The organism is Teichococcus rhizosphaerae (assembly GCF_002631185.1).
Taxonomy (GTDB): Bacteria; Pseudomonadota; Alphaproteobacteria; order Acetobacterales; family Acetobacteraceae; genus Pseudoroseomonas; species Pseudoroseomonas rhizosphaerae.
In genome coordinates, this window is sequence record NZ_PDNU01000001.1 from 55,197 (window position 1) to 166,908 (window position 111,712).

The 111,712-nt window shown below is 72.8% G+C and carries 95 protein-coding genes and 1 tRNA gene (1 of these 96 running past the window's edge); 49 read left to right on the forward strand and 47 right to left on the reverse strand.

Going from position 1 to position 111,712, the window contains the following annotated elements; translation table 11 throughout:
* The 7 genes in view from CR162_RS00265 to CR162_RS00295 are tightly spaced (at most 57 nt apart) and all read right to left on the reverse strand, a layout consistent with a single transcriptional unit that may run on beyond the window.
* Window positions 1–1,630: the 5' portion of a ligand-binding sensor domain-containing diguanylate cyclase gene (locus tag CR162_RS00265; protein WP_141563049.1), read on the reverse strand. Its footprint begins 1,394 nt before the window's first position; only the first 1,630 of its 3,024 coding nucleotides appear in the window; its start codon is at window positions 1,628–1,630; its stop codon lies off the left edge, out of view.
* 23 nt (window positions 1,631–1,653) lie between these two features.
* Entirely contained in the window at window positions 1,654–3,300 is a 1,647-nt protein-coding gene (locus CR162_RS00270; protein ID WP_099093537.1) for an NTP transferase domain-containing protein, read from the reverse strand.
* 11 nt (window positions 3,301–3,311) lie between these two features.
* A complete protein-coding gene (locus tag CR162_RS00275) occupies window positions 3,312–4,004 on the reverse strand; it encodes an XdhC family protein (RefSeq protein ID WP_099093538.1) in 693 nt (230 codons plus the stop codon).
* The gene (locus CR162_RS00280; protein ID WP_099093539.1) at window positions 4,001–4,333 is read right to left on the reverse strand and encodes an XdhC family protein; all 333 of its coding nucleotides are present in this window, start codon (window positions 4,331–4,333) and stop codon (window positions 4,001–4,003) included. The genes CR162_RS00275 and CR162_RS00280 overlap by 4 nt, the downstream gene beginning before the upstream one ends.
* Entirely contained in the window at window positions 4,330–5,538 is a 1,209-nt protein-coding gene (locus CR162_RS00285) for a vWA domain-containing protein (RefSeq protein ID WP_099093540.1), read from the reverse strand. Before CR162_RS00285 ends, CR162_RS00280 begins: the two co-directional genes overlap by 4 nt.
* Before the next feature lie 57 nt (window positions 5,539–5,595).
* Complete coding sequence (locus CR162_RS00290) at window positions 5,596–6,531, reverse strand: AAA family ATPase (RefSeq protein WP_176559655.1); 936 nt, start codon at window positions 6,529–6,531, stop codon at window positions 5,596–5,598.
* Window positions 6,532–6,534: 3 nt separating this feature from the next.
* The gene (locus CR162_RS00295; RefSeq protein WP_099093541.1) at window positions 6,535–7,416 is read right to left on the reverse strand and encodes a CoxG family protein; all 882 of its coding nucleotides are present in this window, start codon (window positions 7,414–7,416) and stop codon (window positions 6,535–6,537) included.
* A gap of 170 nt (window positions 7,417–7,586) precedes the next feature.
* Here CR162_RS00295 and CR162_RS00300 point away from each other — a divergent pair, with 170 nt between their 5' ends.
* A complete protein-coding gene (locus CR162_RS00300) occupies window positions 7,587–9,062 on the forward strand; it encodes a sodium:proton antiporter (RefSeq protein WP_099093542.1) in 1,476 nt (491 codons plus the stop codon).
* Window positions 9,063–9,085: 23 nt separating this feature from the next.
* Window positions 9,086–10,009: a methylisocitrate lyase gene (prpB, locus tag CR162_RS00305; protein ID WP_099093543.1), complete on the forward strand. Its 924-nt coding sequence runs from the start codon at window positions 9,086–9,088 to the stop codon at window positions 10,007–10,009.
* A gap of 26 nt (window positions 10,010–10,035) precedes the next feature.
* Here the strand turns inward: prpB and CR162_RS00310 are convergent, their stop codons facing one another.
* Entirely contained in the window at window positions 10,036–10,914 is an 879-nt protein-coding gene (locus tag CR162_RS00310) for a LysR family transcriptional regulator (protein WP_099093544.1), read from the reverse strand.
* Between the two features lie 113 nt (window positions 10,915–11,027).
* On the opposite strand from CR162_RS00310, the gene CR162_RS00315 reads away from it, so the two are divergent.
* The 4 genes from CR162_RS00315 (at window position 11,028) to CR162_RS00330 (ending at window position 15,192) form a co-directional block, all read left to right on the forward strand.
* Window positions 11,028–12,023 (forward strand): Bug family tripartite tricarboxylate transporter substrate binding protein, encoded by a 996-nt coding sequence (locus tag CR162_RS00315; protein WP_099093545.1) that lies wholly within the window; start codon window positions 11,028–11,030, stop codon window positions 12,021–12,023.
* Between the two features lie 11 nt (window positions 12,024–12,034).
* Window positions 12,035–13,420 (forward strand): acyclic terpene utilization AtuA family protein, encoded by a 1,386-nt coding sequence (locus CR162_RS00320; RefSeq protein WP_099093546.1) that lies wholly within the window; start codon window positions 12,035–12,037, stop codon window positions 13,418–13,420.
* Complete coding sequence (locus CR162_RS00325) at window positions 13,417–13,743, forward strand: AtuA-related protein (protein WP_099093547.1); 327 nt, start codon at window positions 13,417–13,419, stop codon at window positions 13,741–13,743. Before CR162_RS00320 ends, CR162_RS00325 begins: the two co-directional genes overlap by 4 nt.
* A gap of 84 nt (window positions 13,744–13,827) precedes the next feature.
* Complete coding sequence (locus CR162_RS00330) at window positions 13,828–15,192, forward strand: hydrolase (RefSeq protein ID WP_245870048.1); 1,365 nt, start codon at window positions 13,828–13,830, stop codon at window positions 15,190–15,192.
* 55 nt (window positions 15,193–15,247) lie between these two features.
* Here CR162_RS00330 and CR162_RS00335 read toward each other — a convergent pair whose 3' ends face one another.
* Window positions 15,248–16,372, reverse strand: a complete 1,125-nt coding sequence (locus CR162_RS00335) for a CaiB/BaiF CoA transferase family protein (protein WP_176559657.1) — start codon at window positions 16,370–16,372, stop codon at window positions 15,248–15,250.
* Between the two features lie 70 nt (window positions 16,373–16,442).
* Between CR162_RS00335 and CR162_RS00340 the strand changes: the two genes are divergently transcribed.
* Together CR162_RS00340 and CR162_RS00345 are read left to right on the forward strand one after the other, a co-directional pair.
* Entirely contained in the window at window positions 16,443–17,420 is a 978-nt protein-coding gene (locus CR162_RS00340; protein ID WP_218014810.1) for a Bug family tripartite tricarboxylate transporter substrate binding protein, read from the forward strand.
* Between the two features lie 11 nt (window positions 17,421–17,431).
* Window positions 17,432–18,436 carry an NADPH:quinone oxidoreductase family protein gene (locus tag CR162_RS00345; RefSeq protein WP_176559658.1) on the forward strand — a complete coding sequence of 335 codons (1,005 nt, stop codon included), beginning with the start codon at window positions 17,432–17,434 and terminating at the stop codon, window positions 18,434–18,436.
* Window positions 18,437–18,474: 38 nt separating this feature from the next.
* On the opposite strand, the gene CR162_RS00350 is transcribed toward CR162_RS00345, so the two are convergent.
* Together CR162_RS00350 and chrA are read right to left on the reverse strand one after the other, a co-directional pair.
* Window positions 18,475–19,956 carry a SulP family inorganic anion transporter gene (locus tag CR162_RS00350; protein ID WP_099093551.1) on the reverse strand — a complete coding sequence of 494 codons (1,482 nt, stop codon included), beginning with the start codon at window positions 19,954–19,956 and terminating at the stop codon, window positions 18,475–18,477.
* A 214-nt stretch (window positions 19,957–20,170) separates the two neighbouring features.
* On the reverse strand, window positions 20,171–21,499 hold the full coding sequence (gene chrA / locus CR162_RS00355) for a chromate efflux transporter (RefSeq protein WP_099093552.1): 1,329 nt from the start codon (window positions 21,497–21,499) through the stop codon (window positions 20,171–20,173).
* A gap of 351 nt (window positions 21,500–21,850) precedes the next feature.
* Between chrA and CR162_RS00360 the strand changes: the two genes are divergently transcribed.
* The 6 genes from CR162_RS00360 (at window position 21,851) to dksA (ending at window position 26,080) form a co-directional block, all read left to right on the forward strand.
* Window positions 21,851–22,588: a GntR family transcriptional regulator gene (locus CR162_RS00360; protein ID WP_099093553.1), complete on the forward strand. Its 738-nt coding sequence runs from the start codon at window positions 21,851–21,853 to the stop codon at window positions 22,586–22,588.
* A 164-nt stretch (window positions 22,589–22,752) separates the two neighbouring features.
* Entirely contained in the window at window positions 22,753–22,956 is a 204-nt protein-coding gene (gene rpmF, locus CR162_RS00365; RefSeq protein ID WP_099093554.1) for a 50S ribosomal protein L32, read from the forward strand.
* A 40-nt stretch (window positions 22,957–22,996) separates the two neighbouring features.
* Window positions 22,997–24,094, forward strand: a complete 1,098-nt coding sequence (gene plsX, locus CR162_RS00370; protein WP_408887443.1) for a phosphate acyltransferase PlsX — start codon at window positions 22,997–22,999, stop codon at window positions 24,092–24,094.
* Between the two features lie 25 nt (window positions 24,095–24,119).
* The gene (locus tag CR162_RS00375) at window positions 24,120–25,076 is read left to right on the forward strand and encodes a beta-ketoacyl-ACP synthase III (RefSeq protein WP_099093555.1); all 957 of its coding nucleotides are present in this window, start codon (window positions 24,120–24,122) and stop codon (window positions 25,074–25,076) included.
* 169 nt (window positions 25,077–25,245) lie between these two features.
* The gene (locus tag CR162_RS00380) at window positions 25,246–25,467 is read left to right on the forward strand and encodes a hypothetical protein (protein ID WP_099093556.1); all 222 of its coding nucleotides are present in this window, start codon (window positions 25,246–25,248) and stop codon (window positions 25,465–25,467) included.
* A gap of 196 nt (window positions 25,468–25,663) precedes the next feature.
* Window positions 25,664–26,080 carry an RNA polymerase-binding protein DksA gene (gene dksA / locus CR162_RS00385; protein WP_099093557.1) on the forward strand — a complete coding sequence of 139 codons (417 nt, stop codon included), beginning with the start codon at window positions 25,664–25,666 and terminating at the stop codon, window positions 26,078–26,080.
* Window positions 26,081–26,126: 46 nt separating this feature from the next.
* Here dksA and CR162_RS00390 read toward each other — a convergent pair whose 3' ends face one another.
* Window positions 26,127–27,365: a DUF1501 domain-containing protein gene (locus CR162_RS00390; protein ID WP_176559659.1), complete on the reverse strand. Its 1,239-nt coding sequence runs from the start codon at window positions 27,363–27,365 to the stop codon at window positions 26,127–26,129.
* On the reverse strand, window positions 27,362–28,672 hold the full coding sequence (locus CR162_RS00395; RefSeq protein ID WP_099093558.1) for a DUF1800 domain-containing protein: 1,311 nt from the start codon (window positions 28,670–28,672) through the stop codon (window positions 27,362–27,364). Before CR162_RS00395 ends, CR162_RS00390 begins: the two co-directional genes overlap by 4 nt.
* 414 nt (window positions 28,673–29,086) lie before the next feature.
* Between CR162_RS00395 and fusA the strand changes: the two genes are divergently transcribed.
* A complete protein-coding gene (gene fusA / locus CR162_RS00400; RefSeq protein WP_099093559.1) occupies window positions 29,087–31,180 on the forward strand; it encodes an elongation factor G in 2,094 nt (697 codons plus the stop codon).
* 133 nt (window positions 31,181–31,313) lie between these two features.
* On the opposite strand, the gene CR162_RS00405 is transcribed toward fusA, so the two are convergent.
* Entirely contained in the window at window positions 31,314–31,607 is a 294-nt protein-coding gene (locus CR162_RS00405) for a hypothetical protein (protein WP_176559661.1), read from the reverse strand.
* A 124-nt stretch (window positions 31,608–31,731) separates the two neighbouring features.
* Between CR162_RS00405 and CR162_RS00410 the strand changes: the two genes are divergently transcribed.
* Both CR162_RS00410 and CR162_RS21880 read left to right on the forward strand, forming a co-directional pair.
* The gene (locus tag CR162_RS00410) at window positions 31,732–32,031 is read left to right on the forward strand and encodes a hypothetical protein (RefSeq protein WP_099093560.1); all 300 of its coding nucleotides are present in this window, start codon (window positions 31,732–31,734) and stop codon (window positions 32,029–32,031) included.
* Complete coding sequence (locus CR162_RS21880; protein ID WP_141563050.1) at window positions 31,971–32,375, forward strand: hypothetical protein; 405 nt, start codon at window positions 31,971–31,973, stop codon at window positions 32,373–32,375. The genes CR162_RS00410 and CR162_RS21880 overlap by 61 nt, the downstream gene beginning before the upstream one ends.
* Window positions 32,376–32,384: 9 nt before the next feature.
* On the opposite strand, the gene CR162_RS00420 is transcribed toward CR162_RS21880, so the two are convergent.
* A complete protein-coding gene (locus CR162_RS00420; protein WP_099093562.1) occupies window positions 32,385–33,905 on the reverse strand; it encodes a YifB family Mg chelatase-like AAA ATPase in 1,521 nt (506 codons plus the stop codon).
* A gap of 49 nt (window positions 33,906–33,954) precedes the next feature.
* Window positions 33,955–34,986, reverse strand: coding sequence for a histone deacetylase family protein (locus CR162_RS00425; RefSeq protein WP_099093563.1), 1,032 nt, complete (start codon window positions 34,984–34,986; stop codon window positions 33,955–33,957).
* Window positions 34,987–35,229: 243 nt separating this feature from the next.
* Here CR162_RS00425 and CR162_RS00430 point away from each other — a divergent pair, with 243 nt between their 5' ends.
* From CR162_RS00430 to CR162_RS00440, 3 genes are read left to right on the forward strand one after another with little or no spacing between them, the layout of a single operon-like run.
* Entirely contained in the window at window positions 35,230–36,519 is a 1,290-nt protein-coding gene (locus CR162_RS00430; protein WP_099093564.1) for an ArgE/DapE family deacylase, read from the forward strand.
* Window positions 36,516–37,769 (forward strand): Zn-dependent hydrolase, encoded by a 1,254-nt coding sequence (locus CR162_RS00435; RefSeq protein ID WP_099093565.1) that lies wholly within the window; start codon window positions 36,516–36,518, stop codon window positions 37,767–37,769. Before CR162_RS00430 ends, CR162_RS00435 begins: the two co-directional genes overlap by 4 nt.
* Window positions 37,770–37,774: 5 nt before the next feature.
* Window positions 37,775–39,268: a M81 family metallopeptidase gene (locus CR162_RS00440; RefSeq protein ID WP_099093566.1), complete on the forward strand. Its 1,494-nt coding sequence runs from the start codon at window positions 37,775–37,777 to the stop codon at window positions 39,266–39,268.
* Between the two features lie 48 nt (window positions 39,269–39,316).
* Here CR162_RS00440 and CR162_RS00445 read toward each other — a convergent pair whose 3' ends face one another.
* From CR162_RS00445 to CR162_RS00455, 3 genes are all read right to left on the reverse strand, one after another.
* Window positions 39,317–40,261: a sugar kinase gene (locus tag CR162_RS00445; protein ID WP_099093567.1), complete on the reverse strand. Its 945-nt coding sequence runs from the start codon at window positions 40,259–40,261 to the stop codon at window positions 39,317–39,319.
* The gene (locus tag CR162_RS00450) at window positions 40,258–40,890 is read right to left on the reverse strand and encodes a bifunctional 4-hydroxy-2-oxoglutarate aldolase/2-dehydro-3-deoxy-phosphogluconate aldolase (protein WP_099093568.1); all 633 of its coding nucleotides are present in this window, start codon (window positions 40,888–40,890) and stop codon (window positions 40,258–40,260) included. Before CR162_RS00450 ends, CR162_RS00445 begins: the two co-directional genes overlap by 4 nt.
* A gap of 131 nt (window positions 40,891–41,021) precedes the next feature.
* Window positions 41,022–41,303, reverse strand: a complete 282-nt coding sequence (locus tag CR162_RS00455; protein ID WP_099093569.1) for a hypothetical protein — start codon at window positions 41,301–41,303, stop codon at window positions 41,022–41,024.
* Window positions 41,304–41,487: 184 nt separating this feature from the next.
* On the opposite strand from CR162_RS00455, the gene CR162_RS00460 reads away from it, so the two are divergent.
* Window positions 41,488–42,771, forward strand: coding sequence for an Hsp70 family protein (locus tag CR162_RS00460; RefSeq protein WP_099093570.1), 1,284 nt, complete (start codon window positions 41,488–41,490; stop codon window positions 42,769–42,771).
* On the opposite strand, the gene CR162_RS00465 is transcribed toward CR162_RS00460, so the two are convergent.
* Window positions 42,768–44,438 carry a glycosyltransferase gene (locus tag CR162_RS00465; protein WP_099093571.1) on the reverse strand — a complete coding sequence of 557 codons (1,671 nt, stop codon included), beginning with the start codon at window positions 44,436–44,438 and terminating at the stop codon, window positions 42,768–42,770. The genes CR162_RS00460 and CR162_RS00465 overlap by 4 nt on opposite strands.
* Window positions 44,439–44,611: 173 nt before the next feature.
* On the opposite strand from CR162_RS00465, the gene CR162_RS00470 reads away from it, so the two are divergent.
* The gene (locus tag CR162_RS00470; protein ID WP_099093572.1) at window positions 44,612–45,925 is read left to right on the forward strand and encodes a hemolysin family protein; all 1,314 of its coding nucleotides are present in this window, start codon (window positions 44,612–44,614) and stop codon (window positions 45,923–45,925) included.
* A gap of 81 nt (window positions 45,926–46,006) precedes the next feature.
* Here the strand turns inward: CR162_RS00470 and CR162_RS00475 are convergent, their stop codons facing one another.
* The 4 genes from CR162_RS00475 to tkt form a co-directional block, all read right to left on the reverse strand.
* On the reverse strand, window positions 46,007–47,440 hold the full coding sequence (locus CR162_RS00475) for an NAD-dependent succinate-semialdehyde dehydrogenase (protein ID WP_099093573.1): 1,434 nt from the start codon (window positions 47,438–47,440) through the stop codon (window positions 46,007–46,009).
* Window positions 47,441–47,625: 185 nt separating this feature from the next.
* The gene (locus tag CR162_RS00480; protein ID WP_099093574.1) at window positions 47,626–48,822 is read right to left on the reverse strand and encodes a phosphoglycerate kinase; all 1,197 of its coding nucleotides are present in this window, start codon (window positions 48,820–48,822) and stop codon (window positions 47,626–47,628) included.
* Window positions 48,823–48,836: 14 nt separating this feature from the next.
* The gene (gene gap / locus CR162_RS00485; RefSeq protein ID WP_099093575.1) at window positions 48,837–49,853 is read right to left on the reverse strand and encodes a type I glyceraldehyde-3-phosphate dehydrogenase; all 1,017 of its coding nucleotides are present in this window, start codon (window positions 49,851–49,853) and stop codon (window positions 48,837–48,839) included.
* 57 nt (window positions 49,854–49,910) lie between these two features.
* Window positions 49,911–51,944, reverse strand: a complete 2,034-nt coding sequence (gene tkt, locus CR162_RS00490; protein WP_408887444.1) for a transketolase — start codon at window positions 51,942–51,944, stop codon at window positions 49,911–49,913.
* A gap of 242 nt (window positions 51,945–52,186) precedes the next feature.
* Between tkt and CR162_RS00495 the strand changes: the two genes are divergently transcribed.
* Window positions 52,187–54,862, forward strand: coding sequence for a bifunctional acetate--CoA ligase family protein/GNAT family N-acetyltransferase (locus tag CR162_RS00495; protein WP_099093715.1), 2,676 nt, complete (start codon window positions 52,187–52,189; stop codon window positions 54,860–54,862).
* Window positions 54,863–54,889: 27 nt separating this feature from the next.
* Here CR162_RS00495 and CR162_RS00500 read toward each other — a convergent pair whose 3' ends face one another.
* The 3 genes from CR162_RS00500 to otnI all read right to left on the reverse strand — a co-directional run bounded on the left by CR162_RS00500 (window position 54,890) and on the right by otnI (window position 57,652).
* Complete coding sequence (locus CR162_RS00500; protein WP_099093577.1) at window positions 54,890–55,765, reverse strand: helix-turn-helix domain-containing protein; 876 nt, start codon at window positions 55,763–55,765, stop codon at window positions 54,890–54,892.
* Window positions 55,766–55,951: 186 nt separating this feature from the next.
* Complete coding sequence (locus tag CR162_RS00505) at window positions 55,952–56,836, reverse strand: 2-hydroxy-3-oxopropionate reductase (RefSeq protein WP_099093578.1); 885 nt, start codon at window positions 56,834–56,836, stop codon at window positions 55,952–55,954.
* 33 nt (window positions 56,837–56,869) lie between these two features.
* A complete protein-coding gene (gene otnI / locus CR162_RS00510) occupies window positions 56,870–57,652 on the reverse strand; it encodes a 2-oxo-tetronate isomerase (RefSeq protein WP_099093579.1) in 783 nt (260 codons plus the stop codon).
* 168 nt (window positions 57,653–57,820) lie between these two features.
* Here otnI and CR162_RS00515 point away from each other — a divergent pair, with 168 nt between their 5' ends.
* The 5 genes from CR162_RS00515 (at window position 57,821) to CR162_RS00535 (ending at window position 63,067) form a co-directional block, all read left to right on the forward strand.
* Window positions 57,821–58,897 carry an AI-2E family transporter gene (locus tag CR162_RS00515; RefSeq protein ID WP_099093580.1) on the forward strand — a complete coding sequence of 359 codons (1,077 nt, stop codon included), beginning with the start codon at window positions 57,821–57,823 and terminating at the stop codon, window positions 58,895–58,897.
* Window positions 58,898–59,119: 222 nt separating this feature from the next.
* Window positions 59,120–60,097, forward strand: a complete 978-nt coding sequence (locus tag CR162_RS00520) for an ABC transporter permease (protein WP_099093581.1) — start codon at window positions 59,120–59,122, stop codon at window positions 60,095–60,097.
* Between the two features lie 3 nt (window positions 60,098–60,100).
* Window positions 60,101–61,015: an ABC transporter permease gene (locus tag CR162_RS00525; RefSeq protein WP_099093582.1), complete on the forward strand. Its 915-nt coding sequence runs from the start codon at window positions 60,101–60,103 to the stop codon at window positions 61,013–61,015.
* Complete coding sequence (locus CR162_RS00530) at window positions 61,015–62,052, forward strand: ABC transporter ATP-binding protein (RefSeq protein ID WP_099093583.1); 1,038 nt, start codon at window positions 61,015–61,017, stop codon at window positions 62,050–62,052. Before CR162_RS00525 ends, CR162_RS00530 begins: the two co-directional genes overlap by 1 nt.
* On the forward strand, window positions 62,045–63,067 hold the full coding sequence (locus CR162_RS00535; RefSeq protein ID WP_099093584.1) for an ABC transporter ATP-binding protein: 1,023 nt from the start codon (window positions 62,045–62,047) through the stop codon (window positions 63,065–63,067). Before CR162_RS00530 ends, CR162_RS00535 begins: the two co-directional genes overlap by 8 nt.
* A gap of 49 nt (window positions 63,068–63,116) precedes the next feature.
* Here CR162_RS00535 and CR162_RS00540 read toward each other — a convergent pair whose 3' ends face one another.
* The 6 genes from CR162_RS00540 to CR162_RS00565 form a co-directional block, all read right to left on the reverse strand.
* A complete protein-coding gene (locus CR162_RS00540; RefSeq protein WP_099093585.1) occupies window positions 63,117–65,363 on the reverse strand; it encodes a xanthine dehydrogenase family protein molybdopterin-binding subunit in 2,247 nt (748 codons plus the stop codon).
* Window positions 65,360–66,364: an FAD binding domain-containing protein gene (locus CR162_RS00545; protein WP_099093586.1), complete on the reverse strand. Its 1,005-nt coding sequence runs from the start codon at window positions 66,362–66,364 to the stop codon at window positions 65,360–65,362. The genes CR162_RS00540 and CR162_RS00545 overlap by 4 nt, the downstream gene beginning before the upstream one ends.
* A complete protein-coding gene (locus CR162_RS00550) occupies window positions 66,364–66,849 on the reverse strand; it encodes a (2Fe-2S)-binding protein (RefSeq protein WP_245870060.1) in 486 nt (161 codons plus the stop codon). Before CR162_RS00550 ends, CR162_RS00545 begins: the two co-directional genes overlap by 1 nt.
* A gap of 181 nt (window positions 66,850–67,030) precedes the next feature.
* Window positions 67,031–69,364 (reverse strand): glycosyltransferase family 4 protein, encoded by a 2,334-nt coding sequence (locus CR162_RS00555; protein ID WP_099093588.1) that lies wholly within the window; start codon window positions 69,362–69,364, stop codon window positions 67,031–67,033.
* A gap of 66 nt (window positions 69,365–69,430) precedes the next feature.
* Window positions 69,431–70,210, reverse strand: coding sequence for a tRNA1(Val) (adenine(37)-N6)-methyltransferase (locus tag CR162_RS00560; protein WP_245870049.1), 780 nt, complete (start codon window positions 70,208–70,210; stop codon window positions 69,431–69,433).
* On the reverse strand, window positions 70,207–70,419 hold the full coding sequence (locus tag CR162_RS00565) for a putative signal transducing protein (RefSeq protein WP_099093590.1): 213 nt from the start codon (window positions 70,417–70,419) through the stop codon (window positions 70,207–70,209). Before CR162_RS00565 ends, CR162_RS00560 begins: the two co-directional genes overlap by 4 nt.
* 154 nt (window positions 70,420–70,573) lie before the next feature.
* Here CR162_RS00565 and CR162_RS00570 point away from each other — a divergent pair, with 154 nt between their 5' ends.
* The 4 genes from CR162_RS00570 to CR162_RS00585 all read left to right on the forward strand — a co-directional run bounded on the left by CR162_RS00570 (window position 70,574) and on the right by CR162_RS00585 (window position 74,339).
* Window positions 70,574–71,581 (forward strand): polyprenyl synthetase family protein, encoded by a 1,008-nt coding sequence (locus CR162_RS00570; protein WP_099093716.1) that lies wholly within the window; start codon window positions 70,574–70,576, stop codon window positions 71,579–71,581.
* Window positions 71,582–71,749: 168 nt separating this feature from the next.
* On the forward strand, window positions 71,750–72,433 hold the full coding sequence (locus tag CR162_RS00575) for a GntR family transcriptional regulator (RefSeq protein ID WP_099093591.1): 684 nt from the start codon (window positions 71,750–71,752) through the stop codon (window positions 72,431–72,433).
* Window positions 72,434–72,445: 12 nt separating this feature from the next.
* Window positions 72,446–72,967, forward strand: a complete 522-nt coding sequence (locus CR162_RS00580; RefSeq protein WP_099093592.1) for a cysteine dioxygenase family protein — start codon at window positions 72,446–72,448, stop codon at window positions 72,965–72,967.
* Between the two features lie 61 nt (window positions 72,968–73,028).
* A complete protein-coding gene (locus CR162_RS00585) occupies window positions 73,029–74,339 on the forward strand; it encodes an NAD(P)/FAD-dependent oxidoreductase (protein WP_099093593.1) in 1,311 nt (436 codons plus the stop codon).
* Between the two features lie 62 nt (window positions 74,340–74,401).
* Here CR162_RS00585 and bfr read toward each other — a convergent pair whose 3' ends face one another.
* The 4 genes from bfr to CR162_RS00605 all read right to left on the reverse strand — a co-directional run bounded on the left by bfr (window position 74,402) and on the right by CR162_RS00605 (window position 77,485).
* The gene (gene bfr / locus CR162_RS00590; RefSeq protein ID WP_099093594.1) at window positions 74,402–74,893 is read right to left on the reverse strand and encodes a bacterioferritin; all 492 of its coding nucleotides are present in this window, start codon (window positions 74,891–74,893) and stop codon (window positions 74,402–74,404) included.
* A gap of 100 nt (window positions 74,894–74,993) precedes the next feature.
* A complete protein-coding gene (locus CR162_RS00595) occupies window positions 74,994–75,185 on the reverse strand; it encodes a (2Fe-2S)-binding protein (protein ID WP_099093595.1) in 192 nt (63 codons plus the stop codon).
* 60 nt (window positions 75,186–75,245) lie between these two features.
* The gene (gene recQ / locus CR162_RS00600; protein ID WP_099093596.1) at window positions 75,246–77,063 is read right to left on the reverse strand and encodes a DNA helicase RecQ; all 1,818 of its coding nucleotides are present in this window, start codon (window positions 77,061–77,063) and stop codon (window positions 75,246–75,248) included.
* Window positions 77,064–77,074: 11 nt separating this feature from the next.
* A complete protein-coding gene (locus CR162_RS00605) occupies window positions 77,075–77,485 on the reverse strand; it encodes an OmpA family protein (RefSeq protein ID WP_099093597.1) in 411 nt (136 codons plus the stop codon).
* 200 nt (window positions 77,486–77,685) lie between these two features.
* Here CR162_RS00605 and CR162_RS00610 point away from each other — a divergent pair, with 200 nt between their 5' ends.
* From CR162_RS00610 to CR162_RS00625, 4 genes are all read left to right on the forward strand, one after another.
* Window positions 77,686–78,654, forward strand: a complete 969-nt coding sequence (locus CR162_RS00610; RefSeq protein WP_099093598.1) for a Gfo/Idh/MocA family oxidoreductase — start codon at window positions 77,686–77,688, stop codon at window positions 78,652–78,654.
* 606 nt (window positions 78,655–79,260) lie between these two features.
* The gene (locus CR162_RS00615) at window positions 79,261–79,662 is read left to right on the forward strand and encodes a MarR family winged helix-turn-helix transcriptional regulator (protein ID WP_099093599.1); all 402 of its coding nucleotides are present in this window, start codon (window positions 79,261–79,263) and stop codon (window positions 79,660–79,662) included.
* Window positions 79,663–79,855: 193 nt separating this feature from the next.
* Complete coding sequence (locus tag CR162_RS00620; RefSeq protein WP_099093600.1) at window positions 79,856–82,210, forward strand: xanthine dehydrogenase family protein molybdopterin-binding subunit; 2,355 nt, start codon at window positions 79,856–79,858, stop codon at window positions 82,208–82,210.
* Window positions 82,211–82,253: 43 nt separating this feature from the next.
* Window positions 82,254–82,718 carry a GlcG/HbpS family heme-binding protein gene (locus CR162_RS00625; protein WP_099093601.1) on the forward strand — a complete coding sequence of 155 codons (465 nt, stop codon included), beginning with the start codon at window positions 82,254–82,256 and terminating at the stop codon, window positions 82,716–82,718.
* Between the two features lie 101 nt (window positions 82,719–82,819).
* Here CR162_RS00625 and CR162_RS00630 read toward each other — a convergent pair whose 3' ends face one another.
* The 4 genes from CR162_RS00630 to CR162_RS00645 all read right to left on the reverse strand — a co-directional run bounded on the left by CR162_RS00630 (window position 82,820) and on the right by CR162_RS00645 (window position 88,081).
* The gene (locus CR162_RS00630; RefSeq protein WP_099093602.1) at window positions 82,820–83,155 is read right to left on the reverse strand and encodes an NIPSNAP family protein; all 336 of its coding nucleotides are present in this window, start codon (window positions 83,153–83,155) and stop codon (window positions 82,820–82,822) included.
* Window positions 83,156–83,248: 93 nt separating this feature from the next.
* A complete protein-coding gene (locus CR162_RS00635) occupies window positions 83,249–84,508 on the reverse strand; it encodes an MFS transporter (RefSeq protein ID WP_099093603.1) in 1,260 nt (419 codons plus the stop codon).
* A 142-nt stretch (window positions 84,509–84,650) separates the two neighbouring features.
* A complete protein-coding gene (gene bcp, locus CR162_RS00640) occupies window positions 84,651–85,118 on the reverse strand; it encodes a thioredoxin-dependent thiol peroxidase (RefSeq protein WP_099093604.1) in 468 nt (155 codons plus the stop codon).
* Window positions 85,115–88,081, reverse strand: coding sequence for a bifunctional [glutamine synthetase] adenylyltransferase/[glutamine synthetase]-adenylyl-L-tyrosine phosphorylase (locus CR162_RS00645; RefSeq protein WP_099093605.1), 2,967 nt, complete (start codon window positions 88,079–88,081; stop codon window positions 85,115–85,117). The genes bcp and CR162_RS00645 overlap by 4 nt, the downstream gene beginning before the upstream one ends.
* Before the next feature lie 17 nt (window positions 88,082–88,098).
* On the opposite strand from CR162_RS00645, the gene CR162_RS00650 reads away from it, so the two are divergent.
* Complete coding sequence (locus CR162_RS00650) at window positions 88,099–91,320, forward strand: YhdP family protein (RefSeq protein ID WP_099093606.1); 3,222 nt, start codon at window positions 88,099–88,101, stop codon at window positions 91,318–91,320.
* 18 nt (window positions 91,321–91,338) lie between these two features.
* Here the strand turns inward: CR162_RS00650 and CR162_RS00655 are convergent, their stop codons facing one another.
* Both CR162_RS00655 and tyrS read right to left on the reverse strand, forming a co-directional pair.
* Window positions 91,339–92,319: a quinone oxidoreductase family protein gene (locus CR162_RS00655; RefSeq protein WP_099093607.1), complete on the reverse strand. Its 981-nt coding sequence runs from the start codon at window positions 92,317–92,319 to the stop codon at window positions 91,339–91,341.
* A gap of 102 nt (window positions 92,320–92,421) precedes the next feature.
* Window positions 92,422–93,648 carry a tyrosine--tRNA ligase gene (gene tyrS, locus CR162_RS00660; protein WP_099093608.1) on the reverse strand — a complete coding sequence of 409 codons (1,227 nt, stop codon included), beginning with the start codon at window positions 93,646–93,648 and terminating at the stop codon, window positions 92,422–92,424.
* 82 nt (window positions 93,649–93,730) lie between these two features.
* Between tyrS and CR162_RS00665 the strand changes: the two genes are divergently transcribed.
* A complete protein-coding gene (locus tag CR162_RS00665; RefSeq protein WP_176559667.1) occupies window positions 93,731–94,816 on the forward strand; it encodes an anhydro-N-acetylmuramic acid kinase in 1,086 nt (361 codons plus the stop codon).
* On the opposite strand, the gene CR162_RS00670 is transcribed toward CR162_RS00665, so the two are convergent.
* Together CR162_RS00670 and CR162_RS00675 are read right to left on the reverse strand one after the other, a co-directional pair.
* Window positions 94,756–95,904, reverse strand: a complete 1,149-nt coding sequence (locus CR162_RS00670; RefSeq protein ID WP_099093610.1) for a cysteine desulfurase family protein — start codon at window positions 95,902–95,904, stop codon at window positions 94,756–94,758. The two genes, CR162_RS00665 and CR162_RS00670, sit on opposite strands and share 61 nt — an antisense overlap.
* Window positions 95,901–96,425 carry an Rrf2 family transcriptional regulator gene (locus CR162_RS00675; RefSeq protein WP_176559663.1) on the reverse strand — a complete coding sequence of 175 codons (525 nt, stop codon included), beginning with the start codon at window positions 96,423–96,425 and terminating at the stop codon, window positions 95,901–95,903. The genes CR162_RS00670 and CR162_RS00675 overlap by 4 nt, the downstream gene beginning before the upstream one ends.
* A 411-nt stretch (window positions 96,426–96,836) precedes the next feature.
* On the opposite strand from CR162_RS00675, the gene CR162_RS00680 reads away from it, so the two are divergent.
* Entirely contained in the window at window positions 96,837–97,505 is a 669-nt protein-coding gene (locus tag CR162_RS00680; protein WP_099093611.1) for an alpha/beta hydrolase, read from the forward strand.
* Window positions 97,506–97,581: 76 nt separating this feature from the next.
* On the opposite strand, the gene CR162_RS00685 is transcribed toward CR162_RS00680, so the two are convergent.
* Entirely contained in the window at window positions 97,582–98,598 is a 1,017-nt protein-coding gene (locus CR162_RS00685; RefSeq protein ID WP_099093612.1) for a serine hydrolase domain-containing protein, read from the reverse strand.
* A 205-nt stretch (window positions 98,599–98,803) separates the two neighbouring features.
* Here CR162_RS00685 and CR162_RS00690 point away from each other — a divergent pair, with 205 nt between their 5' ends.
* The 10 genes from CR162_RS00690 (at window position 98,804) to CR162_RS00735 (ending at window position 109,070) form a co-directional block, all read left to right on the forward strand.
* Window positions 98,804–100,396 (forward strand): ABC transporter substrate-binding protein, encoded by a 1,593-nt coding sequence (locus CR162_RS00690; protein WP_099093613.1) that lies wholly within the window; start codon window positions 98,804–98,806, stop codon window positions 100,394–100,396.
* 18 nt (window positions 100,397–100,414) lie between these two features.
* Window positions 100,415–101,704: an ArgE/DapE family deacylase gene (locus tag CR162_RS00695; RefSeq protein WP_099093614.1), complete on the forward strand. Its 1,290-nt coding sequence runs from the start codon at window positions 100,415–100,417 to the stop codon at window positions 101,702–101,704.
* 80 nt (window positions 101,705–101,784) lie between these two features.
* Window positions 101,785–102,975 (forward strand): cysteine desulfurase family protein, encoded by a 1,191-nt coding sequence (locus tag CR162_RS00700; RefSeq protein WP_099093615.1) that lies wholly within the window; start codon window positions 101,785–101,787, stop codon window positions 102,973–102,975.
* 10 nt (window positions 102,976–102,985) lie between these two features.
* Window positions 102,986–103,312, forward strand: a complete 327-nt coding sequence (locus CR162_RS00705) for a ferredoxin family 2Fe-2S iron-sulfur cluster binding protein (protein ID WP_099093616.1) — start codon at window positions 102,986–102,988, stop codon at window positions 103,310–103,312.
* A gap of 16 nt (window positions 103,313–103,328) precedes the next feature.
* Entirely contained in the window at window positions 103,329–104,018 is a 690-nt protein-coding gene (locus CR162_RS00710; RefSeq protein ID WP_099093617.1) for a TenA family protein, read from the forward strand.
* Window positions 104,015–105,121, forward strand: coding sequence for a tRNA 2-thiouridine(34) synthase MnmA (gene mnmA / locus CR162_RS00715; RefSeq protein ID WP_099093618.1), 1,107 nt, complete (start codon window positions 104,015–104,017; stop codon window positions 105,119–105,121). Before CR162_RS00710 ends, mnmA begins: the two co-directional genes overlap by 4 nt.
* A 39-nt stretch (window positions 105,122–105,160) precedes the next feature.
* Window positions 105,161–105,237 (forward strand) — tRNA-Met (locus CR162_RS00720).
* A gap of 116 nt (window positions 105,238–105,353) precedes the next feature.
* Window positions 105,354–107,042 carry an ABC transporter substrate-binding protein gene (locus tag CR162_RS00725; protein ID WP_099093619.1) on the forward strand — a complete coding sequence of 563 codons (1,689 nt, stop codon included), beginning with the start codon at window positions 105,354–105,356 and terminating at the stop codon, window positions 107,040–107,042.
* A gap of 46 nt (window positions 107,043–107,088) precedes the next feature.
* Window positions 107,089–107,988: an alpha/beta hydrolase gene (locus CR162_RS00730; RefSeq protein ID WP_099093620.1), complete on the forward strand. Its 900-nt coding sequence runs from the start codon at window positions 107,089–107,091 to the stop codon at window positions 107,986–107,988.
* A gap of 98 nt (window positions 107,989–108,086) precedes the next feature.
* Window positions 108,087–109,070, forward strand: coding sequence for an ATP-grasp domain-containing protein (locus CR162_RS00735; protein ID WP_099093621.1), 984 nt, complete (start codon window positions 108,087–108,089; stop codon window positions 109,068–109,070).
* An 81-nt stretch (window positions 109,071–109,151) separates the two neighbouring features.
* Here CR162_RS00735 and CR162_RS00740 read toward each other — a convergent pair whose 3' ends face one another.
* Window positions 109,152–111,626 (reverse strand): sensor domain-containing protein, encoded by a 2,475-nt coding sequence (locus CR162_RS00740; RefSeq protein WP_099093622.1) that lies wholly within the window; start codon window positions 111,624–111,626, stop codon window positions 109,152–109,154.
* Between the last annotated feature and the right edge of the window lie 86 nt (window positions 111,627–111,712).

Sequence of the window (111,712 nt, forward strand, 5' to 3'; positions counted from 1 at the left end):
GCAGGCCGTCGGGCCGGGCGGGGTCGTGCCGCAGGCTGAAGGGCTCCGTGGCGCCGGGCGGGAAGATGCTGAGCCCGCCCGCGGTGCCCACCCAGGTGCCGGCGACGCCCAGCCGGTCGATGCCGCGCACCGGCGTGTCCGGCAGGCCGCTGCCGGCTGCCGCGCCGCGCTGCCAGCGGCGCAGCACCCGCCCGGCCGCGTCCAGCCGCAGCAGGCCCTCCTGCGTGCCCACCAGCAGCTCGCCGCTTTCCATCGCCAGGGCGTTCACCACCTCCCCCTCCACGGCCGGAAAGGCGGAAGGCGTGATCTCCAGGCTGTCGCCGTCAATGCGCGCCACGCCCCGCGCACCGGCCAGCATGCCGCCATCCGGCAGCGGCAGCAGCGCCTGCACGTCGCGCGCCGTCTGCGGGTCCTCGAGCTGCAGGCGGCGCAGCTCGCCGGTGGCGGGGTCCAGCATGTCGATGCGGCCCTGCCCGAGGCCGAGCCAGGCGCGGCCCCGCCGGTCCACGGCCACGCTGTAGACGTTCTGGTCCGACAGGGTGCGCGGCGAGAGCGGCGAGGGCAGCACCGAGAGCACCGCCTGCCCCTGGGTGTCGTGCCGGTTCACGCCCCGCTCGGTGGCGGCCCAGACATTGCCCGCGCGGTCGCGCAGCAGCGCGCGCACCACGTCGCCTGACAGCGAGACGGGCAGGGCGGGGTCGTGCTGCAGCAGGGCGGGCGTCCGCTTGCCTTCCGCGACGATGATGCCGATGCCGTCGGTGGAGGCCCAGAGCGTGCCGGGGGCGGGTTCCAGCAGCGCGGTGACGGTGCGGCCCCCGGCCAGCCCCTGCCGGCCGGACAGGCCGGGGCGGAGATGGACCACGCCCTCCTCCACCCAGCCCAGGCCGCTGCGCCCCGTGCCGAACCAGAGCCGCCCCGCGGAGTCGCGGAGCAGCGACCACACCTCGTCGCGCGCCATGTCCTGCGCCAGGGCGCTGCCGGCCCGCGGCCAGCGGAACGCCGCCTCGGTGGGGATGCGCCGGCGCAGGCCCGTGGCGGTGCCCACCCAGAGCGTGCCGTCGGCCTCCTCCAGCACGGAAAGGGCGGCGGTGCGCGGCCAGCCGGGCACGGGCTCGGCGGCCTCCGCGCCGGCCGGCCAGAAGGCGAGCCCCGCCTCGGTCGCCACCCAGGCACCGCCGTCCCGCCCCGGGGCGAGGGCGAAGACCCGCTTCCATCCGGCCTCCTCGTCCGGCGGGGCGATGGCGATGAAGTCGCCCGTTTCGGGGTCGAAGCGCGCCAGCCCGCCCGAATGGGTGCCGACGAGCAGACCCCCCTCGGGCAGGGCGAGCAGCGCCCGCACATGATTGTCCGGCAGGCCGCCCCCGCCTTCGGGCCGCGCCACATAGGGCTGCACCCGGTAGCCGTCATGCCGCGCGAGGCCACCCAGCGTGCCGATCCAGATCGCGCCCTGGCGGTCCTGCGCCAGGGCGGTGGCGGTCTCGTGCGGCAGGCGGCGGGCGGCGGCGATCGGCTCGAACACCCGGGTGGCGAAAGCCTCCCAGGGCGAGGCGGCCGCGGCCGGCAGGGGCCCGTGCAACGCACCGAGCGCGAGCAGGCACGCCGCCAGCCACCGCAGGACGCAGCGTGGCAAGATAGGGGATCCCGGCCGGCCGGCTAGCGCCGCCCGGCGAACTCCGGGTTGAGGCGGAGCGCGTCCGTCGTGTCGAAGTCGCGCAGCACGGCGTCGTCCGCCATTTCCACCTCCACCACGCGGTCGGCATATTTGCCGGCCAGGTGGCGGGCTCCCACATCACCCGTGATCTGCATCATTTCCGGAAGAAACTCCCGTGACCAGAGCATTGGGTTACCCTGTTTCCCGCGAAAGGTGGGCATCACGATAGCGCGCCCCTCCTCGGGGTCGAAGGCGGCGAGCAGCCGGTCGAGCATGGGGCCGGTGACGAGCGGCATGTCGCCCAGGCAGACAAGCACGCCCTCAACCTCCGGTGGCAGGGCGGAAAGGCCGGCCTTGAGCGAGGCGGAAAGCCCCTCGGCATAGTCCTCCGTCTGGGCGAGCAGCACGGGGCGCCCGGCCAGCGCATCCTCCACCCGCTCGCGCTCGTAGCCGGTCACGACGATGACGGGGCGGGCGCGGCTTTCCAGCGCGTTGGCGACGACGCGGGCGACCATCGGCACGCCCTTGCTGTCGGGCACCAGCAGCTTGTTGAGCGGCGCCATGCGGCGGGAGCGGCCGGCGGCCAGCACCAGCGCCGCCACCTGGCGCGGCCGGCGCGGCGCGGCGCCGGTGGGGGCGTTGCGCGGCGCCGCCTCGCGCGGCAGGGGCCGCGCCTCGATCTCCTTCAGCAGCCCGCCGACGCCCATGGCGGCGATCTCCCGCCCCCCCACCGGCAGGCCGGCGAAAAGGCGCTGCAACACCCAGTCGAAGCCGTTGAGCTTCGGGCTGCGGGCGCAGCCGGGTAGCACCAGGGCGGGGATGTCACCGATGCGGCCGAGGCAGAGCAGGTTGCCGGGATCGACCGGCATGCCGAAATGCTCGATCCGCCCCCCGGCGCGGACGATGGCGGCGGGCCCGACATCGCGCCGGTCCACCACCGCCGAGGCGCCGGCGGTCAGCAGCATCTCCGCTCCCGCCCGCTTCAGGCGGTTCAGCGCGTCGGCGATGGCGGCCTCCTCGTGCCGGCAGCGCTCGGGCGGCAGGAGCTGGCCCGCGAGGCCGGCGATGCGCGCCTCGGTGGCCTCCACCGCGCCCTCCATGACGCTTTCCTTGAGCCCCGGCAGCTCGGTCAGCACCAGCCCCACCTTGAGCGGGCGGAAGGGATGGATGGAAAGCGCCTGGCCCGAGCGGGCCATGGCCTCCGCCACCTGCAGCACGCCGCCCGGCACCGCGAAGGGGATGACCTTCACCGTGGCCAGCATCTCCCGCGCCGAGACGGGGCTGTGGCTGGGCAGGGTGGCCAGCGTCAGGCTCTCGTCCAGCGCGTTGAGGCGGTTGACCAGCGCCTCGTTCACCACCAGCAGCCCGGCGGCGTCGGCCAGCAGGTTCACCCGCCCCGTGGCGGCGCGCGAGCGGGCCAGCAGCGGCCCCATCAGCGCCTCGCCGATGCGGTGGGCAGCCTCGTTCTCCGGCACGTCGCCGCTTTCCAGCCGGGCGGCGATGACCTCCCGCCGGCCGGCCGCGCGCAGCGCGGCGATGGCCTCGGCGTCCAGCACCGTGCCCTTCTTGAGCACCTTGCCGGGCAGGCGCAGCGTGTGGGCGAGCACGGCGCCCTGGGCGTCTTCGAGCGGGGTGGGGCCGAACTGCATGATGGCGGAACCTACCGGCCGGCCAGCGCGGCGCCGCGGCGGCGGGCGACGATCTCGGCCATGATGGAAAGGGCGATCTCGGGCGCCGTGACGGCGCCGATGGCGAGGCCCACGGGGGCGGCGATGCGCGCCATGGCCTCCTCGGGCAGCCCGGCCTCGGCGAGGCGCGCCACCCGCTTGGCGTGGGTGCGCCGGCTGCCCAGCGCGCCGATGTAGAAGGCGGGGCTGCGCAGCGCCACCTCCAGCGCCGGGTCGTCCAGCTTCGGGTCGTGGGTGAGGGTGACGATGGCGGTGCGCGCGTCGGGGGCGAGCCGCTCCATGGCCTCGTCCGGCCATTCGTCCACCAGCGTCACGCCGGTGCCGAAGCGCTCCTCCGTGGCGAAGGCGCGGCGCGGATCGACCACCGTGACGGCGAAGCCGAGGCCCAGTGCCATCGGCACCAGCGCCTGCGCCACATGCACCGCCCCCACCACGATCAGCCGCAGGCGGGGATTGTGCGGCTGGATGAACCAGGGCGCGCCCTCATGCGGCAGGCTGGCGGCGGCGTCGGACGCCAGCGCCGCATCGGCGGCGGCGGCGAGGGGGGCGGGGAGGCCGTCCTCGGGGTGGAGGAACTGCGCGCCATCCGTCAGGCGCGTGGCCACCGCCACGGCCCGGTCGGCGGCGCGCGCCCGTTGCAGCCGGGCGAGGAAATCCGCCTTCACGCCGCCTGCCCCTCGAGCTTCTCCACGAACACCTTCAGCTTGCCCCCGCAGGCCAGGCCCACCTCCCAGGCGCGCTCGTCGCTGATGCCGAAATCCAGCAGCTGGGGGGTTCCGTCGGCCATGGTCCGGCGCGCCGCCTCGGCCACCGCCCCCTCGATGCAGCCGCCCGAGACGCTGCCGGCCAGCCGGCCGGAGGCGGTGACGGCGAGATGCGAGCCGGCGGGGCGAGGCGAGCTGCCCCAGGTTTCCACCACGGTCGCCAGCGCCACCGTCTCGCCCTCGGCCAGCCAGCCGGCGGCGGTGGCGAGGATGTCCTCCTGGTCGCTCATCGCAATCCTCCCGAAAGCGTTCCTGTGGCGGCGGGGCGCGGCGCCGGGCCGGAAAGGGTCCGCACCAGGGCGCGCAGGCTCTCGATGTTGTGGACCGGACGGTGCTCATGCACCAGGGGGAGCATGGTGCGGATGCCCTGCGAGCGCGGCTGGAAGCCCGCGTAGCGCAGCAGCGGGTTCAGCCAGATCAGCCTGCGGCAGGAATTGCGCAGCCGCTCCGTGGCGGCGGCGAGGCGGGCGAGGTCGGCGGCGTCGCCGCGCTCCAGCCCATCGGTGATCAGCAGCACCACCGCTCCCTGGCCCAGCACGCGCCGCCCCCACTGCCTGTTGAACAGGTCCAGCGCCTCGCCGATGCGGGTGCCGCCCGACCAGTCCGGCACCAGGTGGCTGACCATCTCGAAGGCCACCTCGGCATCCCGGTGCCGCAGCGGGCGGGTGATGTTGGTGAGCCTGGTGCCGAACAGGAAGGTGGAGACGCGGTCGCGGTCGTTGGTCACCGCGTGCAGGAAGTGCAGCAGCACCTGGGCGTAGCGCGCCATGCTGCCGGAGATGTCGCAGATGGCCACCAGCGGCGGCGGCCGCTCCACCCGCCGCGTGTGGCGAAGCTCCAGCACCTCGCCGCCCTGCCGCATGGCGTGGCGCAGCGTGGCGCGCAGGTCGGCGCGCGGCCCCGCCGGGTCGGGGCGGAAGCGGCGGGTGGGGCGGTGGTCGAGCGGCAGGGACAGGCGGCGGATCTCGCCGCGCGCCGCCGCCAGCTCCGCCGCGCCCATCGCCTCGAAATCCATCCTTGCCAGGGCCTCGGCGGCGCTGACGGTCAGGCTGGCATCCACCTCGCGCTCGGGCGCCCGGGGCGGCTGCGGCGGTGGCGCCTGGCCGCCCAGCGCCTCGGCCAGCCGGCGCCCGCCCGGCGGGGGCCTGGGCGGCGGCTGCCCCTGGCTGAGCGCGTCCATGGCGGCGGCGTGGCGGCCGGCCTCCGGGTCACGCCACCACAGGCGGAAGGCATGGTCGAACAGGTGCTGGTGCTCCTGCCGGTGCACCAGCGTGGCCCGCAGCGCGGCCTGGGCCTGCCGCCGGTCGGCGAGGTCGATGCGGGTCAGCGCCTCGGCGCCGGCCAGCATCTCGGCCGGCCCGACCAGCAGGCCGGCACGCCGCAGCAGCCGGCCGAAGCCCAGCAGGTTGGCCGCCAGCGTGCCGGCCTTGGGCATACCGGCTCCGGGCGTGCCGCTCATGCCGCGAGGCCCCGTTTCACCGGCCACGCGACGTCAGAAGGGCATGGCGGGGGCGGGGGGCTGCTTCACCGCCTCCACCAGCCTCGCCGCCTCGGCGCCGCGCAGCTTGGCGATGTCGTCCTGGTATTTCAGCAGGGCGCCCAGCGTCTCGTCCACCAGCACCGGCTCCAGCTCGGCGGCGTCCAGCGCGCGCAGCGCGTTGGCCCAGTCGATGGTCTCGGCCACGCCCGGCAGCTTGAAGAAGTCGCCGCCGCGCAGCTTCTGCACGAAGGCCACCACCTGGGCCGAGAGCGTCTCCGGCAGGCCGGGGGCGCGGCTGGCCAGGATGGCGCGCTCGCGCACCGCGTCCGGGTAGTCCACCCACTGGTAGAGGCAGCGGCGGCGGATGGCGTCGTGCACCTCCCGCGTGCGGTTGCTGGTCAGCACCACGATGGGCGGCGTCTCGGCGCGCACGGTGCCAAGCTCGGGGATGGTGAGCTGGAAATCGGCCAGGATCTCCAGCAGGAAGGCCTCGAAGGGCTCGTCCGCGCGGTCCAGCTCGTCGATCAGCAGCACGGCGGGCGGGCCGGAGAGCGCCGCCAGCAGCGGCCGCTCCTGCAGGAAGCGGCGGTCGTAGATGCCGGCCTCGAGCGCCGCGCGGCCCGCCTCGCCCTGGCTTTCCCCGGAGGCCTCGGCCAGGCGGATGGCCATGAGCTGCCGCGCATGGTTCCATTCATAGGCCGCCGCCTGCAGGTCCAGCCCGTCATAGCATTGCAGCCGCACCAGCCTCCGGCCGAGCCCGGCCGCCAGCACCTTGGCGATCTCCGTCTTGCCGGTGCCCGGCTCCCCTTCCAGGAAGAGCGGGCGGCCCATGGCCAGCGCCAGGAAGACGGTGGTGGCCAGCGCCCGGTCGGCGACATAGCCGCCAAGCGCCAGGAGCCGTTCGGTTTCCGAGACCGAGGAGGGCAGGGGGGCGGGTGCCGGCGCCACGGCTCAGCCGAGCACGAAGAGCAGGAACAGGATCACCAGGAACACCGCCGAGCCGCCCCAGAACAGCACCGGCAGGCCCATGATCTCGGAGGGCAGCAGCTGGAACACCGAGATGGAGGGCGAGGGCGCCGCCACCGGCCGGGCATAGCCGCGCGCCGCCGGGTCGTGCGGCACATGCCCGCCCGTCTGCAGCGGGGCCGGCCTGCCGCCGGGCGGGGCCTCGCCGCCATGCTCGGCGACGCCCGCGCCGATCAGCGTCGCGGCGCCGAGACGCTGGGTGGGGGAGGCATCGCCCACCTCGGTGCCGGGGGCGGGGGTGGGCACGGTGCCGGGCGGCAGCGCCGGGATGTGCGAGGGGCGTGGGGCGGCGCCATCGGCCATGGCGGCGGCGGCCTCGCTGCGGGGCGCCTGGCCGGCGATGGCGGCGGGAGCGGCCTCGGCGGGGGTGGAGACGATGGCGGCGAAGCGATCGAAGAACTGGTCGGCCATCTGCTTGGCGGTGCTGTCGATCAGCCGCGCGCCGAGCTGCGCCATCTTGCCGCCCACCTGCGCCTTGACGTTGTAGCGCAGCAGGGTGGTGTTGGGCCCCTGCTCCTCCAGCGCCACGTCGGCGCCGCCCTTGGCGAAGCCCATGGCGCCGCCATTGCCCTCGCCGCCGATGGTGTAGGAGGCGGGCGGGTTGATGTTGGTGAGCTGCACCTTGCCGGTGAACTTCGCCGCCATCGGCCCGATCTTGACGCCGACGCGGGCCTGGAAGCTGTCGTCTCCCGTGCGCTCGACCGACTCGCAGCCGGGAATGGAGGCGCGCAGCACCTCGGGATCGTTCAGGCCCTGCCAGACGGTCTCGCGCGGCGCCTCGATTCGCCGCTCACCGGTCATTTCCATCGCAACTCTCCCTCTACTGCTGTGCGGAAGCTAGGGCGGGCCGGCGCCGGGGGAAAGGGTGGCGCGGCCAATGGGTGGTGCCCCGGCCGGGGCTGGTGTAGGGGCAGGGCACGGGAAAACCGCCGCGGCCGCCCTCGGGGCCGGCCGCCGGAAGCTGAAGGGGACGGACGATGCCAGGGGTCTGGTCGCGCCGCGGGATCGCGTGTCTGGGGGCGGCGCTGCCCTCCCTCCTGGCCGGGCTGCTGGCCGCCGGCCCGGCGCTGGCGGCACCGGCCGAAGGCGCCGCGCCCGTGCTCTCCGCGCTGTGGGCGCTGCCCTTCGCCGGGGTGCTGCTCTCCATCGCGCTGATGCCGCTGCTGGCGGGCCATCTGTGGCACCACCACTACGGCAAGATCGCCGCCGGCTGGACGGCGCTGTTCCTGCTGCCCTACGCGCTGGCGTTCGGCACCGGTCACGCCTGGCATGAATTCGCGCATGTCATGGTGGGCGAGTACCTGCCCTTCATCACCCTTCTCCTCGCCCTCTACGCCGCGGGCGGCGGCGTGCTGCTGAAGGGCAGCCTGGTCGGCACGCCGGGCACCAACACGGCGCTGCTGGCGGTGGGCACCGCCATCGCCAGCCTGATGGGCACCACCGGCGCCTCGATGGTGCTGATCCGCCCGTTGCTGCGGGCCAACGCCGGGCGGCGGCGGAAGATGCACACCTTCGTCTTCTTCATCTTCCTAGTGAGCAACATCGGCGGCAGCCTGACCCCGCTCGGCGACCCGCCGCTCTATCTCGGCTTCCTCAAGGGGGTCAGCTTCTTCTGGCCCACCACCCACCTGTTCGGCGAGTTCCTGTTCTGCGCCGTGCTGCTGCTGGCCGTCTACTGGGTGCTGGACAGCCTGGCCTATGCGAAGGAGCGCAAGGCGCCCATCGCTCCCGCCGCCGAGGCCGCCATGCACGCGGACCACGCCGAGGCGCCGCCGCATGAGCGGCTGGCCATCGCCGGCTGGGTGAACGTGGCGCTGATCGGCGCCGTGGTGGCGGCCGTGCTGATGCAGGGGCTGTGGCAGCCGGGCGAGGTTTCGCTGCTCGGCCAGCCGATCGGGCTGGAGCGGGTGGTGGCCATGCTGATCTTCCTGGCCATCACCGCCGCCTCGGTGTGGCTCACGCCGGCCGGCATCCGCGAGGCGAACGGCTTCACCTGGGGCGCCATCGTGGAGGTGGCCAAGCTGTTCGCCGCCATCTTCCTCACCATGGCGCCGGTCCTGGCCATGCTGAAGGCCGGCCCCGCCGGGCCGCTGGCGGGCCTCGTGGCGCTCACCTCCGACCCTGCCGGCCAGCCCATTCCCTGGGTCTATTTCTGGCTGACCGGGCTGCTCTCCTCCTTTCTCGACAACGCGCCGACCTACCTGGTCTTCTTCAACCTGGCGGGCGGCGACGCGGCGGCGCTGATGGGGCAGGGCGCGCTGACGCTGGCCGCCATCTCCTGCGGCGCGGTGTTCATGGGCGCCAATTCGTATATCGGCAACGCGCCCAACTTCATGGTGAAGGCCATTGTCGAGGCGCAGGGTGTGCGCATGCCGAGCTTCTTCGGCTATTGCGGATGGGCGCTGGTCTTCCTGGTGCCCACCTTCATCCTGGTCACGCTGCTGTTTTTCTGAAAGCGTCCATAAAGGAAACCTCAATGCCCTACGTCATCGCCGACGACCTGCCCGACGCGCCCGCCGGCCAGCGCTTCCGCGCCCTGCTGGAGCGGCCGCAGATCCTGCGCATGCCGGGCGCGCATCTCGGCATCGCGGCGCTGCTGGCGAAGCAGGCGGGGTTCGAGGCGCTCTACATGTCGGGCGCCGCCATGTCCGCCACCATGGGCCTGCCCGACCTCGGCATGATCACGGTCGATGACGTCTCCTGGCACATCCGCCAGGTGGCGCGCGCCTCCGGCATGCCGGTGCTGGTGGATGGCGACACCGGCTATGGCGAGGCGCTGAACGTGATGCACATGGTGCGCTCCTTCGAGGAGGCGGGTGCGGCCGCCGTGCATCTCGAGGACCAGCTCCTGCCCAAGAAGTGCGGCCACCTGAACGACAAGAAGCTGGCCGACGCACGGGACATGGCGGCCAAGGTCGCCGCCGCCCGCAAGGCGCGCCGCCACCTCTACCTGATCGCCCGCACCGACGCCGCCGCCAGCGAGGGCATGGACGGCGCCGTGGCCCGCGCCAGGCTCTACCTGGAGGCGGGGGCGGACGCGATCTTCCCCGAGGCGCTGACCACGCGCGAGATGTTCGAGGAGTTCGCCCGCCGCATGCCGGGGGTGAAGCTGCTGGCCAACATGACCGAGTTCGGCCGCACGCCCTTCTTCACCGCCGAGGAATTCGAGGCGATGGGCTATTCCATGGTGATCTGGCCGGTCAGCCAGCTCCGCGTCGCCGCCCGCAGCATGGAGGAGCTCTACGCCGCCATCGCGCAGGATGGCGGCACCCACAAGATGCTCAACCGGATGCAGACCCGCGCCGAGCTGTACGAGACCATCCGCTACCACGACTACGAGGCGCTGGATTCCACCCTGGTGAGGACCATCGTGCCCGAGGGCATGCCCCAGGGGAGCTGAGGGGAACGGCTGACCGGAGCGTCCGGTCAGCCTTCCAGCACCTCCGCCAGCGCCTCCGCGGCGGGGGAAAGGCTGGCGCCGCGCCGGCGCAGCAGCACGATGCGCCGGCGCAGCAGGGGAGAGGGCACGGGCCGCGTTTCCAGCAGCGGCGCCACCCGCAGCTCCACCGCGGTGGCCGGCAGCAGGCCGATGCCGAGCCCCGCCCGCACCAGCGCCACGGCCGTGCTCATGTAGGTCGCCTCATAGGCGGGGCGGATGGCCAGGCCGGCGGCGGCGAAGGCGTGCTCGGCCAGGGTGCGCAGGCTGCTTTCCGGGTCGGTCAGCACCAGCGGCGCGGCGGCCAGCGCGGGCAGGCCGACCTCCTTCAGCGCCGCGAAGGGATGGCCGGGCGGCAGCACCGCCACCAGCGAATCCTCGAAGAGCGGCGTCTCCTCCAGTTCCGGTTCCGGCCCGGCGGCGTGGCCGATGCCGAGCTCCGCCTCGCCCGCCTTCACCAGCGCCGCCACGCGCCGCGCCACCGCATCCCGCACCATGACGCGGATGCCGGGATGCGCCGCGCGCAGCCGCGCCAGCGCCCCCGGCAGCAGGTTGGCCGCGACCGAGGGGAGCACCGCCAGATGCACCACGCCGGAGCGCCGCTGCGCCTGCTCCCGCGCGCCGGCCACCACCGTTTCCAGATCGTCCAGGATGCGCTGGAAGGAGGCCGCCAGCGCCTGCCCCGCCGGGGTGGGCCGCACGCCCCGCGCCGAGCGGTCGAACAGCGTGACGCCGAGGCTCTCCTCCAGCGCCCGGATCTGCAAGGTCAGGGCGGGCTGCGACACATGCAGCCGCAACGCCGCCCGGCCGAAGCTGCCGGTCTCCACCGCCGCCGTCAGCGCGCGGATCTGCCGCAGGGAGTAGCTCATGAGGTTTTCCTATGAGTGCGCCAGGAAAAACTCAATGGACTTATGGCCCTGCGCGCGGCGAGATGGGGGGGAAGGGGCCGGAGCGAGCCCCGCCCGGTTGGAGACGCAGCACCATGACCCCAATCCCGCCCCGCCGCCGCACCCTGCTGGCCGGCGGCCTCGGCCTCGCCGCCCTGCCGCTGGCCGCGCCCGCCCTTCGCGCGCAGGAAGCCTGGCCCAGCCGCCCCATCCGGATGGTCGTGCCCTTCGGCGCCGGCACCAGCACGGACATCATGACGCGCCTCGTCGCCGTGCCGATGTCGAAGGCCCTGGGCCAGCCGGTGGTGGTGGAGAACCGCGCCGGGGCGGGGGGCGTGGTGGGCAGCGACGCCGTCGCCAAGGCCGCGCCCGACGGCTACACCCTCTGCATGGGCAGCATTGCCTCGCATTCGGTGAATGTCTCGCTGATGCCCAGCATGCCCTATGACGTGCTGCGGGACTTCACGCCGCTTTCCCTCGTCACCGAGGCGCCGAACCTGCTGGTGGTCTCGCCCAAGGTGCCGGCGAGGACGCTGCCCGAGTTCATCGCCTGGGCGAAGCAGCAGCGGGGCGGGGTGAGCTACGCCTCGGCGGGCAACGGCACCTCCAGCCACCTGGCGGGGGAGCTTCTGAAGCTGCGCAGCGGCGCGCCGCTGGAGCACGTGCCCTACCGCAGCGGTGCCCAGGCGGTGACCGACGTGGTGGCCGGCAACGTGCCGATGATCGTCTATCAGGTGACGGCGGTGCTGCCCTTCGTGCGCGAGGGCACGCTGCGGGCGCTGGCCGCCACCTCGGCGCGGCGGCTGGAGCTGACGCCGGAGATCCCCACCGCCATCGAGCAGGGCATCGAGGGGTTCGACGTTTCCGCCTGGCACGGGCTGTTCGCCCCCGCCGGCCTGCCCGCCCCGGTGCGGGACCGCATCTATGCCGCGCTGAAGGCGGCGCTCGACGCCCCGGAGATGCGCGCCCAGCTCCGCGACCAGGGCCTGCAGCCGATCGGCATGGCGCCGGCCGAGTTCCGCACCTGGCTGGAAGGCGACATCGCCAAGTGGCGCGAGGTGGTGCGCATCTCCGGCGCCAGGGCCGATTGAGGGAACACGCCATGCCTTCCGACACGATGCTGCGCATCGGCTGCGGCTCCGGCTTCTCGGGGGACCGGCTGGACGCGCCCGGCCCGGTGGTGGACGCCCTGATCGCCGCCGGCGGCCCGGCCGCGCTGATGCTGGAGGTGCTGGGCGAGCGCACCCTGGCGCTTGCCCAGCGCGAGCGGCTGCACAGGCCGGAGGCGGGGTTCGAGCCGGCGCTGATCGCGCTGCTGCGGCCCATCCTCGCGCGCTGCGTGGCGCATGGCGTCCCCATCGTCACCAATGGCGGCGCGGCCAATCCGCGCGGCGCCGCGCGGGCGGTGCTGGCGCTGGGGCGGGAGCTGTGCCTGCCCGCGCTCCGCATCGGCGTGGTGGAGGGCGACGACATCCGCGGCACCGGTGCGCTCGACGACCTCGAACCCTGGGAAGGGGATGCGGGGGCGGTGCTGGAGCCGGCGAGCGTGATCGCCGCCAACGTCTATCTCGGTGCCGCGCCGATCGCCGAGGCGCTGCGGGGCGGTGCGCAGGTGGTGGTCACCGGCCGCTGCTCCGACCCCGCCCTGGCGCTGGGCCCCATGCTGGCGCATTTCGGCTGGCGCGAGGATGACTGGGACCGGCTCGCCGCCGGCACGATGGCCGGGCATCTGCTGGAATGCGGCGCCCAGGTCACGGGCGGCTACTTCGCCGACCCGGGGGTGAAGGACGTGCCCGGCATGGCGGAACTCGGCTTTCCCATCGCCGAGATCGGCGCCGACGGGTCGGTGCTGATCACCAAGCCGGAGGGCACGGGCGGCGTGGTGGACCGCCGCACCGTGACCGAGCAGCTTCTCTACGAGCTGCACGACCCTGCCGCCTACCTGACGCCGGACGTGGTGCTGGACATCACCGGGGTCAGCATCGCCGAGGAGGGGCCGGACCGGGTCCGCGTCTCCGGCGCGCGCGGGCGGCCGCGGCCGGAGCGGCTGAAGGCCACCGTCAGCCTGCCCGGCGGCTGGCTGGGGGAGGGCGAGATCTCCTATGCCGGCCCCAATGCCCGCGCCCGCGCGGAGCTGGCCGGCCGCACCCTGCTGGAGCGGCTGCGGATGCTGGGGCTGGAGCGCGGCGCGCGGCTCGACCTGATCGGCGTGGTCAGCGTCTTCGCGGGCGATGCGGGGGTGCCGGCGGGCAGCGAGGCGCTGGCGCCCTCCGACCTGCGCCTGCGCCTGGCCGTGGCCACCGGAACGCGCGAGGAGGCGGAGCGGGCGGTGCGCGAGGTGCTCTCGCTCTATTGCTGCGGCCCGGCGGGCGGCGGCGGCGTGCGGACCCGCGTCGTGGACCGCATCCGCACCCTCTCCTTCCTGGTGCCGCGCGAGCGGCTTTCCCCCCGCGTCACCTTGCTGGACCTGGCGGAGGCCACGGCATGAGCACCGTTCCGCTGTACCGGTTCGCCCATGCCCGGGCGGGAGACAAGGGCAACCGCCTGAACATCGCGCTCATCGCCCATCGCGCGGAGGACTGGCCATGGCTGGCCGCGCAGGTGACGGAAGCGCGGGTGCTGGCGCTGTTCGCCCATCGCGGCGCCACGGCGGTGCGGCGGCATGACCTGCCGGGGCTCGGCGCCTTCAACTTCGTCATCGAGGACGTGCTGCAGGGCGGCGTGAACGGCGCGCTGAACCTGGACGGGCATGGCAAGTCGCTCTCCTTCCACCTGCTGAGCCTGCCGGTGGAGGCGCCCGCGCCGGATTGAAGCCCCAGGCGCCCGCGCCGGATTGAAGCCACGGAGGGCGGCGGTTCTGCTACGCTGCGCCGCATGGGAATGAAACGCCGAGACATGCTGCTGGCGGCCGCCATCGCGCCGCTGGCCACCCGCCTGCCCGCGCCGCGAACCGCCGCCGCCCAAGGCTCCACGCCAGGTTCCAGCCAGGACCTCGCGGAACTGCCGCCCGTGCTGATGATCCACGGCAATGGCGACCACGCCGCGCTGTGGATGACCACGCTGTGGCGCTTCGAGTCGAATGGCTGGCCGCGCGAGCGCCTCGCCGCCCTCAACCTGCCCGACCCGCTGGCGCGCGACGACGACGCCATCCCCCAGCCGCGGCGCAGCGGCACCGAGGATTTCCGGCGCGCCACCGAGGCGGCGGTGGCGGCGCTGCGCCAGCGCACTGGCGCGGCGCGGGTGGCGCTGGTGGGCAACAGCCGCGGCGGCTACCCGATCCGCGACTTCGTGGTGCATGGGGACGGCGCGCCGCAGGTCTCGCACGCCGTGCTGTGCGGCACGCCGAACCGGGGTGTCTATGACTGGGAATGGAGCCGCAACCGCGAGTTCAACGGCCGCTCCGACTTCCTCCGCCGGCTGAACGGCGGCGAGACGGACGTGGTGCCCGGCACCGCCTTCCTGACCCTGCGCAGCGACGGCAACGACCTCTACGCCCAGCCGGACGGGGCGATCTCCGGCCGCCCCGGCACGCCCACCGGCGTCGACGCCACCGGCCCCGAGCTGCGCGGCGCCACCAACCTGGTGCTGGGCCAGCTCGACCACCGGGAGGTGGCCTATCACGCGCGCGCCTTCCGCGAGATGTACCGCTTCATCGCCGGTCGGGAGCCGGAGCGGCTGGCGGTGCTGCCCGAGGCGCGGCCGGTGCTGGACGGCATCGTCAGCGGCACGCCCGGCGGGGTGCAGACCAACCGCCCCGTGCCCGGCGCCACCGTGGCGGTGTGGCGCACCGACCCGGAGACCGGCGCGCGCATGGGCGAGGCCCTGCACCGCCGCACCACGGGGGAGGATGGCCGCTGGGGCCCGGTGACGGTGGCGCCGGACTGGACGCTGGAGCTGGAGGTGGCCGCCCCCGGCCACCCGGTGACGCATTTCTACCGCTCGCCCTTTCCGCGCTCGTCGGACGTGGTGCATCTGCGCCCGGCCCGGCCGGTCTCGGCGGAGGACCGGGCGGCGGGGGCGGTGCTGCTGTTCACCCGCCCGCGCGGCTATTTCGCCCGCCCGCGCGACGCCATCATCCTCGATGGCCGCGAGCCGGAGCAGGTGCCGCCGGGCCTGGCGCGGCTGGCGACGGTGACGCTGCGCCGGCCGGCCGCCGAGCTGGGCCGGCCGGTGCTCGCCCAGTTCAACGAGGAGCGCGTGGTGGCCCGCCTCTGGCCCATCGCGGAAGACCGCGTGAGCGTCGCGGAGATGACCTTCTAAACCCCCGGGGAAGGGACCGGGCCCGGGAAGCTTCCCTGTCCCGGGCCGTTCCCGCCTATCCCGCCATGGCCCGGAGTTCCGCCAGAACGGCTTCCGTGTCGGCCCCCATGGCAGGCGCCGGCGCCAGCCAGGGCCCGAGCCCCGGCAGGTTGGGCATCGGCACCGCGCCGAGGCCCGGCTGCTGCACGGTGCCGGCGGCGCCCACGGCCTGCACATGGTGGTCCGCCAGCCAGTCCAGCGGCGTGTTCACCGTCTCGGCCATCAGGCGGGCGCCATGCAGCAGGCGCAGCCAGTGTTCCGCCGTTTCGCGCGCGAACACCTCGCGCAGGATGGGCAGCAGCGCGTCGCGGTTCTGGTCGCGCGCGGCGAAGCTCTCGAAGCGCGGGTCCTTCGGCAGTTCCGGCACGCCGATGGTCTGGCACAGGGCGACGAACTCGGCCTCCCGCACCAGGGCCAGCATCACCCACCGGCCGCAGGCGGCGCGGTAGCTGCCGGCGGGCACGTTGAGCGCGGCGGGGGTGCGGCCGAGCAGCCCTGATTCGGCGATCGGAAAGGCGATCAGCGCGGCGGTGCCGGCCATCAGCGACACGTCCAGCACGCGGCGGCGCGGCGTGGGATCGAGCTGCCTCTGGGCGAGCGCCGCCTGCACGGCGGCGAAGGCCGAGATGCCGGCGACCACGTCGGAGACGAAGGTGCCCACCTTGTGCGGCGTCCCGTCGGCGCCCGGGTTCAGCGCCACCAAGCCGGAATAGGCCTGCGCCACCGAATCGGTGCAGGGCCGCTCGGCATGCGGCCCCTGCTGGCCGAAGCCCGAGATGGACAGGCAGACGGCGTTCTCCGGCGTGGCGTCCGGCCCGAGCCCGAGGCGGGCGGCGACGCCGGGGCGGAAGGCCTCGATCAGCACGTCGGCCCTGGCCGCGAGGGCGCTGGCGGCCTGCCGGCCCTCCGGCGTCTTCAGGTCCAGCACCACGCTGCGCTTGCCCCGGTTGAAGGTGGTGTGCATCACCGAATGGCCGTCGCGCCGCGTGGAAAGGCCGCGCGACCAGTCGCCCTCGGGCGGCTCCAGCTTGATCACGTCGGCGCCCGCCGCGGCCAGCAGCATGCCGCAATAGGGGCCGGCGATTCCCTGCCCCGCATCCAGCACGCGCAGGCCGCGATAGGGCTTCAGTCCGTCGTCCATTGCATTTCCCCCCCTCGTCATGCGGCGATGGTGGTCCGAGAGAGAAGAATAGGGAAGGGAACCTCCACCCATGCGCATCACCCGCAGGGCGGCGCTCGCCGCCATGCCCATGCTTGCCTCGCTGTCGTCCGGCCCCGCGCGGGCACAGGCGGAGTGGCCCTCGCGCCCGCTCCGCTTCGTGGTGCCCTATCCGCCGGGCGGGCCCACCGACATCCTGGGCCGGGTGGTGGCGCAGCAGCTGGCGCAGCGCCTGCCGCAGCCGGTGGTGGTGGAGAATCGCGGCGGCGCCTCGGGCACCCTCGGCAGCGGCGAGGTGGCGCGGTCGGCGCCCGATGGCGCCACCTTCCTGGTGAACGCCTCGATCCACGTCATCATCCCGCACCTGAACCCGCAGATCCCCTTCGACACGCTCGCCGCCTTCGAGCCCGTGACCAACATCGCGCGGGTGCCGCTGATGCTGGTGGTGAACAAGGACCTGCCCGTGCGCTCGGTGCCCGAGCTGGTGGCCTGGCTGAAGCAGAACGGCGCGCGCGCCTCCTACGGCTCCTCCGGCATCGGCGCGGCGCCGCACCTGGCGGGGGAGCTGTTCAAGCAGCTCACCGGCACGCAGATGGCGCATGTGCCCTATCGCGGCTCCGGCCCGGCGGTGGCGGACCTGATGGCGGGCAACATCCAGCTGATGTTCGATTCCATGCCGAGCAGCGCGGGCGCGGTGCGGGAAGGCCAGCTCCGCGCCCTGGCGGTGAGCACGGCGGAGCGCGTCGCCGCCTTCCCCGAGCTGCCGACCGTGGCCGAGGCGGGAGTGCCCGGCTACGAGATCTCCACCTGGTATGGCATCTGGGCCCCGGCGAGGACACCCGCGCCCATCGTGTCGGCCCTGCAGCGGGCGGTGGCGGCGGCGGTGGCCACGCCGGAGGCGAAGGCGCGGCTGGAGGCGCTGGGCGCCGAGCCGGTGGCCGACAGCCCGGAGGATTTCGCCGCCTTCACGCGCGCCGAGTATGAGCGCTGGGGCAGGCTGGTGCGCGACGCCAAGATCGAGGCCCAGTGAAGGGGATGACGATGCGCGCGATCGTCTGCGAGAGCTGGCGCGACTTCGACGCGCTGGAGGTGAAGGACATCCCGCCACCCGCACTGCGGCCCGGCGGGGTGCGGCTGCGGGTGGAGGCGGTGGGCGTCTCCTTCGCGCAGCAGCTTGTCGTCTCCGGGCGCTACCAGCGCCGCCCGCCGCTGCCCTTCGTGCCGGGCACCGAGGTGGTGGGCACGGTGCTGGAGGCGGCGCCCGATGCGGTGGCGCCGCCCCCCGGCACCCGCGTCTTCGCCGCGCTGGACTGGGGCGGCATGGCCGGGGAGGCGGTGGCCGACGACATCCATGTGGTGCCGCTGCCCGCCTCCCTGGCGGATGGCCCTTCCGCCGCGGCGGCGGTGGCGATGCCGATCAGCTACCCCACCGCCGCCTCCGCCCTGCTGTGGCTCGGCCGGCTGGAGCCGGGCCAGTGGGTGCTGGTGCAGGGGGCGGGGGGCGGCGTCGGCCTCGCCGCGCTGGAGGTGGCGCGGGCGGTGGGCGCGCGGGTGATCGCCCGCGCGGGCCTGGCCAAGCACCCGATGCTGCTGGCGCGCGGCGCGGAGGTGGTGCTGGACAGCGCCCAGCCCTTCCGCGACGCGGTGTGGGAGGCCACGGGCGGCGCCGGCGTCTCGCTGGTGCTGGACACGCTGGGCGGCGACGCCTTCGACGAGGGGCTGCGCTGCCTGGCCGATGGCGGCACGCTGCTCACCCTGGGCTATGCCGGCGGCGCCATCCCGCAGCTCGGCGTGAACCTGCTGCTGCTGAAGAACATCGGCGTGGCCGGGCTGAACTGGGGCACCTATCTCGGCTGGTCGCCCGGCGACAACCGGCGCGCCCATGCCCCGCGCGTCCGCGCCCTGTGGGACCAGCTCATGGGCTGGTGGGCGGCCGGCCAGCTGCGGCCGGAAGTCCATGCCGAGCTGCCCCTGGAGCGGTTCCGCGAGGCCATGGCGATGGTGCGCGGCCGCGAGGCCATAGGCCGCGTGGTGCTGCGCCCCTGATGGGAAGGGCCAGGGGGACGATGCCCCCTGGCCCTTCCTCAGTGTTCTGCCGCCAGCGCCGCGCCGGGCTTGTCGTGCACGCCGAGCCGCTCGACCATGGCGGCGCTGGCCTCGTTCATGCCCTCCACCGTCACCTCGACGCCACGGGCGCGGAAGCCCAGCACCACGCGGTCCAGCGCGCCGATGCCGCTGAGGTCCCACAGATGCGCCTGCCGCACGTCGATGACGACGCGGGCGAGATCCTCCTTCAGGTCGAAGGCGGCGACGAAATCCTCGGCCGAGGCGAAGAACACCTGGCCGCGCACGGTGTAGCGCCGCTCGCGCCCGTCGGCGGAGAGGGTGGAGGAGACGTCCAGCATCCGCCGCACCTTGCCGGCGAAGAAGATGCCGCTGAGCAGCACCCCCACCAGCACGCCCTTGGCGAGGTCGTGGGTGGCCAGCACCGTGGCCACGGTGGCCACCATCACCACCGAGGAGCTGCGCGGATGCGTCAGCAGCGTGCGCAGCGAGGCCCAGTTGAAGGTGCTGATCGAGACCATGACCATCACCGCCACCAGCGCCGCCATCGGGATGCGGCGGACGAGGTCGCCCAGCGCCAGGATCAGGAACAGCAGCACCACGCCGGCCGTGAGGGTGGACAGCCGCGTGCGCCCGCCCGAGCGGACATTGATGACGGATTGCCCGATCATGGCGCAGCCCGCCATGCCGCCCATGAAGCCGGTGGCGAAATTGGCGAGGCCCTGGCCCACGCATTCGCGGTTCCGCTGGCTGGGGGTGTCGGTCATCTCGTCGACCACCGCCGCCGTCATCAGCGATTCCAGCAGGCCCACCGCCGCCAGCGTGGCGGAATAGGGCAGGATGATGCGCAGCGTCTCCCAGTTCAGCGGCACGTCGGGCAGGAAGAAGTGGGGCAGGGCGTCGGGCAGGGCGCCCATGTCGCCCACCGTGCGGAGTTCGAGCCCGAGCGCCCAGGCCAGGGCCGTGAGCACGACGATGCAGACCAGCGGCGAGGGCACCGCCGTGGTGAGCCGCGGCAGCAAGTAGATAATGGCCAGGCCCGCCGCCACCATCGGGTAGGTGAGCACCGGCACGCCGATCAGCTCGGGAAGCTGGGCCATGAAGATGAGGATGGCCAGCGCGTTGACGAAGCCCGTCAGCACCGAGCGGGACACGAAGCGCATCACCCGCCCGAGCCGCGCCGCCCCCGCCAGCATCTGGATGAGGCCGGTGAGGATGGTGGCGGCGAACAGGTATTGCAGCCCGTGCTCCTTCACCAGGCTGACCATCACCACGGCCATGGCGCCGGTGGCGGCCGAGATCATGGCCGGCCGGCCGCCCGCGAAGGCGGTGATGACCGCGATGGAGAAGGAGGCGTAGAGGCCGACCTTCGGATCGACGCCGGCGATGATCGAGAAGGCGATGGCCTCCGGGATCAGGGCGAGGGCGACGACGAGGCCGGAGAGCAGGTCGGGGCGGACATTGCCGAACCATTCGGCGCGCAGCCGCGCGGCATTGAGCATGAAGGGGGAGTTCCGGAAGGCGGGAGGATGAAGGGAGCGCCAGCCAGGCGCGGCGCGGAACGCGCCCGTGGGGCGCGGCATGAACGCGGCGAACTCGCAGGGGCTGGCGGCGGCCTACATCGGACTGTTCGTCTCTCCGGGAACCGCGCCGCCTTGTGTGCGGCGCAGCAAGAAGGAATGCCTTAGCCTGCCTCCGAGCCAGGGTGCAATCGTCTCAGCCCCCCGCCATGCGCAGGGCGAGCCCGGCCAGCGCCGCGAGCGCCAGCACCTTGGCCACCCCGAACCGCAGCCCGAGCAGGGCGATGGCCGCCAGCAGCGAAAGGCCAAGGGCCGCGGGGTCGAGGCTGGTCAGCACCGGCAGCTCCAGCCGGAAGGGCCCCGCCCGCCACGGGGCAAGCTCCCCGAACATCAGGCGCAGCGCGAACCAGACGGCCAGGTTGGCGATGACGCCGACCACCGCCGCCGTCACCGCCGCCAGGGCGCCACGCAGCCGGGGCATGGCGTGCAGCCGCTCGATGAAGGGGGCGCCGAGGAAGATCCAGGCGAAGCAGGGCGCGAAGGTGACCCACAGCGTCAGCAGCGCGGCGGCCACGGCGCTGCCCGCCCCCTGCTGCCAGCCGGCCAGGAAGCCCACGAACTGCAGCACCAGGATCAGCGGCCCCGGCGTGGTTTCCGCGAGGCCGAGGCCGGCCAGCATCGCCTCGGCCGAGAGCCAGCCGTAATTCTCCACCGCCTCCTGCGCCACATAGGCCAGCACCGCATAGGCGCCGCCGAAGGTGACCACCGCCATGCGGGCGAAGAACCAGGCGATGTCGCCGAACAGGCCGGTGCCCATCAGCAGCGCCACGGGCCAGGCCCAGAGCGCCAGCATGGCGAGCCCGGCGCGGCGCGCGCCGTGGGCCATGCGATGGGGCCGCTCCGGGTCCTCGGCCAGCAGCCGGTCGATCAGGGCGGGAGGCCCGGCAGGCGCGCCGCCGCCCCCCGCCGTCACGAAGGCGGCGGGAAAGGCGGCGCCCAGCAGCGCGGCGCCGCCCACCACCAGCGGAAAGGGCAGGTCGAGCGCGAACAGCGCCAGAAAGGCGCCGATGGCGAGCGCCACGGCCAGCACCCCGTGCAGGGCCCGACGCGCCACCTTGACGAGGGCTTCCACCACCAGCGCCAGCACCGCGCATTGCAGGCCGAAGAACAGCGCCTCCACCGCCGGGACCGTGCCCAGCGTGACGTAGAGGAAGGAAAGGGCCAGCATCACCGCCGCGCCGGGCAGGATGAAGAGCAGCCCGGCCAGCAGCCCGCCGCGCACCCCATGCATCAGCCAGCCGAGATAGGTGGCGAGCTGCTGCGCCTCGGGGCCCGGCAGCAGCATGCAGAAATTGAGGGCGTGCAGGAACCGGGCCTCACCCACCCAGCGGCGCTCCTCCACCACCTCGCGGTGCATCAGAGCGATCTGCGCGGCGGGGCCACCGAAGGAGAGGCAGCCGATGCGCCACCAGAGCCGCGCCGCCACGCCCAGGTCAGGATGAAAAACCCGTGGTTCCTCGCGCATTCCTGCCACCTTTTCCCAGCCCCGGCGTTGGACCGGCAACGGCATCAGGCCGGCAGGGCGTTTAAACAGGAAGGTGGCGCGGGCGGGAAGGGGTGGCCTGAAAAAGCGGACGGCGCCCGGACAAGGCCAGGGCGCCGTCATACGCTCTTTCTCCGTCCCTTTGCGGGACTGTTCCTCCCCAAACTCGGCCTGCAGCGCAATCCCGAGGCCCTCACCTTAACAGGTCTTGTATAAGACACAAGTGTCGCTGCGGAACGCCTTGATCAGGCTGCGTGGATCGTGAACACAGCATCCCGACTTCCACCACAGCCAGAGGGCCGTTCCGCTCACCATGCCGATGACCGCCTCCCCATGACGGCCGCATCCTCCGGATCCCGCCTGGATGCCCGCCCGCTCTACCGACAGGTGGAGGAGATCCTGCTCGGGCGGATCGTCGGCGGCACCTGGCCGCCTGGCCACCTGCTGCCGGCCGAGCCGGAGCTGGCGAGCGAGCTGGGCGTTTCCCAGGGCACGGTGCGCAAGGCCCTGGCCGCGCTGGAACGGCGCCACCTGATCGACCGCCGGCAGGGGCGGGGCACCACGGTGGCGAAGCACACCAGCGACACGGCGCGCTTCCACTTCTTCCGGGTGCGCGACCTCAACGGCCGCGCCGTGGTTTCGCGGATCATGATCATCTCCTGCCAGGAAGGACGGGCGGCGCCCTGGGAGGCGGCGGCGCTGGGGCTGGAGGTGGGCGCCAAGGTCTATCACCTGCGGCGGATTCGCATGCTCGACGGGGTGCCGCGAATCTTCGAGCGCTGCACCCTGTCCGGCGCCGTCTTCAACGGATTCGCGTTGCCGCCGGGCGAGCAGCCCTCGGAGCTCTACGTTTATTTCCAGCGCGCCCACAACGTGACGGTCGGCCGCGCCCAGGAGGAGCTTTCCGCCGCCGGCGCGGACGCCGAGACGGCGGCCGCGCTGGGCAAGCCGGAAGGCACGCCGCTCCTGATGGTGCAACGCATCGCCTATGACGTGGCGGACCGGCCGGTGGAGGTCCGGCTCTCCATGATCGACACCGAGCGGCACCGCTACGCCGTGCGGCTGGACTGAGCGCCGCCCTGTTCGGGAGCCTGTCCGGGGCCCGTTCGGGCGGGCCGCGCCGGCGGGCGGGCGGCGCATGGCGCTTGCACCCGGGGGGGTGGGGTGGTAATGGCGCGGCCTTCCTGATTTACCGCTGACTACGACAGCACGTTGAAGAAGAGAGGCCCGGCGCCATGGCCGTTCCGAAGAAGAAGGTTTCGCCCTCCCGCCGCGGGATGCGCCGCAGCCACGAGGCCCTGTCCACCCAGGCGCACCACGAGTGCCCGAACTGCGGCGAGCTGAAGCGCCCGCACAACATCTGCGCCTCCTGCGGCCATTATGACGGCCGCGAGGTCGTGTCCGCCGGCAAGGCCCTGAAGGCCGCGGTCCGCACCTGATCGTCCCGGCCCGCCAAGGGGATTTGACAGCTTGTCGCAGGTGACACTGCCGCAGGGCGGCGCCCCGCAGCAACCGCCTGCGGGAAGCTTCGCCCTGGCCATCGACGCCATGGGCGGCGACCACGCGCCGGAATCGGTGCTGGACGGCCTCGAGCTCGCGGCGGAGCGCCACCCCAAGGCGCGCTTCCTGCTGGTGGGCGACGAGGCCCGGCTCGGCGCGCTGCTCGCGCGCCGGCCCAAGGCCGCGCGCGTCTGCGCCATCCGCCACGCCCCCGAATCCATTCCGGGCGACATGAAGCCGACCGCCGCGCTGCGCGTCCGCAACTCCTCCATGCGCATCGCCATCGACGCGGTGGCGGCGGGCGAGGCGGCGGGCGTCGTCTCGGCCGGCAACACCGGCGCGCTGATGGCGCTGGGCAAGATCGTGGTGAAGGCGCTGCCGGAGATCGACCGGCCGGCGCTCGCCGCCATCGGCCCCTCGGCGCGCGGCGACGTGGTGCTGCTCGACCTCGGCGCCAACATCGTCTGCGACCCGCGCAACCTCGTCGAGTTCGCCGTGATGGGCGATGCCTTCGCGCGCGCCGTGCTGGGGCTCACCAAGCCCAGCATCGGCCTGCTCAACGTGGGCAGCGAGGAGCTGAAGGGCGACGACCGCGTCCGCCAGGCGGCCGAGATGCTGCGCGAGACGGTGCTGGCGCCCAACTTCCACGGCTTCGTCGAGGGCCACGACATCACCGCCGGCACGGTGGACGTGGTGGTGACGGACGGCTTCACCGGCAATGTCGCGCTCAAGACGGGCGAGGGCGCCTTCAAGCTGGTGGGAACCCTGCTGAAGCAGGTCTTCACCTCCTCGCTGGCGGCCAAGCTCGGCTACCTGCTCGCCCGCCCGGCGCTGGAGCGCCTGCGCGAGTGGATGGACCCGCGCCGCTACAACGGCGCCGTGCTGATCGGCCTGAACGGCGTGGTGGTGAAGAGCCATGGCGGCACCGACGCGCTGGGCTTCGCCCATGCCGTGGACGTGGCCATGGACATGGTGAACCACCGCTTCAACGACCGCATCCGCGAGGTGCTGGCGACACTGCCGCCACGCGGCAGGCCCGCCGTGACCGCCACCGAGCCCAGCGTCAACGCCCGCTGAACGGCGGCCCATTGGACCTCGCCGCATGACCTACCGCGCCCTGATCGCCGGCACCGGCGCCTACCTCCCGGAACTGGTGCTGGACAACGAGGCCCTGGCCGCCCGCCATGGCCTCGACACCTCCGATGCCTGGATCCGGGAGCGAACCGGCATCCGCCAGCGCCATCTGGCCGCGCCGGGCGAGCTGGCGAGCGACATGGCCGCCGCCGCCTCCCGCGCCGCGCTGGAGCAGGCGGGGATCGGGCTGGAGGAGGTGGACGCCATCATCGTGGCCACCGCCACGCCGGATTCGGTGTTTCCCTCCACCGCCGCGCGGGTGCAGGCCAAGCTCGGCGTCACGCGCGGCTTCGCCTTCGACATCGCCGCCGCCTGCACGGGCTTCGTCTATGCCCTTTCCGTCGCGGACGCGATGATGAAGGCCGGGCAGTGCCGTTGCGCGCTGGTGATCGGCGCGGAGGTGTTCTCGCGCATCCTGGACTGGGAGGACCGCGGCACCTGCGTGCTGTTCGGCGACGGTGCCGGCGCCGTGGTGCTGCGTGCCGCCGAGGCCGGCAGCACCGACCGCGGCCTGCTTTCCTGCCACCTCCACGCCGATGGGCGGCACGGCGACATCCTGCAGGTCGAGAGCGACAGCGGCCTGCTGCGGATGACCGGCAAGGAGGTGTTCCGCCATGCCGTCAGCAAGCTGGCGGGCGTGGTGGACGAGGCGCTGCAGGCCAATGGCCTCGGCCATTCGGACGTGAAGTGGCTGGTGCCGCACCAGGCCAATCTGCGCATCATCGAGGCGATGGGCCGCAAGCTCGGCCTGCCGCGCGAGCAGGTGGTGGTGACGGTGGACCGCCACGCCAACACTTCCGCCGCCTCCATTCCCCTGGCCTTGGCCGAGGCGACGCGGGACGGGCGCATCCGCCAGGGTGACCTGGTGCTGATGGAGGCGATCGGCGGCGGCCTGACCTGGGGCGCGGCGCTGGCGCGCTTCTGACGGGGCCCGCCCGCCCAGGCATTGCATTGCGATAGCAAAACAATACCGCTAATCTGTTTGTGATATCCTTTCACGCCCATGCGTGTTGCCTGATGCATCCCTGAAGACCCAACGTTCCCTCGCGCAGACCCTGGACAGGGGTCCTCAAGCCGATTGGAGCGTTCAACAGATGATGCCGGATACCCACGCCAAACCGGCCAGTGACGTTCTGGCCGACTTCGCCGCGCCCCCGGCCCGCGGGGATTGGCACAAGGTGCAGCGGCCGGCCTACCATGCCGAGGAGGGTGGAGGCGACCGTTCCGACTGGGCGACGCTGCTGAAATCCGCCATGGTGGTGATGCTGGGCGTGGCCGTGTTGACCGCCTTCCTGTCCGGCGTGATGGCGCAATAGGCGCGCCAGGTTATTTCTGCCAACGAAACGGTCATTGTGCCGATCTGGTTGGCAGAACAATCGGTTAAGCGGAAAATTCATCAGGCGCGTCCTTAAACCTCCTCTTGGCTTCCGGGGGGGCGCGCCTGTATGGTCCGGCCCGCCTTCAGGGGGAGGTTCGCGGGAACCCTCTCCCGAAGGCCGGGGGATATGACCAATGCTGATTACGCTGCCGCCGGACTATCGGCCTTCCGACACTGAAGACTTCATGAACCCCCAGCAGCAGGAGTATTTCCGCCAGAAGCTGCTGCGCTGGCGGCAGGACCTGCTGCGCGAGGCCGGCGATACGCTGGCCAGCCTGAGCGAAGGCGGCATCAGCGAGGCGGATCTCGCGGACCGCGCCAGCGTCGAGACCGACCGGGCGCTGGAACTGCGCACCCGCGACCGCGCCCGCAAGCTGATCTCCAAGATCGACCAGGCGCTGGAGCGGATCGCCAACGGCACCTATGGCTACTGCGAGGAGACGGGCGAGCCGATCGGCCTGCGGCGGCTGGAGGCGCGGCCCATCGCCACCCTCTCCATCGAGGCGCAGGAACGCCATGAGCGCATGGAGCGCATCCACCGCGACGACTGAGGCTGCGGCAGGCTGAGGCGGCGCTGGAGGAGGGCGCGGGCCCTCCTCAGCCGCGCAGCAGCCCGGCCAGGGGCGCCGCGTCGGCGCTGCCGGGGAAGGCGGCCTCCAGGGCCGTTCCGGGCAGGCACAGGTGGTCGCGCAGCAAGCCCTTGGCGACACGGCGCAGATCCAGCGTCGGCTGCAGGTCGCGGTTCTCAAGGAGCCTGCCGGCGCCGAGGCCGGGCCAGTCCGCCATCACCCGCCCCCCCGCCACGGCGCCGCCCAGCAGAAAGGCGGCCCCGCCCGTGCCGTGGTCGGTCCCGGCATTGCCGTTCACCCGCACGGTGCGGCCGAACTCCGTCATCACCAGCACGGCGGTGTGCCGCCACGCCTCTCCCAGGCTGTCCCGCAGCGCGCCCAGCCCGGCGTCGAGATGGCCGAGCGGCCCGCGAAGCCTGGCGTTCTGCTCGGCATGGGTGTCCCACCCGCCCAGCTCCAGCGCCGCCACGCGCGGCCCGTCCGGAGCGGCGAGCAGGGTGCCGGCGGCGGCGGCCAGTTCCGAGAAGCCGTTCCGCCGGCGCTCCTCCCCCAGCCGGCTTTCGGCATAGCGGCGGCCCCGCAGGCCCTCCGCCACGACCGGGCCCAGCACCGGGTCGTCATGGGCCAGCTCAGCCAGCCGGGCATACAGGTCGGGGTGGGGCCGGCCGCCGCCGGCCGCCTGGTACATGCCGACCTGACTCGGGCCCCGCAGCAGCAGCGGCATGTCCGCGCCCACGGCCACGGCGCGGCGGCTGGCCTCGGCCGAAGCCGCCTCATCCAGCCCCGCCAGCGCGCGGTTCAGCCAGCCGGAGGCGAGGCGCTCGGGGCCGCCGCTTTCCAGCATGTCCTGCGCGTCGAAATGGCTGCGCGTGCGGTAGGGGCCGGCCGCCGCCTGCAGGATCAGCGCCTCGCCCGCCATGTAGAAGCCGTGCAGCCGGCTCAGCGCGGGGTGCAGGCCGAAGAAGCCGCCGAGATCGAGCAGCCCGCCCTCCTGGCCGGGTTCCGGCAAGGCCAGCCCGCCGCGCAGCGCGGCGAAGTCCGGGTCGCCATAGGCGGGCACCGAGGCCAGCCCGTCCAGCGCGCCGCGCAGCAGCACGATGACCAGCCGGGCCTCCCCGGTCCCGGGCAGGCTTCCTGGCAGGCTGGTGCCGGCCACGGCCAGCCGGGCCTGCCCGGCCGCCATCAGGGCGGAAAAGCCCAGCAGCAGGCCGCGCCGGCCGATGTGGGGGAGGTGGGGATGGAAAAGGCGGGGGGCGTTCCGGTTCATCGGCGCTGGAACTCCGGGCTGCCGAGCAGAAGGGTCAGGCCGTCGCGCGGGGAGCCGGCGCGGCGGATGGCGGTCACGGTCTCGGCCCGTGCCAGGGGGCCAAGGGTTGCCTCCAGCACCGCCACCGGGTCGAGCCGCGAATGGCGGCCGGCGAGCTGGTAGGCGCGGTCGAGCCGCTGGAGGATGCCCTCCGGACTGGACCACTCGGCGGCTGTGTCGGGCCAGCCGGCGGGCGCGGGCGCGAACCAGAGCGGCTGCCCGAGCGCGTCGGCCATGGCCAGGGCGGCCCGCCCCGCCTCCACCCCCGCGCCGAGCGCCCTGTGGGCGGCGATGCTGAAATCCTGCGGGGTGCGCAGCTTGCCGAGCGGCGGCGCCCAGGCTTCCGGCAGGTCCAGCAAGGCCAGGGACACCGCGCCGAGATCGCCGCCCGTGTCCCGCAGCACGCCGAAGAGGCGCCGCGTCGCGGCGGGCGGCGGCGTGTCGGCCACGAAATGTTGCGCCAGCTTCAGGGCCAGGTGGCGGTGCGTCGCCTCATGCGCGGCGAGCCAGCGAAAGGCCTCCTCGATCGCCGCCTCGCCCTCGCCGAATTGGCGGCCGAGAATGGTCTTGGGTCCCGGCTCATGCGCGCCGGCGCGGAACTCGGTGCCGAAGGGCGGGCGCGTCCGGATGACGGACAGCCCGCTGAGCAGCGCGGCGAACTGGGTGACGTCCTCCTGGGCATAGCCGGCGGCGGGCGAGAGGGTGTGCAGCTCCAGGATCTCGCGCGCGAGGTTCTCGTTCAGCCCGCGCCGCGCCCGCTTCCCCAGGGGGCTGTTGGGGCCGATGGAGCGGTCCTGGTCCAGGTAGTAGAGCATGGCCGGGTGCCGCACCGCGGCAAGCAGCATGTCGGCGAAGGAGCCCGTCACATGCGGGCGAATGGCGCTGCGCAGATGATCGCCCGCGAGGGGGGTCACCGCGTTGCTGCGGCGGCTGACGGTGAAGTGATTGGCCCAGAACCAGACGAGCCGCTCGCGGAAGGGGGCGGGCGTCAGGATCGCCTCGGCGAAGAGCGCTTCCCGCTCCTGCAGGTGCAGGGCGCGCCGGTGCATGTTGCGGTTCTCCGGCAGCGGCTCGCGCTCATCCTCCAGCCAGGTCTCGAAGCATTCGTCGAGGCTCGGATGCGTGCCGCCTTTCGCGGGCGGCAGGAGCGGCGGCGCCGGGCCGGTGATCTGCGCGCGCAGCCAGGGAAGGGGGTCCGCGGGCGGCGGCTGGTCCGGCCGGGTGCCAAGGCCGAAGCGGATCGCGGCATGGATGCTGCGGGTGTCCATCGGCAGGCAGCCTAGCATTCCGTGGCGGCCGCGGATGCAACAAAGGGTGACCCCTCCGCCCTTTGCGGCGTCGCGTGGGCTCCCTATCTTACCGCTTGCAATGGACCCCGATCCGGTGCATCTGCGCCGCGACGGTGGGTACGGTGAATCGCCCGGCGGTTTGGCCGCGCCCTCGGATCCGGCAGGCCCTGCGGCCCTGCGGCTGAAGTGGGCTCAGGGTCATGGATCCGCCCGCCGACGCCGCCGCAAAGACTTCTGCGGTCCCCGGACCGGCAAATGCAGTTTCAGGCGAGGGCGCGGAGGGAAGGCCGTGCCCGTTGCGTGTGTTTCTTTCCCACGCGGCGCAGGCCGCGTATGTGTTTCACGCGGCAGCCAGCCGCGTCATTTTTCCGCGCGGCTGGCGCCGCGATGCGTATGGAGGCCCCCGTGGCGCGCACCCCGCTCGACAAGATCCGCAACATCGGCATCACGGCGCACATCGACGCCGGCAAGACGACGACGACCGAGCGGATCCTGTATTACACCGGCAAGTCCCACAAGATCGGTGAGGTCCACGAGGGCAACACCACGACCGACTACATGGAGCAGGAGCGTGAGCGTGGCATCACGATCACCTCCGCCGCCGTGACGGCCGAGTGGAAGGGCCACCGGATCAACGTCATCGACACGCCCGGCCACATCGATTTCAACATCGAGGTGAACCGCTCGCTGCGCGTGCTCGACGGCGCGGTGTTCGTGATCGAGGGCGTGGCCGGTGTGCAGCCGCAGTCCGAGACCAACTGGCGCCTGGCCGACCGCTACAACGTGCCGCGCATCATCTACATCAACAAGCTGGACCGTACGGGCGCCGACTTCTACCGCGCCGCCGCGACCCTGACCGAGAAGCTCGGCATCAACTGGGTCGCGCTGCAGCTGCCGATCGGCATCGAGGACGGCCTGAAGGGCATCGTCGACCTGGTCGAGATGAAGGCCCTGATCTGGGAAGGCGACGAGCTGGGCGCCAAGTACCACGAGGCCCCGATCCCCGACGACCTGCAGGACAAGGCCGCCGAGTACCGCCAGTTGCTGCTCGACACCGCGCTCTCGGTCGATGACGCGGCGATGGAGGAGTATTTCGACAAGGGCGACGTCTCGGTCGAGACCCTGAAGAAGTGCATCAAGAAGGGCACGATCGCCGGCACCTTCCGTCCGGTCGTCTGCGGCTCCTCGTTCAAGAACAAGGGCGTGCAGCCGCTGCTGGACGCCGTCTGCGACTACCTGCCGAGCCCGGTGGAAGTCGAGGGCATCATGGTCGCCCCCGAGGAGGGCCAGGATGACGACACCCCGCGCCGCATCATCGAGGTGAGCGAGACCGCGCCCTTCTCCGCGCTCGCCTTCAAGATGATCAACGACAAGTACGGCAACCTGACCTTCATCCGCGTCTATGCCGGCGTGGTGCGCCAGGGCGACACCGTCCTGAACACCGCCAAGGGCAACAAGGAACGCATCGGCCGCATGTTCCAGATGCATGCCGACAAGCGTGAGGAAGTGAAGGAAGTCTACGCCGGCGACATCGTCGCCATCGTGGGCCTGAAGGACACCCTGACGGGCGACACCCTGGCCGACCCGGCGGACCCCGTCGTGCTCGAGCGCATGGCCTTCCCGGTTCCGGTCATCGACATCTCCGTCGAGCCCAAGACCAAGGACGGCGTCGAGAAGATGACCCTCGGCCTGCAGAAGCTGGCCGGCGAGGACCCCTCGCTGCGCCTGAAGACCGACCAGGAAACCGGCCAGACCATCCTGTCCGGCATGGGCGAGCTGCATCTCGAGATCATCATCGACCGCCTGAAGCGCGAGTATGGCGTGGACGCCAACATCGGCGCGCCGCAGGTGGCCTATCGCGAGACGATCACCAAGGCCTACACCCACACCTATACCCACAAGAAGCAGTCGGGCGGTTCCGGCCAGTTCGCCGAGGTGAAGATCACCTTCGAGCCGAAGGAGCGGAACGAGGGCATCGAGTTCGTCAACGCCGTGGTCGGCGGCACGGTGCCGAAGGAGTACATCCCGGCGGTCGAGAAGGGCATCAAGGTCCAGGCCGACACCGGCGTGCTGGCCGGCTTCCCCACGGTGGACTTCAAGTACACCCTGACGGACGGCAAGTACCACGACGTCGACTCTTCGGCGCTGGCTTTCGAGATCGCCGCCAAGGCCTGCTTCCGCGAGGGCATGAAGCTGGCCGGCCCGGTGATCCTGGAGCCGATCATGGACGTCGAGGTGACCACCCCGCAGGACCATGTCGGTGACGTGGTGGGCGACCTCAACCGCCGCCGTGGCGTGATCCAGAGCCAGGACATGGCGGGCACCTCCGTCATCGTCCGCGCCCATGTGCCGCTGAAGGAGATGTTCGGCTACATCTCCAACCTGCGCGGCATGACCAAGGGCCGTGCCTCCTTCTCGATGCAGTTCCACCACTACGATCCCGTGCCGCGCAACGTGGCCGACGAGATCATGAAGCAGTCCGCCTGAGGACAGGAACGCGGCCCCGCCTCCAGGCGGGGCCGCACCGGGCTCCCTGGAGCCGCGGATCATCCGGACGGCGCGGGCGGTTCCACCGCCCGCGCCGTTCGCGTTTCCGCATGCCGTTGTGGCAGGACCGGCTTCAGCTCGGCAGGCAGCGGATGATGTCGCGGTGGCCGCGGGCCAGCACGGCCCTGGTGCCCTCGGGGCAGGCCATGCCGGCGTCGCGCCGCGCCGGTGCCAGCCCCGCATCCCAGGGGCCGCCGCCGGGGGCGCGGTCCATGGCGCGGTCGCAGCGGCCCGGCACGCCCTTCACCGGGGCACCGCCATTCGGGCAGAGCCAGCGCCGGATGGCCTCGAGCTGCGCGGCGCTCGCCCGGCGCGGCGGCTCGGCCTGGGCCGTGGGAGTCAGTCCGAGCAGGAGAAGGGACAGCATGGCCCCGTATCGCCAGCGATGGGTCATGCGCGCTGCATAGCATGGCTGGCCGCCCGGTGCCGATTTCAACATGACAAAACGGAAAGGTCTTGAACCGGAGGCGCGTTGGGGCAACATTTCCGGCATGGACCCGCGCTTCCAAGATCGCCCTGTTCTCGACATGACGCCGGAGGGCGAGTTCCGCGGCCCGGCACCGCGCCCGGCCACCTGGCTCGACCGCCTGCTGATGCGCCTTGGCGGCGCCGCGGCGCTGGTGGCCATCGTGGCGCTCGGCATCGTCGTGGCCGGTATCGCCGTGGCGTTTTTCGCCCTGGCCCTACCGGTGGCGCTGGTGGCAGGCCTCGTTGCCTTCGGCAGCCTCTGGTGGCGGGCCCGGCGCAACGGCCGGAGCTTCCGCATGTCCGCCGTCATGATGCGGCGCTGACAACGGAACGCGCGCCGCCCCCCTTCGCCATCAACCCGGACCGGCTCTACGAGGTCCGGGAGGATGGCCGTGTCTATACCGAGGAAAAACCCGGCCTGCCCAAAGCGGCGGAGCGGGTGCAGGCCGTCCGCCTGTGGTGGATGGGCGCCGTTGCCGCCAATGTGGCCAGCATGGGCGCCGCCGCCGGCAGCTACATCATGCTCGGCATGCGGGCGGGCGCGCTGATGGGCCTGCTGGTGATGCTGACCGTGCCGCTGCTCGCCGTGGCGCCGCTTCTCGATTGGCGCCGCCAGCGCGCGGCGCGGCGGTGGCACGCCGCGCGGCCCCGCCGGTTCGGGCTTTAGCCGGGGGCTTCAATCCGCCGGCTGGGGATGCCGCAGGCGCTGCCGGTAGGTCAGCGCCTCAGCCATGTGCGGCCGCCCGATCCGCGCCGCCTCGGCCAGATCGGCGATGCTGCGCGCCACCCGCAGGCAGCGCGTGAAGCCGCGGTTGGACAGGCCCAGCCGCAGCGCGGCCTGCTCGGCCAGTGCCATCGCGTCCGGCTCCGCCAGCGTGGTCAGCATCTCCAGCGGCGCTTCCGCATTGCTGCGCGGCCCCTGCGGGCCGAAGCGCGCCGCCTGGCGCTGCCGTGCCGCCGCCACCCGCGCGGCGATGACCCGGCTCGTCTCGCCCGCCGGAGCGCGGGCCAGCTTCCCCGGTGGGATCGGCGCCATGCCGATGGTGAGGTCCATGCGGTCCAGCAGCGGGCCGGACAGCTTGGCCTGGTACTGCTCGCCGCAGCGTGGCGCCTGCCCGCATTCCCGGCCGGCATCGCCGAGATGCCCGCAGCGGCAGGGATTCATCGCCGCCACGAGCTGGATGCGCGCCGGGTAGCGCACATGCGCCGCCGCGCGGCTGATCACGCATTCCCCCGTTTCCAGCGGCTGGCGCAGCGCCTCCAGCGCCGGGCGGGGGAATTCTGGCAGCTCGTCCAGGAACAGCACGCCACGGTGGGCGAGGCTGATCTCTCCCGGCCGCGCCCGTGGCCCCCCGCCGATGAGCGCGGCCTGGCTCGCCGAGTGGTGCGGGTCGCGGTAGGGGGGACGGGCGGAGATGCGGCCGCCCTCGATCAGCCCGGCCACGCTGCGGACGAGGCTGACTTCCAGTGCCTCGGCCGGCGTGAGATCGGGTAGCAGGCCTGGCAGGCGGGCGGCGAGCATGGACTTCCCCGCGCCCGGTGGCCCGGCGAGCAGGAGGTTGTGCTGGCCGGCGGCGGCGATCTCCAGCGCGCGCTTGGCGCTTTCCTGGCCCTTCACCTCGGACAGGCAGGGGCCCGGTGGCGCGCTCCGCTCCAGTGGCGGCGGGGTGGGCGGGGAAAGAAGCTGCCGGCCCGTCAGATGCGCGATGAGCTGCCGCAAATCCCCCGCCGCCAGGATCTCGACGGAGCCGGCCCAGGCGGCCTCCGGCCCCTGCGCGCCGGGGCAGATCAGCCCGAGGCCACGGCCCGCCGCCCCCAGCGCCGCGGGCAGGATGCCGGCCACAGGCCCGATGGCGCCATCCAGCGCCAGCTCACCCAGCGCCGCGAAGCCCGCCAGCTCCTCGCGCGGCACCACATCCATCGCCGCCAGCAGCGCGAGCGCGATGGGTAGGTCGAAATGGCTGCCCTCCTTCTGCAGGCCGGCGGGCGCCATGTTCACCAGCACCCGCCGGGGCGGCAGGGCCAGCCCCAGCCCGGTGAGGGCCGCGCGCACCCGCTCCCGGCTCTCGGCCACCGCCTTGTCCGGCAGGCCGACCAGGATGAAGGCGGGCAGGCCGGGCGCGATCTGCACCTGCACCTCCACCGGCAGCGTCTCGATGCCGGAAAAGGCGAAGCTGGCAAGGCGGGCGATGCTCATGAGGCAGAAGGATAGAGGCTGCCCCGGCTGTCTTCAACTTTTTGGTTCTTCAGTGTCCCCAGCCGGTGAGGAAGCGCTGCAACAGGTCGCCGATCCGCTGCGTGTTGTAGCCGCCCTCCTGCACCATGACGGTGGGCAGGCCGAGGCCGGCCAGGTGCTCGCCCGCGCGGGCGAAGCCATCGGCGGTGATGCGCAGATAGCTCAGCGGCTCCTCCTCCGAGGCGTCGAAGCCGAGGGGCACCACCAGCGCCTCGGCGCCGAAGTCGCGGGCGCGCCCGGCGGCGGCTGAGATCGCCTCCAGCCACGCATCGTCGCCGCTGCCTTGGGGCAGGGGCAGGTTCAGGTTGCAGCCGGCACCCGCGCCGCCCCCCGTCTCGCCGACATAGCCGACATACCAAGGGTAGTATCCCGCCGGGTCGCCATGCACGGAGATGGTCAGCACGTCACCGCGCTCCCAGAAGATACCCTGGGTGCCGTTGCCGTGATGGGCGTCGATGTCGATGACGGCGACGCGCTTCGCACCCGCCTGGCGGAGCCGCTCGGCGGCCAGGGCACTGTTGTTGACGTAGCAGTGGCCGCCGGCCCGGGCGGCATAGGCATGGTGGCCGGGCGGGCGGCTCAGGGCATAGGCGGTGCCGCCGCCCGCCGCCACCTCGGCCGCCGCCAGCGCGCAGCTCGCCGCGCCGAGGATCGATTCCCAGCTGCCGGGGCCGATCGGGCAGGCGGTGTCGGCGGTGTACCAGCCCGCGCGCCCGACGATGCCGCTCGCCATGGTGGCGCCCTGCGCCAGCATCTCCGGCGCGGGGTGCATGTTGGCCACCACCTCGGGGCCCTTCTCGGGCAGGGCGGCCCAGGCCTCGGCGGCCTCGGCGAGAAAGGCAACGTAGCCCGCGTCGTGCACCGCGAGCAGGGCCTCGCGCGGCACGGTGGGCGCCATCTCGGGCGAGGCGCCCATGGCCTTCAGCGCGGCGAGCAGGGCCTCGGCCCGCTCCGGCACCTCGAAGTGCCGGCGGACCTGGCCGCGCTGGAGGAAGAATTGCGGCGTGTGCCGGGATTGGTCGGGGTGGGCGAAGCAGCGCATGGCGGAAAGGCTAGGCCTGCTCCGCGCCCTTGTCGATCCGCCCGGCACCGCGCCCCTCCGGCGGGTGGGGCTCAGTCCCATGATCGCATCGCGGTTACGCGGCGCGGCGCCGGCGGGCGGCGGGGCCGCGCGCTGCGAGTGTCTGCCGCGCCCGGGCAGGAATACGCCTGTCTCCTGCTGGACAGCATCCCCGGACGGGAGTGGACTCCCGGCCGCATTCCGAATCCGCCTGAAGGACCGATCATGTCGACACTCGATTCCGGCATCCGCCGCGCCATCCTCGATGCCGTCCAGGCGCTGGAAGGGGAGGCGGTGGCGGCGCTGGAGCGGCTGGTGCGCTGTCCCTCCACCCTGGGCAACGAGGCTTCCGCGCTGGACGAGATGGCGCGCAACTACCAGTCCCTCGGCCTCGACCCGATCCGCATCCCCACCGTGCCGGAGCGGCTGGCGAGCCATCCCGGCTTCTCGCCGCCGCTGATCTCCTATGCGGGGCGCGACAACGTGGCCGCCGTGTTCAAGCCGCGCGAGCGCAAGGGCCGCTCCCTGGTGCTGCAGGGCCATGTGGACGTGGTGCCGGAGGGCGCGGCCGACATCTGGGCGACGCCCCCCTACGAGCCCTCCATCCGCGACGGTCGGATGTATGGCCGCGGCGCGGGCGACATGAAGGCGGGCGACATCTCCAACGTCATGGCCTTCCGCGCCCTCCAGCTTGCCGGGCTGCAGCCGGCGGCGGAGGTGCAGTTCCATTCCGTCATCGAGGAGGAATGCACCGGCAACGGCGCCCTGGCCTGCATGCTGGCCCTGCCGAAATGCGATGCCGTGATCATCCCCGAGCCCGGCCCGGGCGTGGAGGGGCTCTACACCGCCGAGGTCGGCGTGATCTGGGCCTGGGTGACGGTGACGGGCCGCCCCGTGCATGTGCGGGACATGCAGGCGGGGGTGAACGCCATCGAGGCGGCCTATGTCATCTCCCAGCGCTTCAAGGCCTATGAGTCGGAGATGAACCGGGCGGAGAACATCCATTCCTCCTTCTTCGGCGTGAACCACCCGGTGAACGTCAATTTCGGCACGGTGCAGGGCGGCGAGTGGAACAGCTCCGTCCCCACCCGCACCAAGATCGGCCTGCGCGTCGGCATCATGGTCGGCAACACGGCGAAGAAGGTGAAGGCCGACATCGAGCGGCTGGTGGCCGAGGCGGCGGCGGATGAGCGGCTGCGCGGCACCCGAGTGGAGCTGGAATTCGCCGGCTTCATGGCCGACCCCTGCGTGTTCGACAAGGAAGCGCCCATCGTGCGGATGGTGCAGCGCCACTTCGCCGAGGCGAATGGCCGCGAGCTGCGCGACTATCCGGCCTCGGGCCTGACCGATGGCCGCTTCTTCCAGATCTACCAGGACACGCCGGTGGCCTGCTTCGGGCCGGACGCGGATTCCATCCACGGCATCGACGAGAGCGTCGGGCTGGACAGCTTCCACGCCACCACGCGCACCATCGCCCTGACCATGGCCGAGTGGTGCGGGGTGGAAAAGGCATGAGCGCCGCCGGCAACCTCCCCGTCTCCGGCGCCCGCCTCTGGGACAGCCTGATGGAGATGGCCAGGATCGGCGCCACGGCGAAGGGCGGCTGCAACCGGCAGACGCTGACCGACCTCGATGGCGAGGGCCGCGCCCTGCTGCGCCGCTGGGCCGCGGAGATCGGCTGCACCGTCAGCGTGGACCGCGTCGGCAACATGGTGCTGCGGCGGGAGGGGCGGGACCCCTCGCGCCCGGCCGTCGCCATGGGCAGCCATCTCGACACCCAGCCCACGGGCGGCAAGTTCGACGGCGTGCTGGGCGTGCTGGCGGGGCTCGAGGTGCTGCGCGCCCTGCACGAGGCGGGCATCGAGACCGAGGCCCCCATCGTCCTGGTCAACTGGACCAACGAGGAGGGCGCCCGCTTCGCGCCGCCCATGATGGGCAGCGGCGTGGCCATGGGGCTGTTCGACGAGGCGGAGGTTCTCGCCAAGACCGACCCGGCCGGCGCCGTGTTCGGCGAGGAGCTGCGCCGCATCGGCTGGCAGGGCGAGGCGGAGCCCGCCGCGCTGCAATCCCTCGGTGCCTATTTCGAGCTGCATATCGAGCAGGGCCCGCTGCTGGAGGCGGACGGCATCCCGGTGGGCGTGGTGGACCGCGCGCTCGCGCAGCTCTGGTTCGACGTCACCGTCACCGGCGAGGACGCGCATGCCGGCTCGGCCATGGGGCCGCGGCGGGACGCGATGGTGGCCGCCGCCATCCTCGTCCAGGCGGTGGAGGAGATCGCGCGTGAGGCGGGCGCGGATGGGCGCGGCACGGTGGGCCGCCTCACCGTGACGCCGGACAGCCGCAACGTGGTGCCGAGCCGGGTCTGGTTCAGTGTCGATTTCCGCCATGGCGACCCGCGGGCCCTGGCGCGGATGGGCGAGGCGCTGGAAGCGCGCGCCGAGGCCCTGGCCGCCGCGCGCGGCGTGGAGATCGCGGTGGAACCCTTCTGGGAGTTCCCGCTGACGCCTTTCGACCCCGCGCTGGTGGATGCGCTGCGCCGCGCCGCCGAGGGGCGCGGCCTGGCCTATCGCGTGATGCCCACGGGCATCGGGCATGACGCCGTCTATGTCGCGCGCCGCGTGCCGACGGCGATGATCTTCGTCCCCTGCGAGGGGGGCATCAGCCACAACGAGGCCGAGGCCATCACGCCCGAATGGGCGGAGGCCGGGCTGGTCGTGCTCGCCGACGCGGTGCTGGCCACCGCCGGCCGCGCCACAGGAGAATGAACCCCATGCGCATCGCCATCGGCGGCTTCCTGCACGAGAGCCATTCCTTCGCGCCGCGCTCGACGGAATGGGAGGATTTCCTCCATCCCGGCGGCTTCCCGCCCTTCCAGCGCGGCGCCGCGATGATCGACACGCTGCGGCCGAGCGCGGTGCCCGCCGCCGGCGCCATCGCGGTGGGCGAGGCGCGTGGCGACATGCTGGTGCCGCTCGCCTGGGCCTTCGCCAACCCGGCCGGCCCGGTGCGCGCGGGCGCCTTCGAGCGCATCGCCGCCTGCATCGTGGCGGACCTCACCGCCGCCCTGCAGGAGGCGCCGCTGGATGGCGTCTATCTCGACCTGCACGGCGCCATGGTGGCCGAGGAATACCCGGATGCGGAGGGCGAGCTGCTGCGCCGCGTGCGCGCCGTGGTGGGGCCGGACGTGCCCGTCGCCGCCAGCCTCGACCCGCATTGCAACCTGACCGGGCGCATGGTGCGGATGGCCGATGTGCTGGTGCCGTTCCGCACCTATCCGCATGTGGACATGAAGCAGGCCGGCGCGCGGGCCATGGAGCTGCTGGGCGCCCGCATCGCGCGCGGGGCGCCCTATGCGCGGGCCTTCCGCCAGCTCGACTACTGGATCTCGCTGACGGCGCAATGCACGCTGGTGGAGCCGATGAAGGGGGTGATGGACCTCCGCGCCACCCTGGCCGAGAGGGCGGGCGTGGTGGAGCTCGGCTTCTGCTTCGGCTTCCCCTATGCCGACTTCCCCGATTGCGGCGTGGCGCTCGCCTGCTATGCCGAGGACCAGAACGCCGCCGATGCCGCCGCCGACGCGCTGCTGGCCGAGCTGGTGGCGCGGGAGCCCCTGTTCGCGGGCGGCGTCTCGCCCGTGGCGGAAGGGGTGGCGGAGGCCATCGCCGTTGCCGCAACTGGCCCCGGCAGGCCCGTCATCCTGGCCGACACGCAGGACAACCCCGGCGGCGGCGGCCATGGCGACACCACTGGCCTGCTGGCCGAGCTGGTGCGGCAGGATGCCGATGCCGTGCTGGGCCTGATCAACGATGCCGAGAGCGCCGCCGCCTGCCACGCGGCGGGCGAGGGCGCCGAGGTGACGCTGAGGCTCGGCGGCAAGTCGGATGGCGCGCCGCTGGAGGTGACGGGAAAGGTGCTGCGCCTGTCCGATGGCCGCTTCACCTGCACCGGCCCGATGACGGGCGGCAACATCGCCGATCTCGGCCCTTCGGCGCTGCTCGGCATCGGCCGGGTGAAGGTGGTGCTGGTCAGCCGCAAGATGCAGGCGCATGACCAGGCGCTGTTCCGGCACCTGGGCGTGGAGCCGGCGGCGGAGAAGATCGTGGCGGTGAAGAGCAGCGTGCATTTCCGCGCCGACTTCCAGCCGCTGGCGGAGCGGGTGATCGTGGTGGCGGCGCCCGGCCCGGTGGTGGCCGACCCGTCCTCGCTGCCCTTCCAGAACCTGCGCGAGGGCCTGCGCACCCGCCCCCACGGCGCGAACGCGTGAACTGACAGAAAAAAAGAAGGGGTCCGGGGAATTCCTTCCCCAGCCTTTTTACTTCTCTTCCAGAAAGCCCCTGACCGCCTCCGCCTTCGGCATCGGCGCCACCGCGCCATATCCCGTGGTGGCCAGGGCGGCGGCCGCGTTGGCGTAGCGCGCCGCGTCCTCCAGGGAATCCCCCGCCACGAAGCGGGCGAGGAAGTTCCCGGCGAAGGTGTCTCCCGCGCCGGTCGCGTCCACGGCCTTGACCTGGCGGCCGGGCAGGGCGGTGCGTCCCTCCCGCGTGGCCACCACCGCGCCCGCCTTGCCGAGCTTCAGGATCACGCGCGGCACCAGCTCCAGATAGAAGTCGATGATGGCGTCGGGCTCGGTGAGGCCGGTGAGGGCGGTGGCGTCGTCCTGGCTGGGGAAGGCGAGGTCGGCCATGCGCAGCGCCGCGTGGATGGTGGCGGCGGCGCGCGGCATGGGCCACAGCGCGCGGCGCAGGTTGGTGTCGTAGGAGACCGTCACGCCGGCCTCGCGGGCGATCTCCATGGCGCGGAAGCAGGCATCCGCCGCGCTGGTGGAGATGGCCTGGCTGATGCCGGACAGGTGCAGCACCTTCGCGCGCCGGATGGCCTGCTCCGGCATCTCCTCCGGCGTCATGCGGCTGGCGGCGCTGCCGGCGCGGTAGAAGGTGAATTCGTGCCCGTCCGGCCCGTGCTTGACGAAGTAGATGCCGGTGGGCGCGTCCCCGCGGCGGATCACCGTGCCGGCGTCCACCCCCTCGCGCCGCCACAGCGCCATGAAGCTGTCGCCGGGCGCATCCCGGCCGATGGCGGTGATGTAGCCCGCCCGAGCCCCCGCGCGGGCGGCGGCGATGGCGGCGTTGGAGGTGTCCCCGCCATGGCCTTCCAGATAGAGGGCGCGGCCCTTCTCGTCGGGCGGGAGCTGGTTGAACTCCAGCATCGGCTCGCCCAGGCAGAGGATCTCGGGAGGAGCGGCTTCCGGCGCGCTCATGCCTGCATGATCCCGAGCGCCTCGCGCGCCGCCGCCTGCACCGCCTCGCGGTTGCCGGCGGCGATCGCCCGCTCATCCACCAGCTTGCCGCCGATGCCGACAAAGGCGGCGCCGGCCGCGATGTACTCGCCCGCGTTGCGCGCATCGACGCCGCCCGTGGGGCAGAAATCGACGCCCGGAAACACTGAGCGCAGCGCCTTGATGTGGGCGGGCCCGCCGGCCGAACTGGCGGGGAAGATCTTGACCACGTCGGCCCCGGCGGCGCGGGCGGCGCGCACCTCGGTGGGCGTCAGCGCGCCCATCATCAGGCAGGCGCCGGCCTCGCGGGCGGGGGCGGCCAGGGAAGGGTCCACCCAGGGCGAGACCAGGAAGCGCGCGCCCGCCTGGAGGCAGGCCTCGGCCGCGGCGGCATTCGGCACCGTGCCGGCGCCGACCAATAGGCCCGGCTCCGCCGCCAGCTCGCGGATGATGGAAAGCGCGTCCGGCGTGGTGAGCGTGATCTCGAAGATGGTGATGCCGGCCTCGCGCAGCCATTGCGCCGCGGTGGCCGCATGGGCGGCGGTGCCGGTGCGCAGGACGGGCACGATGCGGGCGGCGCGGAAGGTGTCGATCAACGGATGCGGGGCCATGGATGCCTCCTTCACGGCGGGCGCGGCGGCGGCGTGGCATCCGCGCGAGGGCGGCAAGGCTAGCCGGGCGGGGCAGGGCCGTGAAGCGGGTGGCGGCGTTTTGCCGGCTATGGCCACGGCGCCGGGCTTTCTCAGGCGCGGGAAGCGAGCGCCTCGGCCGTCCTTTCCAGCGCCCGCGCCGCGCCATGCGCGTGCCGGAGCTTCTCGGCAGTTTCCCCCAGCGCCTCGTGGTAGCGGCTGACCTGGACGGAGAGGCCGCCAGTCGCCTCGCGCAAGGAGGCGAGGCCCGCGCGGAACCCGGCCACGGCGGCGGCCTGCTCGGCCAGGGCCGCTTCCAGGCGGCGGAGGGCGAGGCGCAGCCGGTCCTCAGGCGATTGCGGGAAGGGCAGCGGCGTGACGGCTTCGGGCTCCATGGGGATCTCTCGGCTGATTGCTAACGGATGGTGAACGCTACGCCATCTCAAAAAATATACATAGTCAAGAAAAAGACAACGCGGCCTGTTCCCGCCGCTCCTTCGGGCCGAAAGGTCATTCCCCCGCCCATTCCGATCTGCTCTAACGCCCGGCCCTTCCCCTCCAGCCGCCCGGGTCCGTACCATGTCCGGCATCATCGGCATCGATTTCGGCACGACGAACAGCGTCATCGCCCTGCGCGACGAGGAGGGGCGGGTCAGCACCGTGCGCTACGCCGTGGGGGGCAGGGTGGTGGACACCTTCCGCTCGCTGCTCTGCTTCTGGGCTGAGGAGACCGGGCCCTCGCGGGGGAAGCTCCGGCACGCCGCCGGGCCTCACGCCATCGAGGCCTATCTGGACGATCCGCTGGGCAGCCGGCTGATCATGTCGATGAAGAGCTACCTCGCCAGCCGCAGCTTCACCGAGACGCGCGTCTTCGGGCGCGGCTACGGGCTGGAGGAGCTGATCTCGCTGTTCCTGCGCGCGCTGGCTGGTCATGCGGCCGACGGGGCCTCGCTCGCGGGGGCGCGGGTGGTGGCGGGGCGGCCGGTGCGTTTCGTGGGCGAGCAGGCGGATGACGCTCTGGCCGAGCGCCGGCTGCGCGCCGCCTTCGCCGGCGCCGGCTGGGAGGCGCTCGACTTCGCGCTGGAGCCGGAAGCGGCGGGCCACCGCTTCGCCGCCGGGCTGGAAGGGGCGGCGCATGTGCTGGTGGGCGATTTCGGCGGCGGCACCAGCGACTTCTCGCTGCTGCGCTTCGAGGAGCCCGGCGCGCGCCGGCGGGTCACCGCGCTCGGCCATGCGGGCGTCGGCATCGCGGGCGACGCCTTCGACTACCGGATCATCGACAACGTGGTCTCGCCCCGGCTGGGCAAGGGCGGCACTTACCGCGTGATGGGCACGGCCCTGCCGGTGCCGCCCAGCTTCTACACCAGCTTCGCGCGCTGGCACCGGCTCTCGCTGATGCGGGCGCCGCGCACGCTGCGCGAGATCGGCGAGGTGGCGCGCGCCGCCGACCACCCGGAGCAGCTGCACCACCTGATCCGGCTGGTGGAGGACGAGGCGGGCTACGCGCTCTACCAGGCGGTGTCCGGGGTGAAGGCGGCGCTCTCGGGCGCGGAGGAGGCGGTGCTGCGCTTCCGCCACGGCGGCTTCGCCCTGGAGGAGACGGTGCGGCGGGCGGATTTCGAGGCCTGGATCGCGCCCGAGCTGGCCCGGTTCGGCGGCGCGGTGGACCAGGCGCTGGCCGAGGCGGGGGTGGCGGCCGATGCGGTGGACCGGGTCTTCCTGACCGGCGGCACCTCGCTGGTGCCGGCGGTGCGGCGGCTGTTCGAGGTACGCTTCGGCGGGGAGCGGGTGGCGCATGGCGGCGAGTTCGTCTCGGTCGCCGAGGGGCTGGCGCTGATCGGCGCCGAGCGGGTGCCGGCCTAGCCGCCCCATTCGCCCGTGGCGGGGGCCGGGTGGCTCCGCAACGCCAGGGCCGCCGCGCAGGGCAGCGCCAGCAGCAGCAGCACGCCGGCCCAGCCGAGCGCCGCCCCGCCGCCCAGCACGAGGCTGCCGGCCGCGCCGCCCAGCAGCGCCAGCAGCAGGCTGACCAGCCGGTGGGGCTTGCCGGCCTCCCTCAGCGGCGCCAGCGCGGCGCCCCGCTCCGGCATCGCCGCCAGCGCGGCGGTGGCGGCGAGGGCGCGGTACCCGGCGGGCGCCAGCAGCGCGGCCTGCGCCAGGCGGAACAGCGGCAGCCCCAGCGCGGGCAGCAGGAAGGGCAGGACGGGCGCCATCTCCGTCGCGCGGGCCGCGGCGAGCGCCAGGGTCCAGGGCAGGGCCAGCACCGCCAGGGCCAGCCAGAGCGCGTCGGCGGCGAAGGCGGAAGGCTCGGCCAGCAGGTGGCGGCGCTGGGCGGCCGACAGGCCCCGGTGGCAGGGATGCAGCAGGGCGGTGCCATGCCGCCGCAGCCCGTGCAGCAGCCCCGCCACCCCCGCCTGCGGCGCGGCGGGGACGTGGCCGGCGGCCAGGCCATCGGCCAGTTCCAGCCCGTCCCAGCCCTGGGCCAGCAGGCGCAGGCCAAGCTCGGCGGGCGGGCAGGGCGCCGCCTCGTCCCAGCCGCCGGCCATGTCCAGCGCATCCCGGCGGATCAGGGCGAGGGCCGGGCGCAGCGGCACGGCGCGGTGCTCGTTGCGGGCGCGCTGCACGCGCGGCCAGCGCGAGGCATCGGCGGCATGGGCCAGCCGCTCCGCGCGGGAGGCTCCCCGCCCCGGCGCGCAGGCGGTGGCCTGCACGAAGCCCAGGCCCTGGTCGTGGAAGAAGGGCACGGCGCGGCGCAGCCAGTCCGGCTTCACGCGGCAGCCGGGCTCCAGTGTGGCGACCAGCGCCGCATCGGGCGCCATCTCGCGCAGGGCGAAGTTGCGCGCCGCCGCACGCTGGCCAGCGCCGAGATGGAAGAAGCGGAAGCGCGGGCCGAGCCGGGCGCAATGCTCGGCCACCGGCTCCCAGGTCTCGGGGCTGTGGCTGCTGTCCAGCACCAGCACCTCCAGCGCGCCGTAATCCAGCTCGGCCAGGTGGTCCAGCGTGTCGCGCAGCGTGGCGGCGGGCACGTCCTGCGCCGGCAGGTGCACGGACACGCGCGGCTGCGGCGCCCCGGGATGGTCCAGCGCCACGCGGCGGCGGTGGAAGGCGCGGGTGAACAGCGCATCGGCCAGCAGGCGGGTCTCGCGCAGCAGCAGCACGGCCAGCGGCAGCAGCGGAACCAGCAGCGCCAGCCAGCTTGGATGCGCGGCCACGCCCTGCCGCAGCAGCACCGCCAGCCCGCCCGCCAGGGCCTGCGCCACCAGGGCGGTCATCAGCACGCCGGGCCAGCGCAGCGCCGCGCCGCCGGCCAGCGCCCAGGCGCCGCCAAGCAGCCCGCCGAGCGCCGCGGCCGCAGCCCAGCCGGCCGACGCCGTGCCGCCCGCCGCCAGCCACGCCCCGCCCTGGCCCAGCGCGAGCAGGGGCAGCAGCAGCCGGAAGGCAGCGGATTGGCCCCGTTCCGGCCGCGCGCCCAGCGGCGTGGCGGCGGAGACGCAGGCGGTGCCCGGAACCGGGCGGTGGGCGCGTGCATTCATGGCGTTGCGAATCCAGACGACGTTGCGCGTCGCGCGATGACTCCTCCTATGCGGGTGCCCTGCGGCGGCGGATCGGCGTCTTGATGGCAGGAATGGGGCCTGAAGGCGTGACCCCGCCGCTTCCAGCGACTAAACCCCCGTTGCCCCCCTTCAGGAACGGAGACCGCCCGGCCATGGATGTCGCCATCGAGATCGCAGTGATCCTGCTGCTGGTTTTGTTGAACGGCGTCTTCGCCATGAGCGAACTCGCCATCGTCTCCTCGCGCCGGGTGCGGCTGCTGGGCATGCAGCGCGGCGGGCGGGCGGGCGCCACGGCGGCGCTGGCGCTGGCCGAGGACCCGCAGCGCTTCCTGCCCACGGTGCAGGTGGGCATCACCCTTGTCGGCGTGCTGGCCGGCGCCTTCGCGGGCCAGGGGCTGGCGCAGCGCCTGAGCGGGGTGCTGGCGCAGATCCCGGGGCTGGAAAGCTATGCCGGCGAGCTCGCGCTCGGCCTCGTGGTGCTCGGCATCACCTATCTCTCGCTGATCCTGGGCGAGCTGGTGCCGAAGCAGCTGGCGCTCCGCAACCCGGAGGCGGTGGCGGTGATGGTGGCCCAGCCCATGTCCCTGCTGTCCCGCATCGCCGCCCCCATGGTGTGGCTGCTGTCCCGCTCCTCGGCCCTGGTGCTGGGGCTGCTCGGTGCCGGCAAGCCGGTTTCCGCGACCATCACGGAAGAGGAGGTGCGCGCCGCCGTGGCCGAGGGCGCCGAGGCCGGCGCGCTGGAAACCGAGGAGCACCACATGATCGAGCGCGTGCTGCGGCTGGCCGACAAGCCGGTGCGCGCGCTGATGACGCCGCGCACCGAGGTGGAGTGGATCGACCGCAACGCCCAGCCCGAGGAGGTGGCCACCCGGCTGCGCGCCAGCACCGTGACGCGCTTCGTGGTGGCGGATGGGCGGATCGACAACGTGGTCGGCGTGGTGGCGGCCAAGGAGCTGCTGGACCAGCTTCTCGCCGGCGACGCGCTGGACCTGAAGGCGGTGCTGCGCCAGCCCGCCGTGCTGCCCGACGGCCTTTCGGCCCTGGACGGCCTCGCCCGCCTGCGCACCGATCCGCTCGGCATCGCGCTGGTGATGGACGAGTATGGCAGCTTCGAGGGCGTGGTCACGGCGTCCGACCTGCTGGAGGCGATCGTGGGCGAGCTGGGCCCGGTGCCGCTGCCGCAGGCCGGCGGCCTGGTGGAGCGGCATGACGGCAGCCTGCTGCTGGACGGCATGATGCCGAGCGACGAGCTGCGCGCCCGCCTGTCGCTGCCCAACCTGCCGAGCGAGGGCAGCTACCACACCGTGGCCGGGCTGGTGCTGGCGCTGCTGCAGCGCGTGCCGCGCGAGGGCGACCGCATCGTCTGGGCCGGCTGGCGCTTCGAGATCGTCGACATGGACGGGCGGCGCGTGGACAAGGTGCTGGTCAGCCAGGACCCGACCGGCACCGGCGGCACCGCCGCATAAGCGAAAAGGCCCGCGCCTCCTTGCGGAAGCGCGGGCCCCGGAAGACCCCTCCGCCCACCGGGCGGAGGGAGGCAGCCAGGCTCAGAGGCCGGCCTGGGTGACGAACTTGGTGTTCAGATAGGCCTCGATCGCCTCCGAGCCACCTTCCGAGCCGTAGCCGCTGTCCTTGATGCCGCCGAAGGGCACTTCCGGCAGGGCAAGGCCCAGGTGGTTGATCGTCATCATGCCGGTCTCGACCTGGCTGGCGATGGCGTTCGCCGTCTTGGCCGAGCGGGTGAAGGCATAGGCCGCGAGGCCGAAGGGGAGGCGGTTGCTCTCCTCCACCACCTCGTCGAAGTCCTTGAAGGGGACCATCAGCGCGAGCGGCCCGAACGGCTCCTCGTTCATGGCGCGCATCTCGCGGGTCAGGCCGGTGACGACCGTGGGCTCGTAGAAATAGCCCTTGTTGCCGATGCGGTTGCCGCCCGTGCGGACCTCGGCGCCCTTCTGCCGGGCATCGGCCACCAGCGCCTCCATGGCGGGGATGCGGCGGTCATTGGCCAGCGGGCCCATCTGCACGCCATCCTCCAGGCCGTTGCCGACCTTGAGCGACTTGGCATAGGCGGTGAACTTGTCGACGAACTGGTCGAACACCTTCTCCTGCACCAGGAAGCGCGTCGGCGAGACGCAGACCTGGCCGGCGTTGCGGAACTTGCTGCCGGCGAGGGTCTTGCTGGCATGCTCCACATCGGCGTCGTCGAACACGATGGCGGGGGCGTGGCCGCCCAGCTCCATCGTCGCGCGCTTCATGTACTTGCCGGCCATCTCGGCCAGGTGCTTGCCGACCGGCGTGGAGCCGGTGAAGGTCACCTTCTTGATGGTCGGGTGCGGGATCAGATAGGAGGAGATCTCCGCCGGCACGCCATAGACGAGGCCGACCACGCCCTTCGGCAGCCCGGCATCGATGAAGCAGCGGATCAGCTCGGCCGGGGAGGCCGGCGTCTCCTCCGGCGCCTTGACGATGATCGAGCAGCCGGTGGCCAGCGCCGCGGACAGCTTGCGCACCACCTGGTTGATCGGGAAGTTCCACGGCGTGAAGGCCGCGACGGGGCCGACCGGCTCCTTCACCACGAGCTGGTACACGCCCTCGGCACGCGCCGGGATCACGCGGCCATAGGCGCGGCGGGCTTCCTCGGCGAACCAGTCGATGACGTCGGCGCCCGCCATCACCTCCATCTTCGCCTCGGGCAGCGGCTTGCCCTGTTCCAGCGTCATCAGCCTGGCGATGTTGTCGGCGCGCGAGCGCAGCAGGTCGGCGGCCTTGCGCATCAGCTTCGAGCGCTCGAAGGCGGAGACCTTCTTCCACACGGCGAAGCCGCGCTCGGCGGCGGCCAGCGCCTCGTCGAGGTCGCTCTCATTGGCGTGCGGAACAGTGCCGATCTGCTCCTCGGTGGCGGGGTTCAGCACGGGAATGGCGCGGCCGCCGGTCGCGGCACGCCACTGGCCATCGATGTGGAGCAGAACGTCCTGATACATGAGATAGCGTCTCCTCAAACGGCTCAGAGTTGGCGCGAATGTGGACCCGCCTCGCGGGAAGCGCCACCCCTTGACGGGGAGATTTACCGACTCATCGGATGATCAGGCAGCAGGCTCCGGCCTGCGCGCATGAAAAAGGCCGGAGCTTGCGCCCCGGCCCGTAGGTCCTGCCGCAAAGGCCGGCCTCAGCCTTCCTGAAGCACCGCGACGCCCGGCAGCGTCTTGCCTTCCAGCCACTCCAGGAAGGCGCCGCCGGCGGAGGAGACATAGGTCATCCGCTCGGACACGCCCGCATGGCGCAGCGCCGAGACGGTGTCGCCGCCGCCGCCGATGGTCTTGAGGCCGGCGGAGGTGGTCAGCGCCGCGGCGGCCTGCGCCACCTGCACCGTGGCCGTGTCGAAGGGCGGGATCTCGAAGGCGCCGAAGGGGCCGTTCCACACCAGGGTGGAGGCGCGCTTGAGGCGGGCTTCCACGGCGGCGACGGTGCCGGGGCCGACATCGAGCGCCATCATGCCGTCCGGCACGTTGTCGGTGGTGACGGTGCGGTGCGGCGCGTTGGCGGCGAAGGCATCGGCAACGACGAGGTCCTCCGGCAGCAGCACCTCGCAATTGGCGGCCTTCGCCTCGTCGAGGATGCGCAGCGCCGTCTCGTGCATCTCCGCTTCCTGCAGCGACTTGCCCATGGACTTGCCCTGGGCGGCGAGGAAGGTGTTCGCCATGGCGCCGCCGATCACCAGCACATCGACCTTCTTCGACAGGTTGCCGAGCAGGTCGAGCTTGGTGGAGACCTTGGCGCCGCCGACGATGGCGACCACGGGGCGCGCCGGGGTGCCGAGCGCCGCGTCCAGCGCCTCCAGTTCGGCCTGCATCAGCCGGCCGGCATAGGAAGGCAGCCTGTGCGCCACGCCCTCGGTGGAGGCATGCGCGCGGTGGGCGGCGGAGAAGGCGTCGTTGACGAAGACGTCGCCGAGCTTCGCCAGCGCCTCCACCATCGCCGGGTCGTTCTTCTCCTCGCCGGCGTGGTAGCGGGTGTTCTCCAGCACCAGCACCTCGCCATCCTTCAGCGCCGCGACCGCCTGCTCGGCCGTCGCACCGATGCAGTCATCGGCGAAGGCGACAGGCTTGCCGAGGGTCGCCGAAAGCGCCTCCGCCATCGGCTTCAGCGACATCTCCGGCACCCGCTTGCCCTTGGGCCGGTCGAAGTGGCTGAGCACGATGACGCGCGCGCCCTTCTCCGCCAGTTCGCGGATGGTGGGCGAGAGGCGCTCGATGCGCGTGCGGTCGGTGATCTGGCCGTCGCGCACCGGCACGTTGAGGTCGGCGCGCAGCAGGACCCGCTTGCCGGCGGGGTCGAGCTGATCGAGCGTCCGGAAACGGGCCATCGCCGCGCCCTCCCTCAGAGCTTGCCGAGATAGGCGGCGGTGTCCGACATGCGGTTGGAGAAGCCCCACTCGTTGTCGTACCAGCTCATCACGCGCACCAGCCCGCCATCGACCACCTGGGTCTGCGTGGCGTCGAAGGTGGAGGAGGCGGGGTTGTGGTTGAAGTCGATGGAGACGAGCTTCTCGGTGCTGTAGCCGAGGACGCCCTTCAGCTCGCCCTCAGCCGCTTCCTTGATCGCCGCGTTGATCTCTTCCTTGGTCAGCCCGGTCTTCTTCGGCACGAAGTCGAGCGAGACGAGGGAGACGTTCGGCGTCGGGATGCGGATGGCGGTGCCGTCCAGCTTGCCGGCCAGCTCGGGCAGCACCAGGCCCACGGCCTTCGCCGCGCCCGTCGAGGTCGGGATGGCGGAGACGGCGGCCGCGCGGGCGCGGTGCAGGTCCTTGTGCAGCGTGTCCACGGTGTTCTGGTCGCCCGTGTAGGCGTGGATGGTGACCATGTAGCCGCGCTCGATGCCGAACTTCTCGTGCAGCACCTTGGCGACGGGCGCCAGGCAGTTGGTGGTGCAGGAGGCGTTGGAGACGATCTTGTCCTCGGCCGTCAGCGTCTTGTGGTTCACGCCATAGACGATGGTCTTGTCCGAGTTCTCGCCGGGGGCGGAGATCAGGACGCGCTTCGCGCCCGTGCCCAGCAGCACCTGCGCCTTCTCGCGCGCAGTGAAGATGCCGGTGCACTCGGCGGCGATGTCCACGCCTTCCCACTTCAGCTTGGTCGGGTCGCGCTCGGCCGTCACCTTGATGGGGCCCCAGGTCTTGCCGTGGGCCTTGATGGTGATGCTGTCGCCCTCGACGATCACCTCGCCGGGGAAGCGGCCATGCACGCTGTCGTAGCGGAACAGGTGCGCATTGGCCTCCACGGAGCCAAGGTCGTTGATCGCCACGAACTCGACATCGTCGCGCCCGCTCTCGCAGGCGGCGCGCAGCACCAGGCGGCCGATGCGCCCGAACCCGTTGATCGCGACCTTAACAGCCATGGTGTCTTTCCTTGTCTTTCCCAGTGTTTGCCGAGAACCGGTGTTGGTCTGAGTTGTTCAGGCCAGCTTGCGCCGGACCGCGGCGACGGCCGCCTCGGCGGTGATGCCGAAGTGGCGATAGAGATCGTCGGCGGGGGCCGAGGCGCCGAACCCCGTCATGCCGATGAAGGTTGCATCGCTGCCAAGCCAGCGCTCCCAGCCGAAGCCGAGCGCGGCCTCGATGCCGATGCGCGGGGCCTCGCCCAGCACGGCGGCACGGTAGCTCTCGTCCTGCAGCGCGAACAGCTCCCAGCAAGGCAGGGACACCACGGCGGTGGGGATGCCCTCCGCCTCCAGCGTGGCGCGCGCGGACATGGCGAGTTGCACCTCGGAGCCGGTGGCGATCAGCGTCGCGCGGCGGGGCCCCGAGGCCTCGGCCAGCACGTAGCCGCCGCGGGCCGAGCGGTTCTCGCCCGCCTCCTCGCGCAGCGCGGGGAGGTTCTGGCGGGACAGCGCCAGCACCGAGGGGCCGTCGGCGCGGGCCACCGCCAGCTCCCAGCACTCGGCCGTCTCCATCGCGTCCGCCGGGCGGAACACGAAGAGGTTCGGGATGGCGCGCAGGCTGGCCAGCGTTTCCACCGGCTGGTGCGTCGGGCCGTCCTCGCCGAGGCCGATGCTGTCATGCGTCAGCACATGCACCACCCGCGTGCGCATCAGCGCGGCGAGGCGGATGGAGGGGCGCATGTAGTCGGCGAAGACCAGGAAGGTGCCGCCATAGGGGATGATGCCGCCATGCAGCGCCATGCCGTTCATGGCGGCGGCCATGCCGTGCTCGCGGATGCCCCAGTGGATGTAGCGCCCGCCGAAATTGGCCGGCGACAGCACGGGGATGCCCTTGACGTTGGTGTTGTTGGAGCCGGTGAGGTCGGCCGAGCCGCCGATCATCTCGGGAATGGCCGGCACCAGCACCTCCAGCGCGCGCTGCGAGGCGACGCGGGTGGCGATCTTGGGCTTGTCCTCGGCCAGCTTCGCGCGGTAGGCGGCTGCGGCCTCGTGCCAGCCCTCCGGCAGCTTGCCGGCCATGGCGCGCTCGAACTCGGCCTTCTGCGGGTGGTTGGCCAGGCGCTTTAGCCAGGAGCGGCGCGTGCCGGCGGAGCGGCGGCCGGCGGCCTCCCAGGCGGCCTTGATGTCCTCGGGGATCTCGAAGGGCGCGGCCGTCCAGCCCAGCGCCCGCTTCGCGGCATCGGCCTCGGAGCCGCCCAGCGGGCTGCCATGGCTGCCGGCGGTGCCCGCCTTGGTGGGGGCCGCGAAGCCGATGATGGTGCGGCAGGCGATGATGGTGGGGCGGGTGCTGCGCGTCGCCCCTTCCAGCGCTTTCTCCACCTCCTCGGCATTGTGCCCGTCGACGCGCTTCACCGCCCAGCCATAGGAGGCGAAGCGCTTCAGCACGTCGTCCGAGCTCGCCATGTCGACGCTGCCGTCGATGCAGATGCCGTTGTCGTCCCACAGCACGGTCAGCTTGTTCAGCTTGAAGTGCCCGGCGATGGAGGCGGCCTCGTGGCTGATGCCCTCCATCAGGCAGCCATCGCCGGCGATCACCCAGGTGCGGTGATCGACCAGGCTCTTGCCGAAGCGGGTGGCGAGGTGGCGCTCGGCCAGCGCCATGCCCACCGCGTTGGCCAGCCCCTGGCCGAGCGGCCCGGTGGTGGTCTCGATGGCCGGGTGCTCGCCATATTCCGGATGGCCGGCGGCCACCGAATGGAGCTGGCGGAACTTCCGCAGGTCGTCCGCCGCCATGCCGGCATGGCCGGAAAGGTGCAGCCAGGCATAGAGCAGCATCGAGCCATGGCCGGCGGACAACACGAAGCGGTCGCGGTCCGCCCAGCGGGGATCGGCGGCGTCGTGCTTGAGGAACTTGGTGAACAGCACCGTGGCCGCGTCCGCCATGCCCATCGGCATGCCGGGGTGGCCGGACTTCGCCTGCTCCACCGCGTCGATCGCCAGGGCGCGGATCGCGTCGGCCATGCGCCGCGTTTCGGTCACCGGCAGGACGAGGATCTTCTCCTGCGCCGCGATGGCGGGGTTGGCGGAGGCATCGGGGAGGGGGGCGATACTGGCCAAGGTCAAGAACCTCTCTGGCGTCGGGACGGCTATAGAGGGGCCGGCAGGAAGCGGCAACCCGGCGGGCCTTCACGCCCGCAACAGCCTTGTTCGTTCACGAATGATGCGCCCCTCTAGCCCGCCCGCGCCGCGCAGGCCAGTGCGGATCGCGCCGGCCGGCCTCCTCTGGCCGCCCCTGGGCGGCGCGCGGCCCTGTTGCGGCGCAGCGGGAGGCACGCCAGATGTGCGGCGTCATGAAGCTCCCTCTCGCCCTGCCGCGCCACAGCCCCGGCTTCCGGGAGGCGGCGCTGTTCCGCCCCGGATCGGTGGCGCTGCTGGCCGATCCCGCCCTGCCCGAATCCGCCATCCTGGCCCGCAACCTCGCGGCCGGCGGCTTCAAGGGCCCGATCCACGCGATCGGCCTCGAGGCCGAGGGCCTGCTGGCGTCGGACGGGGTGGAGGCGCTGCCGGCGCCGCCCGACCTCGCCGTGCTCTGCCTGCCGCCCGAGGCGCAGGAAGCGGCGATGCTGGCGCTGGCGGCGCGCGGCTGCTTCGCCGCCATCGTCCCGGTGGCGGGGCCGGAGCTTGCCGCGCTGTCGGACCGGACGGGGGTGCGGGTGCTCGGGGCCCACAGCTTCGGCCTGTGCCTGCCGCGCATCGGGCTCAATGCCAGCCTGTCGCACATCGCGCCGCGGCCGGGGCGGCTGGCGCTGCTCTGCCAGTCCGGCGCCATGGCGCGTGCCATCATCGACTGGGCGGAAGGCGAGGAGCTGGGCTTCAGCCAGATCGTCGGCATCGGCACCAACCAGGGCCTGGGCTTCGCCCTGGCGCTGGACTGGATCGCGCGTGACCCGGAGGCGGGGGCGGTGCTGCTCGACCTGCGGCGGATCAAGAACCGCCGCCTGTTCATCTCCGCCGCCCGCGCCGCGGCGCGCACCCGCCCGGTGGTGGGGATCCGCCCCGGCGGCCGCCAGGCCGACGCCACGGGCCTGGCCGACGCGGTGATGGAGGCGGCGCTGCGCCGCGCGGGCGTGCTGCGCGTGGCGGGCCTCGAGGACCTGCTGGCCGCCGCCGAGACGCTGGCGCGCGTGCGCCCCGCGCCACGCGGCGGGATGGACGCGCTGGCCGGCGACCGCGTGGCGATCGTCACCAACGGCCAGGGGCCGGGGCAGCTGGCGGCCGATGCCGTGTTGCAATCGGGCGGAAGGCTGGCCGCCTGGGGCCAGGAGGCGCGCGGGGCGCTGGCGCTGGCGCTCGCCCTGCCGCAGCCCCTTCTCGGCAACCCGCTGCTGCTGCCGCCCCAGGAGGGGCACCGCCTGGCCGAGGCCGCAAGCCTGCTCGCGGCGCTGCCGGAGGTGGATTCGGTGGTGGCGGTGCACGCTCCCGCGCCCGGGCAGGACCAGGACGTGACCGCCACTGCCCTGGCCGCCGCCTCCCGGGCGACGCGGGGCGCGCCCGTGCTGCTCGGCTGGCTGGGCCAGGCGCCCGCCGCCGCCGCCGCGCGCCGGCGGCTCGCGCTGGCGGGCCACGCCGTCTTTTCCACGCCCGAGGCGGCGGTGCGCGGCGCCCTGCATCTGGCGACCGACCGCCGCAACCGCGCCGCCGCCGCCGAGCTGCCGCCGCGCGACATGCTGGAACTGGCGCCGGACCGCGCCGCCGTCCGCGCCGTGATCGAGACGCTGCGCGCCGAGGGCCGGCTCGGCTTCACCGAGGCGGAGGCGCTGCGCATCCTGGAGGCCTATGGCCTGCCGGTGGTGCCGGGGCAGGCGGTGCCGGACGTGGATGCCGCCGTCGCCGCCGCCATGCGCCTGGGCTTTCCGGTGGTGCTGAAGGTGCTGAGCCCGGACCTGCCCCGCAAGACGGAGGTGGGCGGGGTGGTGCTGGGGCTGAAGGACGTGGCCGGGCTGCGCGCCGCCGCCGCCGCGATGGAGGCGCAGGTGCGCGCCGCCCGGCCCGGGGCCCGCCTCGACGGCTTCCTGGTGCAGCGCCAGGCCGGCGCCTCCGGCCCGCTGCGCCCGCACGAGCTCCGCCTGCGCCTGGGCGACGACCCGATGTTCGGCCCCTGGATCGGCTATGGCCGCGGCGGCACCGCCTCCGACTTCGAGCCGGACGTGGCGTTCGACCTGCCGCCGCTGAACCGCACCCTGGCCATGGCGCTGATCCGCCGCACCCGCGGCGTCCGGCTGCTGGAGGGCTTTCGCGACCATGCGCCGGTGGACCTCACCCTGCTGGCGGATGCGCTGGTGCGGCTTTCGCAGATCGCCATCGACTTCCCCGAGATCGAGGGGCTGATCCTCAACCCGCTCCTGGCGGACGGGAACGGCCTGCTGGCGCTGGATGCCTCGGGCGGGCTGCGGCCGCCCGGGCAGTTGGCCATGCTTTCCGTCCCGCCCTATCCGGCCGAGCTGGCGCGGCCCTGGACGACGCGGGATGGCCGCCCCCTGCTGGTGCGCCCGATCCGCCCCGAGGACGCCGCCGCCCATGCCGAGGCCTTCCGCCACCTGGCGCCCGAGGATGTGCGCTGGCGCTTCTTCAGCCAGATCAAGGAGCTGCCGGCGGCGCAGATCGCCCGCATGACGCAGATCGACTACGACCGCGAGATGGCCTTCGTGGCGGTGGACAGCAGCGGCGAGGGGCCGCCGCGGACGGTGGGCGTGGCGCGGCTGATCCGCGAGCCGGGTGGCGCGCCGGGCGATCCGGCGGTGGGCGAGTTCGCCGTGGTGACGCTGCAGGGCTGGAAGGGCCAGGGCCTGGCACGCCACCTGATGGAACGGCTCATCGAGTGGGGGCGGGCGCAGGGCCTGGAGCGCATGGTCGGCCAGGTGCTGGCCGACAACAAGCCCATGCTGGGCTTCATGCGGTCGCTCGGCTTCACCCTCCGGCGCGCGCCGGAGGATGACGAGGTGATGGAGGCGCGGCTGGAGCTTTAGGGCGCGCTGCGTGCAGCCTCCGGCGCCTCAGCGCGGCGCCGCCTCCTGCAGCAGCTCGCGCAGGCGGGCGGCGGCGGCGGAGCCCTTCAGCGCATTGCGCCACGCGGCCTCGGCCACGCGCTGGTGCACCGACACCGCCTCGTCCGCCGCCGTGATGGTGCCGACGCCGATGGCGGGGCTGGCGGTGAGGTCGGCGGGGAAGGGGCTGGTGCAGACATGCGCCCGCTCCCGCCCGCGCAGCACCATGAAGCTGCCCGCCGGCTCGGTCGGCAGCAGGCCGATCTGGAGGCCGATCGGCACGCTCTCCATCAGGGAGGCGATGCTTTCCACCTCGTCGCGCGCCGCCTGCCGGCAGCGGTTGCGGGTGCGCTCGGACAGCGCGAGGCTGCCGGCGACGCCCTCGGCCAGGAAGCCGCGCAGCGAGGTTTCCGACAGCATGGCGATGATGTTGGCGCGGCGCGACTGGTGCAGCTTCTTGCGGGCCACCAGCAGGCCCATCGCCTGGTCGGCCGCGGCACGGGCCGGGACGCGCTCGGGCGCGGCATCGGCCGCTTCCGCCCAGGCCTCGGCCAGGGCGCCGTCGAACGCCTCGGTCGTGGTCTGGTAGCAATAGGCGCCGCCCACCTGGAGGATCTGGTCGGACTGCTCCTCGACCTGTCGCAGCCGCTCCTGGAAGGCGATGGGGCGGGAGAAATACTCCACCCCGATGCCAAGCAGGGAGAGCGGGGAGATCTTCAGCAGTTCAGCCAGCCGCCGGATCGTGTCCAGCTTGATGACCTCACCCTTCTCATAGCGGTACAGCGCGGCTCGGGAGACACCCAGCCGGGCCGCGATTTCCTCGGCCCGCAGGCCGGATTCGAGACGGTAGGCCCGCAATTGCTGGCCGATATCGGCGAAACGCATGACACCTCTTGTCGATATCAACCGGTTCACATTCGTCAGCGGCGAAGAATCTCGCCGGACGGCGCTGGGACAGAAAATGCGGCCGGGCGCCGCTTATGGCAACGCATAATCGGCCGGAATTAAGAAACACTCTCACGTCCGGGCGCCAAGCGAATGCGCGTCAATCCCGCGTGACGCCGCCAAGCCTCAGCCTGGGGTCAGCTTGTGCGCCGCGAGCAGCTCCAGGGCCTGAACCAATCCGGAGTGATCCCATTGCCCGCCGCCCGCCGCCACGCAGGCCGAGAACAGTTGCTGCGTCGAGGCCGTGTTGGGAAGGGCCACGCCCAGCTCCCGGGCCGACTGCAACGCGAGGTTGAGGTCCTTCTGGTGCAGGGCGATGCGGAAGCCGGGATCGAAGCTGCGCTTGATCATGCGCTCCCCATGCAGTTCAAGGATGCGCGAGGTGGCGAGCCCGCCCATCAGCGCCTGCCGCACCTTGGCCGGATCGGCCCCCGCCTTGCTGGCGAAGACCAGCGCCTCGGCCACCGCCTCGATGGTCAGCGCGACGACGATCTGGTTGGCCACCTTGCAGGTCTGGCCGGCGCCATTGGCCTCGCCCACCAGGGTGATGTTCTTGCCCATCGCCTGGAACAGCGGCAGGGCGCGGTCGAACGCCGCCTGCGGGCCGCCCACCATGATGGTCAGGCTGGCCTGCTTCGCGCCCACCTCGCCGCCCGAGACGGGGGCGTCCAGGTAGTCGCAGCCGCGCTCGTTGACGCGGCGGGCGAAGTCCTTGGTGGCGGTGGGGCTGATCGAGCTCATGTCGATCACCAGCTTGCCGGGGCTGAGGCCCTCGGCCACGCCCTTCGGGCCGAACAGCGCCGCCTCGACATCCGGCGTGTCCGGCACCATCAGGATGATCGCCTCGGCCTCGGCGGCGATGGCGGCGGCGTCCGGCAGCACCTTAGCCTCGGCGCGGATCTCGTCCCGCAGGCTGGCGCGCTCGGGCACCAGCAGCTCATGCCCCGCCGCCTTGAGGTGCAGCGCCATGGGCCGGCCCATGATGCCGAGGCCGATAAAACCGATCTTCATCTTTGCGCGTCTCCTCCCGCGTTCATGCGTCCGTCAGGCGGCCTTGTAGGGGGCGAACCAGCCGAGGCCGGCCACCGTCTCGCCCGCCGGCCGGTATTCGCAGCCGATCCAGCCACGATAGCCCAGCGCGTCGAGGCGATCGAACACGAAGGGCCAGTTCACCTCGCCCGTGCCCGGCTCGTTGCGGCCCGGCACGTCCGCCACCTGCATGTGGGCGATGATCGGCAGGTGCTTCTCCACCCGCTTGACGATGTCGCCCTCGCTCACCTGGCAGTGGTAGAGGTCGAACTGCAGGCCGAGCTTGTCCGGCCCCACCGCCGCGATGATGTCGGCGCCCTGCTGCATGGTGGTCATGAAGATGCCGGGGATGTCGCGCTGGTTGATCGGCTCGATCACCGCCTTCATCCCCGCCTTGGCGCATTCCTCCGCCGCCCAGGCCAGGTTGGCGCCATAGACCGCCGTCAGCGTGTCGTGCGCCACGCCCTCGGGGCGCAGGCCGGGCATGACGTGCAGCCGCGGGCAGGAAAGGGCGGCGGCGTATTCCAGGCCCTTCTTCAGCGCGTCGCGGAACTCGCCCTGCCGGCCGGGGATGCAGGCCATGCCGCGCTCGCCCGCCGCCCAGTCGCCCGGCGGCGCGTTGAACAGCACCTGCCGGAGGCCGTGGTCCTTCAGGCGGCTGGCGATCTCGGCGGCCGGGAAGTCATAGGGGAAGAGGAACTCGACCGCCTCGAAGCCGGCCGCCCGCGCGGCGGCGAAGCGGTCCAGGAACGGCACCTCCTGGAACATCATGGACAGGTTGGCGGCGAAGCGCGGCATGGTCGGTCTCCGGGTCTGTGCGGGACGCCTGCGCGCCCCGGCCTTCGCGCGGCACGCTAGAGGGCCGGGCGAGAAGCGCAAGGCCTTGCCGGACAAGCTGTTGCGCGCGGGCCGGCCGGCGCCGCGCGGCGCTGGCGGAGGCGCCGCCGCTCGGGCACAGTCTGCGCCATGAGCTCCTCCTCCTCCCCGGGCGACCGGGCATTGCGGCCGGCCCGGATCCTGGGGCTGGCGGCCCTGTCGGCGCTGCTGATCGGCTGCCTGCTGGTCCTGCGGCCCTTCATCTCGGCGCTGCTCTGGGCGGCCATCCTGGCCTTCTGCACCTGGCCCGCCTACCGCGCGCTGCGCGACCGGCTGCGGCTTTCCCCCGGCCTCGCCGCCGTGCTGATGGTCACGCTGGAGATGCTGCTGGTCGGCCTGCCGCTGCTCTTCGCCGCGCCGATCCGCGCCGAGGACGTCGAGGGGCTGCGGCGCAACGTCGAGGGGCTGATCGCCGGCGGCTTCCCCGCGCTCGGCGACAAGCTGGCCGCCATCCCCTGGATCGGCGCGACGCTGGCCGAGCGGTGGGACGCGCTGCAGCTCGACTTCAGCCCGCTGACCGACATGCTGCAGCCCTATGCCGGCGTCATCGCCCAGCAGGCGCTGGCGCTGCTGCTGGCCGTGCTCTCGGGGCTGGCGGAGCTGGTGCTGGCCATCCTGCTCTCCTTCTTCTTCTACCGGGACGGGCCGCGCATGGCGGCGGGACTGGAGGCGCTGGTGGTGCGCATCGCCGGCAGCCAGGCGCGGCGCCTGGTGCAGCTCACCGCCAACGTCACCACCGGCGTGGTCTATGGCCTGCTCGGCACGGCGGTGGCGCAGGGGGTGCTGACGGGCCTCGGGCTGTGGATCGCCGGCGTGCCGCAGCCGGTGCTGCTGGCGGTCATCGCGGGGGTCGTCTCGGTGCTGCCGGTGGGCGCTCCCCTGGTCTGGCTGCCGGCGGCGCTGTGGCTGTTCGCCCAGGGCTCCACGGGCGGCGGCATCTTCCTGCTGATCTATGGCGCGGGGGGCATCAGCAGCGTGGACAACGTCATCCGCCCCTGGCTGATCAGCCGCGGCGCCGACCTGCCGCTGCTGCTCACCATCCTCGGCGCCCTGGGCGGCGTCTTCGCCTTCGGCTTCCTCGGCCTGTTCCTCGGCCCCGTGCTGCTGGCGGTGGGCTTCACCCTGCTGCGCGACTGGGCGGAGGAGGAGCCGGAGACACTCCATTGAGGGCCGCCGCTTCCCTTCCGCCCGCCGGAATGGTTGATTGGGCGCGAGACATCAAGAACATGCCCCGGCCTTTCAGGGACGGTCTTCAAGGGGACGGGGCAGGGGACGAAGGCTATGTTGAATGGATGGGCCGTGGCGGCTGCTGCCGCGGCGATGCGTGCTGGCGCCGCCCCGGATGATCACCGGATATGCGGCCGCCGGATGAGCGGGGTCGGCTGATCGATGCCCGCCTTCATCCTTTCCCGCCTGTTGCAGGCGATCCCGGTCCTGCTGGTGGTGGCGCTGATCAGCTTCGCCATGTTCGCCTATGTGGGCGACCCGGTGGCGATCATGCTGGGCCAGGACTTCACCGAGGCGCAGCGCCAGGCGCTGGTGCAGAGCCTGGGCCTCGACCAGCCCTTCTTCGTGCAGTTCTTCCGCTTCGCGGTGAACGCCGTGCAGGGCGAGTTCGGCCTGTCCTACCGCCTTTCGCGCCCCGTGGCGGAGCTGATCGCGGAGCGGGCGCCGGCCACGCTGGAGCTGGCCTTCGTGGCCGCCGCCATCGCCATGCTGGTGGGTGTGCCGATGGGCGTCTACACCGGCCTCTACCGGCAGTCCTGGCTGTCGCGCTTCTTTCTCACCTTCAGCCTGATCGGCGTGTCGCTGCCCACCTTCCTGATCGGCATCCTGCTGATCCTGGTCTTTTCCGTGCTGCTGGGCTGGCTGCCGAGCTATGGGCGGGGGGATGTGGTGGACCTCGGCTGGTGGAGCACCGGCCTGCTCACCGCCTCCGGCTGGAAGGCGCTGATCCTGCCCGCCATCACGCTGGGCCTGTTCCAGCTCACCCTGATCATGCGGCTGGTGCGGTCCGAGATGCTGGAGGTGCTGCGGACAGACTACATCAAGTTCGCCCGCGCCCGCGGCCTGCCGGACCGCTCCGTGCATTTCGGCCACGCGCTGAAGAACACGCTGGTGCCGGTCATCACCATCGCGGGCCTCCAGCTCGGCTCCATCATCGCCTTCGCCATCGTCACCGAGACGGTGTTCCAGTGGCCGGGCATGGGGCTGCTGTTCATCCAGAGCGTGGGCTCGGCCGACATCCCCGTCATGGCCGCCTACCTGATGCTGACGGCGGTGATCTTCGTGGTCATCAACCTCGTGGTGGACATCCTGTACTACATCGTCGACCCGCGCCTGCGCGCCGGGCGGGGAGGGCACTGAGCCATGGCCAACGCCCTGTCGCGCGCCCTCGATTCCGATCTCTGGTATTCCTTCAGCCGCTCGCCCGTCACGGTCGCCTCGGCGGCGGTGGCGCTGGTCTGCGTCCTCGGCGCGGTGTTCGCGCCGCTGCTGGCGCCGCACAACCCGTTCGACCTCGCCAGCCTCAACCTGATGGACGCCTTCAACCCGCCCGCCTGGATGGAGGAAGGCAACGCCGCCTTCCCCCTCGGCACGGACGACCAGGGGCGGGACGTGCTCTCGGCCATCATGTATGGCGCGCGCGTCTCGCTCATCGTGGGCCTCTCGGCGGTGGTGTTCTCCACCGTGGTGGGCGTCGGGCTCGGGCTGCTCGCCGGCTATCTCGGCGGCACCACGGATGCCGTGCTGATGCGCATCGCCGACATCCAGCTCACCTTCCCCTCCATCCTCGTGGCGCTGCTGATCGACGGCATCGTCCGCGCCGCCCTGCCGCCCGAGGCGCATGAGGGGATCGCGCTCTATGTGGTGGTGTTCGCCATCGGCATCAGCAACTGGCCGCAATTCGCCCGCACCGTGCGCGGCTCCACCCTGGTCGAGCGCAACAAGGAATACGTGCTGGCCGCCCGCGTGATCGGCCTGTCCCGGGTGCGCATCATGCTCACCCATGTGCTGCCCAACGTGCTCGGGCCGGTGCTGGTCATCGCCACGCTGAACCTCGGCTTCGCCATCCTGGCGGAGGCGACGCTGTCCTTCCTGGGGGTGGGCGTACCGCCGACGCAGCCTTCCCTCGGCACGCTCATCCGCATCGGCAACGACTTCCTGTTCAGCGGCGAGTGGTGGATCACGCTCTTTCCCGGCATCGCCCTGGTGGCGCTGGTGCTTTCCGTGAACCTGCTGGGCGACTGGCTGCGCGACGCCCTGAACCCGAGGCTGCGCTGATGAACAACCTTTCCGCAAAGGCCGCGGCGCCGCTTCTCGAGGTCCGCAACCTGCGCGTCGAGTTCCCGACGCGGCGCGGCACGCTGACGGCGCTGGACGACGTCTCCTTCTCCATCCGCGCCGGCGAGGTGCTGGGGGTGGTGGGCGAGTCCGGCGCCGGCAAGTCGATGACGGGCGCCGCCATCATCGGCCTGCTGGAGCCGCCCGGCCGCATCGCCCGCGGCGAGATCCTGCTGGACGGCCAGCGCATCGACAACCTGCCGCGCGAGAAGATGCGGCGCATCCGCGGCAAGCAGATCGGCGCCATCTTCCAGGACCCGCTGACCACGCTGAACCCGCTCTACACGGTGGGCCGGCAGCTCCAGGAGACCATCCTCACCCACCTGCCGATGACGCCCGCCCAGGCCCGGGCGCGCGCCATCCACTGGCTGGAGGAGGTGGGCATCCCCGGCGCCGCCCAGCGCATCGACAGCTACCCGCACGAGTTCTCGGGCGGCATGCGCCAGCGCGTGGTCATCGCGCTCGCCCTTTGCGCCGAGCCGCGCCTGGTGGTGGCGGACGAGCCGACCACCGCGCTCGACGTCTCGATCCAGGCGCAGATCATCGCGCTGCTGAAGCGCCTGACGCGCGAGCACGGCACGGCGGTGATGCTGGTGACGCACGACATGGGCGTCATCGCCGAGACCGCCGACCGGGTGGCGGTGATGTATGCCGGCCGCCTCGCCGAGATCGGGCCGGTGCGGGAGGTGGTGAAGGCGCCGCGCCACCCCTACAGCGCCGGGCTGATGGCCTCCATCCCGCCGCTCGACCGCAAGGTGGAGCATCTGGCGCAGATCGACGGCGCCATGCCGCGCCTGTCCGCCATTCCGCGGGGCTGCGCCTACTATCCGCGCTGCCCGCATGTGTTCGAACGCTGCCGGGTGGAGCGGCCCGACCTGATCGATGCCGGCACCACCCGCGCCGCCTGCTGGCTGCACGACCCCGCCTCCGAGAAGCAGGTGCCCTTCTCCGGCACCGGGAGCACCGTCCATGTCTGACACCGCACGAAGCCAGGGCGCCGGCCAGCCGCCGATGCTGGAAGTGCGCGACGTGGCCCGCTACTTCGACGTCTCCCGCCCGCTGCTGCAGCGCCTGCTGGCACGCGAAGGCAAGCGCACGCTGCGCGCCGTGGACGGCATCTCCTTCGCCATACCGCGCGGCACCACGCTCTCGCTCGTGGGCGAATCCGGCTGCGGCAAGTCCACCGTGGCGCGCCTGGCCGTGGGGCTCTACGGCACCACCCGCGGCGAGGTGGTGTTCGACGGCAACGACCTCTCCTCCGCCCGCGCCGACGCCGCGCAGCGCCGGCGGATGCAGATGATCTTCCAGGACCCCTATGCCAGCCTCAACCCGCGCTGGCGGGTGCTGGACATCGTGGCCGAGCCGCTGCGCGCCTTCGGCCTGCTGCCGGACCGCGCGGCGCGCGAGAAGCGCGTGGGCGAGCTGCTGACCCAGGTCGGCCTTTCCCCCGCCGACGGCCAGAAGTTCCCGCACGAGTTCTCGGGCGGGCAGCGCCAGCGCATCTCCATCGCCCGGGCGCTCTCCTCCAACCCCGAGTTCCTGGTCTGCGACGAGCCGACCAGCGCGCTCGACGTCTCCGTGCAGGCGCAGATCCTCAACCTGATGAAGGATCTGCAGCGCCGCATGGGGCTGACCTACCTGTTCATCAGCCACAACCTCGCCGTGGTGCGGCAGGTCTCGGACCGGATCGGCGTCATGTATCTCGGCCGGCTGGTGGAGCTGGCGCCCTCCGAGACGCTGTTCGAGGCGCCGCGCCACCCCTATACGCGGGCGCTGATGGAGGCCATCCCCGACCTCGACATGACGGGGCGGGAGCGCATTCCCGTGGGCGGCGAGGTGCCGAGCCCGATCAGCCCGCCCTCCGGCTGCGCCTTCAACCCGCGTTGCCCGCTGGCCAATGACCGCTGCCGGCGGGAGCGCCCCGGAATGACCCGCGCCGGGGCGACGCTGGTGGCCTGCCACGCGGTCGAGGAGGGGCGGGACCGGCAGTAAGGAGGAGGGCCGGGGGGAAGGGATTTCCGCCCCCCGGCCTTCCGCCGGTTCAGCCCAGGATGTCCTCGATCCGGATGGGCAGCTTGCGGACGCGGATGCCCGTGGCATGGAACACTGCGTTCGCCAGGGCAGGGGCGGTGCCGGTGATGCCGATCTCGCCCAGCCCCTTGGCGCCGAGGGGGCCGATCTTGTCGTCCCGCTCCTCCAGCATCTCCACGTCCAGCGCGCCGATGTCGGCGTTCACCGCGATGTGGTACTCGGCCATGTCGGCATTGGCGAAGGCGGCATGGTTGCGGTCCACCTCGCTCGCCTCCAGCAGCGCGTTGGACAGGCCCCACACCATGCCGCCCATCAGCTGGCTGTGCGCCGTGCGCGGGTTCAGGATGGTGCCGCCGGCATAGACGCCCACCATGCGCGGCACCCGGATGGTGCGCGTGCGCGGGTTGATCCGCACCTCGACGAACTGCGCGCCGAAGGCCAGCGCCGTGAAGCTCTCCATGTCCGGCCCGCCCTGGGGCGAGCCGGCGCGCCAGAGCATCTTGCTCTGCTTGGCGGGCATCTCGGGATGCGCCCACTGGTCGGTCGCCTCGACCTTGCCGCGCGGCAGGCTGGAAACCGCCTCGGCCAGGCTCTGCGTCACGTTGCCGGCCCGCACGGTGCCCTCGCTGAGGGAAAGGCTGGCGGGGCTCATGCCCTTGAAGGGGCCTTCCTCCGCCTCGGTCAGCGCCTTGAACAGCGCCTCGCGCGCCTGCTCGGCCACCTTGCTCACGGCGTTGCCGCTGGCCAGCGCCGTGGTGCTGCCGCCCGCCACATTGGCCGGGTCGAGCGTGCTGTCGCCCAGCCGCACCGTCACCTTGTCCGGCGTCAGGCCCAGCCGGTCGGCCGCGATCTGCGCCAGGATGGTGTAGGTGCCGGTGCCGATGTCGGCGGCCGCGCAACGCACCTCGGCGCGCCCCTCGGAGGTCAGCCGCAGCGTGGCGGAGCTGGTGCTGATGAAGGTGGGATAGACCGCCGTGGCGCAGCCCCAGCCGATCAGGTCGCCGTCCTTCGTCATGCTGCGCGGCGCGTGGTCGCGCCCGCTCCAGCCGAACAGCTCGGCGCCGCGCTCGTAGCAGCGCAGCAGCGAGCGGCTGGACCACGGCAGGCCCTTCACCGGGTCGCGGGCCGGCTCGTTGCGGCGGCGCAGCTCCACCGGGTCCATCTTCAGCGCCACGGCCAGCTCGTCGATGGCGCTCTCGAAGGCGAACACCGCCGGCGTCTCGGCCGGCGCGCGCATGAAGCCGGGCGCGTTCACGTCCGTCCGCACCAGACCCTCGCGCATCTTCATGCCGGGGATGTCGTAGAGCCGCGCCAGGATCTCGCCGCCGGGGAAGGAGACGTCATCGAAGCGGCAGGTCTGGTTCTCGCTGGTATAGATGAGGGCGCGCAGCTTGCCCTCCGCCGTGGCGCCGAGCCGGATGTGCTGCCGCGCCGCGGGGCGGAAGGAGGTGGTGGGGAAGGCCTGCTGGCGCGAGACCTGCAGCATCACCGGCCGCCCCGTCAGCTTCGCCGCGGCGCAGGTGAGCAGGGTGGTGGCCAGCACCGTGGCCTTGCCGCCGAAGGCGCCGCCGATATAGGGCGAGATCACCCGCGTCTTTTCCTCGGGCAGCCCGAACACCGTGGCGATGCCGGCGCGCATGCCGCCCGCCCACTGGCTCGGCACATGCACCTCGAGGCCGCCTTGCTCGTCCCATTCCGCGATGCAGCCGTAAAGCTCGATCGGGTTGTGGTGTTGCGCCGGCTCCTCATAGTCGGCGGTGACGCGCACGGCCGAGGCTTCCCATTCCGCATCGGCGTCGCCGACGTCGAGGCTGCCGGCCTCCTCCTCGGAGGGCGCGTCTTCCGGCAGGTGCGCCACGGCGCCGGGGCGCGCCTCGTAGCGCACGGGCAGCAGGGCGGCGGCGTGCTCGGCCTGCTCGCGCGTGTCGGCCACCACCACCGCCACGGGCTGGCCGTGATAGCGGATCTCGTCGCCTTCCAGCGGCCGGAAGGAGGCATGCGCATGGCCGCCATCCTGCATGGCGGCGTCGGGCCGCAGCGCCGGCATGTTCCTGTGCGTCATCACCAGCCGCACGCCGGGCAGCCCGGCCACGGCCGCGTCGTTGATCGAGGCGACGCGCCCCAGCGCGATGGGCGAGAGCACCAGGGCCGCATGCTGCAGGCCGGCGCGGCTGTTGTCGAGCGCGTAGCGCGCCGCGCCCGTCACCTTGGCGCGGCCATCGAGGCGGGGATGCGGGGTTCCGATGATGGCGTTCATGCCGCCTCTCCTTCCTGGGCGCGGCGCATGGCGCGCAGCAGCGCGTCCTCCACGGTGCGCCGGCCGAGCTCCACCTTGAAGGCGTTGCCAGGGCGCGGATCGGCGCCGTCCATGGCGCGCGCCGCGGCTTCCCTGATGCTGGCCTCGTCGATGGTCCGGCCGCGCAGCAGCGTCTCGGACGCCACGGCGCGCCATGGGGTCGTGGAAAGCCCACCCAGCGCGATGCGCGCCTCCGCCACGCGCGCGCCCTCGAGCCGCAGCGCCACGGCGGCGGAGCTGACGGCGAAGGCATAGGACTCGCGGTCCCGCACCTTCACATAGCAGGAGGCGCGGCCGGCGCGGCTGGCCGGCACCAGGATCGCGGTCAGGATCTCGCCGGGGCGGAGCGCCGTTTCTGCTTCAGGATGCTCGCCATAGGGGATGTGGAAGCTGTCGATCGGCACGGTGCGGCGGCCCTGCGGCCCGGCGACCTCCACCGCCGCGTCAAAGGCCGTCAGTGCCACGGCCCAGTCGCTCGGCATGGTGGCGATGCAGCGCTCCGAGCCGCCGAGCACCGCGTGCTGGCGGTTGACGCCATCCTGCGCCGCGCAGCCGCTGCCCGGGTTGCGCTTGTTGCAGGCGCTGTAGCGGGTGTCGCGGTAATACAGGCAGCGGGTGCGCTGGAGCAGGTTGCCGCCCACCGTCGCCATGTTGCGAAGCTGCGCCGAGGCGGCGAGCAGCAGGCTCTCGGCCAGGGCGGGGTAGTCCTGCCGCAGCACGATGTCGTCGGCCACCTCCGCCATGCTGGCGAGGGCGCCGAAGCGCAGCGTCTCGCCGCCCGTGTCGAAGCCGTGCAGCTCCGAGACGTCGCGCAGGTCGATCAGCCGCCCGGGGCGCATCACGCCGATGCGCATCAGGTCCACCAGCGTGGTGCCGCCGGCGAGGTAGGAGGCGCCTTCGAGCGCGCCCTGCCGCAGCGCGTCCTCCAGGCTGCTGGCGCGGTGGTATTCGAAGGGCTGCATCACACGCCTCCCTTGCCGGGGAACCGCATATCGCCCTGGCCCGCCACGTCCTGCACCGCCTTGACGATGTTGGGATAGGCGCCGCAGCGGCAGAGATTGCCCGACATGAACTCGCGGATCTCCTCGGCGCTGCCGGCATGGCCCTCATGGATGCAGGCGATGGCCGACATGATCTGCCCCGGCGTGCAGTAGCCGCACTGGAAGGCGTCATGGTCCACGAAGGCCTGCTGCATGGGATGCAGGGCATCGCCCTTCGCCAGCCCCTCGATGGTGATGATGTCCTGCCCCTGCGCCGCCACGGCCAGGGTGAGGCAGGCATTGATCCGCTTGCCGTCGGCCAGGACGGTGCAGGCACCGCAGGCACCCTGGTTGCAGCCGGTCTTCGCGCCCGTCAGGCCGAGATGGTCGCGCAGCATGTCGAGCAGGGTGGTGCGCGTGTCCAGCGCCAGGCGATGTGTCTGCCCGTTCACGCGCAACGTCAGCATGGCGACCGGCCATGCGTTGTCCTGCCCCGGCGGCGCCGCGCGTGGCGCGACCGTGCCGAGGTGATCGGCTTCGCTCATATCCGTCTCCGCTTCGCTGGGATCCCGCATTCGGGGAACTCAACGCGAGGGTGGCGGATGAGGTGCGTTCACAGGGTCGTGGCGAGACCCGGCGCGGCGCGGCTCACACCAGCACGGAGGTGAGGCTCTGCTGTTCCAGGAAGCTCAGCCGCGAGGCATGGTCGTCCAGCCGGCACAGCATGAAGCCGGACAGCCCGAACCCGACGCGGCGCGTGTCCTCCGGGCCATGGCGCGAGAGATCGACGCCCTCCCCGGTGTCGATCTCCACCTCCAGCGGGCCGTCCAGTTCCGCCGGCGGCAGGTCGAGCATCAGCGTCGGGTGCTGGCCTGGCTGGAGCGTGACCTCGAACTGCGCGATGGTGACGCCCCGGCTGTGGCAGCGGAGATTCACCGCCAGCGGCTCCGGCGGGGAATGGGTCTGGAGGTAGAGGCGGAGCGGCGTGCCGCTGGCCTCCCCCGGAACCGGCAGGCGCAGCGTGCCGCCGCCGCCGCGGCACCACACCCCCCATTCCTCCAGCGGATACCAGCCCGGCCCCTCGCGCGCCATGTCGGCCATGGCGGCGTCGAGATCGGGGCGGGCGAGGGGGCGGCGGCGGACCGGGTAGCTGCGGCCGAGGGTCAGGCTGGCGCGCGCCTCCAACGGCCGCGGCGGGCGCTGCGCCAGCGCCCGCAGGGCGGCAAAGACCTGGTCCTTCACCGCGCTCCAGCCGCGTGGGCGGCCCTTCTCGAGCACCACCGCCTCCTGCGCCGCGCGGAAGGCATCGTCGAACATGACGCGCTCCAGCAGCGCCTCCAGCTCGGGCAGACTCTGCGGGGTGAAGTAGAGCGCCGCCTCGCCACCCGCCTCCGTCAGGGCCGAGTGGCGCGGCGTGATCACCACCTTGCCATGCGCCAGCGCCTCGGTGACCGGCAGGCCCCAGCCCTCGTAGTAGCTGTTGTAGACGGTGAAGGCGCAGCGCTCGTAGAGCGCGTCCAGCTCCAGGTCCGAGATGCGCGAGAGCAGCACGACGTGGCGCTGCAGTTCGGGCGCGTTGCGCAGCAGGTTCAGCGCCGCCTCGGCATGCCAGCCCGGCTTGCCCACGCAGACCAGCCGCGGCACCCGCGCGGCGCCGTGCCGCCGGATCAGCTGCAGCCAGGCGGTGAACACCAGCAGGTGGTTCTTGCGGCTCTCGATGGTGGAGACGAACAGGGCGAAGCGCTCGTTCGGCCGCAGCGCGCGCAGCGCCGGCAGCGCCGCGTCGCCGGAAAGGGTGGCGACGCTGCGGGGGTCGGCGTCGAGCCGCACCACATGGGCGGGCAGGGAAAGCTCCGGCTGCAGCCGGGCCATCTGCTCCCTGACGTCGCGCAGGGTGTTCTCGGAGTTGCAGAGCAGCCCGTGCGCGTGCAGCCCCAGCGCGGAGAACCAGCGCGAATAGTCCTGCACCATCGTCTGCAGGCAGTGCTCGGGCACGATCAGCGGCACGCAGTCATGCACGAAGGGCACGTAGCGGACGCCGTCGCGCTCCTGCGCGAGGCGCAGGGCGCGGAAATACTCGGCGAAGCCGAAGGAATTGCCGAGGTTGACCAGCAGCGCCCCGGGCGCGAAGGCCATCGGCGGGGCCTTGGCCACCTTCTCGCGCAGCGCCTCGCGGGCCTCGGTCCATTCGGGGTCCTCGGTGTCGGAGCCCGAGGCGGACAGGGCGCACAGCGTGGCGAAGCCTGCCGCCTCCACCACGTGCCAGTTCAGGTCGGCGGGGTTGAAGGCGGCGAAGGAGAGCCGCAGCCCGTCCGGTGGCGGCTCCGCGATGGCCTGGTTGACGATGCCGATCTGCACCCGCTGGATGCCCGTGGGCGTGCGCGCGCCGTTGAAGTAGTCCAGCACGTCGCTGACATCGAGCACCACCGAGACGGCCGCCGCGGAAAGCAGCGAGGGTGCCGCGGCAGGAGGCGCCGCCTCCGCGGCGGCCGTGGTGCGGGCGGCGGGGTCCGGTCCAGCTGGCAGGGTCAGGGAAGGTGGGGCCCCGGAGGCGGGAGCCCGGGGCGGCGGCGCGGGCGTGGCGGCGGGCGCTCCCTGTTCCAGCCAGGGCTCGCTGGCCTGAGCCTCCTGCCGCGCATCGGCGTTGCCGGGGTCCAGCGCCACGGCGCGGGCATAGGCCAGCGCCGCCTCCCGGCGCCGGCCGAGCAGCTTGTGGGCATGGCCGATCTGCAATTGCAGGTCGGCATCCTCCGGCGCCTGCCGCTCGGCGTCCAGGTAGCGGCCCAGCGCCGCCTCCACCCTGCCGGCCTCCTTGAGGCAATGGCCTTCCTGCACCTTCAGGGGCCACGCCTCCGGCCGCAGGGAAACCACGCGCGCATAGAACTGCGCCGCCTGGAGCCAGGCGCCCTGGTCACGCCGGCTGTCGGCCGTCGCCAGAAGCAGGTCGGCATCGTTGGAGTGAAGCTCGGCGTCTGCTGTCATCGTGAGCGGTCTCGTAATCCACGCTTCGGGGGAAAGGCAACCTCGCGGCGGCGCGGCCGCGGCGGCTCAGCGGTCCGGCAGGGCGGCGGCGCCGCGCAGAACCGCGCCGGCGGCGGCGGACCAGGCCTCGCCCTCGTGCAGCACCAGCCCGGGAAGGAGGCGGTCGGGGCCGCGGCCCAGACGGTGGCCGCGCAGCAGCACCCGCCGCGCTGGCTGGCCGGCGCGTGGCCAGAAGGGGGTCAGCGCCACCTCGGCGCAGCGGGCGGCGCGCAGCGCGGCGGCGGCCTCGGCGAAGCGGGAGGCGGGCAGGATCAGGCTGAGGCTGCCGCGCCGTTCCAGCGGCGCGGCCAGGGCGCGCGCCCAGGTGGCGAGATCGGGGCCTTCGCCGGCATGGGTGGCGCCGGCGCGCAGCGCCTCGGGAGGCGGGCTGCCGCCGGGCCAGTAGGGCGGGTTGGCGAAGGCGTGGTGCAGCCGGGGCAGGGCGCGCCGCAAGGCGGGGTCGGCGATGTCGCCTTCCAGCACCGTCACCCGGTCGGCGACACCGTTCAACACGGCGTTGCGCCGGGCCAGGGCGGCCAGCGCCGGCTCGCGCTCCACCGCGAAGACGCGCAGCTCCGGCACCCGCGCCATCAGGCAGAGGAACACCGCGCCGCTGCCGCAGCCGCCCTCCAGCACCGCCTGTCCCGGCCGGGCGGGAATGCCGGCGGCCAGCAGCACCGCGTCCAGCCCCGCCCGCAGGCCCTGGCGGGGCTGCAGCAGGCGCACCCTGCCATCCAGCAGCCGGTCCTCGGCCAATGCCTCGCCGATGTCCGGCCCCGGCTCCCCGCCTGCCAGGACGAGGCTCACGACGGGGCCTCGCCGGCGTCGCGCAGCACCGCCAGGGCGCGGGCGTGGTCCTCCGGCAGCACCGCCAGCCGGCGCGGAAAGGCGCCGATGCCGCCATGCAGGGCGCTGACATGCGCGTCGAGCTGCATGGCCGGGATCCCGGCATCCGCCAGCAGCGCCGCCAGAAAGGAGAGACGGACCGGGTCGGGGCTCTCGACCAGCACGCGCATCGGCTTGGGAACTCCGGAGGGGGAGGGGAAAGGCGGGGAACCGGGCCGGCGCCTTGCTGCCCGGAACCCCCATGGGTATGGTGCGCCCCCCAGCACAGAGGTCAATGGCCGCGTGAGCTTTCCCGCCGCGCCGACGCGCACCGCGCCCGATACGATGCCCAGCCCCGCCCCGCACCCCGATGCCGAGGATGCGCTGACCGCGCTCGTCGGCCTGGTCCGGGAGGATCTGGAAGCCTGCAACCGCCTCATCCTCGAGAAGATGCAGAGCCCCGTGCAGCTGATCCCGCAGCTCGCGGCGCATCTGATCGCGGCTGGCGGCAAGCGGCTGCGCCCGCTGCTGACCCTGGCGGCCGCCCGCCTCTGCGGCTACCGCGGCGAGCGGCATGTGGGCCTCGCCGCCTGCGTCGAGTTCATCCACACCGCCACCCTGCTGCATGACGACGTGGTGGACGAGAGCGACCTGCGCCGTGGCCAGGCCAGCGCCAACGCCGTGTTCGGCAACCAGGCCAGCGTGCTGGTGGGCGACTTCCTGTTCGCCCGCGCCTTCCAGCTCATGGTGGCCGACGGCTCGCTGGAGGTGCTGGACATCCTCTGCTCGGCGGCGGCCACCATCGCCGAGGGCGAGGTGCTGCAGCTCGTCATCCAGAACGACACCGCCTCGACCGAGGCGCAGTACCTGGACGTGATCGAGGGCAAGACCGCCGCCCTCTTCGCCGCCGCCACCCGCGTGGGCGCCGTCGTCGCCGGCCGGCCGCGCGCGGAGGCCGAGGCGATGGACAGCTATGGCCGCAACCTCGGCATCGCCTTCCAGCTCGTCGATGACGCGCTGGACTACTCGGCCGAGCAGGAGCGGCTGGGCAAGACGGTGGGCGACGACTTCCGCGAGGGCAAGATCACCCTGCCGGTGCTGCTCGCCTTCGCGCGCGGCGACGAGGAGGAGCGCGGCTTCTGGCGCCGCGTGCTGGAGGAGCGGCGGCAGGAGGAGGGCGACCTCGCCCATGCCCTGGGGCTGATGCAGCGGCACCGCGCCTTCGAGGACACGATCGCACGCGCCCGGCATTATGGCGACCAGGCGCTCGCCGCCCTGTCCGGCTTCCCCGAGAGTGCGGAGAAGCGGGCGCTGGCCGACATCGTCGAGTTCTGCATCGCCCGCGCGCGCTAGGAGGGCGGCGGCCGGAAAGCGCGGCGCGCTTCCCGTCCGCCTTCCACAAGCCTTTTGTCCGGTGGTTCACGGGGCGCGCCCATGGCAGCGCCCCTTTTTCATGCCTTGCGGCAGGAAGGCTCCCTGCCTTATCGTTGTGACATGTCAGTGACACGGGAACGACCTGTCATGTCCATGGTGCTGCCTCTCGAGACGCCGCCCTCCCTGACCGAGCAGGCGCTCTCGGCGTTGCGGCGCGAGATCCTGACCACCCGGCTGCGCCCCGGCGAGACGCTGAGCGAGGCCGCCGCAGCCCAGATGCTCGGGCTCGGCAAGGCGCCCGTGCGCGCGGCGCTGGCCCGGCTCGCGGAGGAGGGGCTGGTGCAGGCGGTGCCGCGCCGGGGCTGGGTGGTCTCCCTCGTCACCATCCGCGACATCCACGAGGTGTTCGGCCTGCGCCTGCTGCTGGAGCCCGAGGCCGCGCGGCGCGCCGCCGGGCGGGTGGATGCCGCGGCGCTGCGGCGGCTCGATGCCGTCTGCGCCTGCGGCTACCAGCCGGAGGACGAGGAAAGCACCCATGCCTTTCTGGACGCCAACAAGGCCTTCCATGTCGCGGTGGCCGAGCTTTCCGGCAATGGCCGGCTGGCGCGCCAGATCGACCGGCTGCTCGACGAGAGCACCCGCATGCTGGCTCTTGGCCTGCGCCGGCGGGACCGCACCGGCGAGATGGCGCATGAGCACCACGCGCTGACCGAGGCGCTGGCCCTCGGCCGCGCCGAGGAGGCCGCCGCCATCATGCGCGAGCAGGTCGCCGCCTCGCACGCCATGGTGCTGGCCGCGCTGACCGCCCCTGATTCCGCCACCGTCATCTGAAGGCCCCGCGCCATGTCCTTCATCGCCCCGCAGGGTCCGCTGGCCGCCATGCTGGCCGATATCGCCGCCGCCGCCCGTGCGGGGGATGAGGCGGAACGGCCCGGCCGCGTCGCCGCCGCCATCGCGCCCTGGCTGGCGGTGCCGGAGCTTCTGGCGCCCGGCGCATGCCCTTGCGACCCGAAGCGCTATGTGCGCCACCTACTCCAGGCCGATCCGCAGGGCGGCTACGCCGTGGTGGCGCTGGCCTGGCGGCCGGGACAGATGAGCCCGGTCCATGCCCACCGCACCTGGTGCGCCCTTGGCGTGTATCGCGGCACGCTGACGGAGGGCCACTACGTCGCCGGCGCGGAGGGCGCCCCCCGCCAGACCGGCAGCGTGCTGCGCCCGCCCGGCGCCACCTGCCATGGCCCCGCCGATCCCGGCCTGATCCACCGTCTCGCCAATCTCGGCGGCGAGGAGGCGGTCTCCATCCATGTCTATGGCGTGCCCTTCGACCGCTTCGGCTCGGACGTGAATCTGGTCTACGCGGATTGATGGCGGCGGCCCGGTCGGGGCACTCTGCGCGGCTGACCGAACGCCGGAAGGAAGCCCCGCCTTGGCCGAGACCGCCCCCGCCGACCTGCCCCCCAGCCTCTGGGCCTCGAGCGCGCCGCCGCCGCCCGCCACCGGGCCGCTGCTGGGGGATTGCCGCGCCGATGTGGCGGTGATCGGCGGTGGCTTCACCGGGCTTTCCGCCGCGCTGCACCTGGCCGAGGGCGGCGCCGAGACGGTGCTGGTGGAGGCGGCGCAGATCGGCTTCGGCGCCTCGGGCCGCAACAACGGCCAGGTCATCCCCAACCTGTCCCGCCTCGACCCGGACGACATCGTGGCCGGGGTGCGGCCCGAGCATGGCGGGCGGGACAAGGGGGAGCAGCTCGTCGCCCTCATCCGCGACAGCGCCAGCCTCGTCTTCGACCTCATCCGCCGGCACGGCATCGCCGCCGAGGCGGTGCAGAAGGGCTGGTTCCAGCCCGCCCACCGCCCCTCGCGCATGAAGCTGGTGGAGAAGCGGGTGCGGCAATGGGGCCAGCGCGGCGCGCCGGTGCGCCTGCTGGACCAGGAGGAGGTGGCGCGCCTGTCTGGCAGCGCCTTCTGGCAGGGCGGCTGGGAGAACCCGACCGGCGGCCGCATCAACCCGATGGGCTTCGCCCGCGGCCTCGCCGGCGCCGCCATCGCCGCGGGCGCGCGGGTCCACACCGGCAGCCCGGCCACCGCCATCGCGCGGGAGGAGGGGGGGTGGCGCGTCACCACGCCGCGCGGACGGGTGCTGGCGCAGCGCCTCGTCATCGCGACCCACGCCTACACGCCGCCCGGCCTGTGGCCGGGGCTGGAGCGCAGCCTGGTGCCGGTGCGCTCCTACCAGATGGCCACCACGCCGCTCTCCGACAACATCCGCAAGACCATCCTGCCCGAGGGCCATGCCCTGTCCGACACGCAGGGCGACCTGCACTTCTTCCGCTTCGACGCCTCGGGCCGGCTGATCACGGGGGGCGGGCTGATCCTGCCCTTCGGCTGGGACGGGCGCATCCGTGCCCGCATCGGCGCGCGGCTGCGGCGGGTGTTTCCGCAGGTCGGCGAATTCGGCTTCACCCATGCCTGGTGGGGCTACATCGCCGCCACCGACGACAAGGCGCCGCATCTCTATGAGCTGGCGCCGGGCGTGCTGGCCTGGACGGGGTGCAATGGCCGCGGCGTCGCGCTGGCCACGGCGCTGGGGCGGGAGATGGCGCGCGCCAGCCTGGGCCGCCCGCTTTCGGAGATCGCCGCGCCGGTCGAGCCGCTGCGGCGGATCGCCGGCCACGCCTTCGCGCCGCTCGGCGTCGCCTGGAACCAGGCGCTGTTCCGCTGGAAGGACCGGCGCGACTGAGGCGCGGGCCGGGGCCGGGGCCAGGGCCGGGGGGAGGGCGCGTCCTCCCCCGGCCGGCCGGCTCAGGACTGGTGCTGGTCCGGCGCCGCGTCGCTGTTGAGGGCGATGTACTTGGGCAGGCCGATCTGGCGGATCAGCTCGAACTGCGTTTCCACGAAGTCCGCGTGCTTCTCCTCATCGATCAGGATGCGGATGAAGAGGTCGCGGGAAACGAAGTCGCGCGCCGTCTCGCAATAGGCGATGGCATCGCGCAGGTCGTTGATCGCCTTCTCCTCCAGCTTCTGGTCGCAGCGGAGGACTTCCTCGACATTCTCGCCGATCAGGATCTGGTTCAGCCGCTGCACGTTGGGCAGGCCGCCAAGGAAGAGGATGCGGTTGATCAGCTCGTCCGCGTGCTTCATCTCCTCGATGGACTCGGCGTATTCGTGCTTGCCGAGCTTGGTCACGCCCCAGTTGTCCAGCATGCGGGCATGCAGGAAGTACTGGTTGATGGCCGTCAGCTCGTTGGTGAGCTGGGTGTTCAGGTGCTCGATCACCTTGGGGTCGCGCAGCATGGCGGCTCTCCGTCCGGGAAGTGTCGGAGCGGAAAGTGACGACCCGAGGTCCAATCGTCAAGTCATTGGTTTTGCTTGAAATTGCGAGTGAGAGACGCTCTCAGTCGCCGGCGGCCAGCGGGGAAGGCCCGGCGGGCTGCTCGCGGATGATGGACAGCATCGTGCCGGTGCAGCAGCCGCACTGGGCGTTGCAGTTGCAGGAGGCATAGACCTCCTTCGGGCGGCGCGCCCCATCCGCGATGGCGTTGCGGATCTGGCTGTCGGTCAGGCCGTTGCAAAGGCAGACATACATGAAGGGCACCGCATCGGTTGTGCGATGCGGTTGATAGCCATTCGCAATACCGATTGCAAGTCAGTCGCAATCTCGGATGATGCCGAGAACCGCCTGCCCGTAGCGCTCCAGCTTGGTGGCGCCGACGCCGGGGATGGTGCCCAGCGCCGCCAGGCTGTCCGGCCGGCCGGCGGCGATCTCGGCCAGCGTCCGGTCCTGGAAGATGACATAGGCCGGCACGCCCTGGGCGAGGGCGGTGCGCCGCCGCCAGTCGCGCAGCGCCGCGAAGCAGGGGTCGCCCGGGCTGGCGAGCGCGGCCGCGTCGGCCGCCCGCGCGCGGGTCATGGGGCGGCTGGCGGGCGTCACCAGCTCCTCGCGGAACATCACCGGCCGCTCGCCCTTCAGGATCGGGCGGGCGGCGTCGGTCGGCACCAGCTCGCCATGGTTCTCCACCGCGACATCGAGCGCGCCCTGCGCCACGAGCTGGCGGGCGATGCCCTTCCAGGCCGTCTCGGTCAGGTCCCGCCCCACGCCGAAGGTGGGAAGCTGGTCATGGCCGAACTGCGCCACCTTGGCCGTGGTCTTGCCGTGCAGCACATCGACCAGATGACCGACGCCAAAGCGGCGCCCCGTGCGCAGCACCGCCGAGAGCAGCTTCTGGGCGGCCACCGTCCCGTCGAACAGGCGCGGCGGGCTCAGGCAGATGTCGCACTGGCCGCAGGGTTCGGGCGCGTCCTCGCCGAAGCAGCGGAGGAGGAGCTGACGCCGGCAGGTGGCGGCCTCGGCGATCGCCACCATGGCGTCCAGCCGCTGCCGCTCGACGCGCTTCTGGTCGTCGCCCGCGCCGCTCTCGCCGATGCGGTGGCGGGCCAGCGCGATGTCGCCCGCGCCATAGAGCAGCAGCGCCTGGGCCGGCAGCCCGTCGCGCCCGGCGCGGCCGATCTCCTGGTACCAGCTCTCGGGGCTGCGCGGCAGGTCGGTGTGCGCCACCCAGCGCACGTCCGGGCGGTCGATGCCCATGCCGAAGGCGATGGTGGCGGCCATCACCACCGCGTCTCCCCGCGCGAAGCGGCGATGCGCCTCGCGCTTCTGCACGGGGTCGAGCCCGGCGTGGAACACCAGGGAGTCATGGCCGTCGGCGCGCAGCCAGTCGGCGGTCTGCTCGGCCTTGCGGCGGCTGCCGCAATAGATGAGGCCGGCGCCGGTGCCGTCGCCCGCGCGGCGGATGAAGGCGCGGAGCTGCGCGCGCTCCTGCTCGCGCGGCTGGGCGGAGATGAAGATGTTCGGCCGGTCGAAGCTGGCGCGGAAGAGGGGGCTGTCCTCCAGCCGGAGCTGGCGCTGGATGTCCTGCACCGTGCGCGGGTCGGCGGTCGCGGTCAGCGCCAGGCGCGGCACGCCGGGGAAGCGCTCGGCGAGCACCGTCAGGCCCCGGTATTCGGGGCGGAAGTGGTGGCCCCACTGGCTGACGCAATGCGCCTCGTCGATGGCGAAGAGGGCGATGCGCATCTCGTCGAGCCGCGCCAGCGTCTCCTCGTTCACCAGCCGCTCCGGCGAAACGTAGAGCAGCTTCAGCGAGCCCTCGTTCAGGGCGCGCCGCACGGCGCGCGCCTCGTCGGGGTCGAGGTCGGAATGGAGGGCGGCGGCGGGCACGTCCTGCTGCCGCAGCGCCGCCACCTGGTCCTCCATCAGCGCGATGAGCGGCGAGACGACGACGCCAAGCCCCGGCCGGCACAGCGCCGGCACCTGGAAGCACAGGCTCTTGCCGCCGCCCGTCGGCATCAGCACCAGGCCGGAGCCGCCCGCCACGGCGTGGCGGACCACCTCCTCCTGCATGCCGCGGAAGCCGGTGTGGCCAAAGACCCGGTGCAGGACCTCCAGCGGCTCTTGCGTTTCCCGCATGAGGTCTCCGTTCAGCGCGCCGCCGCCTGCCCGCCCAGCACGATCTCCACCCGGCGGCTTTCCAGCGGCATCATCTCGAAGGGCACCGGGCCGCGCGGCGAGACGCTGATGCGCCCGGCCGGCACGCCCCGCTCGCGCAGCGCGGCGGCAACCTGCTCCGCCCGCGCGGCGGAGATGGCGCGGTTGTAGGCGCGGCCGCCATCGGGATCGGCGAAGCCCATCACCCGCACCGGCAGGCTGGCATCCTCCAGCGCCAGGCGGGCGGCATCGGCCACCACGGCCCGCGCGGCCTCGTCCAGCGCCGCGCTGTCCTCGGTGAAGAACACGACATGCACAGGCACCTGCGGGGCCTCGCCGCCGGGCGTGGCGCAGCCCGCCAGCAGGGGCAGGGCGAGGAGGCCAAGAAGGAAGTGACGGCGCATGCGCGCGTTCTCCGATGGGAGCCGGTGGGGGGGTGCCGCAGGGGGTGCAGCGGGGGAGTGGCGCAGAGATGCGCGGCGGGCCGCGCGACGTCAACCAAGCCGCCCTGAAAACAATGCAGTTCCGGTGCGCCAGGAAAAGGCTGGCACCGGCCGCGGCCAAGCACTAGGTTCCGCGCCTTTCTTGGAAGGGGAAAAGCGCTATGGCGTTGCTGTCGCTCGGCATCGTGGGCTTCGGGGTCATGGGGGAGCGGCTGGTGCGCATGGCCTTCCCGCATCCGGAGATGCGCCTGGCCGGCGTGTGGGACCCCTCGCCCGAGGCGGTGGCACGGCTGTCCGCCGCGGCCCCCGGCGTGCCCATGCTGCCCGGCGCCGAGGCGGTGATCGCCGCCTGCGACGTGCTCTATGTGGCGGCGCCCCCGGCCGCGCACATCCCCCTCGCGCGCGCGGCGCTCGCGGCCGGGCGTGCCGTGCTGCTGGAGAAGCCCCTGGCCACCGGGTTGGCGGAGGCGGAAGCCTTCGTCGCCGAGGCGGAAGCGGCGGGCGCGCGGGCGGCGGTGAACTTCCCCATGGCTTCCTCCCCGGCGGTGGCGCAGCTCGATCGCTGGCGTCAGGAAGGAACGGTGGGGGCCCCGCGCCGGCTCGAGATCGCCACCGATTTCGGCCGCTGGCCACGCGGCTGGCAGAACGATGCGGCGGGCTGGCTGGCGCGCCGCGCCGAGGGCGGCTTCACCCGCGAGGTGGTGTCGCACTTCCTGTTCCTGACGCGCCGCCAGCTTGGCCCGCTGGCGCTGCAATCGGCGCGCGTGACCTATCCGGCCGGCGATGGCGCCGAAACGGCGATCGAGGCCGAGCTGACCGCCGGCGGCGTGCCGGTGTCGCTGCGCGGCAGCGTCGGCCGCATTGCCGAGGACGAGGCGAACAGCTGGACGCTGACGGGTGAGGCCGGAGCGATTCGCTTGCGCAACTGGTCGCTCGCGGAACAGTTAGAGAAGGACGGGGAGTGGCGGCAGGCAGCCGGGGCCCTTTCCAACGACGCGATGCGCCCCATGGTGCTGCGCGGGCAGTTGGAGAAGCTCGCTGCGCTGGCGCGTGGCGGCCAGCACAGCCTCGCGACCCTGCGCGAGGCGCTCGAGGTGCAGCAGGTCGTCGAAGCCGTGCTTCGAGGCTGACCAATCCCTTCGCGCCAGGAAAATTACCTGCCGGAAAATTGTTTCGGTTAATTGACAATCACGCAAAGGTTGTTATAGCAGAATCAATACGCGTGGAACGAGCCTGATGGCTTCAATCCTGCCTGCCAGGGCTGCCGGTCTCGGCAGGGCAGGCTTCGGAAGTTGCTGGTGCTCACGGAGGGAAAGAGGTGCGGCGGTGTTCTCGACCTGCCGATCCATCGGAGGATGTGGCCAATGATACAAGCTGGTTACTGTTCGTGGCTCGACAGGACGCAAAACCGTTGCGAAGCAGGAGAAGCAACGCGGCGTTGCCGCGCTACCTGGTTCCCGCTCCCGCCGTCTGGATGAGCCGGGACACCGAAGGAAACAGGAAGTTCGGGAGCTTCAAAGGAAGCATCGCAGACACCGCATCCCTGCGCCCGCAACTCAACTGTGGCACTAAAATAAGTAGATTCGTATCGAAACTATCAACGTCTCGCATCAATTAGACCGCCGGAAGTTTTTTGCTTTCTGAGCCCTCGGCCTTCAGTGGCCGAGATCGTTCTCAATCGCTACGTCAGGCCCATCGGCCAGACGGGCAAAGCCTGTCGAGGGATTCAACCCGCAATGCCTGTTCACAACGCTCCGGATCAATTGATCGGTATTCTTCGCGATACCGTTGTCGCTTTGGTGCGGCGCGATGGGCACGATCTTTCCGCACGCCAGCTCGGCGTGTTCCTCACCGTCTACATGGCCGAGGGTCCGCACACCGTCCGCGGCCTGGCCGCGACGCTCAACGTCTCCAAGCCCGCCATCACCCGCGCGCTGGACCGCCTGGGAGAGCTGGACCTGGCGCGCCGCAAGACCGATCCGCAGGACCGCCGCAGCGTGCTGGTGCAGCGCACCGTGAAGGGCGCCGCCTTCCTGCGCGAGATCCGCGGCATCATGGTGGAGGCGGACAGCGTGGCGCACGCCGTGGCGCCCTCCGAGCCGGCCAACAGCGAAAGCGCCGCCCGCCGCGCCGGCTGAGCGCGGCCCCGCCGGCCAGACCTGCCCTTGCCGGCCCTGTTTTCGCACCGCGATCCTTTCCGCTCCCCCGCCATGCCGGCGGCGGGAGCGGCCCGTGCTTGCGGCGGAAGCAGGAGGGAGGGGGGGGGTCGCGCGGGGCGCGGGATGCCTCTAGGCTGGATGCGCTGTCATCCGCTGCCACGGAGCCTCCCGCATGCCGGATTCCCTGAACCTCGATCCCAGCCGCCTGAAGTTCGGCATCGGCCAGCCCGTGCCGCGCAACGAGGACCCGATCCTGCTGCGGGGCCAGGGCCGCTACACGGACGACCTGCAACTGCCCGGCCAGCTCTGGTGCGTGATGGTGCGCAGCCCCTACGCCCATGGCACGCTGCGCGGCATCGACACCAGCGCGGCGAAGGCGGTGCCCGGCGTGGTGGCGGTGTTCACGGGCGAGGACCTGCGGGCGGCGGGCTATGGCACGCTCCGCTGCACCATCTCCCTTCCGGGCCTGACCAACATCGAGCGCCCCGCGCTGGCGACCGACAAGGTGCGCTTCGTCGGCGATCCGATCGCCTTTGTTGTCGCCGAGACCAGGGAGGCCGCGAAGGACGGCGCCGAGGCCGTGCTGCCCGACATCGACCCGCTGCCCGCCGTGACGGAGGCTTCCGCCGCCGCCGCGCCCGGTGCGCCGCTGCTCTACGACCATGTGCCCGGCAACCAGGTGCTCGACTTCCACTATGGCGACGCCGCCAGGGTGGCGGAGGCCTTCGCCGGTGCCGCCCATGTCACGCGGCTTTCTCTGCGCAACAACCGTGTCGTCGTCTGCGCCATGGAGCCGCGCTCGGCGATCGGCGTGTATGACGCGGCGGAGGACCGCTACACGCTGCATGTCGGTAGCCAGGGCGTGTTCGGCCTGCGCAACCAGATGGCGGGCGACCTGCTGAAGGTGCCGGTGGAGAAGCTGCGCATCCTCACCGGTCATGTCGGCGGCAGCTTCGGCATGAAGGCCTCGGCCTATCCGGAATATCTCTGCCTGCTGCACGCCGCGAAGGGGCTGGGCCGCCCGGTGAAGTGGACGGATGAGCGCACCGGCTCCTTCCTGTCCGACCAGCACGGCCGCGACCACGAGGTGGAGGCGGAGCTGGCGCTGGATGCCGAGGGGAAGTTCCTCGCCGTGCGGCTCACCAGCTTCGCCAACATGGGCGGCTATCTCGCCACCGTCGGGCCGCTGATGGGCACGCTGAACTTCACCAAGAACATCCAGAGCAACTACGCGACGCCGCTGATCGAGGTGTCCACGCGCTGCCTGGTGACCAACACCACGCCGGTCTCCGCCTATCGCGGCGCCGGGCGGCCCGAGGGCAACTACTTCATGGAGCGGCTGATCGAGACGGCCGCCGCCGAGATGGGCCTCGACCCGGTCGAGATGCGCCGGCGCAACCACATCCGCCCCGAGCAGATGCCCTACGCCACCGCCTCCGGCTCCAGCTACGATGGCGGCGAGTTCTCTGCCGTGCTGGAGGAGGCGATGCGCGCCGCCGACTGGGACCGCTATGCCGCGCGCAAGGCGGACAGCGCCGCGCGGGGGATGCTGCGCGGCCGCGGCATCGGCAACTTCCTGGAATGCACCGCGCCGCCCGCCAAGGAGATGGGCGGGCTGCGCTTCGGCGAGGATGGCAGCGTCACCATCGTCACCGGCACGCTGGACTACGGGCAGGGGCACTGGACGCCCTTCGCCCAGGTGCTGCACCAGACGCTGGGCATCCCCTTCGAGCGCATCCGGCTGGTGCAGGGCGATTCCGACCAGCTCATCGCCGGCGGCGGCACGGGCGGCTCGAAGTCGCTGATGGCCTCGGGCGCCGCCATCATCGAGGCGTCCGCGCTGGTGGTGGAGAAGGCGCGCGCGGCGGCCGCGCATGTGCTGGAAGCCGCGGTGGCCGATATCGACTTCGAGCCGCACGCCGAGGGTGGCGCGCGCCTCGTCATCGCCGGCACGGACCGCGGCATCGGCCTGCTGGAGCTGGCGCGGCGCCTGCGCGCCGAGACGCACCTGCCGGAAGGCGTGCCGGACACGCTGGATGTCTCGCACATCTTCGACCAGGCGCCGATGGCCTTCCCCAATGGCTGCCACATCGCCGAGGTGGAGATCGACCCCGAGACGGGCGTCACCCGCATCGACCGCTACGTCACGGTGAACGATTTCGGCGTCATCGTGAATCCGCTGCTGGTGCAGGGGCAGGCGCATGGCGGCATCGTGCAGGGCATCGGCCAGGCGCTGATGGAGCGCACCGCCTACAGCGAGGACGGCCAGCTCCTGTCCGGCTCCTATTCGGACTACGCCCTGCCGCGCGCGGTGGACGTGCCGAGCTTCGAGTTCATCAGCCACGCCGTGCCGGCGAAAACCAATCCGCTTGGCGCCAAGGGCTGCGGCGAGGCGGGCTGCGCCGGCTCCCTGCCCGCGGTGATGAACGCCGTGGTGGATGCGCTGAAGGAGCGCGGTGTCACCCATATCGACATGCCGGCCACGCCGGAGGTCGTCTGGCGCGCGCTGCACGGGCGCGCGGCCTGAGCCGCCCCGCCCGATCCTTTCTGTCTGTCACACGGGAGAAGACATGCCCAACCCCCCCATCGGCTTCGCCCCCGGCATCAGCCTTTCCGTCGCTTCCCGCATCGCCGAGGCGGCGCTGGCCAAGGGGCGGGAGCTGAACCTCGCGCCGCTCACCGTGGTGGTGCTGGACCAGGCGGCGCAGCCGAAGCTGCTGCTGCGCGAGGATGGCGCCAGCCTGCTGCGGCCCGAGATCGCCACGGGCAAGGCCTTCGGCGCCATGGCGCTGGGCTTTGGCGGGCGGGAGCTGGCGCGCCGCTCGGCCAAGATGCCCGGCTTCATGAACGCCTTCTCCGACCTGTGCGGCGGCCGTGCCGTGCCGGTGCCGGGCGGCGTGCTGGTGCGCGACGCGCAGGGCACCGTGCTGGGCGCGGTCGGCATCTCGGGCGATGCCTCGGACAAGGACGAGGTCTGCGCGGTGGCCGGCATCGAGGCGGTGGGGCTGGTCGCGGACACCGGCGACCCGGAGTGACCGGCAGCCCCGCCGCGCCACGGGATTGAGGCCGGGGGAAAAGCCTTCTCCTGGCCTCCGCCTCGACCCGCCCGCGCGCCTTTCCGGCGGGCGGGTGCCGCTCAGCCGCCAGCGCGGACGGGCTGGGGGAGGAAATCGACCGGGCGCATGAGCGAGTTGTTCTGGCTCACCAGATAGCCCGCCTCGGCGCTGCGGCGCAGGAACTCGATCCATTCCGGGTCCGCCTGCATGGCGGCGCGGCGGCGCTCGCGGTCGGCCGCATCCTCATAGGCCCACACATGGACATAGCAGTTCACGTCGCCGGTCTCGGTGGTGAGGTAGGCCACCGGCATGCCGAGATGCCGGGTCTGCGCCGCCAGCCCGTATTCCTGGTACAGCGCCAGCTGCTTGCGGATGGTCCCGGGGCGGCAGATGTAAGTGCGGTGGTCCAGCAGCATGGCTCGTTTTCCTCCGTTGCCCGCCCAGCATGATCCGGGCGCCGGCCGCCGGCAAGCCGGGGGCCGGCGCCGATCGGGCCCCCTGCGCCGCGCTCAGGCCGGCACCGCCGCCGGCCGCGCCGCGTCGCGGATCGGCAGGTGGACCAGCGCCGCGAACACGCCGGCCAGGATGCTGACGATCCACATCAGGTCGTAGCTGCCGGTGCGGTCGAAGATCAGGCCGCCCAGCCAGGCGCCGGTGAAGCCACCCACCTGGTGGCCGAGGAACACCAGCCCGAACACCGTGGCCAGCCAGCGCGTGCCGAAGTTGCGGGCGCAGAGCGCCACCGTGGGCGGCACGGTGGAAAGCCAGAGGATGCCCATCACCGCCGAGAAGGCGAGCACCGTGCCGGTGGTCTTGGGCGCCAGGAGGAAGATGGCCATCAGCACGGCGCGGCTGGCATAGATCGCCACCAGCAGCTCCCGCCGCCGCCATTTCTGCGTCAGCTCGCCCGAGATCAGCGAGCCGGCCACGTTGAACAGCCCGATCAGGCTGATGGCGCCGGCGCCCACATAGCTCGGCAGGTGGCAGCTCGCGACGAAGCCCGGCAGGTGCACCGCCAGGAAGCTGACATGCAGCCCGCAGACGAAGAACCCGAAGAACAGGCACCAGAAGGAGGTGCTGCGGAAGGCGCGGCGCAGGGTCTGGCCGGCCGTCTCCTCGGCGGCCGCGGCGGCGCGGCCCGCGGGCGTGGCGGGGAGGGGGGTAGGGCGGTCGTTCAGCGGCAGGGCCAGCGGCACGATCAGCAGCGCCGCCGCCGCCATGACGAACAGCGCGCCCTGCCAGCCGAAGCCCGCGATGCCGAAGCCCGCCAGCGGCACCACCAGGAACTGCCCGAAGGAGGAGCCGGCGGTGCCAAGGCCGGTGGCGCGGCCGCGCTGCGCCTCGGGGAGCAGCCGGGTCATGCTGGCCATGATCACCGGCATGCCGGCGGCCGAGACGGCGACGCCCATCACCAGCCCTGCAAAGAAGGTGAACAGCGGCAGCCCGTCGGACAGCGCCATGCCCAGCATGCCCAGCGTGTAGAGCACCGCGCCGCCCATCAGCACGTAGCGCGCGCCGATCCGGTCCGCGAGCTGGCCGCAGAGCGGCTGGGAAATGCCATTGACCAGCACCTGCAGTGCGATGGCGAAGGCGAAGCCGCTGGCCGTCCAGCCATTGGCGGCCGTCATCGGCGCCAGGAACAGGCCGAAGGATTGCCGCAGCCCCATCGCCAGGGCGGCGGCCACGACGCCGCAGAGGACCAGCAGCATCATGGGGGAAAGGCGGCGCCCGCGCAGGCCGCCGGCAGGCGCATTGATGTCGGGCGGCATGGGCATTTCCTCGCAGGAACGGTTGGCGGAGGATGTCGCCGCCACGAGGGCCCGGCAAGCCCGCTCTCGGCATGGCTGCCGGGCCGGCCCCGGCGTGCCGCTCATGGGCCGGGGCGCGCCTCCCTCGGTTCCGCCCCCGCCGTCAGCCCAGCGCCTTCGCCGCCTCCATCACCGCCCGGGCATGGCCCGGCACCTTCACCTTGCGCCAGACCCTGGCCACCTTGCCGTCGCGGCCGATCAGGAAGGTGCTGCGCTCCATGCCCATGTAGGTGCGGCCATACATCGACTTCTCGACCCAGGTGCCATAGGCCTGCGCCACCGCCTTGTCGGCGTCGGAGGCGAGGGGGAAGGCCAGGCCGTGCTTCTCCGCGAACTTCTCGATCGGCTTCATCGGGTCGGGCGAGACGCCGATGACGGCGAGCCCCAGCCCCTGCATCGCCGGCAGCGCCTCCTGGAAGTCGCAGGCTTCCCGGGTGCAGCCGGAGGTGTCCGCCTTGGGGTAGAAATACAGCACGAAGGGCTGCCCCTTCATCGCCGCGAGCGAGACGCTCCGGCCGCCGCTCGCCGGCAGCTCGAACGCCGGGGCGTCCATGCCTTCCTCGATGCTCATTCGGTCCCTCCTGAAAGCCGGCCAAGGCGGCGCTCGAAGATCTCCCGCACCTGCCCGGCCTGGATGCGCATCTGCTCGCGGAAGGTGGGCAGGTCAACCGCGCCCTGGCCGAGCAGCGGCGCGGTGGCGCGCAACAGGGCGGCGGCGGTGGGGGCGGGCAGCGCCTCCTGCCGCCAGCGCCCGAGCGTCAGCCGCAGCAGGCCGAGGGCGGTGCGCCACAGCCGGTCCGCCGCGATCAGCGTCTCGGCCTCCCCGGGCGCCAGGATGCGCGCGCGCGCCAGGTTGGCGAGGGCGAGGCGGGTGGTGGGCGCCAGCACCTTCGGGTGGCGCGCCGCGTGCGCCAGTTGCAGCGCCTGGGCGATGAACTCCACCTCGACCATGCCGCCCGGCATCGCCTTGATGTCCCACGGCCCGTCCATCGGCAGGTCGCGCAGCATGCGGGCGCGCATCGCCACGGCGTCGGCGATGGCGGCCTCGCCGGCATGCGCCATGATGGCGCCCCGCACCGCCTGCCCGATGCGCCGCCGCAGCGCCGGCGGCCCCGCCACGCAGCGCGCGCGGGTCAGCGCCATGCGCTCCCAGGTCCAGGCGCTCTCGGCATGGTAGCGGGTGAAGGAGGAGAGCGAGGTGGCCACCGGCCCCTTGTTGCCGGAAGGGCGCAGCCGCATGTCGGCCTCGTAGAGCTTGCCCTCGGCGCCGGGCGCGGTGATGGCGGCGATCACCTGCTGCGCGAGGCGCCCGAAATAGACGCTGGGCGGCAGCGCGCGGGGCCCGCCGCGGCTTTCCTCGGCATCCTCGGGGTGGTCGTAGATCAGCACCAGGTCGAGGTCGGAGCCGGGCAGCATCTCCTGGCCGCCGAGCTTGCCCAGCGCCACCACCGCCAGGGCGCCGCCCTTCACCCGGCCGAAGCGCGTGGCGAACTCGCGGGCGACATGCGGCAGCAGGGCGCCGATGGCGGCATCGGCCAGGGCGCTGCGCGCGGCGCCCGCCGCATCGGCGTCGATCGCGCCTTCCAGCGCGGCGGCGTCGATCTCGAACTTGCCTTCCGTCACCATCCGGCGGGCGCCCTCCAGCGCCTCCTCGAAGTGGCGGGCCTGCTTCAGCAGCGCCGGCAGCACGGCGGCGGCACCCTCCGGCCCGCCGCCGGCCAGCAACCCGTCGAGCGAGGCGGGGTTGTTGGCAAGATGGTTGGCCAGCGCCGGCGCCGCGCCGAGAATGCCCGCCACACGCTGCAAGAGTGCCGGGTTGCGATGGAACAGCGAGAGCATCTGCACCCCCGCCGACATGCGCGAAAGCACGGCGTCGAACCGCGCCAGCGCCGCGTCCGGCTCGCGCTGCGCCGCGAAGGCCGAGAGCAGGGTGGGCGTCAGCTGGGTCAGCAGCTCGCGCGCCCGCTCGCTGCGCGTGGCGCGCAGCCGGCCATGCCGCCAGCCGCGGATCATCCCCGCCACCTGGGCGGGCTGCGCGTAGCCCATGGCCGAAAGGGCGGCGAGCGTCTCCGGGTCGTCCCGCGCGCCGTTGAAGACGAGCCCGGCGGCCGCCCCCTCTGTTCCGCCATCCTGCTCGAGCGCGGGCTCGCGCTCGAACATCTGCGCGTAGTGCTGCTCGACGCGGTTGAGGTGCCCGGTGAGGGTGGCGGCGAAGGCGGCCGCATCGGGGAAGCCCATGAAGCTGGCGATCCGCGCGAGGCCCTCCTCGTCCTCCGGCAGGCGCTGGGTCTGCCGGTCGGCCACCATCTGCAGGCGGTGCTCGACATCGCGCAGGAACACATAGGCGTCCGCCAGGTCGGCGGCGGCGCGGCGCTCGATGCGCCCGGCCCCGGCCAGCGCCGCGAGCGCGCCGAGCGTGGTGGGGTCGCGCAGCCCGGGGTCGCGCCCGGCCCAGATGAGCTGCAGCACCTGGGTGGTGAACTCGATCTCGCGGATGCCGCCCCGGCCGAGCTTCACGTCGTGCCCGGCCACGCGCACCTCCGCATGCGCGCCGCGCGCCCCGTGCGCCGCATGGATCTGCCGCTTGATCGAGTGGATGTCGGCGATCATCGCGAAGTCGAGGTGGCGGCGCCAGACGAAGGGGCGGATCTCGCTCAGGAAGTGCTCGCCGAGCGCGCGGTCGCCGCCCACGGGCCGCGCCTTGATCATCGCCGCCCGCTCCCAGTTCTGGCCGAGCGATTCGTAGTAGGAGATGGCGGTGGCGATGTTGACGGCGAGCGGCGTCGCCGCCGGGTCGGGGCGCAGCCGCAGGTCGGTGCGGAACACGTAGCCTCCGGCGGTGCGCTCCTCCATCAGCTTCACCAGGTCGCGCGCGATGCGGACATAGAGCGCGCCGGCACGCTCGGCGTTGCAGGCGGCGGCCATCGGGTCGTAGAGGACCATCAGGTCGATGTCGGAGGAGTAGTTGAGTTCGCCGCCGCCCAGCTTGCCCATGCCCAGGATGACCAGCCCCGAGCCGCGCGCCACCCCGCGCGAATCGCGGCTGCCCGCGCGCGGCAGGCGCAACTCCCCACGCCCGGCCGCCTCGCGGAGCAGATGCGCGCAGGCGTAGTCGATCGCCGCCTCCGCCAGCGCGGAGAGCGCGCCCGTCACCCGGTCGAGCGGCCACTGCCCCGCAAGGTCGGCGGCGGCGATGATCAGCGCCGCCTGGCGCTTGGCCTGCCGCAGCAGCGCCGCCACGGCGGGGCGCGCCGCGTCCGGGTCGGCGCGGCCGAGCGGGTCGAGCGCCAGGGCCAGGGCATCGTCCGGCCCGCGCTCGGCGTAGCGCAGCAGGGTGGCGCTTTCGCGCTCCGCCAGCTCGGCCAGATAGGGGCTGTGGCCGCCCAGCGCCTCCAGCAGCGCAATGCCGCCAGGCGTGGCGGCGAAGGCCCGCTCGGCCGCGCCGCGTTCGGCGAAGGCCTCCAGCAGCCGTTGCGCGGCCAGCCGGTCATGGGGAGCGGGCAGGGTTCGGGCGGAGAGGCTTGCAGGGCGCATGACGGGGAAGCCAACTCATGCGCGGCCTGAGCGGTCAAGCCCTGCGTTGCGCCGGCTGGCTCGGCCGGCTGCTGCTGGCGTTGATGCTGGCCTTGGGGCTCGGCCTAGCGGCGCTGTCCTGGCGGCTCTCGGAGGGGCCGCTGCACCTGCCCATGCTGGCGCCGGTGCTGGAAGGGATGGCCCCGCGGCTCGGGCTGGAGGAGACGCTGGAGGTGGGGGATGTCGCCATCGCCTGGGGCGGCTTCCGGGAGGCGGGGCGCTCGCCCCTCGAGCTGCGCGTCGGCGGCGTGCGGCTGCTGGACATGGCGGGCGCGGTGCGGCAGGAGCTGCCGGACATCAGCGTGACCCTGGCCTTCGGCGAGCTGCTGCGCGGCACGGTGATGCCGCTGCGCATCTCGGTGCAGCGGCCGGCCGTGGTGCTGGAGCGCGCCCCGGATGGGCGCGTGACCCTGGCCATGGGCCGCACCGCCCTTCCGGCCGTGCCGGAGGAGCCGGACGCGCCCTCGGCCGAGGGGGGCGAGGTGCTGCGCGGGCTGCTCGGGCCGGAGGCCAGAAGCTCGCCGCTCGGCGCGCTGCGGCGCCTCGACCTCGCCGATGGCCGCCTGACCATCCTGGACCGCCAGCTCAACCTCGTCTGGCGGCTGGAGGGGGTGAACCTGGCGCTGCGCCGCCTGCCCGGCGGCGGCGCGGAAGGCGAGGGCAGCGCCGCCCTGGCCCTGCCCGACCAGGGCGCGCCGCTGCCGGTGCGCCTGTCTGGCCGCATCACCGGCACCACGGACCGGCTGGAGGGCAGCATCGCGCTGCCGGAGCTGGAGCCCGCCCGCGTCGCCGCGCTGCTGCCCGCCCTGGCGCCGCTCGCGCTGTTCGACGCGCCCGTTTCCCTCGCCATCTCCGGCCATGTGGATGCGCGCGAGGCCGGCGCCGTGCCGCAGCTTCGCCTCGAGCTGCGGGCGGGGGCGGGCGGCATCGTGCATGAGGGGCGGCGCATCGCATTCGCCGGGCTGATGCTGGAGGCGGCGGGCAATCCGGCCTCCTTGGAGCTGCGCCGCCTGCGCCTCGCCCTGCCGGTGGCGAGGCGGCCGGATGGCAGCGCGGCGCCGGCGCCGACCGTGCTGGAGGCGAGCGGCCAGGCCCGCCTCGCCGACGGGCGCTGGCGCGCGGGGCTGGAACTCTCGCTCGGCAGCCTCGCCGCCGCCGACCTCGGCGCCTACTGGCCGGAGGGCGTGGTGCGCGGTGCCCGCAAATGGGTGGTGGAGAACGTCACCGGCGGCACCTTCCACGATGGCCGCTTCTCGCTGGCCGCCGAGGCGGCGGCCGACCTGTCCGGGCTGCGCGTCACCACGCTCGACGGCACGCTCGGGCTGGAGCAGGGCGTGGTCCACTGGCTGCGCCCCATCGCCCCGCTGGAAGGGGTGAAGGCCACGGCGCAGTTCGGCCTGAAGGAGATCCGCATCGAGGCCGGCACGGCGCGCCAGTCCGGCACCGCGCTGACCAGCCCGGGCGCCACCATCCGCTTCCACGGGCTGGACGGCAGCCAGGAGCAGGCCGAGATCGAGGCGAAGCTGCGCGGCCCGGTGCCGGAGGTGGTGGCGCTGATCCGCCATCCGCGGCTGAAGCTGTTCGAGAAGCGCCCGCTCGACCTGAAGGAGCCGGGCGGGCAGATGGAGGGCTCGCTGCGGCTGGCCTTCCCGCTGCTGGAGGACATCCCCTCCGAGGTGCTGCGCGTCCAGGTGCAGGCGCGGCTGACCCAGATGCGGCTGGCCGACGTGGTGATGGGCAAGCGGCTGGAGCGCGGCACCGCCGACCTCACCGTCACCAACAGCACGCTGAAGGCGAGCGGCAACGCCCAGCTCGACGGCATCCCGACGCAGCTCAACGTCGAGATGGACTTCCGCCCCGGCCCCGCCACCCAGGTGGTGGAGCGCATCCGCGCCGAGGCGAGGCCGGACGCCGCCCGCATCGCCGATTTCGGGCTGGACCTGGAGGGCTTCGTGGCCGGGCCGGTGGGCGTGCAGGCGGTGATGGAGAAGCGCCGCGCGGGCGACATGCGCGTCAGCATCCAGGGCGACCTGCGCGAGAGCCGCATGACGCTCTCCCCCTTCGCCTGGAGCAAGCCGCCCGGCCAGGCGGCCACCGCCCAGGCCGAGCTGCGGGTGGAGGGAGACTCGCTGCGCGCGGTGGAGAGCTTCCGCGTCGCCGCGCCCGCGCTGTCGGCGCGGGGGCGGGTGAGCTTCGCCGCCGCCAGCCGGCCGGAGCGGGTGGACGTGGCGGAGGCGGCGGTGTTCGGCAGCCGCTTCGCCGCCCAGGCCTGGCCGCCCGCGCGGAGCGGCGCCGCCCCCTGGCGCTTCCGGCTGGAAGGGCCGGTGCTCGACCTCGGGCCGGTGCTCGCCGCCCGGGATGCCGCCGGCGGCGGCGACGCGCCGGGCGGTGACGACAGCGCGCCCGTGGCGGTGGAAGGGCGGTTCGACCAGGTGCGGCTGGGCGGGGGGCGCATGGTGGGCGGCGTCTCGGGCCGCGCCCTGGCCGATGCGCGCGGCGTGCTGCGCGAGGCGCGCTTCACCGGCCAGACCGGCCCCGGCGGGGGCTTCGACGTGGCGGTGACGCCGGACCGCGCCGGCCGCGCCCTGCGGCTGCACGCCGAGAACGCGGGCGACCTGCTGCGCGCCTTCGACGTGCTGCGCACGGTGCAGGGCGGGCGCCTCGCGGTCACCGGGCGCTGGGCCGGCAACGCGCCGGGCGCCACCCTCAGCGGCACGGCGGAGATGGAGAACTTCTCCATCAGCGAGGCGGAGGGCATCGGCAAGCTGCTCCAGGCCCTCACCGTCTATGGCGTGTTCGACGCGGTGCGCGGTCCGGGCCTCAGCTTCTCCCGCATGGTGGCGCCCTTCCACCTGACCCCGGACACGCTCCACGTGCAGGAGGCGCGCGCCTTCTCCGCCTCGCTCGGCGTCACCGCCAAGGGCAGCATCCCCCGCCATGGCGGCGCGATCGACCTCGAGGGCACCATCGTGCCGGCCTATGTCATCAACTCGCTGCTGGGGCAGATCCCGCTGCTGGGGCGGCTGTTCAGCCCGGAGCAGGGGGGCGGGCTGTTCGCCGCCACCTGGCGGATGCGGGGGCCGGTGCAGGACCCCACCGTTTCGGTGAACCCGCTGGCGGCGCTGACGCCGGGCTTCCTGCGCGGGCTGTTCGGCGGCGGGGCGCCCCCGGGGCAGCAGCCGGCGCCGCCCGCGCCCTGAGCCGGCGCCGGTGCTGCGTCACGGCGTGATCAGGATGGCGCCCTCCACCCGGCGCTCCTCCGCCGCGCGATGCGCCTCCACGATGTGGTCCAGGGTGAAGCGCTGGCCGATATCGACCTTCACATGCCCCTTCGCGATGGCGTCGAAAAGGTCGGCCGCGTGGGCGCGCAGGGACTGCTCGTCGGCGTTGTGCGGAAACACCGAGGGCCGCGTCAGGAACAGGTTGCCCTTCTGGCCCAGCAGCTCCGGGTCGATCGCCGGGGAGGGGCCGGAGGCGCTGCCATAGCTGACCACCAGGCCGAAGGGCGCGGCGCAGTCGAGCGACTTCAGCAGCGTGTCCTTGCCGACCGCGTCATACACCACGCGGGCCTTGCGCCCGCCGCTGGCCTGCAGGAAGGCCTGGGGCCAGTCCGGGTCGTTCAGGTCCACCACCGCCACGCAGCCCGCCGCCAGGGCCGCGCCCTTCTTGCGCGGCGAGCCGGTGGTGCCGATCACCGTGGCGCCCAGCGCCGTGGCCCAGCGCGACAGGATCTGGCCGACGCCGCCGGCGGCCGAATGCACCAGCAGCAGCTCGCCCGGCTGCACCGCATGGGTGGCGCGCAGCAGGTACTGCGCCGTCAGGCCCTTGAAGAGCAGCGTGGCCGCCGCCTCGTCGCTGATGCTGTCCGGCAGCTTCACCAGCTTGGCCGCGGGCACGTTGCGCCGGTCGGCATAGGCGCCGACGCCGGCATTCATGGTGGCCACCCGCTCGCCCGGCGCCACGCCCTCCACGCCCGGCCCGACCGCCTCGACCACGCCCGCCGCCTCGAAGCCCAGCCCGGTGGGAGGCTTGTGGGGATGGCGGCCGCGGCGCTGGTAGATGTCGATGAAGTTGAAGCCGATGGCGGTGTGCCGGATCTGCGCCTCTCCCGGGCCGGGCGGCGGCAGCTCCTCCGTCAACACCTTCATGACCTCGGGGGGGCCGAACTCGTCGAGCACGACACGGCGGCTTGCTGCCATCATTTCCTCCTTGCGCGCGGCCTGGACGCCGGCCGGGATACCCCCGGTTGGCACGGCGGGGAGGCGGTGTCCACCGCTCCCGCCGCCCCGCCAGGCCGTGCCTCAGGCGGCGGGGCGCACCAGCACGTGGCGCTTGCGGCCGGCGGAGAGCTTGGCGGCGCCGTCGCGCAGGTCCGCCTCCGTCACCTCCAGCGCCTCGTCGCCGATGGCGGCGTCGTTCAGCCGCAGCCCGCCCTGGCGGATCAGCCGGCGCGCCTCGCCCTTGCTGGCGGCGAAGCCGGCCTGCACGGCGAGGTCGATCGCCGCCGCCGGCAGGGTGGCGGCGATGGAGGGCAGCGTCTCGGCCGCCTGGCCTTCCTCGAAGGCGCGGCGGGCGGTCTCGGCGGCCAGCGTGGCGGCCTCGCGCCCGTGCAGCATGGCGGTGGCCTCCGTGGCGAGGACCTTCTTGGCCTCGTTCACCTCCGCGCCGCCCAGCGCGCCGAGGCGCCTCACCTCGTCCATCGGCACCTCGGTGAAGAGGGCCAGGAAGCGGCCGACATCGGCATCCTCCGTATTGCGCCAGAACTGCCAGTAGTCATAGGGCGCGAGGCGGTCGGGGTTGAGCCACACGGCGCCGCCGGCGGTCTTGCCCATCTTGGTGCCGGAGGCGGTGGTGAGCAGCGGGGTGGTCAGGCCGAACACCTCCGCGCCGTCGCAGCGCCGGTTCAGCTCCACGCCCATGATGATGTTGCCCCACTGGTCGGAGCCGCCCATCTGCAGGGCCACACCGTGCCGCCGCCGCAGCTCCAGGAAGTCGTAGGACTGCAGCAGCATGTAGTTGAATTCGAGGAAGGAGAGCGGCTGCTCGCGGTCCAGCCGCAGCTTCACGCTGTCCATTGTCAGCATGCGGTTGACGCTGAAGTGGCGGCCGATGTCGCGCAGGAAGGGGATGTAGAGGAGCCGGTCCAGCCAGTCCTTGTTGTCCACCATCATCGCGTCCGTGGCACCCTCGCCGAAGGACAGGAAGGAGGCGAAGGTCTTGCGGATGCCGGCCTTGTTCACCTCGATCTGCTCGTCCGTCAGCAGCGGGCGGGCCTCGTCGCGGAAGGAGGGGTCGCCGATGCGGGTGGTGCCGCCGCCGAGCAGCGCCACCGGCTTGTGCCCCGTGCGCTGGAGCAGCCGCAGCATCATGATCGAGAGCAGGTGGCCGACATGCAGGCTGTCCGCCGTGCAGTCGAAGCCGACATAGGCGGGAAGCGGCCCCTGCTTCATGCGGGCGGCCATCGCCGCCTCGTCGGTCACCTGGTGGATGTAGCCGCGCTCGCGCGCCACCTGCAGGAACTCGTCCATCGTCGCCTTTGCCCGCTTCTGGCCCGGACGCTGCCGCCCGGCCTTTCCTTGAGGCTGCGGCCCTAGCACAGTGTGCCCCATGCTGCGAACCATCGGACTGATGAGTGGCACCTCGCTGGATGGCGTGGATGCCGCATGGGTGGAGACGGATGGCGACCGGATCGGCCGGGTCGGGCCCAGCCTGACGCTGCCCTACGACCCGGCGCTGCGGCGCGACCTGCGCCGCCTGCTGGACATGGCGGGCGACCTGCCGGCGGACGATCCTTTCCTGCTGGACTGCGAGCGGCGCCTGACGGAGCGCCACGCCGAGGCGGTGGTCCGGCTCGGCCAGCCCGCCGACCTGCTGGGCTTCCATGGCCAGACCATCCTGCACCGCCCAGCCGCCGGCCAGCCGGGCAAGGGGCGCACCTGGCAGATCGGCGACGCGGCGCTGCTGGCCCGCGCCACCGGCATCCGCGTGGTGCATGACTTCCGCAGCGCCGATGTGGCGGCGGGCGGGCAGGGGGCGCCGCTGGTGCCCATCGTCCATGCCGTGATGGCGGCCGACCTGCCGAAGCCGCTGGCCATCCTGAACCTCGGCGGCGTCGGCAACGTCACCTGGATCGGCGCCGACCACCGGCTGGTGGCGTTCGACACCGGCCCCGCCAACGGCCCGCTCGACGACTGGGCGCGCCGCGCCACGGGGGCCGACTACGACAAGGATGGCCGCCTGGCGCTGGCCGGGCAGCCGGATGGCGCCGTGCTGGGCCGGCTGCTGGCGCATCCCTATCTCGCGGCGCTGCCGCCCAAGTCGCTGGACCGGCTGGATTTCGACCGCGCCCTGCGGGAAGCGGGCGCGGGCGACCTGTCTCCGGCCGATGGCGCGGCGACGCTGGTGGCCTTCTGCGCCTGCGCGGTGGCGGCGGCGGCGCGGCACTTCCCCGAGCCGCCGCGGCAATGGCTGGTGGCCGGCGGCGGGCGGCGCAACCCGGCGCTGATGCGCGCCCTGGCCAGCGCGCTGGCCGAGCCGGTGCGCCCGGTGGAGGTGGCCGGCTGGGATGGCGACGCGCTGGAGGCGCAGGCCTTCGGCGTGCTGGCGGCGCGGGTGGTGAAGGGGCTGCCGCTGACCTATCCCGGCACCACGGGCGCGCCGGAGCCGCTGACGGGGGGCATGCTGACCGCCGCCTGAGGCTGGCGCCGCAGCAGCCGCGCGCGCATCTCCGCATGGGCGGCGAGGAAGCGCGCGGCGGCGTCGGGCGGGGCGTTCCAGGGCAGCGAGACGCGGATGGCGCAGGCCGCGTCCCCGCCCAGCCCCATGGCGCGCAGCACCGGGCTCGGGCCCACCTTGCCGGAGGAGCAGGCCGCGCCGGAGGAGACCCGCACCCCCGCCAGGTCGAGTGCGATCACCTGCGTCTCGGCCGCCACGCCGGGGAGGATCAGGCAGCTCGTATTGGGCAGGCGCGGCGCGGCGCCGCCCGCCACCGGCAGGCCGGCGCCCGCCTCGATGGCGTCGCGCAGCGCGGCGAGGCGGGGCGCCTCGGCGGGGTCGAGCGCGGCCACGGCGGCGGCGAAGCCGGCGATGGCGGGCAGCGCCTCGGTGCCGCCGCGCCGGCCGCGCTCCTGCCCGCCGCCGGGCAGCAGCGCCGGCAGGTCCAGCCCCGGCCGCAGCAGCAGCGCGCCGGCTCCCTTGGGCCCGCCCAGCTTGTGGGCCGAGAGCGCCAGGCTGTCCGCGCCGAAATCCTCCAGCGTCACGGAAAGGCGGCCGGCGGCCTGCACCGCGTCCACATGCAGCAGGGCGCCATGGGCGCGGCACAGCGCCGCGGCCGCGGCCAGGGGGTGCAGCACGCCGGTCTCGTTGTTCGCGGCCATCAGGCAGACCAAAGCGGGACCACCCATGGCCAGCGCCGCCTCCAGCGCCGCGAGGTCGAGCGTGCCGTCGGGCAGGACGGGCAGGGTTTCCACCGCTCGCCCGGCGCGCAGGATGGCGGGGTGCTCCGTGGCGCCCGCCAGGATGCGCCGCCCGGCGCCCAGCCCGTGCAGCGCCAGGGCATTGGCCTCGGTGGCGCCGGCGGTGAAGACGAGGTCGCGCGCCCGGCCGCCGAAGCGGGTGGCGATGGTGGCGCGCGCCTGCTCCAGCACCTGCCGCGCGGCGCGGCCATCGGCATGGATGGAGGAGGGGTTCCCGGTCAGCGCCAGCGCCGCCAGCACCGCCTCCCGCGCCTCGGGGCGCAGCGGCTCGGTGGCGTTGGCGTCCAGGTAGAGGGAGGGGGCGCTCATGCCGTTTCGGGCGATGTTCCGGGCAGAGTTCCGGGCGCCGGCGGCAGGGCGCGGCCGCAGACGCGGCCCTCCACCACGTCGGAGAGGGTGGTGTGCTGGAGGAAAAGGCGGATCTGCTCGCCGAGCTCGTGCCAGAGGTCGTGCGTCAGGCAGCGGTTGCCGGTGAGGCAGCCCGGCGAGCCCTCGTCGCAGCGCGTGGCGGTGATGGGCTCGTCCACCGCGTCGATGATGGTGCCGATGGCGATGTGCTCGGGTGCCAGGGCCAGGCGGTAGCCGCCCCCCGGCCCGCGCGCCGAGGCGACGAGCCCCGCGCGCCGGAGTCGGGCGAAAAGCTGTTCCAGATAGGCCACGGAAAGGCATTGCGCCTGGGCGATCTCCGAAAGGCTGACGGGGCGTTCCCGCGCCTCATGGACACCTGCGCCTGGCGCATGGCTGTCATCCGCACAGCTATGCCCTCGGGCGCGGGCGGCCAGTTCCACCATCGCCATGACGGCATATCGGCCGCGTGTAGACAGGCGCATCAGTCGTTTCTTCCTGCCTGGAACGGTTTTTCGCCGCCCCGTGGCGGCCAGCAAGAAAGCCACACGGGGCAGGCCCTCTGAAGGTGAATTCCGTTATGAAAGCGACGGCCTGTTGCCTATATTGACCGCGTCGCGGGGAGCGGAAGCCTGCCCCGGGACGACAAGGGCATGAAACGGACGCCGGACACTGATGCCAGACACCACGGCACTCCCTGTCGTGGGCATCGAAGCTATTGATCCCGACTGTGCGAGTCAACATTGGTCGGGGCAGGGTTTCGGTCTGGCATGCGCCGGACGCATCAATCGGGGTTCATGCCTTTGGCCGGCCCGGCCACCCTGCGGGGTCCGACGGGCCGTCATGGTTTCCCAACCGGGCGCTGCCGCGCCCACCGCACTGGATGCAAGGGGACGATGCCTGAGGTGATGTTTGCCGGGCCTGATGGCCGGCTTGAGGGTCGTTACCACCACGCGAAGCAGCCCAATGCCCCCGTGGCGCTGGTCCTGCACCCGCACCCGCTGCATGGCGGGACCATGAACAACCGGGTGGTGCACGCGCTGTATACGCGCTTCCAGAACATGGGTTTCTCCACCCTGCGCTTTAACTTCCGCGGCGTGGGCCGCAGCCAGGGCCGCTACGATGGCGGCATCGGCGAGATCTCGGACGCCGCGGCGGCGCTCGACTTCCTCCAGGCGGTGAACCCGAACGCCTCCATGCTGTGGGTGGCCGGCTATTCCTTCGGCTCCTATGTCGGCATGCAGCTGCTGATGCGGCGGCCGGAGATGGGCGGCTTCGTTTCCATCTCCACCCCGGCCAGCCACTACGATTTCGGTTTCCTCGCGCCCTGCCCCTGCTCGGGCCTGATCCTGCACGGGGCCGAGGACGAGCTGGTGCCCGAGGGCTCGGTGCGGAAGCTGGTGGACAAGCTGAACACCCAGCGCGGCATCGCGATCGACTACCGGGTCCAGGAAGGCGCGGGCCACGTCTTCACCGCCGACCAGACGGAAAAGGTGGCCAATGCCGCCGAGGACCATGTGCGCACCATGCTGAACCGCACCCGGATGGCCATGGCGGCCGACTGATCGCCCCGCCGCAACAACGCTGCCGCTTTCGCAAAGGGGCCGGATGGCGCATGCCACCGGCCCCTTTTCGTGCCCATCACGCGGCGCGCAGGGCGGGGATCAGCATCTCCTCCACCAGCGCGTGCAGCGCCCGCGCATGGCCGCTCGCCCCGCCCGAGGGCTGGTCAGGGTCCGAGGTCATGACGATGCTGGCCCCGAGCCGGGGCAGCACATGCACCATCTGCCCGCCATAGCCCCAGGCATAGGCGCGCGCCTCCCCGCCCGGCCGGTCCAGGAACCAGCCATAGCCATGCGCGTCGCCGGTGAAGACGGAGCGCGTGCGTGGCGTCCAGCAGGCGCGCACCCATTCCGCCGCCAGCACGGCGCGGCCCTGCCATTGCCCGCCCTGCCGGTGCATCTCGGCGAGGCGCAACAGGGCGCGGGGCGAGAGCAGCATGTCGTTGCCGCCGAAGTAGATGCCCTGCGGATCGCGCGGCCAGGGCGGGATCTCGATGCCGAGGGGTGTGCCCAGCCATTCCCGCGCCAGCGCCAGGGTGCTGCGGCCGGCGCGAAGGGTCAGGATGGCCGAGAGAAGGTGGGAGTTGCCGGTGGAATACAGCATCGGCCCGCCCGGATCGGCGGCGAAGGGCCGGGCGAGGGCGGCGCGCACCCAGTCGCGGCTCGACACCCAGGCCCCATAATGGGCGCCGGAGGTGCGCTCCAGCCCCGCCTGCATCGAGAGCAGATGGCCGATGGTGATCTCCTCCAGCCGCGGATCGGCAGCGCGCGGCAGGCGGGCGCGCAGCAGGGGCGCGATGCGCTGCTCCGTCCCCTCCAGCACCCCGCGCGCGATGGCGGCGCCGACCAGCGCGGCGATGACGGCCTTGGAGACGGACTTCACATTCGCCGGCCGCTCCGGCGGCGGGCCGCCGAAGCGCCGCTCCACCACGGTCTCGCCCCCGCGCGCCACGATGAGCGTGCGGAGCTGCGGCAGGGCGGCCGCCCGCTCCAGGGCGGGGCCGAACCCCTCCGGTGCCGCCCTGGCGCGGCGCGCGAGCAGCAGGGCGGGCATGGCCAGCAACAGGTGCCGGCGGACGGGGCTGTGGCTCGGCATCGGCGCGCATATGGCCCCGCCGGGGCGGGGCGGAAGGGGCCGGCGTATCGCACCGCGCGTGGCGTGCCGGAACGCGGCCGTACCAAGCCGTTCGGGCTTGCGCAACTTCGCTGATCTCCACGAGGATCTTTCCGCCGCCCGCCATCGGCGCTGGCCGCGCTTGGGCCGCATGCTAGCGTCGCCGTGACATTTGGGAGACAAGACCATGCCGCGTAACGCTGCCCGTCCGGCGGCCTCCTGGCGCCTTCTCGCCGCGCTTGGCTGCCTCGCCGTTCTTCCCGCCGCCGCGCAGGCCAACACCCTGACCATCGCGGCGATGACCTCGCCCAGCGCGCTCGATCCGCACTACCACTCGACCAACAACAACAACATGGCGCTGCGGCAGATCTTCGATCCGCTGATCAACGAGGCGAACAACGGCAAGCTGGTGCCGGGCCTGGCGGAATCCTGGCGCGTGGTCGACGACCTGACCTGGGAGATCAGGCTCAAGCCGGACGTGCGCTTCCATGACGGCACGCCCTTCGGCGCGGAGGACCTGGCCTTCACCTTCAACCGCGTGCCCAACGTGCCGAACAGCCCCGGCCCGTTCACGCCTTATGTGCGCAGCATCAAGTCGATCGAGGTGGTGGACCCGCTGACGGTGCGCATCCACACCCACCAGCCCAACCCCTTCCTCGACTACGACCTGACGCGCATCATGATGCTCTCCCGCAGCATCCATGCCGATGCGACCACGGGCGGCTTCAACACCGGCAAGCTGGCGGTGGGCACCGGCGCCTACCGCTACGCCGGCTTCATCCTGAACGAGCGGCTGACGCTGGAGGCCAATCCCGCCTTCCATGGCGGCAAGCCGGACTGGGACCGGGTGGAGACGCGCTACGTCTCCAATTCCGGCGCGCGCGTCGCGGCCATCCTGGCCGGCGAGGTCGACCTGGTGGACAGCGTGCCGGTGCAGGACGTGGCGCGGCTGAAGCGCGAGGCCGCGATCGAGGTCTATGGCACGGAAAGCTACGGCACCGCCTACCTCTTTCCCGACAGCGACCGCGAGAACGCGCCCTTCGTCACCGACAAGCAGGGCCGCCCGCTGGCGAAGAACCCGCTGCGCGACACGCGCGTGCGCGAGGCGCTCTCGCTCGGCATCAACCGCCAGGGGATCGTCGACCGGCTGCTGGCCGGGCAGGGGGCGCCGGCCGAGCAGTTCGCGCCGCCCGCCGTGGCCGACCGCGCGCCGGGACTGCCGCCGCTCGCCTATGACGTGGCGCGCGCCCGCAAGCTGCTGGCGGAGGCCGGCTACCCGGATGGCTTCCGCATGACCATCCACGGCCCGAACGGCTTCTTCACCAGCGATGGCGACGTGCTGCAGGCCATCGCCCAGGGCTTCAGCCGCATCGGGGTGGAGACGCAGGTGGAGGTGCTGCCGCCGGCCAACTTCTTCACCCGCGCCACCAACCGCGACTTCGCCATGTTCCTCACCACCTACACCTCGAACCTGGCGGCCAACACGCTGCGCCAGGTGGTGATGACGCGCGACCCCGAGTCCGGCAACGGCCCCTTCAACCGCCAGCGCTATTCCAACCCGGCGCTGGACAAGCCGCTGGCCGAGGCGCTGCGCACCATGGACCCGGCGCGGCGCCAGGCGCTGACCTCGGAGGCGATGCGGATCTCGGTGGAGGACAAGGCGGTGATCCCGGTCTTCTACCTTCGCGTCAACTGGGCCGCCCGCAAGGACCGGCTGACCTACGACCCGAGCCCGAACTGGGACACCACCGCCCTGTTCGCCACTCCCGTGAAGCGCTGAGAACTGGATCAAGAGAGCATGCCCGAGCAATCCGTGCAGGACCGCCTGCGCAAGGCCGTCGATGCCAATTTCGACAGCGAGGTCGCCTTCCTGACCGAGCTGGTGCGCTTCCCCAGCCTGCGCGGCCGCGAGGCGCCGCTGCAGGACTGGGTGGCCCGCCAGATGGCCGCGCGCGGCTACGCGGTGGACCGCTTCACCATCGCCGAGACGCCGCTGGAGGCGCACCCCAAGGCCGCGCCCATGGTGGAGGTCGATCCCGCCGGCTCCGTGCAGGTGGTGGCCACCCACCGCGCCAAGGACCCCACCGGCCGCAGCCTGATCCTGCAGGGGCATATCGACGTGGTGCCGGAAGGCCCCAAGGAGATGTGGACCCACCCGCCCTATGCCGGGGTGGTGCGCGATGGCTGGCTCTATGGCCGCGGCGCCAACGACATGAAGGCGGGCGTCGCCTGCATGATCTTCGCCATGGACGCGCTGCGCGAGGCCGGGCTTGAGCCGGCCGCCGACGTGCACATCCAGACCGTGACGGAGGAGGAGAGCACCGGTAACGGCGCGCTCGCCACCCTGGCGCGCGGCTACCGCGCCGAGGCCTGCCTGATCCCCGAGCCCACCGGCCACACCATCACCCGCGCGCATACGGGCACGCTGTGGTTCCGCGTGCGGGTGCGCGGCGTGCCGGTGCATGTGGCGCAGGCGCAGACCGGCACCAACGCCATCCTCTCCGCCATGCACATCATCCAGGCGCTGCAGCAGCACACGAAGGTGGTGAACGAGGCGGCGAGATCCGACCGCTGGTATGCCGAGATCCAGGACCCCATCAAGTTCAACCCCGGCATCATCCGCGGCGGCGACTGGGCCAGCTCCACCCCCGCCTGGTGCGAGGTGGACTGCCGCATCGGCCTGCTGCCCAGCACGGAGGTTGCGGACGCCATGGCGGCGGTGGAGCGCTGCATCCAGGACAGCCGCGCCGGCGACACCTTCCTGGCCAACAACCCGCCCGAGGTGATCTGGCACGGCTTCCAGGCGGATGGCTTCGTGCAGGAGCCGGGCACCGAGGCCGAGGCCGTGCTCGCCGCCGCGCACCAGTCGGTGTTCCAGGCGCCGATGGAGGCGCGCATCACCACGGCGGTGAACGACACCCGCTATTACGGCCGCTACTACGACATGCCGGCGCTCTGCTACGGCCCCTCCGGCGAGGGCAACCATGGCTTCGACGAGCGCACCAACCTCGACAGCCTGCGCAAGACGACGCTGACCATCGCCAGCTTCATCGCCGACTGGTGCGGCGTGCGCGAGATCGCCCGCTAAGCCGGCGGATGTGCGAGGCGGGGTGGTGGTATTCCCACCCCGCCCTTCCACCCCGGGCGGGGGTGGCCCATATTCGCGCCATGTCCGCCTCCTCCCGCCTCATCTACCTGGACAACCACGCCACCACGCCGCCCGACCCGCGCGTGCTGGCCGCCATGCGCCCCTGGTGGGAGGAGAACTTCGCCAACCCGCACAGCGTGGAGCACGCGCAGGGCCGGGCGGCGGAAGCGGCGGTGGAGGCGGCGCGCACCCATGTGGCGGCGCTGGTCGGCGCCGAGCCGCGCGAGATCGTCTTCACCTCCGGCGCCACGGAATCCAACAACCTCGCCATCAAGGGCGCCGCCCGCTTCGCCGCCGCGCAGGGCGATGCGCGCCGCCGCGTCATCACCGTGGCGACCGAGCACAAATGCGTGCTGGAAAGCGTGCGGGACCTCGCGGCCGAGGGGTTCGAGCCGGTGGTGCTGCCGGTCGGCCCCGGCGGCCTGCTGGACCCCGGCGCGCTGCGCGCCGCCCTGGCCGGCAAGCCCACCCTGCTGGTCTCGGTGATGGCGGTGAACAACGAGATCGGCGTGGCGCAGGACCTCGCCACGCTGGTGCCCATCGCCCGGGAGGCCGGCGCGCTGTTCCACACCGACGCGGCGCAGGCCGCCGGGCGCATCCCGCTCGACGTGGCGGAGCTGGGCGTGGACCTGCTCTCGCTCTCCGCCCACAAGATCTACGGCCCCAAGGGCGTGGGCGCGCTTTATGTGCGGCGCCGGCCGCGCGTGCGCCTCGCGCCCCTGTTCTCGGGCGGCGGGCAGGAGCGGGGGCTCCGCTCCGGCACCCTGCCGGCGCCGCTGCTGGTGGGCTTCGGCGAGGCGGCGCGCATCGCCAGGGCCGAGGGGCTGCTGGAGCGCGGACGCATCGCCGCCCAGCGCGCCCGCTTCCTGGCAGCGCTCTCCGAGGCCGTGCCGGGCCTCGTGCTGAATGGCGACCCGGAGCGCCAGGTGCCGGGCAACCTCAGCATCACCTTCCCCGGCGGCGTCTCCGCCCAGGCCATGCTGGGGCGGCTGGAGGGGGTGAGCGTTTCCACCGGCTCGGCCTGCTCCTCGGCCGAGGTGGAGCCGTCCTATGTGCTGCGCGCCATCGGCCTTGGCGACTCGCAGGCCAGCGCGACCTTGCGGATCGGCATCGGGCGCTTTACTTCGCCGGCCGATGTGGACCGCGCGGCCGTCCTGCTGGCCGCCGCCTGGCGCCACGCGCTTTCCGAAACCCAGGATGCGGCGGAGTAAAACGACGGCGATGCCGAAGATGACGTTCATCGAGCGCGACGGGACGCGCCGCGAGGTCGAGGCGCCGCTGGGCCTCTCGGTCCTGGAGATCGCGCACAAGCACGATGTGGACATCGAGGGCGCCTGCGAGGGCAGCCTCGCCTGCTCCACCTGCCACGTGATCGTGGACGAGGCCTGGTTCGGCAAGCTCAACGGCCCGACCGAGGACGAGGAGGACATGCTCGACCTCGCCTTCGACCTGCAGGAAACCTCGCGCCTCGGCTGCCAGCTCATCATGAGCGAGGAGCTGGACGGCCTCGTGGTGAAGCTGCCCGCCGGCACCCGCAACGCGAGCTGAAGCGGAAGCGCCCCTCATGTTCCCACCGCCCTACGGCGCCCCCGGCGGCCTGACCCAGCGGCTGCGCGAGAGCTGCGCGGAGCGGTGGGACGCCTATTGCTGGCACCCCTTCGTGCAGGGGCTGGCCGAGGGCACGCTGCCGCTGCCCGCCTTCCGCCGCTACCTGGTGCAGGACTGGCTGTTCCTGGTCCAGTTCGCCCGCGCCAAGGCGCTGGCCGCCTTCAAGGCGGAAAGCCTGGAGGCGCTGCGCGGCAAGGCGTCCGGCCTCAACGCGCTGCTGGACGAGATGCGCATGCATCTCCGCTACTGCGAGGCATGGGGCCTTTCGGAGGCCGAGGTGCTGCGCGAGACGGAGGCGCCCGAGACGGTCTGCTACACCCGCTGGGTGCTGGACCGCGGCATGGCCGGCGACATCCTCGACCTCGAGGTGGCGCTCGCCCCCTGCACCATCGGCTATGGCGAGATCGCGCTGCGCATCGCCGCCCATCCCGGCCGCAGGCGGCAGGGCAACCCTTATGAAAGCTGGATCGAGACCTACAGCGCGGAGGGCTACCAGTCCTTCGCCCGCGCCGCCGCCGAGCGGATGGACGCGCTGGGCCTGAGCCATGGCGGCGAGGCGCGCTTCGCCGCCCTTTCGGCCACCTTCGCCGAGGCGGCGCGGCTGGAATGCGCCTTCTGGCAGATGGGGCTGGACGCCGCGCCATGAGGGTCCTCGTCGCCATGTCGGGGGGCGTTGATTCGTCGGTCGTCGCCGGGCTGCTGAAGGAGCAGGGGCACGAGGTGATCGGCGCCACGCTGCAGCTCTACGACCACGGCGCGGCGGTGGAGAGGAAGGGCGCCTGCTGCGCCGGCCAGGACATCCACGACGCGCGCGACGTGGCCGATCGCCTCGGCATCCCGCACTACGTGCTGGACCGCGAGAGCCGCTTCCGCGACGCGGTGATCGAGGATTTCGCCAGCGCCTATGCGCGGGGCGAGACGCCCATCCCCTGCGTCCGCTGCAACCAGACGGTCAAGTTCCACGACCTCGTCGAGCTGGCCCGCGACCTCGGCGCCGAGGCGCTGGCCACGGGCCACTATGTCCGCCGCGTGGATGGCCCGCAGGGCCCCGAGCTGCGCCGCGCCGCCGACCCGGCGCGGGACCAGTCCTACTTCTTGTTCGCCACCACGCCGGAGCAGCTTGCCTTCAGCCGCTTTCCGCTCGGCGGCTACGCCTCCAAGGCCGAGGTGCGGGCCGAGGCGGTGCGGCTCGGCCTCGCCGTGGCCGAGAAGCCGGACAGCCAGGACATCTGCTTCGTGCCCAAGGGCAGCTACCACGAGGTGGTGAGCAAGCTGCGCCCCGAGGCCGCCGAGCCGGGCGTGATCGAGCACGCCGATGGCCGGGTGCTGGGCGCGCACCAGGGCATCGCGCGCTACACGGTGGGGCAGGGGCGGGGGCTCGGCACCGCCTCGCGCGATGGCGAGGAGCCGCTCTACGTCACCGCGCTCGACCCGACCCGCCGCCGCGTCGTGGTCGCGCCGCGCCGCGCCCTGGCTTCCGGGGCCGTCGTGGCCGGCGACGTGAACTGGCTGATCGCGCCGCCCGAAGGCCCGCTGCCATGCCAGGTGAAGCTGCGCGCCCGCGAGGTGCCGCAGCCCGCCACGGCCTTCTGGAACGCTGCCACCGGCCTGCTCCGCGTGCGGCTGGAGGTGCCCGCCATCGCCGCGCCGGGCCAGGGCTGCGTGCTCTATGATGGCGACCGCGTGCTGGGCGGCGGTTTCATCCGCCGGGGCGAAGAGGCGATTGACAGCACGGGCGAGGCCGCCTAAATCGCCCGCCACCCGGGCGGCGCGGCCCGGAGACCTCATGGTGGTGTAGCTCAGCTGGTTAGAGCACGGCACTCATAATGCCGGGGTCGGCGGTTCAAGTCCGCCCACCACTACCAACCGGAAACGGGGCGTTGGCCGCAGGGCCGGCGCCCCGTTTTTCTTGCGCCGCCACCTCTGGCCTGCCGCGCCGATCGGTGCTTTTCCCTCCAGGCTGTTCGCCAGGAGGATGCCCATGCCCGGATTTCGCCGAAACCTGATTCGCGGCGTCGCGCGCCTCGCCCTGCTGCCGGCCCTGGCCCTCGGAAGCGCTCTCGGCGGCGCCCTGGCCGTTTCCGCCGCGCAGGCGCAGACCCTGCGCGTCGCCATGTCCGCCGAGACCACCTCGGCCGATCCGCACAACTACGCGCTGACACCCAACAACACGCTGCGCCAGCACATCTTCGAAGCCCTCACCGACATCGACGCCGACCTTCGCGTGCAGCCGGCCCTGGCCGTGCGCTGGGAGCGGGAGGACGACCTCACCTGGCGCTTCCACCTGCGGGACGGCGTGCGCTTCCACAATGGCGAGCCCTTCGGCGCGCCGGACGTGCTGTTCAGCTATTGCCGCGTCCTGAACAATGAGGGGGAGGTGGTGCAGTCCTATTCCCGCCTCGTCCGCCGCATCGCGGCCCTGGAGGTGGTGGATGAGCGCACGCTGCGCCTGCGCACCCGCGAGCCCGAGCCGCTGCTGCTGAACGACCTCTCCAACCTCGCCATCCTGCCGCGCGGCCTGGCCGGCGGCGCGGCGCTGGACTTCGCGGCGGGCGACAATTGCGGCCATGCCGGCCCCTGGCCCACCCAGGCGCAGTTCAACGAGGGCGCCGCCGCCATCGGCACCGGCCCCTACCGGCTGCGGAGCTACAGCCGCGGCGGCGCCATCGAGCTGGAGCGCAACGACGCCTATTGGGGCGCGAAGCCGCACTGGCAGGCGGTGCGCCTCACCCCCGTCACCGCCGCCGGGCCGCGCCTCGCGGGGCTGCTGGCGGGCGACCATGACCTCATCGAGAGCCCGGCCACCGGCGACCTGCCGCGCCTGCGCGGGAATGCGGGCTTCGCGCTGTCCGCCAAGCCCACCACGCGGCTGATCTTCATCCAGCTCGACGCCGCCCGCAGCCCCAGCCCCTTTGTCGATGGTGGCCAGGGGAACAGTAGCCAGGGGAACAGTAGCCAGGGCGGCAACCCGCTGCGCGACGCGCGGGTGCGGCAGGCGCTTTCCCTGGCGATCGACCGCAAGGCGGTGCAGGAGCGCGTGATGGACGGCGTGGCCACGCCCGCGGCGCAATACCTGCCCGATGGCATGGCCGGCACCATCCCCGGCCTGCCGGTGCTGCCCTACGATCCCGCCCGCGCCCGCGCGCTGCTGGCCGAGGCCGGCTATCCGCAGGGCTTCGGGATGACCTTCCACGCCACCAACAACCGCTACATCAACGATGCGCGGCTGGCGCAGGTGCTGGCGCAGTTCTGGCAGCGCATCGGCGTAAAGGTGGAGCTGGACACCATGCCGAGCGCCGTCTTCTTCGGCCGGCGCGGCAAGCGGGAGTTCAGCGTCGCCATGGGCGGCTGGTCGGCGGATGCGGCGGAGACGCTGATGTTCTTCCGCTCCTGGCTGATGACCACGGACCGCGCCCGCGGCCTCGGCACCAGCAATTACGGCGGCTGGTCCGAGCCGCGCTTCGACGGCCCCGCCATGCGCGCCATGGCCACCATGGACGATGCCGCCCGCGCCGCCCTGCTGCGCGAGGCCAGCGCCGTGGCCGTCGAGCAGATGCCGGTCATCCCGGTGCATTTCGAGAACGCCGTCTGGGCCTTCCGCAAGGGCCTCGCCTATTCCGGCCGGGTGGACCAGGTCACCTCGGCCATGGAGGTCACGCCGGCGCCGTGAGGCGCCGGACCGCCGCCGCCCGCAGCTTCACCCGCAGGATATTCCTATGCCGTTCCAGGACATGCTCGCCCAGGCCCTCGCCGCGCCGGGCCGACAGGCTATCCCCTTCACCGACACGGAGGGCGATGCCAGCCGCCCGCTGGTGCTGCACACCTACCGGCCGCAGGGCTTCACCCCGGACAGCCCCGTGGTGCTGGTGCAGCACGGCATGGGCCGCAACGGCGACGAGTACCGCGACTTCTGGATCGAGGCCGCCGAGCGCCACAACCTGCTGATCGTGGCGCCCACCTTCAGCAACGAGGCATATCCCGGCGCCGAGCTGTACAATAACGGCCATGTGCTGGATGCCGCCGGCCAGGTGCGGCCGCGCGGGGAATGGGGCTATGCCGTGCCGGCCCGCGTGTTCGGCTGGCTGCGGCGGGCGGGCGTCACGCGGCGGGAAAAGGCGCGGCTATTCGGCCACTCGGCGGGCGGGCAGTTCGGCCACCGCATGCTCGCAACCCAGCCGCATGAAGCCTTCGAGGCGGTCGCGGTGGGCAACCCCGGCTGGTACACCCTGCCCACGCTGGACAGGCCCTTTCCGGAAGGCCTGGGCGGCATCGGGCTGGACGAGGCGGCGCTGCCCCGGCTCCTGGCCTACCCGCTGCTGATCCTCGCCGGCATGCGGGACACCGAGACCTCCGGCCCCAGCCTGCCAGCCCAGGCGGCCGCCGTGGCGCAGGGCCCGCACCGCTTCGCCCGCGCCCACAACTATCTCCGCGCCGGGCGCGAGGCGGCGGCACGGCTTGGCGTGGACTGCGCGTGGCGCCTGGTGGATGTGCCGCATATCGGCCATGACGGCGCCGCCATGTCCCGCGTCTGCGCCAGCCTGTGGTTCGAGGGCCGGCTGCCGGAGGAGGCGCTGCTGGCGCAATGGGGCGGGGGGGCCGTGGCCGGCGCTCTCTGAGCCCGGCAGGAATCCGGCGGCCTGGCATTGAGTATTTGACAGAAAGCACCAGATGGTAGGGTATAATAAGACAAACCTACCTTCCGGGACGCATTTCCATGTCGAAGATCCACGTCATCCACGAGAACCCGCTCTGGCTGCCGCCGCTGGCCGAGGCGTTCGACCGCATCGGCCTGCCCTGGGCCGAGCTGGACCTGTCGCGCGGCACCTTCGACCTTTCCGAACCACCGCCGGAGGGCGTGTTCTACAACCGGATGAGCGCGTCCTCCCACACCCGCGGCCACCGCTATGCCGCGGAGCTGACGGCGGGCGTGCTGGCCTGGCTGGTGCGCCATGGCCGCCGCGTGGTGAACGGCCCCGCCGCGCTGGACCTGGAGGTGAGCAAGGCGCGGCAATACGCGGCGCTGGAACAGGCGGGCCTCTCCATCCCCCGCACCGTCATGGTGCAGGACGACAACGCGGCGCTGCTGGAGGCGGTGCGCCGGCACTTCGCGTCCGGCCCGGTGATCCTCAAGCCCAACCGCGGCGGCAAGGGGCTCGGCGTGCGGCTCTTCGCCTCGGTCGATCAGCTTGCCGCGCATCTGGAAGGCGCGCCGGCCGACGAGGCGCCGGTGGACGGCATCTGGCTGCTCCAGGACTACATCCGCGCGCCGCGCCCGGTGATCACCCGCGCCGAGTTCGTGGGCGGCCGCTTCGTCTATGCCGTGGAGGTGGACACCACGGCGGGCTTCGAGCTGTGCCCGGCCGAGGTCTGCGAGGTGGGCGACGCCTTCTGCCCCGCCGGCCCGGCCGCTTCCGCCCCCGCCGCGCCGCGCTTCAACATCCTCCCCGATGGCATCGAGCCTGCGCTGCGCGGCCGGCTGGAGGCCTTCCTGGCCGGCAGCGGCATCGACGTGGCCGGCATCGAGTTCATCCGCGACACGGCGGGGCGGGTGCTGGTCTATGACGTGAACACCAACACCAACTACAATGCGGGTGCCGAGGAAGCGGCCGGCCTGGCCGGCACGGCGCGTTCCGGCCCGGGCGCGCTGGCGGCCTATCTCGCCGCCGAGCTGGGCCGCGGGCAGCGCCAGGCCGCCTGAGGCGGAAGCCTCGCCAGGAAGCCGGGAGCAGGGGGAGCGGAGCCGCCCTGGGCGGCCCCTGGTGGTCCTGGCCCCGCTGCCTCAGGAGTGCAGCAGGGGCTTGCCGAGCCGCCCGGGCGGCGCCGCGCCGGCGGCGGCGCCCGCCTCGTACAGCGCCATGAAGTGCTCGGGCGCCATCGGCCGCCCCCAAAGCCAACCCTGGATCTCGTGGCAGCCGATGCCGCGCGCCTGTTCCAGCTCGGATTCCGTCTCCACCCCCTCGGCCACCAGCCGCAGGCCGAGCGCCTTGGCCATGGCGCCGATGGCCTGCAGGAACACCACCCCCGCCGCGTCGCGCGCCGCGTCGCGGATGAACACGCGGTCGATCTTCAGCTCGTCGATCGGCAGGTGGCGCAGGCGCGAGAGGGAGGAATAGCCGGTCCCGAAATCGTCGATGGCGACGCTGCAACCCTGCTGCTGGAGGTTGCGCAGATTCTCGTCCAGCAGGCCGGGGCCGCCGATCAGCGCGCTTTCCGTCAGCTCGATGCCAAGACGGTCGCCGGGGACGCCCTGCCGCGCCAGCCGGGCGGTGAGCAGGGTGGCCAGGTTCTGGCGGGCGAGCTGGGTGGGTGGGAAGTTCATCGACATGCGCTGCCCCGCCGGCAGGCGGGACAGCAGCGGCATCACCTGCTCGAAGACGAACTCGGTGAGCGGCTGGATCAGCCCGGTTTCCTCGGCCAGGGCGATGAAGTCGCCGGGCGGGATCAGCCGGCCATCCTCGCGCCGCCAGCGCACCAGCGCCTCGCCGCCGGTCAGGCGCCGCTGGCAGGCGGTGAAGCGCGGCTGGATCTCGATGAACAGCCCGCCCTGGTCCAGCGCCCGGCGCAGCCCCTGCGCGGTGGAGAAGCGCCGCGCCGCGGTGGCCCGCATGGCGCCGGCGAAGCAACGCACGCTGCCCGGAGCCCGCCGCTTGGCGTCCAGCAGGGCGATCTCGGCGGCTTCCAGCAGGCCCTCGGCCCGCGTGTCGTCCTGCGGCGCTGTGGCGATGCCGATGGTCACGGGCAGCAGGCGGAAGCCGCTTTCCGGCAGCCCCTCCGGCGCCGCGCCTTCCACCGAGACGGCGATCCGCCCGGCCAGGATCTGCGCCGCCTCCGGTTCCGGGGTGTCGCGCAGCAGCACCGCGAAGCGGTCGGCGCCGAAGCGGGCGAGCAGGCTGTCATGCGGCAGCACGCAGGCGATGCGCCGCGCCGCGGCCCGCAGCACGCGGTCGCCGGCGACGAAGCCGATCGTGTTGTTGAGGGCGCTGAAATCGACGAGGTCCACCAGCAGCAGGCTGGGCCGCGCCTCCGGCCGGTCGAGCTGGAGCGCCAGCTCCTCCTTCAGCCGGCGCTGGTTCGGCAGGCCGGTCAGCTCGTCGTTGAAGGCGAGGCGCTCGATGCGCTGCTGCGCCTGGTGGATGGCGGTGTTGTCGCGGATGACGCCGATATGGTGCGGCGCCCCGTCCAGCTCGACCTGGCTCAAGCGGAGATGGATGCGCAGCATCCGCCTGTCACGGTGCCGCACGAAGCCCTCATGCTCCATCTCCCCCTGATGCGGCGGGCCGAGATGGCGGTGCAGGTAGGGATCGTGCGCATGCTCGCCGCGCTCCTGCGGGGCGGAAAGGTGGCGGATGTGGCGGCCATGCAGCGCCTCCGCCTCCCATCCCAGGATCTCCGAAACCATGTGGTTGGCATAGACGATGTAGCCTGCCGCATCGGCCAGCAGGACGCCCTCGGCGATGTGGTCCACCACCGCCCGGAAGCGCTGCTCGCTCTCGGAGACGCGCAGCAGCGCCTCCTGCACCTCGGTGATGTCGCGGCCGATGGCGTGGATCTCGACCAGCCTGCCCTCGGCGTCGAAGGCGGCGATGTCGGTCCAGCGGCGCCAGCCGGGCCGGGAGCCGGCGGCGCGCGCGCGCAACGTGTAGCTGCGGACCGGCTCGGCGGCGGTGAGCAGGGCGCGCTGGCGCAGCAGCTCCGGGCGCGCATCCGGGTCCATCAGCTCCAGCGCCGGGATGCCGATCAGCCGTTGCGGCGCGCAGCCCGCCGCGCGGGCAAAGGCGGCGTTGACGAAGGTAAGGGTGCTGTCCGGCAGGCAGCGATAGATCAGCGCCTCCTGGGCCGAGACGGTGTCGATCAGCAACTGGCCGCCGGTCTGGTGCGCCATGCGGCGGCGGGCCATCTCGCCCGGGTCGATGCCGTAGCCGACCAGCCACTGGGTCTGCCCCTCGGCTCCGGGCACGGGCACCACGGCGATGTCCCAGTCGCGCGGGCCATTGGCGTGCGGCAGGCAGGCGGCGAGGTCGATGACCGTCCGCCCGTCCCAGGCGCGGCGGAGCTGCACCCCGAGCTGCTCGGCCAGGGGCGCGGGAAGCAGGGCCTCGAGCGGGTGGCCCACGATCTGCTCGGCGGGGCGCGAGGCCGCCTCCAGCAGCGCCGGGTTCACCCGGACGACGCGGAAGCTGCTGGCGTGGCGCTCGGCCACAAAGGCGGGCAGGGGGCAGCGTGCCAGGAACTGTCCGAGAGCACCGAAGGGCATGACAAGGCGGGGCCTGGCTTGACGAGGGGCCGGAAGGGGAGCCAAGGCGGCGATGGGCCCTCGCGACCACCGCCACGCCAGCCTTT

Excerpts from the sequence above, each read along its gene's own strand:
- CR162_RS00420 (WP_099093562.1), bottom strand. The coding sequence starts at position 33,905 with ATGAGCATCGCCCGCCTTGCCAGCTTCGCCTTTTCCGGCATCGAGACG.
- CR162_RS00430 (WP_099093564.1), top strand. The coding sequence starts at position 35,230 with ATGTCGACACTCGATTCCGGCATCCGCCGCGCCATCCTCGATGCCGTC.
- fusA (WP_099093559.1), top strand. The coding sequence starts at position 29,087 with ATGGAGGCCCCCGTGGCGCGCACCCCGCTCGACAAGATCCGCAACATC.
- mnmA (WP_099093618.1), top strand. The coding sequence starts at position 104,015 with ATGAGGGTCCTCGTCGCCATGTCGGGGGGCGTTGATTCGTCGGTCGTC.
- CR162_RS00655 (WP_099093607.1), bottom strand. The coding sequence starts at position 92,319 with ATGGCAGCAAGCCGCCGTGTCGTGCTCGACGAGTTCGGCCCCCCCGAG.
- dksA (WP_099093557.1), top strand. The coding sequence starts at position 25,664 with ATGCTGATTACGCTGCCGCCGGACTATCGGCCTTCCGACACTGAAGAC.
- CR162_RS00465 (WP_099093571.1), bottom strand. The coding sequence starts at position 44,438 with ATGAATGCACGCGCCCACCGCCCGGTTCCGGGCACCGCCTGCGTCTCC.
- CR162_RS00625 (WP_099093601.1), top strand. The coding sequence starts at position 82,254 with ATGCCCAACCCCCCCATCGGCTTCGCCCCCGGCATCAGCCTTTCCGTC.
- CR162_RS00695 (WP_099093614.1), top strand. The coding sequence starts at position 100,415 with ATGCCCGAGCAATCCGTGCAGGACCGCCTGCGCAAGGCCGTCGATGCC.
- CR162_RS00685 (WP_099093612.1), bottom strand. The coding sequence starts at position 98,598 with ATGCCGAGCCACAGCCCCGTCCGCCGGCACCTGTTGCTGGCCATGCCC.
- CR162_RS00395 (WP_099093558.1), bottom strand. The coding sequence starts at position 28,672 with ATGGACACCCGCAGCATCCATGCCGCGATCCGCTTCGGCCTTGGCACC.
- CR162_RS00500 (WP_099093577.1), bottom strand. The coding sequence starts at position 55,765 with ATGCGTTTCGCCGATATCGGCCAGCAATTGCGGGCCTACCGTCTCGAA.
- CR162_RS00710 (WP_099093617.1), top strand. The coding sequence starts at position 103,329 with ATGTTCCCACCGCCCTACGGCGCCCCCGGCGGCCTGACCCAGCGGCTG.
- CR162_RS00520 (WP_099093581.1), top strand. The coding sequence starts at position 59,120 with ATGCCCGCCTTCATCCTTTCCCGCCTGTTGCAGGCGATCCCGGTCCTG.
- CR162_RS00325 (WP_099093547.1), top strand. The coding sequence starts at position 13,417 with ATGAGCACCGTTCCGCTGTACCGGTTCGCCCATGCCCGGGCGGGAGAC.
- CR162_RS00605 (WP_099093597.1), bottom strand. The coding sequence starts at position 77,485 with ATGCGCCGTCACTTCCTTCTTGGCCTCCTCGCCCTGCCCCTGCTGGCG.
- CR162_RS00705 (WP_099093616.1), top strand. The coding sequence starts at position 102,986 with ATGCCGAAGATGACGTTCATCGAGCGCGACGGGACGCGCCGCGAGGTC.
- CR162_RS00495 (WP_099093715.1), top strand. The coding sequence starts at position 52,187 with ATGAAGCTCCCTCTCGCCCTGCCGCGCCACAGCCCCGGCTTCCGGGAG.
- CR162_RS00555 (WP_099093588.1), bottom strand. The coding sequence starts at position 69,364 with ATGACAGCAGACGCCGAGCTTCACTCCAACGATGCCGACCTGCTTCTG.
- CR162_RS00595 (WP_099093595.1), bottom strand. The coding sequence starts at position 75,185 with ATGTATGTCTGCCTTTGCAACGGCCTGACCGACAGCCAGATCCGCAAC.
- CR162_RS00330 (WP_245870048.1), top strand. The coding sequence starts at position 13,828 with ATGCTGCTGGCGGCCGCCATCGCGCCGCTGGCCACCCGCCTGCCCGCG.
- CR162_RS00650 (WP_099093606.1), top strand. The coding sequence starts at position 88,099 with ATGCGCGGCCTGAGCGGTCAAGCCCTGCGTTGCGCCGGCTGGCTCGGC.
- CR162_RS00315 (WP_099093545.1), top strand. The coding sequence starts at position 11,028 with ATGACCCCAATCCCGCCCCGCCGCCGCACCCTGCTGGCCGGCGGCCTC.
- CR162_RS00635 (WP_099093603.1), bottom strand. The coding sequence starts at position 84,508 with ATGCCGCCCGACATCAATGCGCCTGCCGGCGGCCTGCGCGGGCGCCGC.
- CR162_RS00735 (WP_099093621.1), top strand. The coding sequence starts at position 108,087 with ATGTCGAAGATCCACGTCATCCACGAGAACCCGCTCTGGCTGCCGCCG.
- CR162_RS00320 (WP_099093546.1), top strand. The coding sequence starts at position 12,035 with ATGCCTTCCGACACGATGCTGCGCATCGGCTGCGGCTCCGGCTTCTCG.
- CR162_RS00270 (WP_099093537.1), bottom strand. The coding sequence starts at position 3,300 with ATGCAGTTCGGCCCCACCCCGCTCGAAGACGCCCAGGGCGCCGTGCTC.
- CR162_RS00570 (WP_099093716.1), top strand. The coding sequence starts at position 70,574 with ATGCCCAGCCCCGCCCCGCACCCCGATGCCGAGGATGCGCTGACCGCG.
- CR162_RS00615 (WP_099093599.1), top strand. The coding sequence starts at position 79,261 with ATGCCTGTTCACAACGCTCCGGATCAATTGATCGGTATTCTTCGCGAT.
- gap (WP_099093575.1), bottom strand. The coding sequence starts at position 49,853 with ATGGCTGTTAAGGTCGCGATCAACGGGTTCGGGCGCATCGGCCGCCTG.
- CR162_RS00380 (WP_099093556.1), top strand. The coding sequence starts at position 25,246 with ATGATGCCGGATACCCACGCCAAACCGGCCAGTGACGTTCTGGCCGAC.
- CR162_RS00610 (WP_099093598.1), top strand. The coding sequence starts at position 77,686 with ATGGCGTTGCTGTCGCTCGGCATCGTGGGCTTCGGGGTCATGGGGGAG.
- CR162_RS00480 (WP_099093574.1), bottom strand. The coding sequence starts at position 48,822 with ATGGCCCGTTTCCGGACGCTCGATCAGCTCGACCCCGCCGGCAAGCGG.
- CR162_RS00375 (WP_099093555.1), top strand. The coding sequence starts at position 24,120 with ATGACCTACCGCGCCCTGATCGCCGGCACCGGCGCCTACCTCCCGGAA.
- CR162_RS00440 (WP_099093566.1), top strand. The coding sequence starts at position 37,775 with ATGCGCATCGCCATCGGCGGCTTCCTGCACGAGAGCCATTCCTTCGCG.
- CR162_RS00515 (WP_099093580.1), top strand. The coding sequence starts at position 57,821 with ATGAGCTCCTCCTCCTCCCCGGGCGACCGGGCATTGCGGCCGGCCCGG.
- CR162_RS00620 (WP_099093600.1), top strand. The coding sequence starts at position 79,856 with ATGCCGGATTCCCTGAACCTCGATCCCAGCCGCCTGAAGTTCGGCATC.
- recQ (WP_099093596.1), bottom strand. The coding sequence starts at position 77,063 with ATGCGGGAAACGCAAGAGCCGCTGGAGGTCCTGCACCGGGTCTTTGGC.
- CR162_RS00455 (WP_099093569.1), bottom strand. The coding sequence starts at position 41,303 with ATGGAGCCCGAAGCCGTCACGCCGCTGCCCTTCCCGCAATCGCCTGAG.
- CR162_RS00690 (WP_099093613.1), top strand. The coding sequence starts at position 98,804 with ATGCCGCGTAACGCTGCCCGTCCGGCGGCCTCCTGGCGCCTTCTCGCC.
- CR162_RS00475 (WP_099093573.1), bottom strand. The coding sequence starts at position 47,440 with ATGTATCAGGACGTTCTGCTCCACATCGATGGCCAGTGGCGTGCCGCG.
- CR162_RS00540 (WP_099093585.1), bottom strand. The coding sequence starts at position 65,363 with ATGAACGCCATCATCGGAACCCCGCATCCCCGCCTCGATGGCCGCGCC.
- bfr (WP_099093594.1), bottom strand. The coding sequence starts at position 74,893 with ATGCTGCGCGACCCCAAGGTGATCGAGCACCTGAACACCCAGCTCACC.
- CR162_RS00345 (WP_176559658.1), top strand. The coding sequence starts at position 17,432 with ATGCGCGCGATCGTCTGCGAGAGCTGGCGCGACTTCGACGCGCTGGAG.
- otnI (WP_099093579.1), bottom strand. The coding sequence starts at position 57,652 with ATGCCGCGCTTCGCCGCCAACCTGTCCATGATGTTCCAGGAGGTGCCG.
- CR162_RS00470 (WP_099093572.1), top strand. The coding sequence starts at position 44,612 with ATGGATGTCGCCATCGAGATCGCAGTGATCCTGCTGCTGGTTTTGTTG.
- CR162_RS00680 (WP_099093611.1), top strand. The coding sequence starts at position 96,837 with ATGCCTGAGGTGATGTTTGCCGGGCCTGATGGCCGGCTTGAGGGTCGT.
- CR162_RS00545 (WP_099093586.1), bottom strand. The coding sequence starts at position 66,364 with ATGCAGCCCTTCGAATACCACCGCGCCAGCAGCCTGGAGGACGCGCTG.
- CR162_RS00575 (WP_099093591.1), top strand. The coding sequence starts at position 71,750 with ATGTCCATGGTGCTGCCTCTCGAGACGCCGCCCTCCCTGACCGAGCAG.
- CR162_RS00360 (WP_099093553.1), top strand. The coding sequence starts at position 21,851 with ATGACGGCCGCATCCTCCGGATCCCGCCTGGATGCCCGCCCGCTCTAC.
- CR162_RS00505 (WP_099093578.1), bottom strand. The coding sequence starts at position 56,836 with ATGAAGATCGGTTTTATCGGCCTCGGCATCATGGGCCGGCCCATGGCG.
- CR162_RS00700 (WP_099093615.1), top strand. The coding sequence starts at position 101,785 with ATGTCCGCCTCCTCCCGCCTCATCTACCTGGACAACCACGCCACCACG.
- CR162_RS00350 (WP_099093551.1), bottom strand. The coding sequence starts at position 19,956 with ATGCTCAATGCCGCGCGGCTGCGCGCCGAATGGTTCGGCAATGTCCGC.
- CR162_RS00410 (WP_099093560.1), top strand. The coding sequence starts at position 31,732 with ATGGACCCGCGCTTCCAAGATCGCCCTGTTCTCGACATGACGCCGGAG.
- CR162_RS00460 (WP_099093570.1), top strand. The coding sequence starts at position 41,488 with ATGTCCGGCATCATCGGCATCGATTTCGGCACGACGAACAGCGTCATC.
- chrA (WP_099093552.1), bottom strand. The coding sequence starts at position 21,499 with ATGCGCGAGGAACCACGGGTTTTTCATCCTGACCTGGGCGTGGCGGCG.
- CR162_RS00280 (WP_099093539.1), bottom strand. The coding sequence starts at position 4,333 with ATGAGCGACCAGGAGGACATCCTCGCCACCGCCGCCGGCTGGCTGGCC.
- CR162_RS00535 (WP_099093584.1), top strand. The coding sequence starts at position 62,045 with ATGTCTGACACCGCACGAAGCCAGGGCGCCGGCCAGCCGCCGATGCTG.
- CR162_RS00405 (WP_176559661.1), bottom strand. The coding sequence starts at position 31,607 with ATGCTGTCCCTTCTCCTGCTCGGACTGACTCCCACGGCCCAGGCCGAG.
- CR162_RS00295 (WP_099093541.1), bottom strand. The coding sequence starts at position 7,416 with ATGGAAATGACCGGTGAGCGGCGAATCGAGGCGCCGCGCGAGACCGTC.
- CR162_RS00450 (WP_099093568.1), bottom strand. The coding sequence starts at position 40,890 with ATGGCCCCGCATCCGTTGATCGACACCTTCCGCGCCGCCCGCATCGTG.
- CR162_RS00390 (WP_176559659.1), bottom strand. The coding sequence starts at position 27,365 with ATGAACCGGAACGCCCCCCGCCTTTTCCATCCCCACCTCCCCCACATC.
- rpmF (WP_099093554.1), top strand. The coding sequence starts at position 22,753 with ATGGCCGTTCCGAAGAAGAAGGTTTCGCCCTCCCGCCGCGGGATGCGC.
- CR162_RS00285 (WP_099093540.1), bottom strand. The coding sequence starts at position 5,538 with ATGCCCAAGGCCGGCACGCTGGCGGCCAACCTGCTGGGCTTCGGCCGG.
- CR162_RS00730 (WP_099093620.1), top strand. The coding sequence starts at position 107,089 with ATGCCGTTCCAGGACATGCTCGCCCAGGCCCTCGCCGCGCCGGGCCGA.
- CR162_RS00425 (WP_099093563.1), bottom strand. The coding sequence starts at position 34,986 with ATGCGCTGCTTCGCCCACCCCGACCAATCCCGGCACACGCCGCAATTC.
- prpB (WP_099093543.1), top strand. The coding sequence starts at position 9,086 with ATGCCCTACGTCATCGCCGACGACCTGCCCGACGCGCCCGCCGGCCAG.
- tyrS (WP_099093608.1), bottom strand. The coding sequence starts at position 93,648 with ATGGACGAGTTCCTGCAGGTGGCGCGCGAGCGCGGCTACATCCACCAG.
- CR162_RS00580 (WP_099093592.1), top strand. The coding sequence starts at position 72,446 with ATGTCCTTCATCGCCCCGCAGGGTCCGCTGGCCGCCATGCTGGCCGAT.
- CR162_RS00550 (WP_245870060.1), bottom strand. The coding sequence starts at position 66,849 with ATGCTGACGTTGCGCGTGAACGGGCAGACACATCGCCTGGCGCTGGAC.
- CR162_RS00565 (WP_099093590.1), bottom strand. The coding sequence starts at position 70,419 with ATGCGCGTGCTGGTCGAGAGCCCCGACCCGGTCCGTCTCTCCTTTCTG.
- CR162_RS00300 (WP_099093542.1), top strand. The coding sequence starts at position 7,587 with ATGCCAGGGGTCTGGTCGCGCCGCGGGATCGCGTGTCTGGGGGCGGCG.
- CR162_RS00645 (WP_099093605.1), bottom strand. The coding sequence starts at position 88,081 with ATGCGCCCTGCAAGCCTCTCCGCCCGAACCCTGCCCGCTCCCCATGAC.
- CR162_RS00340 (WP_218014810.1), top strand. The coding sequence starts at position 16,443 with ATGCGCATCACCCGCAGGGCGGCGCTCGCCGCCATGCCCATGCTTGCC.
- CR162_RS00630 (WP_099093602.1), bottom strand. The coding sequence starts at position 83,155 with ATGCTGCTGGACCACCGCACTTACATCTGCCGCCCCGGGACCATCCGC.
- CR162_RS00310 (WP_099093544.1), bottom strand. The coding sequence starts at position 10,914 with ATGAGCTACTCCCTGCGGCAGATCCGCGCGCTGACGGCGGCGGTGGAG.
- CR162_RS00675 (WP_176559663.1), bottom strand. The coding sequence starts at position 96,425 with ATGCGCCTGTCTACACGCGGCCGATATGCCGTCATGGCGATGGTGGAA.
- bcp (WP_099093604.1), bottom strand. The coding sequence starts at position 85,118 with ATGAGCATCGAGGAAGGCATGGACGCCCCGGCGTTCGAGCTGCCGGCG.
- CR162_RS00740 (WP_099093622.1), bottom strand. The coding sequence starts at position 111,626 with ATGCCCTTCGGTGCTCTCGGACAGTTCCTGGCACGCTGCCCCCTGCCC.
- CR162_RS00670 (WP_099093610.1), bottom strand. The coding sequence starts at position 95,904 with ATGAGCGCCCCCTCCCTCTACCTGGACGCCAACGCCACCGAGCCGCTG.
- CR162_RS00725 (WP_099093619.1), top strand. The coding sequence starts at position 105,354 with ATGCCCGGATTTCGCCGAAACCTGATTCGCGGCGTCGCGCGCCTCGCC.
- CR162_RS00435 (WP_099093565.1), top strand. The coding sequence starts at position 36,516 with ATGAGCGCCGCCGGCAACCTCCCCGTCTCCGGCGCCCGCCTCTGGGAC.
- CR162_RS00445 (WP_099093567.1), bottom strand. The coding sequence starts at position 40,261 with ATGAGCGCGCCGGAAGCCGCTCCTCCCGAGATCCTCTGCCTGGGCGAG.
- CR162_RS00530 (WP_099093583.1), top strand. The coding sequence starts at position 61,015 with ATGAACAACCTTTCCGCAAAGGCCGCGGCGCCGCTTCTCGAGGTCCGC.
- CR162_RS00335 (WP_176559657.1), bottom strand. The coding sequence starts at position 16,372 with ATGGACGACGGACTGAAGCCCTATCGCGGCCTGCGCGTGCTGGATGCG.
- CR162_RS00525 (WP_099093582.1), top strand. The coding sequence starts at position 60,101 with ATGGCCAACGCCCTGTCGCGCGCCCTCGATTCCGATCTCTGGTATTCC.